The 113,115-nt window shown below is 41.4% G+C and carries 91 protein-coding genes, 6 tRNA genes and 2 rRNA genes (1 of these 99 cut by a window edge); 61 read left to right on the top strand and 38 right to left on the bottom strand.

Annotation, left to right across the window (positions count from 1 at the left end; all coding sequences use genetic code 11):
• The 7 genes from NQT65_RS04295 to ihfA all read left to right on the top strand — a co-directional run.
• Positions 1-122, top strand: a 23S ribosomal RNA gene (locus NQT65_RS04295); the annotation flags it as partial.
• 202 nt (positions 123-324) lie between these two features.
• Positions 325-439 (top strand): 5S ribosomal RNA (gene rrf, locus NQT65_RS04290).
• A gap of 888 nt (positions 440-1,327) precedes the next feature.
• Complete coding sequence (locus NQT65_RS04285; RefSeq protein WP_256850578.1) at positions 1,328-2,383, top strand: DUF8605 domain-containing protein; 1,056 nt, start codon at positions 1,328-1,330, stop codon at positions 2,381-2,383.
• Positions 2,383-3,093 carry a DnaA regulatory inactivator Hda gene (gene hda / locus NQT65_RS04280; RefSeq protein ID WP_004587231.1) on the top strand — a complete coding sequence of 237 codons (711 nt, stop codon included), beginning with the start codon at positions 2,383-2,385 and terminating at the stop codon, positions 3,091-3,093. The genes NQT65_RS04285 and hda overlap by 1 nt, the downstream gene beginning before the upstream one ends.
• A gap of 82 nt (positions 3,094-3,175) precedes the next feature.
• The gene (gene pheS / locus NQT65_RS04275) at positions 3,176-4,156 is read left to right on the top strand and encodes a phenylalanine--tRNA ligase subunit alpha (protein ID WP_054983635.1); all 981 of its coding nucleotides are present in this window, start codon (positions 3,176-3,178) and stop codon (positions 4,154-4,156) included.
• 15 nt (positions 4,157-4,171) lie between these two features.
• Positions 4,172-6,559: a phenylalanine--tRNA ligase subunit beta gene (gene pheT / locus NQT65_RS04270; protein ID WP_256850577.1), complete on the top strand. Its 2,388-nt coding sequence runs from the start codon at positions 4,172-4,174 to the stop codon at positions 6,557-6,559.
• A gap of 2 nt (positions 6,560-6,561) precedes the next feature.
• Positions 6,562-6,861 carry an integration host factor subunit alpha gene (ihfA, locus tag NQT65_RS04265; RefSeq protein ID WP_002960690.1) on the top strand — a complete coding sequence of 100 codons (300 nt, stop codon included), beginning with the start codon at positions 6,562-6,564 and terminating at the stop codon, positions 6,859-6,861.
• Positions 6,862-6,950: 89 nt separating this feature from the next.
• On the opposite strand, the gene NQT65_RS04260 is transcribed toward ihfA, so the two are convergent.
• The gene (locus NQT65_RS04260; RefSeq protein ID WP_138685919.1) at positions 6,951-7,751 is read right to left on the bottom strand and encodes a DUF2989 domain-containing protein; all 801 of its coding nucleotides are present in this window, start codon (positions 7,749-7,751) and stop codon (positions 6,951-6,953) included.
• Between the two features lie 174 nt (positions 7,752-7,925).
• Between NQT65_RS04260 and NQT65_RS04255 the strand changes: the two genes are divergently transcribed.
• The 10 genes from NQT65_RS04255 (at position 7,926) to ccoG (ending at position 21,068) form a co-directional block, all read left to right on the top strand.
• Positions 7,926-9,368 (top strand): glyceraldehyde-3-phosphate dehydrogenase, encoded by a 1,443-nt coding sequence (locus NQT65_RS04255; protein WP_004587235.1) that lies wholly within the window; start codon positions 7,926-7,928, stop codon positions 9,366-9,368.
• A 317-nt stretch (positions 9,369-9,685) separates the two neighbouring features.
• Positions 9,686-10,813: a M14 family metallopeptidase gene (locus tag NQT65_RS04250; protein WP_004587236.1), complete on the top strand. Its 1,128-nt coding sequence runs from the start codon at positions 9,686-9,688 to the stop codon at positions 10,811-10,813.
• A gap of 158 nt (positions 10,814-10,971) precedes the next feature.
• Positions 10,972-12,639, top strand: a complete 1,668-nt coding sequence (locus tag NQT65_RS04245; RefSeq protein ID WP_004587237.1) for an alanine/glycine:cation symporter family protein — start codon at positions 10,972-10,974, stop codon at positions 12,637-12,639.
• Between the two features lie 59 nt (positions 12,640-12,698).
• Positions 12,699-13,025: a hypothetical protein gene (locus NQT65_RS04240; protein WP_004587238.1), complete on the top strand. Its 327-nt coding sequence runs from the start codon at positions 12,699-12,701 to the stop codon at positions 13,023-13,025.
• A gap of 1 nt (position 13,026) precedes the next feature.
• Entirely contained in the window at positions 13,027-13,308 is a 282-nt protein-coding gene (locus NQT65_RS04235; RefSeq protein ID WP_004587239.1) for a YeaC family protein, read from the top strand.
• A complete protein-coding gene (locus NQT65_RS04230) occupies positions 13,298-15,979 on the top strand; it encodes a DUF349 domain-containing protein (protein ID WP_256850576.1) in 2,682 nt (893 codons plus the stop codon). Before NQT65_RS04235 ends, NQT65_RS04230 begins: the two co-directional genes overlap by 11 nt.
• 93 nt (positions 15,980-16,072) lie before the next feature.
• Positions 16,073-16,630, top strand: a complete 558-nt coding sequence (locus NQT65_RS04225) for a YceB family lipoprotein (RefSeq protein WP_004587241.1) — start codon at positions 16,073-16,075, stop codon at positions 16,628-16,630.
• Positions 16,631-16,745: 115 nt separating this feature from the next.
• On the top strand, positions 16,746-18,065 hold the full coding sequence (locus tag NQT65_RS04220) for an ABC1 kinase family protein (RefSeq protein WP_256850575.1): 1,320 nt from the start codon (positions 16,746-16,748) through the stop codon (positions 18,063-18,065).
• A gap of 57 nt (positions 18,066-18,122) precedes the next feature.
• On the top strand, positions 18,123-19,541 hold the full coding sequence (locus tag NQT65_RS04215) for a sigma-54 interaction domain-containing protein (protein WP_256846436.1): 1,419 nt from the start codon (positions 18,123-18,125) through the stop codon (positions 19,539-19,541).
• A 144-nt stretch (positions 19,542-19,685) separates the two neighbouring features.
• The gene (ccoG, locus tag NQT65_RS04210; RefSeq protein ID WP_138685923.1) at positions 19,686-21,068 is read left to right on the top strand and encodes a cytochrome c oxidase accessory protein CcoG; all 1,383 of its coding nucleotides are present in this window, start codon (positions 19,686-19,688) and stop codon (positions 21,066-21,068) included.
• Positions 21,069-21,086: 18 nt separating this feature from the next.
• Here the strand turns inward: ccoG and NQT65_RS04205 are convergent, their stop codons facing one another.
• The 3 genes from NQT65_RS04205 to NQT65_RS04195 form a co-directional block, all read right to left on the bottom strand.
• A complete protein-coding gene (locus tag NQT65_RS04205; RefSeq protein WP_054983642.1) occupies positions 21,087-21,497 on the bottom strand; it encodes a hypothetical protein in 411 nt (136 codons plus the stop codon).
• 234 nt (positions 21,498-21,731) lie between these two features.
• The gene (locus NQT65_RS04200; protein ID WP_256850574.1) at positions 21,732-22,646 is read right to left on the bottom strand and encodes a M14 family metallopeptidase; all 915 of its coding nucleotides are present in this window, start codon (positions 22,644-22,646) and stop codon (positions 21,732-21,734) included.
• A gap of 64 nt (positions 22,647-22,710) precedes the next feature.
• On the bottom strand, positions 22,711-23,295 hold the full coding sequence (locus NQT65_RS04195; RefSeq protein ID WP_024032189.1) for a hypothetical protein: 585 nt from the start codon (positions 23,293-23,295) through the stop codon (positions 22,711-22,713).
• A gap of 296 nt (positions 23,296-23,591) precedes the next feature.
• On the opposite strand from NQT65_RS04195, the gene NQT65_RS04190 reads away from it, so the two are divergent.
• The 3 genes from NQT65_RS04190 to NQT65_RS04180 all read left to right on the top strand — a co-directional run bounded on the left by NQT65_RS04190 (position 23,592) and on the right by NQT65_RS04180 (position 28,267).
• Positions 23,592-26,099 (top strand): UvrD-helicase domain-containing protein, encoded by a 2,508-nt coding sequence (locus NQT65_RS04190; protein WP_256850573.1) that lies wholly within the window; start codon positions 23,592-23,594, stop codon positions 26,097-26,099.
• A gap of 185 nt (positions 26,100-26,284) precedes the next feature.
• Complete coding sequence (locus NQT65_RS04185) at positions 26,285-27,853, top strand: type 1 glutamine amidotransferase family protein (protein WP_256850572.1); 1,569 nt, start codon at positions 26,285-26,287, stop codon at positions 27,851-27,853.
• Positions 27,854-28,018: 165 nt separating this feature from the next.
• Positions 28,019-28,267: a hypothetical protein gene (locus NQT65_RS04180; protein ID WP_004587250.1), complete on the top strand. Its 249-nt coding sequence runs from the start codon at positions 28,019-28,021 to the stop codon at positions 28,265-28,267.
• A 58-nt stretch (positions 28,268-28,325) separates the two neighbouring features.
• Here NQT65_RS04180 and NQT65_RS04175 read toward each other — a convergent pair whose 3' ends face one another.
• The 3 genes from NQT65_RS04175 to NQT65_RS04165 form a co-directional block, all read right to left on the bottom strand.
• Entirely contained in the window at positions 28,326-28,649 is a 324-nt protein-coding gene (locus NQT65_RS04175) for a DUF2845 domain-containing protein (RefSeq protein WP_055255323.1), read from the bottom strand.
• A gap of 90 nt (positions 28,650-28,739) precedes the next feature.
• Positions 28,740-28,816, bottom strand: a tRNA-Pro gene (locus tag NQT65_RS04170).
• Between the two features lie 161 nt (positions 28,817-28,977).
• Positions 28,978-29,601 carry an arylesterase gene (locus NQT65_RS04165; RefSeq protein WP_248534256.1) on the bottom strand — a complete coding sequence of 208 codons (624 nt, stop codon included), beginning with the start codon at positions 29,599-29,601 and terminating at the stop codon, positions 28,978-28,980.
• Between NQT65_RS04165 and NQT65_RS04160 the strand changes: the two genes are divergently transcribed.
• The 17 genes from NQT65_RS04160 (at position 29,602) to NQT65_RS04080 (ending at position 43,324) form a co-directional block, all read left to right on the top strand.
• A complete protein-coding gene (locus tag NQT65_RS04160; RefSeq protein ID WP_004587268.1) occupies positions 29,602-30,315 on the top strand; it encodes an ABC transporter ATP-binding protein in 714 nt (237 codons plus the stop codon).
• Entirely contained in the window at positions 30,305-32,806 is a 2,502-nt protein-coding gene (locus NQT65_RS04155) for an ABC transporter permease (RefSeq protein WP_256850571.1), read from the top strand. The genes NQT65_RS04160 and NQT65_RS04155 overlap by 11 nt, the downstream gene beginning before the upstream one ends.
• Positions 32,807-32,934: 128 nt before the next feature.
• A complete protein-coding gene (gene ruvC, locus NQT65_RS04150; protein ID WP_004587270.1) occupies positions 32,935-33,459 on the top strand; it encodes a crossover junction endodeoxyribonuclease RuvC in 525 nt (174 codons plus the stop codon).
• Between the two features lie 2 nt (positions 33,460-33,461).
• Entirely contained in the window at positions 33,462-34,079 is a 618-nt protein-coding gene (gene ruvA / locus NQT65_RS04145) for a Holliday junction branch migration protein RuvA (protein WP_089347320.1), read from the top strand.
• A gap of 7 nt (positions 34,080-34,086) precedes the next feature.
• On the top strand, positions 34,087-35,094 hold the full coding sequence (ruvB, locus tag NQT65_RS04140; RefSeq protein ID WP_004587272.1) for a Holliday junction branch migration DNA helicase RuvB: 1,008 nt from the start codon (positions 34,087-34,089) through the stop codon (positions 35,092-35,094).
• 1,279 nt (positions 35,095-36,373) lie between these two features.
• A complete protein-coding gene (tolQ, locus tag NQT65_RS04135; protein WP_004587273.1) occupies positions 36,374-37,078 on the top strand; it encodes a protein TolQ in 705 nt (234 codons plus the stop codon).
• Positions 37,065-37,496, top strand: coding sequence for a protein TolR (gene tolR, locus NQT65_RS04130; RefSeq protein WP_004587274.1), 432 nt, complete (start codon positions 37,065-37,067; stop codon positions 37,494-37,496). The genes tolQ and tolR overlap by 14 nt, the downstream gene beginning before the upstream one ends.
• Before the next feature lie 4 nt (positions 37,497-37,500).
• Positions 37,501-38,427: a cell envelope integrity protein TolA gene (gene tolA / locus NQT65_RS04125; protein WP_024032176.1), complete on the top strand. Its 927-nt coding sequence runs from the start codon at positions 37,501-37,503 to the stop codon at positions 38,425-38,427.
• A 9-nt stretch (positions 38,428-38,436) separates the two neighbouring features.
• Positions 38,437-39,795: a Tol-Pal system beta propeller repeat protein TolB gene (tolB, locus tag NQT65_RS04120; protein WP_138685938.1), complete on the top strand. Its 1,359-nt coding sequence runs from the start codon at positions 38,437-38,439 to the stop codon at positions 39,793-39,795.
• Between the two features lie 36 nt (positions 39,796-39,831).
• Positions 39,832-40,374 (top strand): peptidoglycan-associated lipoprotein Pal, encoded by a 543-nt coding sequence (gene pal, locus NQT65_RS04115; RefSeq protein ID WP_004587277.1) that lies wholly within the window; start codon positions 39,832-39,834, stop codon positions 40,372-40,374.
• 13 nt (positions 40,375-40,387) lie between these two features.
• The gene (gene ybgF / locus NQT65_RS04110; RefSeq protein WP_004587278.1) at positions 40,388-41,137 is read left to right on the top strand and encodes a tol-pal system protein YbgF; all 750 of its coding nucleotides are present in this window, start codon (positions 40,388-40,390) and stop codon (positions 41,135-41,137) included.
• Positions 41,138-41,356: 219 nt separating this feature from the next.
• Positions 41,357-41,432: transfer RNA gene (locus tag NQT65_RS04105), tRNA-Lys, on the top strand.
• A 72-nt stretch (positions 41,433-41,504) separates the two neighbouring features.
• Positions 41,505-41,580: transfer RNA gene (locus tag NQT65_RS04100), tRNA-Lys, on the top strand.
• Between the two features lie 71 nt (positions 41,581-41,651).
• A tRNA-Lys gene (locus NQT65_RS04095) sits at positions 41,652-41,727 on the top strand.
• Positions 41,728-41,800: 73 nt separating this feature from the next.
• A tRNA-Lys gene (locus NQT65_RS04090) sits at positions 41,801-41,876 on the top strand.
• A gap of 150 nt (positions 41,877-42,026) precedes the next feature.
• Positions 42,027-43,067, top strand: coding sequence for a quinolinate synthase NadA (nadA, locus tag NQT65_RS04085; protein ID WP_256850570.1), 1,041 nt, complete (start codon positions 42,027-42,029; stop codon positions 43,065-43,067).
• A 167-nt stretch (positions 43,068-43,234) separates the two neighbouring features.
• Positions 43,235-43,324 (top strand) — tRNA-Ser (locus tag NQT65_RS04080).
• A 157-nt stretch (positions 43,325-43,481) separates the two neighbouring features.
• Here the strand turns inward: NQT65_RS04080 and NQT65_RS04075 are convergent.
• From NQT65_RS04075 to NQT65_RS04065, 3 genes are read right to left on the bottom strand one after another with little or no spacing between them, the layout of a single operon-like run.
• On the bottom strand, positions 43,482-44,549 hold the full coding sequence (locus NQT65_RS04075; protein ID WP_256850569.1) for an ABC transporter substrate-binding protein: 1,068 nt from the start codon (positions 44,547-44,549) through the stop codon (positions 43,482-43,484).
• The gene (locus NQT65_RS04070; RefSeq protein ID WP_096739796.1) at positions 44,546-45,991 is read right to left on the bottom strand and encodes a sensor histidine kinase; all 1,446 of its coding nucleotides are present in this window, start codon (positions 45,989-45,991) and stop codon (positions 44,546-44,548) included. Before NQT65_RS04070 ends, NQT65_RS04075 begins: the two co-directional genes overlap by 4 nt.
• The gene (locus NQT65_RS04065; protein WP_029774040.1) at positions 45,984-46,655 is read right to left on the bottom strand and encodes a response regulator transcription factor; all 672 of its coding nucleotides are present in this window, start codon (positions 46,653-46,655) and stop codon (positions 45,984-45,986) included. The genes NQT65_RS04070 and NQT65_RS04065 overlap by 8 nt, the downstream gene beginning before the upstream one ends.
• 271 nt (positions 46,656-46,926) lie before the next feature.
• Between NQT65_RS04065 and NQT65_RS04060 the strand changes: the two genes are divergently transcribed.
• From NQT65_RS04060 to NQT65_RS04030, 7 genes are all read left to right on the top strand, one after another.
• Entirely contained in the window at positions 46,927-48,252 is a 1,326-nt protein-coding gene (locus tag NQT65_RS04060) for an OprD family outer membrane porin (RefSeq protein ID WP_256850568.1), read from the top strand.
• 190 nt (positions 48,253-48,442) lie between these two features.
• Complete coding sequence (locus NQT65_RS04055) at positions 48,443-48,625, top strand: hypothetical protein (RefSeq protein WP_024032566.1); 183 nt, start codon at positions 48,443-48,445, stop codon at positions 48,623-48,625.
• Positions 48,626-48,667: 42 nt separating this feature from the next.
• Complete coding sequence (locus NQT65_RS04050; protein ID WP_031289665.1) at positions 48,668-49,771, top strand: 4-oxalomesaconate tautomerase; 1,104 nt, start codon at positions 48,668-48,670, stop codon at positions 49,769-49,771.
• A 332-nt stretch (positions 49,772-50,103) separates the two neighbouring features.
• Positions 50,104-51,216 carry a Bug family tripartite tricarboxylate transporter substrate binding protein gene (locus NQT65_RS04045; RefSeq protein ID WP_256850567.1) on the top strand — a complete coding sequence of 371 codons (1,113 nt, stop codon included), beginning with the start codon at positions 50,104-50,106 and terminating at the stop codon, positions 51,214-51,216.
• Positions 51,217-51,289: 73 nt separating this feature from the next.
• Positions 51,290-53,278: a tripartite tricarboxylate transporter permease gene (locus NQT65_RS04040; RefSeq protein ID WP_126006571.1), complete on the top strand. Its 1,989-nt coding sequence runs from the start codon at positions 51,290-51,292 to the stop codon at positions 53,276-53,278.
• A gap of 84 nt (positions 53,279-53,362) precedes the next feature.
• Positions 53,363-54,226, top strand: a complete 864-nt coding sequence (locus NQT65_RS04035) for a universal stress protein (RefSeq protein WP_096739791.1) — start codon at positions 53,363-53,365, stop codon at positions 54,224-54,226.
• A 125-nt stretch (positions 54,227-54,351) separates the two neighbouring features.
• Positions 54,352-55,221: an alpha/beta fold hydrolase gene (locus tag NQT65_RS04030; RefSeq protein WP_256850566.1), complete on the top strand. Its 870-nt coding sequence runs from the start codon at positions 54,352-54,354 to the stop codon at positions 55,219-55,221.
• A gap of 55 nt (positions 55,222-55,276) precedes the next feature.
• On the opposite strand, the gene NQT65_RS04025 is transcribed toward NQT65_RS04030, so the two are convergent.
• A complete protein-coding gene (locus NQT65_RS04025; protein ID WP_004588808.1) occupies positions 55,277-55,669 on the bottom strand; it encodes a DUF2750 domain-containing protein in 393 nt (130 codons plus the stop codon).
• 415 nt (positions 55,670-56,084) lie between these two features.
• Between NQT65_RS04025 and NQT65_RS04020 the strand changes: the two genes are divergently transcribed.
• From NQT65_RS04020 to NQT65_RS03980, 9 genes are all read left to right on the top strand, one after another.
• Entirely contained in the window at positions 56,085-57,128 is a 1,044-nt protein-coding gene (locus NQT65_RS04020) for an alkene reductase (protein WP_024032573.1), read from the top strand.
• Between the two features lie 196 nt (positions 57,129-57,324).
• Positions 57,325-59,598, top strand: coding sequence for a TonB-dependent receptor domain-containing protein (locus NQT65_RS04015; RefSeq protein ID WP_055255334.1), 2,274 nt, complete (start codon positions 57,325-57,327; stop codon positions 59,596-59,598).
• 71 nt (positions 59,599-59,669) lie between these two features.
• On the top strand, positions 59,670-60,797 hold the full coding sequence (locus tag NQT65_RS04010; RefSeq protein ID WP_256850565.1) for an alkaline phosphatase family protein: 1,128 nt from the start codon (positions 59,670-59,672) through the stop codon (positions 60,795-60,797).
• Positions 60,794-61,858: an alkaline phosphatase D family protein gene (locus NQT65_RS04005; protein WP_256850564.1), complete on the top strand. Its 1,065-nt coding sequence runs from the start codon at positions 60,794-60,796 to the stop codon at positions 61,856-61,858. The genes NQT65_RS04010 and NQT65_RS04005 overlap by 4 nt, the downstream gene beginning before the upstream one ends.
• A 160-nt stretch (positions 61,859-62,018) precedes the next feature.
• Positions 62,019-65,321: an exodeoxyribonuclease V subunit gamma gene (gene recC, locus NQT65_RS04000; RefSeq protein ID WP_256850563.1), complete on the top strand. Its 3,303-nt coding sequence runs from the start codon at positions 62,019-62,021 to the stop codon at positions 65,319-65,321.
• Complete coding sequence (gene recB, locus NQT65_RS03995; protein WP_256850562.1) at positions 65,308-68,871, top strand: exodeoxyribonuclease V subunit beta; 3,564 nt, start codon at positions 65,308-65,310, stop codon at positions 68,869-68,871. Before recC ends, recB begins: the two co-directional genes overlap by 14 nt.
• Positions 68,868-70,829 (top strand): exodeoxyribonuclease V subunit alpha, encoded by a 1,962-nt coding sequence (recD, locus tag NQT65_RS03990; protein ID WP_256850561.1) that lies wholly within the window; start codon positions 68,868-68,870, stop codon positions 70,827-70,829. The genes recB and recD overlap by 4 nt, the downstream gene beginning before the upstream one ends.
• Positions 70,830-71,139: 310 nt before the next feature.
• Positions 71,140-72,201 carry a hypothetical protein gene (locus NQT65_RS03985; RefSeq protein WP_256850560.1) on the top strand — a complete coding sequence of 354 codons (1,062 nt, stop codon included), beginning with the start codon at positions 71,140-71,142 and terminating at the stop codon, positions 72,199-72,201.
• Positions 72,202-72,288: 87 nt separating this feature from the next.
• Positions 72,289-73,356: a hypothetical protein gene (locus NQT65_RS03980; protein ID WP_256850559.1), complete on the top strand. Its 1,068-nt coding sequence runs from the start codon at positions 72,289-72,291 to the stop codon at positions 73,354-73,356.
• A gap of 63 nt (positions 73,357-73,419) precedes the next feature.
• Here the strand turns inward: NQT65_RS03980 and ttcA are convergent, their stop codons facing one another.
• The 11 genes from ttcA to ccoN all read right to left on the bottom strand — a co-directional run bounded on the left by ttcA (position 73,420) and on the right by ccoN (position 83,467).
• Complete coding sequence (gene ttcA / locus NQT65_RS03975) at positions 73,420-74,337, bottom strand: tRNA 2-thiocytidine(32) synthetase TtcA (protein ID WP_029774533.1); 918 nt, start codon at positions 74,335-74,337, stop codon at positions 73,420-73,422.
• Positions 74,338-74,440: 103 nt separating this feature from the next.
• On the bottom strand, positions 74,441-75,367 hold the full coding sequence (gene uspE / locus NQT65_RS03970; protein WP_024032584.1) for a universal stress protein UspE: 927 nt from the start codon (positions 75,365-75,367) through the stop codon (positions 74,441-74,443).
• Between the two features lie 106 nt (positions 75,368-75,473).
• Entirely contained in the window at positions 75,474-76,211 is a 738-nt protein-coding gene (locus NQT65_RS03965; protein ID WP_256850558.1) for an FNR family transcription factor, read from the bottom strand.
• Between the two features lie 68 nt (positions 76,212-76,279).
• Entirely contained in the window at positions 76,280-76,951 is a 672-nt protein-coding gene (locus NQT65_RS03960) for a sulfite exporter TauE/SafE family protein (protein ID WP_256850557.1), read from the bottom strand.
• Entirely contained in the window at positions 76,944-77,111 is a 168-nt protein-coding gene (ccoS, locus tag NQT65_RS03955; protein ID WP_002963071.1) for a cbb3-type cytochrome oxidase assembly protein CcoS, read from the bottom strand. Before ccoS ends, NQT65_RS03960 begins: the two co-directional genes overlap by 8 nt.
• On the bottom strand, positions 77,108-79,483 hold the full coding sequence (locus tag NQT65_RS03950) for a heavy metal translocating P-type ATPase (RefSeq protein WP_256850556.1): 2,376 nt from the start codon (positions 79,481-79,483) through the stop codon (positions 77,108-77,110). The genes ccoS and NQT65_RS03950 overlap by 4 nt, the downstream gene beginning before the upstream one ends.
• 8 nt (positions 79,484-79,491) lie before the next feature.
• Positions 79,492-79,983 carry a FixH family protein gene (locus NQT65_RS03945; protein ID WP_256850555.1) on the bottom strand — a complete coding sequence of 164 codons (492 nt, stop codon included), beginning with the start codon at positions 79,981-79,983 and terminating at the stop codon, positions 79,492-79,494.
• Positions 79,984-80,124: 141 nt separating this feature from the next.
• The gene (gene ccoP, locus NQT65_RS03940) at positions 80,125-81,159 is read right to left on the bottom strand and encodes a cytochrome-c oxidase, cbb3-type subunit III (RefSeq protein ID WP_256850554.1); all 1,035 of its coding nucleotides are present in this window, start codon (positions 81,157-81,159) and stop codon (positions 80,125-80,127) included.
• Positions 81,156-81,341, bottom strand: coding sequence for a CcoQ/FixQ family Cbb3-type cytochrome c oxidase assembly chaperone (locus tag NQT65_RS03935; RefSeq protein ID WP_004588824.1), 186 nt, complete (start codon positions 81,339-81,341; stop codon positions 81,156-81,158). The genes ccoP and NQT65_RS03935 overlap by 4 nt, the downstream gene beginning before the upstream one ends.
• A gap of 5 nt (positions 81,342-81,346) precedes the next feature.
• Complete coding sequence (gene ccoO / locus NQT65_RS03930; protein WP_256850593.1) at positions 81,347-82,021, bottom strand: cytochrome-c oxidase, cbb3-type subunit II; 675 nt, start codon at positions 82,019-82,021, stop codon at positions 81,347-81,349.
• Between the two features lie 12 nt (positions 82,022-82,033).
• Positions 82,034-83,467 (bottom strand): cytochrome-c oxidase, cbb3-type subunit I, encoded by a 1,434-nt coding sequence (gene ccoN / locus NQT65_RS03925; RefSeq protein WP_004588826.1) that lies wholly within the window; start codon positions 83,465-83,467, stop codon positions 82,034-82,036.
• Between the two features lie 339 nt (positions 83,468-83,806).
• Here ccoN and NQT65_RS03920 point away from each other — a divergent pair, with 339 nt between their 5' ends.
• The 3 genes from NQT65_RS03920 to NQT65_RS03910 all read left to right on the top strand — a co-directional run bounded on the left by NQT65_RS03920 (position 83,807) and on the right by NQT65_RS03910 (position 89,190).
• The gene (locus tag NQT65_RS03920) at positions 83,807-84,232 is read left to right on the top strand and encodes a hypothetical protein (protein WP_256850553.1); all 426 of its coding nucleotides are present in this window, start codon (positions 83,807-83,809) and stop codon (positions 84,230-84,232) included.
• 919 nt (positions 84,233-85,151) lie between these two features.
• Complete coding sequence (locus NQT65_RS03915; protein ID WP_029774528.1) at positions 85,152-87,734, top strand: TonB-dependent receptor; 2,583 nt, start codon at positions 85,152-85,154, stop codon at positions 87,732-87,734.
• A gap of 103 nt (positions 87,735-87,837) precedes the next feature.
• Entirely contained in the window at positions 87,838-89,190 is a 1,353-nt protein-coding gene (locus NQT65_RS03910) for a hypothetical protein (protein ID WP_256850552.1), read from the top strand.
• Positions 89,191-89,257: 67 nt separating this feature from the next.
• On the opposite strand, the gene NQT65_RS03905 is transcribed toward NQT65_RS03910, so the two are convergent.
• The 8 genes from NQT65_RS03905 to NQT65_RS03870 form a co-directional block, all read right to left on the bottom strand.
• The gene (locus NQT65_RS03905) at positions 89,258-89,509 is read right to left on the bottom strand and encodes a hypothetical protein (RefSeq protein ID WP_004588905.1); all 252 of its coding nucleotides are present in this window, start codon (positions 89,507-89,509) and stop codon (positions 89,258-89,260) included.
• Between the two features lie 17 nt (positions 89,510-89,526).
• Positions 89,527-90,363 (bottom strand): peptidoglycan binding protein CsiV, encoded by an 837-nt coding sequence (locus NQT65_RS03900; protein WP_256850551.1) that lies wholly within the window; start codon positions 90,361-90,363, stop codon positions 89,527-89,529.
• Positions 90,363-93,836: a transcription-repair coupling factor gene (gene mfd, locus NQT65_RS03895; RefSeq protein ID WP_138686074.1), complete on the bottom strand. Its 3,474-nt coding sequence runs from the start codon at positions 93,834-93,836 to the stop codon at positions 90,363-90,365. Before mfd ends, NQT65_RS03900 begins: the two co-directional genes overlap by 1 nt.
• A gap of 51 nt (positions 93,837-93,887) precedes the next feature.
• Positions 93,888-94,781: a carbon-nitrogen hydrolase gene (locus NQT65_RS03890; protein WP_004588908.1), complete on the bottom strand. Its 894-nt coding sequence runs from the start codon at positions 94,779-94,781 to the stop codon at positions 93,888-93,890.
• Positions 94,778-95,833 (bottom strand): agmatine deiminase family protein, encoded by a 1,056-nt coding sequence (locus tag NQT65_RS03885; RefSeq protein WP_256850550.1) that lies wholly within the window; start codon positions 95,831-95,833, stop codon positions 94,778-94,780. The genes NQT65_RS03890 and NQT65_RS03885 overlap by 4 nt, the downstream gene beginning before the upstream one ends.
• Positions 95,834-95,890: 57 nt before the next feature.
• Positions 95,891-96,499: a PilZ domain-containing protein gene (locus NQT65_RS03880; RefSeq protein ID WP_256850549.1), complete on the bottom strand. Its 609-nt coding sequence runs from the start codon at positions 96,497-96,499 to the stop codon at positions 95,891-95,893.
• A 380-nt stretch (positions 96,500-96,879) separates the two neighbouring features.
• Positions 96,880-97,647, bottom strand: a complete 768-nt coding sequence (locus NQT65_RS03875) for a haloacid dehalogenase type II (RefSeq protein WP_055255349.1) — start codon at positions 97,645-97,647, stop codon at positions 96,880-96,882.
• The gene (locus tag NQT65_RS03870; protein WP_256850548.1) at positions 97,647-98,297 is read right to left on the bottom strand and encodes a peroxiredoxin-like family protein; all 651 of its coding nucleotides are present in this window, start codon (positions 98,295-98,297) and stop codon (positions 97,647-97,649) included. The genes NQT65_RS03875 and NQT65_RS03870 overlap by 1 nt, the downstream gene beginning before the upstream one ends.
• Positions 98,298-98,417: 120 nt before the next feature.
• Here NQT65_RS03870 and NQT65_RS03865 point away from each other — a divergent pair, with 120 nt between their 5' ends.
• Positions 98,418-99,305 carry a LysR family transcriptional regulator gene (locus NQT65_RS03865; RefSeq protein WP_024032599.1) on the top strand — a complete coding sequence of 296 codons (888 nt, stop codon included), beginning with the start codon at positions 98,418-98,420 and terminating at the stop codon, positions 99,303-99,305.
• Here the strand turns inward: NQT65_RS03865 and NQT65_RS03860 are convergent.
• Complete coding sequence (locus NQT65_RS03860) at positions 99,285-99,800, bottom strand: DUF2937 family protein (RefSeq protein ID WP_256850547.1); 516 nt, start codon at positions 99,798-99,800, stop codon at positions 99,285-99,287. The genes NQT65_RS03865 and NQT65_RS03860 overlap by 21 nt on opposite strands.
• Before the next feature lie 119 nt (positions 99,801-99,919).
• Here NQT65_RS03860 and NQT65_RS03855 point away from each other — a divergent pair, with 119 nt between their 5' ends.
• From NQT65_RS03855 to NQT65_RS03845, 3 genes are read left to right on the top strand one after another with little or no spacing between them, the layout of a single operon-like run.
• Complete coding sequence (locus tag NQT65_RS03855; RefSeq protein ID WP_004588915.1) at positions 99,920-100,495, top strand: RNA polymerase sigma factor; 576 nt, start codon at positions 99,920-99,922, stop codon at positions 100,493-100,495.
• Positions 100,492-101,571, top strand: a complete 1,080-nt coding sequence (locus NQT65_RS03850) for a FecR family protein (protein WP_004588916.1) — start codon at positions 100,492-100,494, stop codon at positions 101,569-101,571. Before NQT65_RS03855 ends, NQT65_RS03850 begins: the two co-directional genes overlap by 4 nt.
• A gap of 8 nt (positions 101,572-101,579) precedes the next feature.
• Positions 101,580-104,615 carry a TonB-dependent receptor plug domain-containing protein gene (locus NQT65_RS03845; RefSeq protein ID WP_256850546.1) on the top strand — a complete coding sequence of 1,012 codons (3,036 nt, stop codon included), beginning with the start codon at positions 101,580-101,582 and terminating at the stop codon, positions 104,613-104,615.
• 300 nt (positions 104,616-104,915) lie between these two features.
• On the opposite strand, the gene NQT65_RS03840 is transcribed toward NQT65_RS03845, so the two are convergent.
• From NQT65_RS03840 to NQT65_RS03815, 6 genes are all read right to left on the bottom strand, one after another.
• Entirely contained in the window at positions 104,916-105,359 is a 444-nt protein-coding gene (locus NQT65_RS03840) for a ferritin-like domain-containing protein (protein ID WP_096041891.1), read from the bottom strand.
• Between the two features lie 173 nt (positions 105,360-105,532).
• Positions 105,533-106,471, bottom strand: coding sequence for a LysR family transcriptional regulator (locus NQT65_RS03835; RefSeq protein WP_024032602.1), 939 nt, complete (start codon positions 106,469-106,471; stop codon positions 105,533-105,535).
• Between the two features lie 17 nt (positions 106,472-106,488).
• Complete coding sequence (gene aceK / locus NQT65_RS03830; RefSeq protein ID WP_256850545.1) at positions 106,489-108,207, bottom strand: bifunctional isocitrate dehydrogenase kinase/phosphatase; 1,719 nt, start codon at positions 108,205-108,207, stop codon at positions 106,489-106,491.
• Between the two features lie 200 nt (positions 108,208-108,407).
• Positions 108,408-108,887, bottom strand: a complete 480-nt coding sequence (locus tag NQT65_RS03825) for a hypothetical protein (protein ID WP_029772054.1) — start codon at positions 108,885-108,887, stop codon at positions 108,408-108,410.
• 82 nt (positions 108,888-108,969) lie between these two features.
• Complete coding sequence (locus tag NQT65_RS03820) at positions 108,970-110,466, bottom strand: DUF3413 domain-containing protein (RefSeq protein ID WP_256850544.1); 1,497 nt, start codon at positions 110,464-110,466, stop codon at positions 108,970-108,972.
• A gap of 5 nt (positions 110,467-110,471) precedes the next feature.
• The gene (locus tag NQT65_RS03815; RefSeq protein ID WP_004588923.1) at positions 110,472-110,684 is read right to left on the bottom strand and encodes a YejL family protein; all 213 of its coding nucleotides are present in this window, start codon (positions 110,682-110,684) and stop codon (positions 110,472-110,474) included.
• A gap of 62 nt (positions 110,685-110,746) precedes the next feature.
• Between NQT65_RS03815 and yejK the strand changes: the two genes are divergently transcribed.
• Positions 110,747-111,763 carry a nucleoid-associated protein YejK gene (gene yejK, locus NQT65_RS03810; protein ID WP_004588924.1) on the top strand — a complete coding sequence of 339 codons (1,017 nt, stop codon included), beginning with the start codon at positions 110,747-110,749 and terminating at the stop codon, positions 111,761-111,763.
• 933 nt (positions 111,764-112,696) lie between these two features.
• Here yejK and rne read toward each other — a convergent pair.
• Positions 112,697-113,115, bottom strand: the 3' portion of a protein-coding gene (gene rne, locus NQT65_RS03805) for a ribonuclease E (protein ID WP_256850543.1). The gene runs 2,818 nt beyond the window's last position; the window shows 419 of its 3,237 coding nt (coding positions 2,819-3,237); its start codon lies beyond the right edge, outside the window; it ends in the stop codon at positions 112,697-112,699.

Below are 113,115 nucleotides of genomic sequence, written 5' to 3'. Positions count from 1 at the left end.
TTCTCACTAGACTTTTAAAGTCTCTGAAGGGCCGTTGAAGACTACAACGTTGATAGGCAAGATGTGGAAGTGGTGTGAGCCATTAAGCTAACTTGTACTAATTACCCGTGAGGCTTAACCATACAACGCCAAACGCGTTTTGTGACAGAAACAAGCGACAGAAGTTAATAGCTAAAGTAGATAAATACTTAGACTTAAAAAATATTATCAGAATTTTCCAAATTTATGAGGTGACTCTTAGCGCGTAGCGTTAAAGTTGAGGCACCTTGCGCAAAGGAAAAAGAAGCACTACGTGCTTGTCATTACTCCTTTGCACCTAATTTGCTTGGTAACCATAGCGTTTTGGACCCACCTGACCCCATGCCGAACTCAGTAGTGAAACGAAACAGCGCCGATGATAGTGTAGCATTTGCTATGTGAAAGTAGGACATTGCCAGGCTCCAAATACGAGAAAGCCGCTTCAGAAATGAAGCGGCTTTTTTACGTCTGCAGGAAAGTGAAAAAAGCACTCGTAATGAATTCACTTTTAAACCTAGAATGTAGGTCGGGCGAGCGTAGCGACTCCCGACACAATGATAATGTCCCATTTGCTATGTGACTCTCTACCGCTGTTGGCACTACGACATTGCCAGGCTCCAAATACAAGAAAGCCCGACTCGAAAGAGCCGGGCTTTTTTACGTCCGTAGAAAAGTGAAATGCGGACAATTAATGTACACTCATCTACTTCTAGAATGTAAGTCGGGCGAGCGTAGCGACTCTCGACGCAATGATAATGTGCATTTGCTATGCGCCTCTCTACTGCTGTGGGCACTACGACATCGCCAGGCTCCAAATACAAGAAAGCCCGACTCGAACGAGCCGGGCTTTTTTACGTCTGAAGAAGAGTGAAATGCGGACAATTAATGCACACTCATCTATTTCTAGAATGTAGGTCGGGTGAGCGAAGCGACTCCCGACACAATGATAATGTGTATTTGCTATGTGACTCTCTACCGCTGTGGGCACTACGACATTGCCAGGCTCCAAATACAAGAAAGCCCGACTCGAAAGAGCCGGGCTTTTTTACGTCTGCAGAAAAGTGAAATACATGTCTTTACGTAATATCACCACCTCCGTAGCGTGGGTTGAGTATCACGAAACCCGCGGATAAGGTTCGCCTTACCAATCACAACCCATTTAACATATAGCTAAGTAGCTGTTTGTTTCTGTTTTAAGCTTTAAGATAAACAATATTTATTCAACATAGCTAGATTACAAATATAATTTTGCTTTGTTACTGGCTTTGATTTAGGATCAAAATAGTTTAAAACCAAGAACTAATAGCCAGTGTATAGATTATTAATTAGTGCCATATCATTTATATTTTGTTTCTCTGTGTCGGCAGTTGAAGTAACTGATCTGTATCAAGATATATTAAAAGTCGATGATAAAAGTCGAGACACGCGTTTAGCCGCTAGCCGCAAAGCATTACTTAATGTGTTAGTAAAGGTAAGCGGGGATGAATCTGCTGATCAAAATAAGCTTGCTCAGCAACGCACCAAAAACATTTCTGATTACATGCTCAAGTTTGAATATGACGAAAAAGCAAATGGACAGCTTAATTTAGTTGTAAAATTTGAAGCGCGTAAAATAAATGAATTAATTAAAGAATTAAATTTACCTCTTTGGGGCGTCCAGCGCCCATTAGTTGCTATTTGGTTAGGTATTGAAGATAACTGGCGTAGAGAACTTGTTACACAAGAAAGCTATCCTCAGTTAGAGCAGCTTATATATGACAAAGCGGGTCGACGTGGTTTACCCGTTGTAGTGCCGCTATTAGATTTACAAGACAGACGTTTAGTTGGCATCCCTGAAGTATGGGGGAATTTTTCAGAGCCTGTGGAAGAGGCGTCGCGCCGTTATAGTGCAGAGCGAAGCATTACAGCAAGAATGTATCAAGAGCCCGACAGCGAAACTTGGATTTTAGACTGGCGTTTTACTAATGACGATTTATTTGATTCAAACCGTCTTGAAGGTGATAAACAGCAAATAGTAGGCCAGATGATAGACAGCTTAGCGTTGGGATTAGCCAATGAATATGCTATCGACCCTAACGCGTATTATGAACAGGCTGCGGCTACGCTCACCTTAAAAGGCACTCAAAGCTTTGTCGATATTGAACTTGCAAAGCGTCGTCTACAAAGTTTGAGTGTAGTGACGCAAGCAACAATAATGCGCAAAACCTCAGAATTTGTTGAGTTTAAGCTTAACCACACCGGCAGTGTGGGCGATCTTAAAAAAGGCCTTGGCCTTGATAGTGCCTTTAGAGATTATGTTGACCCTCGCGCATTTTATCATGTTGTAGACAAAAACAGTCTTGAGTATCAGTGGGTCGGTGAGTAATGCTAAGTGCTGAGCCAATGCAAATGGCACTACCAGTTACCTTACCTGACGATGAAACATTTGCTTCTTATTTTGGTGGGGAAGACTCTTTAGAGGTAAACCACCTTAAAGCGAGCTTTTCAAAGCTTGCCAACAAATTTCAGTACACTTATTTGTGCGGCTTAGGTGATTCTGGTAAATCCCACTTATTGTACGCAACCTGCATACAAGCCCAAGAGCGTGGTTTGTCAAACATGCTGTTGTCTATGCGTGAAGTTATCGACTTTGGCCCTATGGTGTTAGATGGTTTAGAAGCACTTGACGTATTATGTATTGATGATGTGCACTTAGTCGCTGGCAATGACGCATGGGAAAAAGCCCTTTTTAACTTTTTTAATCGCTTTAACGAGCCCGGAAAAATGTTAGTGGTTACGGCCGATTTGCTCCCTGACATGCTTAATATCACCTTGCCTGACTTAGAGTCTCGGCTAAAGTGGGGAACCACCTTCCAAATTCGATCAATGAGTGATGATGATAAAGCACAAGCACTGGTTAAGCGAGCGCATATGCGTGGGCTTGAACTAAGTGATGAATGCGCGCGCTTTTTATTGACTCGCTTGAGTCGTGACATGCGTGCTTTATTAGACGTATTAGACAAATTAGATCACGCATCAATGGCCGCACAACGAAAATTAACAATTCCCTTCATAAAATCAACGTTAAAGCTGTAGTAGGTCTAGAATCTAGACCCTGCTTTCAGTTATCATTAGTCAACAAAATTGTAATCACCTTCTGTGAAAGATCAGGTATCGAATGAACTTAGAAAATATTTTAGCGCAAGCACTTGAGGCAGTTGCCAGTGCCAGTGAAATCGCGCAACTAGAAGAGATCAGGGTTAATTACCTTGGTAAAAAAGGCGAAATCACAAGCTTACTTAAAACACTGGGTAAAATTGCTCCTGAAGAACGCAAAGAAGCAGGCCAAGTAATTAACCAAGCTAAGCAAGATGTACAAGCTGCCATTAACGAAAAGCGTGAGCTTTTAGCAAGTAAAGCGCTTGAAGAAAAGCTAGCAGCTGAAACAATCGATGTAACTTTACCAGGGCGCGTAATGCCCACGGGTGGCCTTCATCCGGTAACACGCACAATCGAGCGTATAGAAAGCTTTTTTGGCGAGCTAGGTTTTGCTGTTAAATCAGGCCCAGAAGTAGAAGATGATTTTCATAACTTTGATGCGCTAAATATTCCTGAGCATCACCCAGCGCGTGCTGATCACGATACCTTTTATTTTAACCCTAAGTTAGTACTGCGCACCCAAACAAGTGGTGTGCAAATTCGTACTATGGAAACAGAGCAACCGCCACTGCGAATTATTTCGCCAGGTCGAGTATATCGTAACGACTACGACCAAACGCATACTCCGATGTTTCATCAGGTAGAAGGTTTAATGGTTGATACTGATGTAAGCTTCACAGAGCTTAAGGGTATTTTACACGACTTCTTACGTAACTTTTTTGAAGAAGACATGGAAATTCGTTTCCGTCCTTCATTCTTCCCATTTACAGAGCCTTCAGCTGAAGTAGATGTTATGGGTAAAGACGGCAAATGGCTTGAAGTATTAGGTTGTGGCATGGTTCACCCTAACGTACTTAAGTCAGTAGGTATTGACCCCGAAAAATACACCGGTTTTGCTTTTGGTATGGGCGTAGAGCGCTTAACCATGCTGCGCTATGGCGTAAACGACTTACGTGCATTTTTTGAAAATGACTTAAAATTCCTAAACCAGTTCCGTTAAGAGTGAAAATATAAAATGAAATTTAGTGAAAAGTGGTTAAGAGAGTGGGTAAATCCTGCTATTGATACGCAAGCTCTTTCGGAACAGCTTTCTATGGCTGGCCTTGAGGTTGATGCAGTTGAGAGCGCAGCAGCGGATTTTAACGGCGTAGTGGTTGGTGAAGTTGTTGAGTGCGCACAGCACCCAGATGCAGATAAACTTCGCGTTACTAAAATCAATGTAGGTGGCGATGAGCTACTTGATATTGTGTGTGGTGCGCCAAATTGTCGCCAAGGCATTAAAGTAGCTGTTGCAACAGTGGGCGCTGTTTTACCGGGCGACTTTAAAATTAAAAAAGCCAAATTACGCGGTCAGCCATCACACGGTATGCTGTGTGCCTTTGTTGAGCTAGGTATTAGCGAAGAAGGCGACGGCATCATGGAATTGCCAAGCGATGCGCCAATTGGTACAGACCTGCGCGAATACTTAGGCCTTGATGACAACATAATTGATGTTGACTTAACGCCAAACCGTGGTGATTGCTTGGGTATAAAAGGCCTTGCACGCGAAGTAGGTGTATTAAACAGCGTTGATGTAAACGAGCTACAAATTCCAGCAGTTAGCGGCACTATTGACGATGAAGTATCTATCGAGCTTGTTAATGCTGATGCGTGTCCGCGTTACTTAGGGCGTGTAATCAAAGGCATTAGCCTTGATGCAGAAACACCGCTTTGGATGGTTGAAAAGCTTCGCCGTAGTGGTATTCGCTCAATTGACCCTGTTGTTGATGTTACTAACTATGTATTACTAGAACTTGGCCACCCAATGCATGCATTTGATTTAAATGCAATTGAAGGCGGCATTAAGGTTCGCAGCGCCAATGCAGGCGAAGAGTTAGTATTGCTTGATGGCAATACTGCAAAACTGAACGAATCAACACTTGTGATAGCCGATCATAATAAAGCCCTTGCGATTGCCGGTATTTTTGGCGGTGAGCAATCAGGTGTTACAGAAAAAACGTCAGATATTTTATTAGAAAGCGCGTTTTTTAACCCAGTCGCAATTGCAGGTCAAGCCCGTAGTTACGGCTTACATACCGATGCATCACACCGCTATGAGCGTGGCGTAGATTTTACCCTGCAACACGATGCAATGGAGCGTGCAACCGCTTTATTACTTGATATTGTTGGCGGTGAAGCAGGCCCTGTTGTAGAAGCTGTAGCTGCTGATAAACTGCCAAAAGTGACAGAAGTACGCCTACGTCGTGCGCGTTTAGACCGTGTAATTGGTCATCATATTGACGATGCGAAAGTGACTGATATTCTGACTCGTTTAGGGTTAGACGTTAAGTTTGAAAACGACAGCTGGAGCGCTGATATTCCAAGCTACCGCTTCGATATTCGTATTGAAGAAGACTTAATTGAAGAAGTTGCTCGTGTTTATGGTTACAACAGTATTCCAAATGTTGCGCCAACCGCAAAGTTAAAAATGACTACACATGACGAGTCAACAATTGCGCTAAGTAAGTTTCGCAATACGTTAGTGACACGTGGCTACCAAGAAGCAATTACGTACAGCTTTGTAGACCCTAAAGCACAAGCTATTATACACCCACAAAGTAATCCGCTTATACTGCCGCACCCAATTTCAATTGAAATGTCGGCTATGCGTGTAAGCTTAATGCCAGGGCTTTTAGCATCGGTTGCGTATAATCAAAACCGTCAACAACCACGTATTCGTTTATTTGAGCATGGTCTTAAATTTATCAGCGAAGACAGCGCAGAAAATGGCCTGCAGCAAGTCCCTGTCATTGGCGGTGTGATCACTGGCCTTGCACACGGCGAGCATTGGGTTGAGCAAAAACGCAACGTTGATTTTTACGACCTAAAAGGTGATGTTGAAGCCTTATTAGCAATCACTAACGATACAAGCCGTTTTGAAATTAAAGCAGAACAGTCAGACGGTTTACACCCAGGCCAATCAGCAGTTATTTATGTTGAAGGTAAAAAGGTAGGATTTTTTGGTGCTCTTCATCCTCAAGTGCAAAAATCGTTAGATATCAATAACGCAACTTTTGTATTTGAAATAGAAATGTCTGCAATAGAAAAAAGAAATTTACCGCAAGCTGTAGGGGTTTCAAAATTCCCTTCAAATCGCCGCGACATCGCGATTTTAGTGGCTGACAGCGTTAATTCAGGTGATATTTTAAGCACAATAGAAAAAGTTGGCGGAAATCAATTGGTTGACCTAAACTTATTCGATGTGTATAAGGGCAAAGGTATTGAGCCAAATTATAAGAGTTTGGCGATTGCTCTAACACTGCAGGCGGTTGATAGAACACTCGAAGAGAAAGATATCAATCTGGTAGTTGATAACGTGGTGGCCACATTGGCCGAAAAGTTTAATGCATCGTTGAGGGACTAGATATGGCGCTTACTAAAGCCGACATAGCTGAACACCTATTTGAAAAGCTCGGGATCAATAAAAAAGATGCCAAAGATTTAGTTGAAGCGTTTTTTGAAGAAATCCGCTCAGCGCTTGAAAAAGGCGAGCAGGTTAAGCTCTCTGGATTTGGTAACTTTGATCTTCGTGATAAAAAAGAAAGACCAGGCCGTAACCCGAAAACAGGAGAAGACATTCCTATTTCGGCGCGCCGCGTGGTGACCTTTAGACCAGGTCAAAAGCTTAAAACCCGTGTAGAAGTGGGCACAAGCAAAGCAAAATAAAAAAGGGCAGCGTAAGCTGCCTTTTTTATTTAAAAAACCATCTGGCATCATGTTTTAAAATACATTTATTGCCAGGGGGTTTTGCTTACCTAAAATTCTCGCGGCGATACAAACTCACCGTTTTGTATTTGTTCATACGTTTGTTGAGCAAGGGCATCGAGCGCATCTAAATTTTTACCATCGCTCATCAGTTGGTGCTCAATGGGCAGTAAATCTATATTCTCAATGCCAGCGCTTTGCGCCACTTTCGAAAAAATGTAAGCGTGCTTATATTTATCATGTTTATAAAACAAGCTGATTAACGAGGTATACACTTCAGGATTTGGCTGTTGGCCTTGTTTATTTAGCTCAAGCGTTTTATATAGCAAATCAATTGTTTTTTCGTCATCAAACTTAATGTAATAAGAGGCTAGATAAAACTGCATTTCTGCACTATTGGTTACGCTTTCATCATTTTCCATTGCAAGTAAACGAGTCAGCGCACTTTGCTCATTGTTACGTGACCAATGATAGTAAAGCAAACCTGGGTGGTTAGTGTTTTTTGTGTCTTGATAAAGTCGGGTCATCTCTTTAATGCTAGTAAGCTGACCTTCAATACGCGATGTTGTTTTAGACTTTAGTTTAATATGTTCTATTTTTGCGGCTAAAGTAATACATTGATTATACGACTCAAACCCCTTAAGCAATTGGTATTTGTTTTCATCTGTGGGTTTTTTATATTCTATATAGCGTTTTAAAATAACCTCAGAGCGCTCATTTTTACAATGGCTATCTTTATTTAAATCACTACAAAAGCCAGGTGTTTCTTTACATACCTGAGCGAGAGTCAGTGGTTCTTCGCATCCTGTTAACGCTAGCATTGATAGTATTGCGCTTGCTCTTAAAACCATCCCTTAACCTCAAATGAATATATACATTACTATTCTAGCGCAATCATTTGTGCGCTAACAGTAGAGAATAACTTTAGATTAACTTAGAATAGCCCTGCCTGAAGTGCATTACTCTCAAAATCTAATGCATTTTTAAAGGCTATCCGTTCAAAATGATTAAATTAGGTAAATAAAATGACCTCATCTCACGAATTAGAATATACAAATAGTTGGCAAGAACGCCAAGATTACGCTGAAAGCATGCAACCTATCATTGGTAAGCTTTATCGTAACCGTGGCATAGAAATCGCTGTATATGGCCGTCCTCTCGTTAATGCCAGTACTATCGATATTATCAAATCACACAAAACTGTAGCGCAATTTGAAGGCACTAAATTACGTTTACGCGAAAGCTTTCCGTTTTTAGAAGCCATTAGTAAAATGGAGCTAAACTCAGCACGTATTGATATTGGTAAACTTGCTTATAGCTATTTGTACAGCGATGCTGCTAATGGCCGCACAGTTGATGAATTTGTTAAAGACGAATTAGCCGAAATTGCAGACTCACCAGCCAAAGAGCCGCGTGATGTTGTATTGTATGGCTTTGGTCGTATAGGGCGTTTGTTAGCACGTTTACTAATCGAAAAATCAGGCCCATATGCCGACTTACGTTTACGCGCAATTGTGGTACGTGGCGGTAAAGAAGGCGACCTTGAGAAACGTGCAAGCTTACTGCGTCGCGATTCAATTCATGGTCCATTTAATGGCTCAATCACAATTGACACGCAGCGTAATGCAATTAAAGCGAATGGCAGCTACATCCAAGTGATTTATGCTAACTCGCCAAGTGAAGTTGATTACACCGCTTACGGTATCGAAAATGCACTCGTAGTTGATAACACTGGTATTTGGAAAGACGAAGCAGGCCTTGGCCAGCACTTAGAGTCTAAAGGGGCTGCAAAAGTACTATTAACAGCACCGGCTAAAGGCAACATTAAAAACATTGTTTATGGTGTAAATAACCAAGACATTAAGCCTGAAGATAAAATCGTGTGTGCAGCAAGCTGTACCACCAATGCGATTACGCCAACGCTTAAAGCATTAAACGATAAGTTTGGTATTAATAACGGCCACGTAGAAACCGTACACTCTTACACAAACGATCAAAACCTTATTGATAACTACCACAAAGCAGAGCGTCGTGGACGTGCTGCTGCACTTAATATGGTAATTACCGAAACAGGCGCAGCTAAAGCGGTATCTAAAGCGCTTCCTGAGCTTGAAGGTAAGCTAACAGGTAATGCGATTCGTGTGCCTACACCTAATGTATCGCTCGCTATATTAAACTTAAACCTTAATAGCAGCACGTCTGTTGAAGAGCTAAATGCGTTTTTACGCGAAACAGCACTGCATTCAGAGCTGCGCGACCAAATTGACTACACCGCATCAACCGAAATCGTATCTACCGATTTAGTCGGTAGCCGCTACGCAGGTGTTGTAGACTCGCAAGCAACAATTGTTGAAGGTAACCGCGTTGTTTTATACGTATGGTACGACAATGAATTTGGCTACAGCTGCCAAGTAGTTCGTTGTATGCGTGATATGGCTGAAGTTGCTTTCCCAAGCTTACCTCGCTAATTTAAACGCAATTATACTAAGCCAGCTTTTTTGCTGGCTTTTTTAGTCGCGTTATATTTTTAAAGTGTACCCTGTGTGGTAGGCTTTAATTATTGAAATGCTTATTTGATTTCATTCAATAATGCATTTTACTATTTAACCTGCAATCTGCTTGAGATAGTTTAATTATCCACAGTACAGGTTTTTAAATAGTGTCAGTTCTGCACTTTTAGGCCGCTCTTTTTTGTAATTTAGTAACCAAAAATAGAGTCAATTTAATCCAAAGTAACAACGTGCCTAACAAAGCAGATAAACTTATTCTACCTTAAGGTTTTTTCATGAAAATCAGCAGCAATTTTGATAGTGGTAACATAAAGGTTATCGAAGCCAACGATCCGTTAAATATTCAATTAGAGATAAACAACGATCACCAGTCTGAATTTTACCAGTGGTTTCACTTTCGTCTAGAAACAACGCCTTATCAACTGCATAAGTTAAACATTAATAATTTAGAAAACTCTGCCTACCCAGATGGATGGGAAGGCTACCAAGCTGTTGCCTCATACGACCGTCAAACATGGTTCCGTGTGCCTTCAAATTACGAAAATGGTACGCTTACCTTTGAACTAGAGCCTGAATGCCCCAGTGTATATTTTGCTTACTTTGCGCCATATAGCTACGACCGTCATTTAGATTTATTAGCCTGGGCGCAAAGCGAAGAGCTTTGCCAATTACAAACATTAGGTGAAACACTTGATGGCCGTGATATGAGCGTGCTTAAAATTGGTCAGCCTAGTGAAGATAAAAAAACAATCTGGATCACAGCGCGCCAACACCCAGGCGAAACTATGGCAGAATGGTTTGTAGAAGGGCTATTACACAAACTACTAGATGATGAAGACCCGCATGCCGCTGCTCTTTTATCAAAAGCTGTATTTTATGTAGTACCAAACATGAACCCAGATGGCAGCGTACGTGGTCACCTTCGTACTAACGCAAAAGGCGTTAACTTAAACCGTGAATGGCAAACGCCTAGCATGGAAAATAGCCCAGAAGTGTATTTAGTACTGAATAAAATGCGCGAAACTGGCCTCGATATGCATTTAGATATACACGGTGATGAAGCTATTCCTTATAACTTTGTGGCAGGCAGTGAAGGTATTCCAAGCTACGATGACCGCTTAAAAGACTTAGAAGATAGCTTTAAAGCAGCGCTACTTACTATAACGCCAGAGTTTCAAGATGAGCACGGTTACGATAAAGATGAGCCGGGCAAAGCTAATTTAACAGTTGGCTCATCTGCAACGGCAGAAGAATTTAAAGCACTTACTTACACAATTGAGATGCCTTTTAAAGACAATAACGACTTACCAGACCCAGATTACGGCTGGTCAGACCGCCGCTCGTATCAATTTGGTCAAGATACTTTAGCGGCAATCGTAAATGTCGTTGATAAATTAAGATAAATTAGTATAAGGTAAGGGCAACATTAAAATGTTGCCCTTTTTTATTACAAAATTAACAAATAATAAAAGTGCGCAATGGCTTAGTTATCGTATTACCTAGCTCTGAGTAAGTAATAAACAATCAACAGTCTCAAATAAAATAATAAGAGGTATTTAGCGTGGATGCATTCGGACAACTTTTAGATAGCCTAGATGGCATGTTAGGGGGCGCAGTTTGGTTTCCCTATGTGCTGCTAGGAGTCGGTCTATTTTTTACTATTTATTTAAAGTTCCCACAAATTCGTTATTTCAAACATGCGTGTAAAGTAGTTACAGGCAAATTTGATAAAAAAGGCACCGAGGGTGACACAACTCATTTTCAGGCACTGGCTACTGCGCTCTCTGGTACGGTAGGTACAGGTAACATTGGTGGGGTAGCCTTGGCTATTTCTATTGGTGGCCCCGCGGCATTATTTTGGATGTGGATGACGGCATTTTTTGGTATGACCACCAAATTTGTAGAAGTTACGCTTTCACATAAATACCGCGAAAAAACCCAAGATGGCACCATGGCGGGTGGCCCTATGTATTACATGGATAAACGCCTAAACATGAAGTGGCTTGCTATTTTATTTGCCGTTGCCACTGTAATTAGCTCTTTTGGTACGGGCAGTTTGCCACAAATTAACAACATAGCGCAGGGTATGGAAGCCACATTTGGTTTTGCACCTATGGCAACCGGTGCTGTGTTATCTATTTTACTTGCGTTGGTTATTTTAGGTGGTATTCGTCGTATTGCTGCTATTACATCACGTGTTGTGCCCATTATGGCCGTGATTTATATCATAGGTGCGTTAGGTGTTATTTTTTATAACATTGAAAACATCGGCCCTTCGTTTGCGTCAATATTTGTTGATGCATTTACAGGCTCTGCTGCAGCCGGTGGCTTTTTAGGTGCCTCTTTTGCGTATGCATTTAACAGAGGTGTAAACCGTGGCTTGTTCTCAAATGAGGCTGGTCAAGGTTCTGCACCCATTGCCCACGCATCGGCAAAAGCGGATGAACCTGTGTCTGAAGGAATGGTTTCAATTTTAGAGCCGTTTATCGATACCATTATTATTTGTACATTAACAGGCTTAGTTATTTTATCGTCGGGTGTGTGGAATGAAAAATTCGAAACACATTTTGAACGATCGTCAATGAGCATTATTAAAGGTGACTACTCAGAAACCAACGAAGCGCAGCGCCAAGAGCTATACAATTACCTAAACGGTAATGATAGCAAGGTAGAGCTATTCAACGGCAACATTGATGTAGTTAATGGCGAGCCAACAAGTAATGGCTTTACCGTATTACATTCACGCTCAATTGGTGAAGACATACGTTTTGGTATTACCGACAAACATAAGTACACAGGTATTGTTGAAGTTAAAAACGGCATGCCAACCGACGACAGCATTAGTTTAATTGGTAAATCGTTAGTGCACTCAGCAGAGCTGACAACCAAAGCGTTTACCCGAGGCTTTTTTGGCGATAGCGGCCAATACATAGTATCGATAGGCTTATTGTTATTCGCGTTTTCTACTGCCATTGCGTGGTCGTACTACGGTGACCGTGCCATGATTTACTTACTTGGTAATCGCTCAGTTATGCCGTATCGCGTATTTTATGTTGCTGCGTTCTTTTGGGCTTCGTTTGCCGATACCACTTTAGTATGGAAATTAGCAGCCGTTGCAATTGTCGTTATGACCTTGCCTAACTTATTTGGCATTATGTTATTGCGCAAAGAAATGAAACAATCCGTAGATGACTACTGGGTTAAATTCAAAAAAGACAACGAGCAATAAAACAAGTACAATAAAAGGCGCCGCAAGGCGCTTTTTTTATGCGTAGTATGGAGAGTAGTATGGCGATTATTCATTGCCCCAAATGTGCAAAATCAATTTCAGATAAACATCAGCAGTGTCCGCATTGCAATAGTAACATTGGCGCGCTTAACTCTGAGCAGGTACAACAGCTTCAGCGCGAACAGCGAATTAAAAAACAGCAAATGTTTATGAACCATTCTTTCTTGGCGCTCATACTATTTTTAGGTGGCTTTTTTTGCTTATACTTTTTACAACCCGCAAAAGAAACCCTGCAATGGTACGCGTATACAGTAGCGATTGGTGTTGGCTGTATTTGGTACTTAGTAAACCGCGTTATTTTAGTGACTCTAAAAAAGAAAAGATGACATGAATATTGACAACCTTGTACAAAATATAACCCCAGAATTATTTGAGCGTTTACAGTACGGTGCTTCAACCGGCAAATGGCCCGATGGCACGCCGCTCTCTGATGAGCAAAAGCAACAAACGGTGCAACTTGTTATGCTTTACCAAGCTAAAATAGCGCAATCAAACGAGCAATTTACCATTGGCGCTAATGGCGAAATGATCCAAAAGACAAAAGCACAACTACAAAAAGAATTTAAATCAGAAAACGAAATAGCTAGGTTTAGTGAACATGATCTTTAAACACCTTTTTACACCTAAGTGGAAACACCCAAAGCAGCAAGTTCGTCTAGACGCGATTGAAAAACTTGATGTAGAGCGCGACGCATCAATTTTAAGCACATTAGCGCTGGAAGATAACTCAGCCGAAATACGCCGCAAAGCATTACAAAAAGTAAATAACTTACCACTGTGGTGGAAAGCCTATAAACAAGATCACGCGCTAAAAGATGTAGCCGAAATACAAATTTCAAACGCAGTGTTAAACAACGAAAGCGCACTGAGCACGCAAATTAAAAGTGAGTATATAGACCGTTTTGCACCGGTTAAAACACTGGAAAAGCTCGCCTTTGCAGAGAAAGAACTGCAAGTACGCGTTAAACTTTTAAAGCGCTTAGCAAATCCTAAATTAATTGAAAAAGCGTTTAAAGAGGGCAGCGAAGAGCTTCAAAGCCAACTTGTAGAGCTCGTTATAACGCATCAACTTATTAAACCATTAGTAAAGCATGCTAAAGGCGATGCTAAGCAGCAGCTTGAGCAACACATTGAAAACGAACGCTTAGCGATTGAAATGCCCGCTCAGGTAGAAAGCGCAACACGCGTTATTTTAGCTAAGCTAAACGCCCTGCGAGATAAAAACGATTACGCCATAGTAAACCCACAAGCTGGCGAATTAATGGCGCAGTGGCAAGCACTTGAGCTTAAATGGTTAAGCGAAGAGCACGTTAAAGAGCTAGATAAAAAATACATCAGCATTACTGATAAACTCGATGCGCATATTGCTACGTTAAAAGCGCAGCACGAGCAACAACAGCAGCGTTTAGCCGAGCAACAACGCCAATTATTAGCCCTGGCAACACTTGAAGCATTGAGCGAAGAAATAGAAAACGCGTTGCAATTAGGCTTAGAAACCCCAGAGCAAATTCAGCAAGATTGGTTAGAGGCTAAAGTAGCGCAAGCTAAGCAAACGTTAACCGATGCCCAACACGGCGATAACGCACAAACTAAGCAAGTTATTACAAAGCTTGAAAAACTATTCAATCAGGTGGCTAAACTACCAGAGCTTAGTAGCGCAATTGCACAGTATAAAATTGCTTTTGAACAGCTTAAAGAAATTGAGCCTGCGCAGCAGCTAGCTGATTACGATGATGTTTTAACTCGTTTTAATAACGCATTTAAACAAACTCGTAGCCATTTAAATGTGGTGGATGGGGCATTGCAGCAAAACTTTAAATCGCAATTAAATACGCATAAAAAGCAGTTTTTAGCGCAAATGAGTGAGCTGACAAAACCGCTTGAAAAAAACCAAAGCACAGCCAAACGTAAAGCACGCGATGTAAAACGCCTTATTGAGCAAGGCCGCTTTAATGTTGCTTTTGGTGTATTTAAAGGCTTTGAAGAGTTGTTTGATAAGTTAACACCGCAATTTCAGCAGCCACTAGTAAACTTAAAAGCCGATTTAGAAGCACAACTTGCAGAAGCAAAAGATTGGCAAAAGTACGCAGCCGCGCCAAAACGCGAAGCCTTACTTGAAGAAGTGGCAGGGTTAGTCGACCAACCGTGTGACGACCCACAACAGCGTGCAGAGCAAGTTAAAGCCTTTCGTAAGCGTTGGAACGAGCTTGGCCGTTTAGATACAGAGCAAGAAAAGCAACAAGGTGAGCAGTTTGATAGCAACATAGAGCTGTTGTTTGCACCGTGTCGTAGTTACTTTGCCGAGCAAGAAGTGGCGCGCGAAGCTGCAAAAGCCCAGCGTGAAGTACTGATAAACGATATGCAAGCACTAAGCGAGCAAGACACCGCTATTGAAAGCTTTGATTGGAAGCAGTTTGAAAGCCAATACAACCGTTTAAATAAAGCGTGGCGTAGCGTGGGTAAAGTTGACCCTAAAACATACCGCGTATTAAACGAAAGCTTTAAAACACAGCAGCAGAGCGTACTTGCTATATTAAACGCGTACCATAAAGGCAATGCAGCACAAAAAAATGCCTTAGTGGAGCGCGCCTCAGCGCTTTCGCAAAGTGAAGATTTAGCTGCAGCATGCCAAGAGTTAAAGCAATTACAACAGCAATGGCAAAGTATAGGTTTTGCAGGTTTAAAAGCCGAAAATGCGCTGTGGCAAAAGTTTCGCCAGTATAACGATGAAACCTTTAGCAAACGTAGCAGTGAGTTTGAGCAGCAAAAGCTGGCTCAAAACGAAACAGATAAACAAGCTGCAATAGAACTGGCTGAGCTAGAAAGTGCCCTTGAGCAAGTTAATCAAAAAGCCCAATTGCATGACCTAGAAACCAAAGTAAAAGGCTACGCACAATATAAATCGCTTGCGTCAAAAGTGGCAGCATTATTAAGTGCTATTGACGAAAAGCTAGCTTTACTTACAAGCCAAGCGCAGCATGCGCAATTTGAAGCGCTGATCACTGCACTTGAAAACAACGATGTAGTGCCAAGCCAATTTCAAGCACCGTTAGCGACGTCGCTTAGTAGTGAACAACTTATTACAAGAATGGAAATTCTTGTTAATGTAAGCTCGCAAAATGCAGCGCTTAGAATGGCAGAGCAAGTCGCCATGCTTGATGATAAACACCGTGGTGAGCATGCTGATTTAAACTATTATTTAAAGCAGCTATTAGCGCTCAGTAAGGGTTCAGTTGAGCCTGACACACTAGCTAAAATTAAAACTATTTTTACAGCATAATATGTAATTAACTTGTATTAAATACAGGTATTGCATAATAAAAGCCGCTGTTTAAGCGGCTTTTTTATAATTACAACGAGGATAAAGGTTAGCATGAGAATTTTATTACTGTTTTTAACCACACTATTTTTAAGCGCATGTAATTCTACACAAGGCGTGTCTGTTTACTCATTTACCAGCTCAGAAGTAGAAAGTGTGCTAGGTAAACAGTTGCCTAAGTTAAGCGAAAAGGTGAGCTTAATGGGGCTGCCAGTGCAGTTTGATGTAAACGATTTAAGTGTAAATATTGGTCCAGATAACCGTGATGTAGTAGTACTTGGTGCAGACTCAAGTGCAGAAATAAATGCATTTGCACTAAAATACCCAGTACGCTTAAAGCTGCAAATTGAAGGCAGCCCGTTTTACGACAGTGAAAAAAAAGCCGTGTTTTTACGCAATGTTAAACTACTAGATTCGAGTGTGGATGCAGGTGGCTTTAAAGGTAATTTAGCGGCGCTTGATAATGAAGCGATGGAAGTAATTAATGCTTTTTTAGCCCTCAACCCTGTTTATACGTTAAATATGGATGACCCTAAAATGATGCTGCTAAGCAAATTACCCCTTGATATGAAAGTGGTTGAAGGGGCAATTAAATTAGTACCGCGCCTTTAATGTACAGCACACTGCTTGCGATAGTTTTATTACCAAAACGTTTGGTTAATTAGATCGAGCCCAGTAAAATATACGTATTAATTAGCCTGTTTCTCAGGCTAATTAGGTTTTTACAATGGCAGCTTCGCGCAGCATACCTACCTCAAGACTCTCTCGATTTGCAAAGCTTGGCTCCTTAGCCGGTGGTGTTGCAACCAACATGCTTATAGATGGCACTAAAAGTGCGCTCTCGGGTAATGGTTGGAATAATAAAGCTTTACTCTTACAACCTAAAAACATAGAAAAACTAGCTGTTCAGCTAGCACACCTTCGTGGTGCTGCCATGAAACTAGGGCAATTACTGTCTATGGATGCTGGCGAGCTATTAAGTCCTGAACTTACTCAATTACTCGCATTGCTTCGCGCTGATGCAAACCCAATGCCGCACAATCAATTAGTTAAGGTACTTAAAAGTGAATGGGGTGAAGACTGGCTTAATCGTTTTTCGCATATTGAACTTAGGCCATTTGCAGCGGCGTCTATTGGCCAAGTGCACTTAGCTTATCAAGAAAATGGTGAAAAGCTGGCGGTAAAAATTCAATACCCAGGTATAGCGCAAAGTGTACATAGCGATGTAGACAATGTTATTGCACTATTAAACATTGCGCGGTTAATCCCTAAAGAGCTTGATATACAGCCACTAATAAATGAGGCTAAAGCGCAGCTACTTGCCGAGGCTGATTATGAACGCGAAGCACACTACCTTAACAGATACGGTGAGTTGCTAAGCCAGCACGTTAATTTTAAAGTGCCTAAAGTATATGGCGTTCACAACAGTAAACGCATTTTGGCAATGGAGTATGTGCAAGCAACGCCTATAGAAGCGCTTAGTAATTTACCTCAAGGTGAGCAAAATAACATTGCAGCTAGGCTCATAGATTTATTTTTTAAAGAAATGTTTGAGTTAAAGCTAATTCAAACCGATCCTAACTTTGCTAATTTTCATTATCAGACCCAGAGTAAGCAAATTGTGTTATTTGACTTTGGGGCAACCCGAGAGATCTCGAATAAGTTGAGCAAGGCTTACCTGTCACTATTTATTGCTGGCACTGAAAACAATAGGGCGGGCGTGTTAAGCGCAGCACTAGAAATAGGTTATTTTAAAGATACCCTACTAGATTTTTACAAAAGCCATGTTATTGATTTGTTTTTAATGGCGTGTGAGCCGCTAAGAACCGCTGGCGAGTTTGATTTTAAAAACAGTCCCTTAGCAACGAATATTAAAAATGCAGGGCTAGAGCTTAGCGCACAGTCGCAGCAATGGCATACACCGCCCGTTGATGCGTTGTTTATTCATCGTAAGCTAGCTGGGCTTTATTTAATTGCGGCAAAGTTAAATGCAAAAATAGATATTAACGCTTTATTTAAGCCTTATATTAAAGGCCACTTTATTTAACTGTTTAGCGCGTGACTTTATGGCATAATAATCGTGATATTTCGCGAGGATGATGCAATGATAAAACAATTTTTAAATGACCCCAAACTTTTACTTAATGCGGTAGGAGAGGGCATTTACGGCTTTGATTTATCGGGCAATGCGGTGTTTGTTAACCCAGCCGCTGAACGTATGACTGGCTGGAAAGCCAAAGAATTGTTAGGCAAAAAAATACATCAGTATCATCATCACAGCCACGCCGACGGCTCTCCTTATCCAGCCGATGAATGCCAAATATATTGCACCATGTTTGATGGCAAACGCCGTGAGGTTAAAAACGAAGTATTCTGGCGTAAAGACGGCACCTCGTTTGCAGTAGAATACACATCAACCCCCGTTTACAGGCAGGGTGAGTTAATTGGTGCGGTCGCGGTATTTCGCGATATATCGGCGCAGCAGCAAACCCAAAACGAGCTTAAGCAAGCGCTTGAGCAAGTTAAGCATTTGAGTGAGCAGCTGCAAGATGAAAATAACTACCTAATTGCAGAGCTTAACGAAGACTGGCAAGACTCAGGTTTAGTTGGCCAAAGCCATGTTTTTCAAGCTATGTTGGCGCAAATTAAACTCGTTAGCGAAACCGACAGCACAGTATTAATTTTAGGTGAAAATGGAACGGGCAAAGAGCTGGTGGCGCGTAACTTACACCGGTTAAGTAAACGCAGTAATCAAGCTTTTATAAAAGTGAACTGCGCAGCGTTTACGCCAAGCTTGTTGGAGTCTGAATTATTTGGTCACGAGCGCGGTGCGTTTACCGGTGCAAACGAGCGACGTAAAGGTCGCTTTGAGCTGGCCGACAAAGGCACACTGTTTTTAGACGAAGTTGCTGAGCTGCCATTAGAAGCGCAAAGTAAATTGCTAAGGGTATTACAAGAGCAAGAGTTTGAACGGGTTGGCGGTAGTACTACGCTTAAGGTAAATATTAGAGTATTGGCGGCAACCAATCGCGACTTATGGCAAATGGTGCAAAAAGGCACCTTTCGAATTGATTTATATTACCGCCTTAATGTGTTTCCTATTAAAGTGCCAGCGCTTAAAGAGCGCAAAGAAGACATTCCTTATTTATGCACCAATTTAATTACTCAACTTAATAAACGCTTAGCAAAGCAAATAAAAGGGGTGAGTAAAAAAGCGATTAGCCAACTACAAGCTTATGATTGGCCTGGTAATATTCGCGAGTTACAAAACGTACTAGAGCGCGAAGCTATTTTAACTAAACATACTGTCCTTAAACTGAGTCAGCCATTGCATGGCGATGCAAGCACAGCTGTAAATACATCACTTACGCTTGCAGAGGCGCAAAAACAGCACATTATTGCGGTGCTTGAATTATCACAGTGGCAAATATCTGGCGATAAAGGCGCGGCTTGCAAATTAGGCCTGCCCGAGAGCACTTTGCGCTCAAAAATGCGCAAACTAGGAATAAGCAAAAATACGTGACATATCGCGCTATTCGTTAAATATCGCGAATAAATTTCATTGATAATTTATAAATGTATTCAATATCAATTACTTAGTTGGTATTTCAGCTTGGTCTGAAAGTTGCAAATGTAGCATTAATACCGTCACTATTAAGTAGCTACTATGAAGTTTGATATTAAAGAAGAAGATATGATCATCAAGCCCTATAACACACCAGGGCCTATTTATATTCGTGAGCAAAAAGGCTTTTACCAACAAATACGCCGTAACCTTGGTTGGTTACTTATGCTTATGTTTATTGCCATTCCTTGGATTCAATACAAAGGTGAGCAAGCCGTACTGCTTGATGTAGCCACGCAAAAGTTTACTATTTTTGGCTTAACCTTGCTTCCGCAAGACTTTATGATTTTAGCGCTGCTATTTATGGTAGGCGCGTTTGCTTTGTTTTTTGTCACGAATTGGCTTGGCCGCGTGTGGTGTGGTTATACCTGCCCCCAAACAATCTGGATGTTAATGTTTAGTTGGGTTGAGCAACGTATAGAAGGTACTCGTAATCAGCGTATAAAGTTAGATAAATCGCCATGGAGTGCATTAAAGTGGCGTAAAAAAATAACAAAACATGCTGCGTGGCTTGTTATATCGCTGCTTACTGCAACGTCGTTTATGGCGTATTTTATACCCGCTAAAAGTTTATACCTTGAAATGTTTACCTTACAGTGGTCGGGCATTACCAGCTTTTGGGTGTTTTTATTTGCATTTTGTACTTATGGAAATGCCGGCTTTTTACGCGAAAAAATGTGTAACGTGGCGTGTCCGTATTCTCGCTTTCAATCGGTGATGTTTGATAAAGATACATTGGTAGTGAGCTACGATGCAAAGCGCGGTGAAAACCGAGGCCCTCGTAAACGCAAAGCTGATCCTAAAGCCCTTAATTTAGGCGACTGCGTTGATTGTAATTTATGTGTAGAGGTATGCCCCGCGGGCATAGATATTCGTAACGGTTTGCAATACGAGTGTATAAATTGTGGCTTATGTATTGATGCCTGTGACGACACTATGGATAAATTTGGCTATCAAAAAGGGTTAATTAAATATGCCAGCGAAAAACAGCTAGAAGGTAAAAAAACCAATCCATTTAGGCTTAAATTAGTGGGGTATGGTGTATTAACAGGGGTATTACTTATTTCTATGGTTGCGTGGGTATTACAACGTACGCCGATAGAGGCATCGGTACTGCGCGACAGAAACGCATTATACCGTGTAAATTATGAAGGCTTGGTAGAAAACCCATACACACTCACTATTATCAATAAAACCCAGCAGCCATTGCACTACGGCGTAGCCATTGAAGGCCTACCTGTGGCCACACTTAGTGCGCCAAGCTCTATTTTGGTATTGCCAGGAGTGATGAAAAAAATTCCGGTTACAGTCACCGCCGATGGCTACGACCTAGCAACAAAAGTGACCCCAGTTAGCTTTGTGATTACCGCCGTAGAAAACCCTGATATAGCGATTACTAAAACAAGCCAGTTTTATAAAAACTAGCAATGGCTTGGGCTAAAATTAGCTCACGCCATTATTTAATTGCGATGAAATAAAACGTTTTGCAGCATCTAGGTTATCAAATAAACATTGGTTAAAATCTACATCGCGTTTAGCGTTTTGCATTATTCGCTGCATTTGGCTTATAGCAATAGGGGAGGTGAGGACAAATGCACTTATCAAGCAGTTAGTGTGCTGCATATGTGTGCTTATGGCGACCATTTCTTGCTCTGCATCGGGCGTAGCGGCAAGTACACACGATGAGTCGCTTATGTAACCCCATTGCTTACCTTCAAATTCGGCCACTGTATCAAAAAGGGCAGTTTTAAAGTTGGCCAATAGCTCTAGGTCTAAATTTCCGCTAAATTGGGCAATAACTATATTGCCCTCAACGGATAAAGTTACCTCAGCATGCTTATTTTTATACTTCATCGTAGGTTCCTAATTTTAATTAGTTTATAACTTATACCAATTTGCTTAATTAAGTTAGCTATCTTGAGGCTAGAAAAACGTGTTGATAGCTTGGCAAAAAATCCGCTATTTAGTTGTTCTTGGCAATTGCTCCTGCATCCATGCAGTTGTAAATGAGCATTTTGTAACGAAGGTAGCGACACGTTCAGCCCCGCAAAATGATTACGTATTATTGCCCATGGGTATTAAAAGCCACTAAAGTGACTTTAAATAATCTAACGCGCCGGTAATAACAGCAACTTGCGCTTGGGTACACTGCTCATCTGAGGCACTTGGGCTATCTGGGTATACTTCGGTTGTCGTTACATACGGGGCATTAGTAAAGCCCATGCATAAGCCCAATTCGCGAGCGGCGTAATTTATAACGCCAAATTGCTCCTGCGGTACACCAATTAATTGATTGTTTTCATCACTGGGGGCAATGTGAGTTACTTTCTCAACACTATTTAAAATGGCTTTTTGAAACTCAGGTGCTGGTTTTTTGCTATCAGCCACTAAATAAAAACCATCTGGTATGTTCCAGTTGGTGTTAATTTTACCATCGCGCGCCGCCAAAGCGGGTCTAAATTCACTGTTGTCTGTGTCTGTGGTTTCGTGCAGATCAATATGCGCAACTAACTCAGTGTTTAGCGAGGCTACATATTTCATAATAGCTGCAGATTCTTGGGCAGGGCTGTTATCGTAAAAAGAGCGATTTGGATCAATAGCTTCTGGGTTCCAGCGGTTTATGGTTTCAAAACCCCACGGGCTAATACAAGGCGCAATAATAAAGTTAAAACGCGTTGTATAAGGTGCAACAGCGGTTTGAGCAAATGCCAGCGCACCCATAACGCCACTTGTTTCGTAGCCGTGCACACCCCCAGTAATTAACACGGTAGGGCGATCACTTTGCCAATTTTTACTTTTAAATAAATAAAGTGCAAAGCTAAGCGGCGAATAATTTAATTCGCCGTACTGCTCTACATCTAAAAACTCATTAGGCTGGGTAATTTTACTTACTACGAGCTGGTTATAATCGCGCTTTTTTTGTTGAAGTTGTAACCATGCTGCTTTGTCACTGTCGTTCCATGGTTTATTAGGGGTACCAATTGGGTATAAAGTGTCGCTCATTGTGGGCCTTTAACTTGTCGCTTTATAAAGGCGTTAGCTTATCGCTGCAATTACAAGCCTGCAACTAGAAATGCTCGGTAACACCTGCCGTGTTTTCGTACAAGGTGGCGTTTTCACGTTTATGTTTTTCAAATAAATACTCACGTAATGCCTCTTTACCACTTTTGATACTAACAATTTTTGCGGCATAGCCTAAATTAGTTTTACGGACTAAATCTATAAGCAGAGTGACTTTTTTCTTATTGGGTAGTTTAAACGTAATATGTTGCGCGTGGGTAAGGCTATAGCGATGATCGCGCGGCTTTAATAGCACGCCACTGCTTGAGAGCGAAAGCACATAAAAGCGCTCGCTTTGTAAATGCAGGTCTGAATAACGCCAGCTTCTGTCTACACCTTCGGTATCAATTACCTCAGGCGCACTCAGTACGGGGTTTAAGTAGCCGTCATCGTTGAGCTTAAACTCAAGCGGAAACCACAACTGATAATGGCCCACCTCAGCTAACATGGTTAATTTAGCGTGAGACAACAAACCTTTTAGTGTATCTGGTAAAGCCGTTTTTAAGCTAAGCTGCGAGTTATCGTTTGTATTGTCCTTGTTACTGCCTACAACAGACGAAATAAAACTTAACTCTTCCTTAGTTAAATCCATATTATTTCTCGTTTAATAAAAGCTTCACATTAAACTAATAGTGCAATTTGTTCAATATTCAAACTTAAAGTTAAGCAAATTTAAACACCTGTTTAGAGTAAATACTTAAGACGAGTTGATTGTTTTAGGAGGTGTTTAGCGCAGTTTAAACACCCAATGTACACAGCCTATGGGCTCTTTATAAGGCCTGCTTGTACATGCTTTGGTTAACCCCGCAGCCACTTTTAAGGCGGGGCGCGCCTTGGCGTTTAAACTGTGATAAAATTTATTTTTAATTTTAGTCTATTCAAGGTTTTATGGCGCAGTTTATTGCCACTCCAAGCTGGTTAGGGCGTTTTTTTACGCGTATTAGCACCGTTACTATTAAGCAAAGTTCACTCGTTATACATTTTAAAAATAATACTTCATGCGCCTATTTAATTAGTGATTTTACTAATTTTACACAATTTAAAAAAGGCCTGTTTAGCGGGAAAATAACCCTCAATCATAGTACAAAAACGGTAATTAGCTTTTTAAATAAACAGCAGGCTCAAACGCTTAGTGAGCAGCTAAACAGCGTTTTTGCCAATCACCTAGAAGAAAAAGTGAATACAGCAAAAACGCTTGTAAAACGTTATGCAACAAACGAGTATCTTCGCGACTCAAACGTGCCGTTATTAAAATCGGCGGTGTTTTCACTGGCACAGCAGTACGGCGCAATACCTGCACTATGGCAGCAGCATTTATCGGCCATTAATATTAAGTTTTTAACTATTTTAAGTAGCTCACCAACAGTAGCGCATGCCACAGAGCAGCTACGTAAAAGTTATGAGCAAAAAACACTAACGGCAAGAGCCGACTTTTATAATGTGGTTGAATCAAACCCGCTTACACACGAGCAACGCCTTGCTGTTATACGCAATAACGACAAAAATTTAGTGCTAGCGGCCGCAGGCACTGGCAAAACCTCAGTAATGGTTGCAAAGGCACTGGATTTAATTGCTCATGGTGGTGTAAAACCCGAGCAAATATTGATACTTGCTTATAATAAAAATGCAGCAAACGAATTAAATCAACGCTTTAATTTAAGGGCGCAACAAGCAAACTTAAACGTTACGCCGCCTACTATTTTAACCTTTCATGCGCTGGGGCTTAAGTTACTGCAAAGCGCTAATAAAACACGTAGTTTATCGCCTTTTGCAAACGATGCTATGGCGCTTAATAAATGGTTTACACAGTGGCTTGGTAATACCCTAAAAACAGACTCACGTTTTTGTAAAACTTTTGTTGAGACACTGTATGAACCTACTGATAGCCTCAATACCGAAACTAGAACCGCAACTAAAACCGCCTTAAAAGCACAAACCTATCAAACATTATCGGGGCTAAAAGTAAGCAGTTATCAGCACTTATTAATTGCCAACTGGCTTTACATGTATGGTATTGAACACACTTACCAAAATGATGACACCGCCGATTTTTACTTGCCACAGCACCAGGTTTACTTGGCGCATTTTGTGACAGATAGGCAAGGTAATTCAGTGCAGCATGCGGCTAACTTGCACAATAGCGAGCATATTAAATATGTACGCGCGCACCATAAAAAACAGGGTCATGCGTTGGTGCAAACATTTCATTATAACTGGCAAGAAGGTCAGCTTGAGCAGCGTTTAAAAGCACAACTACAAAAACATAAAGTGAACATTAACCCCTTAGATAACCAGGCAGTGTACGAGCGTTTATCTGCAACAGGGCTGTTAAAGCAAAATATAAATAAATACTTAAACTGCCTAAGCGCAATACGGGGTGAGCTACTATCTAACACTCAAATAGCAGCGCGAATAGCTAAAAGTGGCATTATAAATCATAAAAGTTATGCAACATTATTGGTGGCAATGCACCGTGCATACTACGAAAAATTAAAAGAGCAAGATGCTATTGATTTTGACGACATGATTGCAAGCGCAGCTCAGGCGGTTAAATCGGGGGAGGTAAGTTTGCCTTGGTACCATATTTTAGTTGATGAATTTCAAGATATTTCATGCGCACGCATGGCGTTTTTAAATACGTTAATAAAGAGTGGTCCGCAACCTTGTTTTACTGCGGTTGGCGATGATTGGCAGGCTATTTATCGGTTTTCAGGCGGTAATTTGGCGCTCACCACACAGTTTAACGATTTAATAGGCAGTCACTCACTCACGTTATTGCAAAAAACGTTTAGATATAACAGCAGTATTAGTGAGGTAGCGGGGCGCTTTGTAATGCAAAACCCTGAACAATATAAAAAGCACATCACCACACATACGCAAGTAAGCACCCCTCAAGTTGTGTTACTTGACGATTTACACCAAGGTAAAAAGTCAGTAGCACTAAAAGTGCAGCAAACTATAGCCACAATTAATAAAAATAATAACACAGCCAGTATTGCCGTCTTGAGCCGCTATCGGTTTATGCTTAATGAGGTAGAGCAGCATTTAGCAGGTAACAACTTTGCTAACCCACTGCATTTTTGGACACTGCATGGCTCAAAAGGACTCGAGGCTGATTACTGTATTATTATAGGTTTTGAGCAAGGCAAGTTAGGTTTTCCAAGCAATAACCCGGGTAATTTACTTGTTGAGGCATTGTTGCCCGCACCAGATACCTTTAATCATTCAGAGGAGCGACGTTTATTGTACGTAGGGATCACGCGCGCTAAGCATAAAAGCTATTTAATTGCTCCGCCATCTGCGTGTTCTGAATTTATTAGCGAGCTAATAAATGATAATTACCCTATTGATATAGCCTCTAATTTGTTTGTAAAACAGAGTAAGCACAATAAGTAAGGTTAATGATTAAATGTAAGAGTATTGGCTGCGTAAAACGCACATCGCGCTTTTGTAACTAGCAGTCAAACTAGCTTTATACACTAATGCCATGTGTCGCAATCATTGAGACCCGCATTTACTATTTAGCCTGCCATTACATGCTGTTAAACTTAACGCCTATTTAGATCATTTTTGAGAGCGTTATGCGTACCCGTGCTTTTTTTACTAAGCGAGTGAGCTTTATGCTCGTATTATTTACTTTATTTTCATTTAAAGGGGCTGCCCAGCAGCAAGAGCAAACCCTTATTTTAGCCGGTAGTACAATTAATAGCTGCAGTGCTAATACGGCGCAAAGTTGCAATACGCAAAATAACTCAAAGTCACAAAGCGTGTTTAAGGTAACCAATGCTAACCTTGAGCAAATAAAATTAAATTGGCCGACTAACAATTCAAATAACCAAGCAAATGTTTTAAATACCTTACGTGCCCTTAGTAGCAAAAATGCAAACGCAGTCTCTAAAAGTGAGCTGCTTTGGCAATGGCGCGATATAAACAACGAGCAACTCAATAGCCTAACAAAGCAAGAGTTTAACTTTGTGTTTGATATGCTCGAACAACCTCATGCAAACACCACCCCAAAAGCTGAGCCACAAAGCAACGGCATATTGCAATTTATAGCGGGGAGCTTAAAGGTTGCTAACCCAACACCTACCTTATTAATTATTAGCGCAGCCCAGCGCGACCCATACGCACAGGTAGAGGCGCTTAAAACGCTTTTACCAAAAGGTGTAACCAGCCAATGGTTGCCGCTTACACCTGCACTTGCTAAAGCAATTACTAACAATACCTGTAGTGATTTACCGGCGCTGCGTCACTCACAAATGAACCTGTATAATCGCAGCAATGTATACCCTGAGCTCATAAAGGCTGAGCAAACACTTTGTAATAATGGGGTTGAGGCGTTAGTTAATTTAATAAACACCAGTACCGGTGTTTTATTTAGCGACGGCAAGGCTAAAAATGCTTTAAAAGCACTGTATGATGAAAATAATACTGCCTACCCCTGGACGAATGCGCTTAAAACTCGCCCTGTTATTGTAGGGCTAGGTGCAGGAAGCAAAATACAAAGTGAAAACGTCTATCTCTCACAGCACCAAAGCGAAGCGGTATTAAAAGCAAAGCTTGCTCCAGAGGCTACTTCACTTAACGGGTTAAACACGTTTACCTATGCCCCACTGAGCACCCGCTTTAGTGAGCAAAATCAAACGTTAAACCTAGCGGGTACATTAAATACCGCAAAGCAAAAAAACGGTGATATTAAGCACGGTTTTGGTATTGATGAAAACACAGCCCTCGTTGTTATTAAATCCAGCAAAGGAAATTTAATGACCGTAATAGGGCAAAGTGGCGTTGCGCATTTAAGTACGCAGCAAAAAGCAAACAGCTATAACTACTCGTACTGGCCTGCTAGCAGTGTAATAGATATTACTAATGCCGGGTTTGAACTTAGCGAGCGCACCATTAGCCAAGCATTAGCGCCTATTAAAATACCACCTTTACCGGTGCAGCGTTTTGCCAATATTTTAACCGATTCAAAACTACGCTCGCTTACGCAAGCTATGTGCCTAAGCCAAGAGCAAAGTGCGGTAGGGCAACACGATGACCTTTTAATAAATTTAACTGCCACAAAAAATACGCATTATTACCGCATTAATACCCAGCCGTATGGTTGCGCATTAAGTAATTTGTCACTGAATGTAGAGCGCTTTTAACCTTAAGCGCTAGTACTAAATATACTTAATAACCCGATACAAAGGTTTATGTTTACACTAATCGGCTTTAAAATAGCGCCCAAGTAATTTATACCTACTCACTTAATTTAGTGGTTACGTTTTGCGAATAGGCATTAACCAAGCAGATTTTACAAAGAGCAATTTATGAATAACGAACACGACATAATCGACAACCTAGCAGAGCTCGAGAACTTTTTAGTTATGGTAGAAAACGGCGGCTTAGGCTTAAAAGGTGTATCGGGTGTAGGTATGGCTACAAGCAATAAAGACGGCAGCCATTTTGTTGCAGTATTTGACGACAAACAACAGTTATTACTGGCGCGTGGCATAACAGCCGAGGTATTTGAAAACGGTAAAGATATGGTGCGTAATGGTGTAGGGCGTACACACTAATAAAAACTAAAAAGCGCCGTATGGCGCTTTTAACTGCGTAAAACTAACTCTAAAATATTTAAAGCCTGTCGACTTGTTTTGAACTAATACTGGTCACAATATTATTTTCAAAACGGATCAATACAATGTACATTCCACCAATCGAACCTTTTAGTTTATAAGTAAACTCTTCTGTTTTAACTAAATTGTCGCCATTACCAATATCAACAGCTTCATTAAGCACATCTTTATAAAGTGGTGCACCCACTACAGCTACAATGTCAGATTTAGTTTTACCCACACTTAATAGATTTCCGTTTTTAAGTCGAAAACTACCTTGGGCAAACGCAAAGCTTGAAATAAAAAGAGATAAAAGCAGAGGAAACACAATACGTTTTTTCATAAGTCATCCTTAAACACATAGTATTTAATGTTAGGTATACAAGGTAATACAGAAAAATGACAGCGAAAAAGAAATAAAGAGGAGGTTAAATGGTCGGTATGGCAGGATTTGAACCTGCGACCCCTGACACCCCATGACAGTGCGCTACCAAGCTGCGCTACATACCGACGTTGTTTGCAATAGTACGTATATTTTATTAAAAATCAATAAGTGATTGTTTGTTTGCGTGTTTATTGTGCAAATGAGCTAAAAAACTTTAAGCTAAGGGCGTATCGCCCTTAGTAAGCACATGCCGTGCAGCGCATGTTAAGCCACCAAACAACACGCCCTAATCTTTATTTAGCCATTGATTGATCGCCTCATACATTTCATCGCGTATCAGCGGTTGTGCTTCTTTATTTGGATGTAATTGATCCCTTTGCATTAAGTTTGGCTTATCTGCCACATTAAGCATAAAAAAGTTAAGTAAATGAGCATTTGTTTTTTCACTTACTTGTGTAAAACTGTCAGTGAACATTTTACTGTAACGCGGCCCGTAATTAGGGGGAATATAAATTTCCATTAACGCGACCATGGCATTTTCAGCTTGGCTTTTTTCGATTAAATCCGTTAAGTTGGCCTGCATTTTTGTTACCGGAAAACCACGTAAACCATCATTAGCACCAAGCTCAATAAGTACATGGCTTGGTTGGTATTGCGCCAGTAAGGCATCTAGCCTGCGTAAAGCGCCACCGGTAGTTTCGCCACTAATACTGGCATTAATTAGCTCTATATTACGCTGCTCTGCATCGTATTTATCTTGTAACAATTTAACCCAGCCTTGCTCTTGTTTAAGCCCATAGGCTGCACTTAAACTGTCTCCAAGTATTAAAATCGTGTTGTCGGCCGCCGCACTAAGTGGTTTGATAACTAAAAATAAAACGAATACAAAACGTAGGATTGAATGAGTCATATGTCAGCGCTTTCTCAATTAAATATTATTCAAGTAAATGGTTTGTCTAAAGTAGTTTCTACCTTCGAAGGTGAGTTGCCCATCCTCAGCGACATCAGCTTTAATGTCAAGCATGGCGAGTCAGTTGCTATTGTTGGCACCTCTGGCTCAGGAAAATCCACGTTATTAAGTTTATTAGCGGGGCTAGATACCGCCAGCAGTGGTGAAATTACCCTTGATGGCGAGCCGCTACATAAATTAGATGAAGAGCAACGCGCGGCATTGCGTGCTGAAAAAGTAGGTTTTGTATTTCAATCTTTTATGTTGGTACAAAGCTTAACCGCGCTTGAAAACGTGATGCTGCCGGCAGAGCTGGCTGGCGAAAGCGATGCCAAAGAGCAAGCTCTTGCCCTATTAGAAAAAGTGGGGCTGAGCCATCGTATTGATCATTACCCATCGCAACTCTCTGGTGGTGAGCAGCAACGTGTAGCCATTGCCCGCGCTTTTATTGGCACACCTAAAATTTTATTTGCCGATGAGCCCTCTGCAAATTTAGACAGTAAAAACGGCAAAATGGTGGAGTCACTATTATTTGATTTAAACCAGCAGCACGGCACAACGCTAATTTTAGTAACTCACGATGAAGCACTCGCGCAAAAGTGCCAGCATATTGTACAAATTGAAGCGGGCTGCTTAGTTAAAAACTCAAAAGAGGACGTAGCGAATGTGGGCTAAGTTAGCACTTAAATTATTTGCACGTGAATTTCGCCGCGGCGAACTTACGGTAATTAGTGCCGCCATTGCGCTAGCGGTGTTAACGGTGCTTACACTGTCTATGGTCACTGAGCGAATAGCACAAAGCATAGCGCAAAAAAGTAGCGCGTTTATCGCCGCAGATAGAGTACTGGCAAGCGCACATGAGCTAGATACGGCGTTTATTAGCAAAGCCAAACAAGAAAACTTACACACTGCGCAAATGATCTACTTTGACACTATGTTATTTGCCAACGACGAGATGCAATTTACCTCGGTAAAAGCGGCGTCTAACGAATACCCGTTAAAAGGCGAGTTAAAAGTAAAATCATCGTTGCTTGGCGAAACACAAGTAGCGCAGAGCGGCCCGAAGCCTGGCAATGTGTGGCTAAGTGAATCGGTTTTTTACAGCTTAAATATTGATATTGGCAGCCAAGTAGAGCTAGGAGCAGCAGTATTTAATGTAGAAAAAGTGGTGGTTGAAGAGCCAGATGCGCCGTTTAATGTATTTTCGAGCAGCCGCAGAGTGCTTATAAATATTGCTGATGTTGCAAAAACTGAGGTTATTCAACCTGGCAGCCGAGTAAACTACCGCCAACTCTACGCAGGCGATGAATCAGATATAACGCGGTTTTATGAATGGTTAAAGCCGCAAATGGCGGAAAACCAACGTTGGTATGGCGTCAAAGATAGGCAATCACCCATATCAAATAGCTTAAACCGTGCAGAAAGCTTTTTATTACTGGCCGGTTTGCTGGGTATTATTTTGGCTACGGTTGCTATTGCTGTGTCGGCAAAGCGTTATTGTGAGCGCCAATACGACCCTGTAGCAATGATGAAAACACTTGGCGGAAGCCGTGCATTAATTCGTAAAATATATTTTATGCACTTACTCATGGTGTGTGCTTTAGCGGTTATTGTGGGTTTAGCCATAGGCTACGGTTTACAAGAAATAGCCACTGGTTACTTAGCAAAAAGCATGGATATGAGCTTACCTGCCGCCGGGTTTAAACCTTGGCTGGTGGCCATTAGCACAGGCGTTATATGTGCAGTTATGTTCTCTATTAAGCCACTGCTTGATTTATTTGATATTCCACCGCTTAGAGTATTGCGCCGTAATTTAGGCGACAGACTAGCGGTAAGCCGTGTGCACTTAGGTTTAAGCGCGCTTACGGTGTTTTTATTAATGTGGTTATTTAGTAACAACATTAAAATAACGCTTATTTTATTTGTCTCCACGCTTGCTTTGATTGCGGTTTTGTTTGTTATTTCAAAATTAATATTTGGCGGTGGACGTAAATTAGGTTTAAAACCAGGCAATAGTTGGTCGTTAGCTATTGCTTCTATACAAAAACGTGCCAACGTAAATGCGGTGCAGCTTATTAGCTTTTCGTTGGCGATAAAATTGCTATTGTTTTTGATTGTGCTTAAAAATGACATGATCTCAGATTGGCAGTCTCAATTACCCGCCGATGCGCCTAATGCATTTTTAGTTAATATTACGCAAAACGAACTTGAGCCTGTAAATAATTACCTAGCAGAGAACGATATTTTAGTTTCGGATTTTTACCCGACCATTCGTGGGCGAGTAAATGCGGTAAATGGCGAGCTTGTGGCGCGTAAAGTGTCGTTGCAAGATAACGAGAAAAAAGATGAAGAAGCGCGTTCGGGCATCGGCCGTGAGCTTAACCTAACCTGGCTTGATAATGTGCCAGCCCAAAACGAAATTGTGCAAGGGCAGTGGTTTGGCGAAGGCGCAGTGGGTGAGGCATCGGTTGAGGAGTCTATGTTGGAGCGCCTAGACGTAGAAATAGGCGACACCTTAACATTTTTAATTGGTGCGCAATCATTTGACGCTAAAATTACCAGTGTGCGTAAAGTAAATTGGGCTACGCTAAAACCTAACTTTTTTATTATTTTAAGCCCTGATGTGCTAAAAGATTTTCCGGCTACGTATATTTCATCTGTGCGTATAGAGCCAGAGCAAAAGAAAGCGTTTAGCCAGTTACTGCGCAGCTATCCAACCATTACCGCCATTGATGTAGATAACTTTGTTAAGCAAATACAATCAACCATTGAGCAGGTGTCGTTAGCTATTGGCTTTGTGCTTGCTATTGTTGTTTTGTGTGGCGCATTAGTGCTTATATCTCAGGTGCAAGCGAGCCTTGGCGAGCGAATGCAAGAAATAGTAATACTGCGAACGTTAGGCGCCAAAGGGCGGTTAATAAAAAATGCGACGCTTTATGAGTTTTTGCTATTAGGTGGCTTAGCTGGGTTTGTAGCCGCATTATTTAGTGATATAGCCTTATTGATTGTTCAGCAGCAAATGTTTGACTTAGCCGGTAAGTTGCACCCGGCAATTTGGCTAATAGGGCCAGTGTCGGGCGGGGTGTTTGTAGCCGCGCTTGGCTACTTTATGATTGCCCGTAAACTTAAACAAAATACCCAAGGCTTAGTACGTGCTTTAGCCTAAGCTATACTTTTAACGCTAAACGCCCGCACTAAGTTGCGGGCGTTTTTGTTTTTACTCGCCACTGGTAATTTATACAGTGCTCTGGCATTATTACCGTTATTGAAAAATAACAATAATGAGTGTGCTGTTTGGCCATTATTTTAGGGATAGACCCAGGTTCACGTTTAACCGGTTATGGTGTGGTTGCGCATCAAGGTGCTAAATTTACCTATTTAGGAAGCGGTTGTATTAAATTAGCCGAGCATGAGTTCCCCATACGATTAAAAATGATCTACCAAGGGATCACGCAAATAATAGAGCAGTTCTCCCCCGAAACCTTTGCCATAGAAAAAGTATTTATGGCGCATAACCCGGATGCCGCGCTAAAACTTGGTCAAGCCCGAGGAGCCGCGATAGTGGGAGCCTCTATGGCCGACTTACCCGTATTTGAATACTCAGCACGGCAAATTAAACAAGCTGTGGTAGGTAATGGCGGCGCCGATAAGTCGCAAGTGCAACACATGGTCAAAAATATTTTAAAATTACCTGGCACACCGCAAGCCGATGCGGCCGATGCGCTTGCCATTGCAATTTGCCATGCGCACTCAGAACAAAATTTAATAAAACTAGCGGGTAGCGCAAGCAAAACCGTTAGAGGACGTTTAAGGAAATAAATATGATTGGCCGTTTAAATGGCATTTTAGTTGAAAAGCAGCCGCCTGAAATTTTATTAGAAGTAAGCGGCGTAGGCTACGAAGTACAAATGCCCATGACCTGTTTTTACGACTTACCTAATATTGGTGAAAACGCCATAGTGTACACGCACTTTGTAGTACGCGAAGACGCACAACTATTATTTGGCTTTAATAATAAAACCGAGCGCGCGCTTTTTAGAGAACTATTAAAAGCAAATGGTGTGGGCCCTAAACTAGGCTTAGCTATTTTGTCGGGCATGTCGGCGCAACAATTTGTTAGTTGCGTAAACAACGAAGATGCCACAACATTGGTTAAATTACCGGGTGTGGGTAAAAAAACTGCTGAGCGTTTAGTGCTTGAAATGAAAGACCGCTTAAAAGATTGGGGTAACGATTTATTTACGCCATTTAGCGATAATGCCGTTATAGAGCCTCCTAGCGATGCAACAATTGCCAATAATGCTGCAGACGATGCCGTATCGGCACTTGTTGCGCTTGGTTATAAATTGCCACAGGCGCAAAAAGCAGTAAAATCGGTAAGTAAACCCGATATGTCTACTGAGGTTCTTATTAAAGAATCTTTAAAATCAATGTTGTGAGTAACCCATGATTGAAGCTGATCGTTTAATTGACGCGAGCGAAAAAACCAACGAAGACACCATAGACCGCGCAATAAGGCCCAAGCTTTTAGCCGACTACAAAGGTCAGCCGCATGTTAAGCAGCAAATGGAAATATTTATAGAGGCAGCGCGCAGCCGCGGTGAAGCGCTCGATCATCTATTAATATTTGGCCCGCCGGGCTTAGGTAAAACCACGCTTGCTAATATTGTTGCCAATGAGCTTAATGTAAGTATTAAAACCACTTCAGGCCCAGTACTTGAAAAAGCCGGCGACCTTGCTGCATTGCTTACCAACCTTGAAGAAGGCGACGTGCTGTTTATTGATGAAATACACAGACTCAGCCCACAAGTTGAAGAAATACTTTACCCCGCAATGGAAGATTACCAACTCGATATTATGATTGGTGAAGGCCCCGCTGCACGCTCTATTAAATTAGACTTACCGCCGTTTACGCTTATTGGCGCGACAACACGCGCAGGCTCACTTACCTCACCACTTAGAGACCGTTTTGGTATAGTGCAGCGCTTAGAGTTTTACTCGGTAGCTGACTTATCGCATATAGTGGGGCGCTCTGCACATTACCTAGATTTACAAATGTGCGACGATGGCGCTACCGAAATTGCAAAACGCTCACGAGGCACACCGCGTATAGCTAACCGCTTATTACGTCGTGTGCGCGATTACACGCAAGTAAAATCAGATGGTACAGTAAATGCCTCAGTTGCTGAGCTAGCCCTTGATATGATTGACGTAGATAAAAGCGGGTTTGATTATATGGACCGTAAATACTTACTTGCCATTATCGAAAAATTTATGGGTGGGCCTGTAGGGCTAGATAATTTAGCCGCCGCCATAGGCGAAGAAAAAGAAACCATTGAAGATGTAATAGAGCCTTTTTTAATTCAGCAAGGCTTTATTCAGCGCACACCGCGCGGGCGAATTGTATCAGACAATGCGTATCATCACTTTGGTTTACTCCCAAAACAAGATTAACCCCTCTTTAGCCTGTTACTGTAAATGTAGCGGGCTACTTCCTCTGTTAAATGTAATACCAATTTGCAATAACACTTAATCATTTTGCGAAGCAAACGTATCGCTACCTGCGTTAAAAACTCTCATTTACGACTGCATGCAAAAGGTAGAGCAATGCAGGAGCAATTGCCAAGAACAACTAAATAGCGAATTTTTTGCCTAGCTATCAACACGTTTTTCCAGCCTCAACTTAGCTCACATAATTAAGAAAATTAGTATAGTTTTTTAAAACTTACTCAGCTTTCATCCACTTTGTTGCAAATGTAACCAATAAATTAAAATCGTTTTGTAATTCACTTAACGTTAAGACTGGCGTGGCTATGCTGCGTACCATTAAAATCAGTTAGCTTTAAAACAGTAGCAACATAAGAGATTAGGCGTGGCGCTAATTGTGTTAATAAGTTTTACCTTGTTATAAACATGCTTTTTACTGAAAGTAGATAATTTAATGGTACAAAACGGGTAAAAAAGATAGTAAATACACCGTTGGCAATTAAACAGATTGTGTAATTTATAACGGTTGTATGCCAAGTTGGCGGTAAAATTTAGGCAAAAAAAAAGCCCGCATATAATGCGGGCAAACAACAAGTTGAAGGAAGTAATCCAGGGAACTACGTTTTACTTAATCAGGTTTTATCCAAAAAGAGTAAAACAATGTAATACGATTAAAAATCCTATTACTAAGAACTTGGCTTAATGAAAAATGTTTCATTCAGTGCGTAAGCTCGGTATGGGAGAATAATACGGAATAAGCATTTTTTGTTCAAACTAGAAAATTTAAAATTTCAGATAAGAAAAACTAATCTGATGAATTTTATTGTTGTTCGAAACTTGTACGTTAATTATTCGTTAACTTTATAAGTGGCTGAAAATTAATAAATAACTGGTCTGAGCTGTATTGATACAGTATTAGTTATATTAGTACATGCAAAGTGGCGTGAATTACTTTTGCGTGCTTATGCACTTTTTATGAATAAACGGTGCGTTTTATTAAGTTTACTGCGTATATTTACGCACTTTTGTAGTATTAAGTTGTGTTTTACTAAACGCGGTAGTCGCGTTTTAGAAACAAACAAGCGATTGAGCGTATGTTTAACGTTTTTTGTTGCCAATTCATAGCAATATCGTTGTCAGTAAACCTTTGACTCGATACACTAGATGCAACTTATGGCCGTTACAATGGTCTTATTTACACAAAATAACCAAATTGACGTTTTTTGAAATTATTTAGGAGTTTAACGTGGGATCAGGGCTTAATTTTTTAGATCTAATTCTAGAAGCCAGTTTGCTTGTGCAGTTAGTAATGCTAGCGCTAGTAGCAATGTCTGTTATGTCATGGGCAATTATTTTTCAGCGTAAAAAAGCAATAAGCGACGCCTTGTCTGATGCAAAAAAATTCGAACAAAAATTTTGGTCAGGTATCGACTTAAGCAAACTATACAACGAAATCTCATCACGTAGCGGTCAATCTCATGGTATTGAAGCGTTATTTACATCTGGCTTTAAAGAGTTTGCACGCCATAAAAAGAACACCTTTCAAAGTGCTGGCATTGTAATGGAAGGTACGCATCGCTCAATGCGTGTGGCACTGTCGCGTGAAATTGAAAAACTAGAATCGAGCTTATCGTTTTTAGCGACAGTGGGTTCAATTAGTCCGTATATCGGCTTATTCGGTACGGTGTGGGGTATTATGAATGCCTTTATAGCACTTGGTGAAGTGAAGCAAGCAACATTACAAATGGTAGCGCCAGGTATTGCTGAGGCACTTATTGCAACGGCAATGGGCTTATTTGCGGCTATTCCGGCTGTTATTGCGTATAACCGCTTTGCTAATAAAGTTGAAAAACTAGAATCACACTACATCAACTTTATGGAAGAATTTGCCAATATTTTACACCGTCAAGCAGCTACCCAAATAGAGGCTAAAGCGAATGTATCAGCGTAAGAAGCGCCGTCCGGTCGCAGAAATTAATGTAGTACCTTACATTGATGTAATGTTGGTATTGCTAATTATATTTATGGCAACAGCACCGCTTATTACTCACGGTGTGAAAGTTGATTTACCAAAAATGGAAGAGTCGGATTTAGTTGATACTAAAGACACGCCGCCCATTATTGCCTCGATTGACTCGGCAGGTAAGTACTATGTAAGCATAGGCACTGATCCAGAAGAGCCAATGGAAGCACTTGATGTGGCCGCGGTTATTAAGCTTCAGCTAATGAAAAACCCTGATGTACCAGTAATGATTAAAGGCTCTGGTAAGGTTTCTTACCAAGAAGTGTTGTTATTAATGGACTTTTTAAAGAATGCTGGCGTACCATCTGTGGGTTTAATGACAGAATCCTTTGAGGGGACACAGTAGTAACATGAATAGTTCTATAATCAAGTCAGTACTTTTACATTTAGGTTTAGGGGGCTTTTTGTGGGCAACTGCAAATATACACCCACCGGCACCTAAAGTAATGGAAGTGACTCTTAATTCGGCTATTCCTGAGCCTGATAATGCGGTTTCGGCGGTCACTGTTGATCAAAAACAAGTTGAGCAAAAAATTGCTGAGCTACAAAAAAAAGAAGATGCTAAAAAACGCGCTGAAGATAAACGCATTCGCGACTTAGAACGCAGAGCCGCCAATGCGCGTAAACAGCGTGAAGCCGAAGCGCGTAATATTAAAAAGCTAGAGCAACAGCGCAAAGCAAAAGAGAAAGAAAAAGCACAAGCTGAGGCTGAAGCTAAAAAAGCGCGCGAAATTGAACAAAAAGAGCGTGCTAAAGCAAAACAAGCTGAAAAGCAAAAGCAAGAGGCGGAAAACGCTGCTAAAGCTGCTGCAGATAAACGCAAAGCAGAAGAAGAGGCACTGAAAAAAGCCGAAGCAGAGCGTAAAAAGCGTGAAGCAGAAGCTAAAGAACGTGCAAAAGAAGCCGAGCGTAAACGTCAGCAAGCGCTGCAAGAGCAAATGTTACAAGAACAACTTGCTAAAGAGCAGGCTGCACGTAGTAAAATACGCCAACAGCAAGTAGTAAGCGAAGTTGATAAGTACCGTGCTTTAATTATGGCGCGCATTCAGCAAAACTTACTGATTGATGAAAAAATGAAAAACCAACAGTGTCGAGTAAATATTCGTCTTGGGTTTAATGGTTTAGTAACGCAAGTTAAATCGTTAGGGGGTGATAAGCTAGTGTGTGAAGCTGCACTTAGAGCTGTGCGCATGGCCGATACATTACCTGTATCTAAAGACAAAGACGTATTCGAGCAACTTAAGAATATTAATTTAACAATCAAGCCAGAATTTTAAAGGAATGATATGTTCAGCAAAATTAAAATAGCCTTTGTAGTTATATTATTAGGGTTTCAGGGTGTAGCAAATGCGGCACTTGAAATTGTAATAACTGAAGGTGTAGACGGCGCACGTCCTATTGCCATCGTGCCTTTTAAATACAACGGTGTTGGCCCAATTCCACAAAAATTGAGCGATGTAATTGCTGCCGATTTAATGCGCAGTGGTAAATTTAAACCAGTAGATGTAGCTCAAATGCCACAGCTTCCTAATAAAGACGGCGACATTGACTACGCAGCATGGGTAAACCAAGGTGTAGAAGCGGTTGTAGTAGGCGAGGTAGAGCAACAAACTGATGGGCGTTACTTAGTACGCTACGAATTAGTTGATGTTATTCGTGGGCAAATTACCGGTGGCCAAACTCAAATGATGAGCAGCGGTAAACTAGTAAAAAGCCAAGACCATATTTTAGAAGCGCGCGAAAGCGTAATTAGTGAAAGTGGCTTTCGCCGATATTCACACCGCATAAGCGATGTAGTATATGAAAAGCTAACCGGTGAAAAAGGCGCGTTTTTAACTAAAATTGCTTATGTAATTGTACGTGAAGACCAAGCTAAGCCATACCAATTAGTGGTGGCCGATTACGATGGCTTTAACGAGCAAGTATTATTGCGCTCAAAAGAGCCGTTAATGTCGCCAGCATGGTCACCAGATGGTACTAAGCTTGCGTATGTAACGTTTGAAAACCGCCAAAGCCAAATTTACATTCAAGACCTATACTCAGGTAAGCGTGAGCTGATCACTAGTTACCGCGGTATTAACGGTGCACCGCAGTTTTCACCAGATGGCAAAAAAATGTTATTGGTGCTTTCTAAAGATAAAACAGGTGCAACCGAAGTTTACGTTTTAGATTTAGCAACCCGTAAAGAAACACGCCTTACACGCCACCGTAGTATAGATACTGAACCATCTTGGTATCCAAATGGCCAGGATATTGTGTTTACATCTGAAAGGGGTGGTAATGCCCAGATTTATAAGTTAAATTTAAGAACTGGTAGGTCACAACGATTGACCTTCGACGGCGATATGAACCTAGCGGGTTCTATAACGCCAGACAGTAAAGAATTAGTGATGGTTAACCGTACCAACGGGCAGTACCATCTTGCTAAGAAAGAGCTGGCTACAGGCGCGTTTCAAGTATTGACGCGAACTCGCCTTGATGAATCACCGAGCATAGCGCCAAACGGTTCGATGATCATTTATAGCACGCTTCATAATAATAAACAGGTACTCGCGCTGGTATCGATGGACGGTCGCTTTAAAGCACGTTTACCCGTGCTAGACGGACAAGTAAAGGCACCAGCTTGGTCGCCATATTTACAGTAATATTTGCTGGTTTACTCAAAAATAGGAATCTACTCAATGCAACTTAACAAAGTACTTAAAGGCCTGCTAATCGCTGTGCCAGTAATGACATTAGCCGCTTGTAGCTCATCTTCAGATATTGATGAAGGCGCAGCTAACCAATCAAATCAAAGTGCAGTTGAGCAATCAACAAACACGGATACAGTTGAAGTAGCAACAATTTCACCTGAACAACAAGCAGAAGAGCAACTTCGTCAAAAGTATGAAGCGCTTCGTCAAGAACAAATTATTTACTTTGACTTCGACAAAGCAACTGTTGAGAACAAGTACGCAGAATTACTTCGTGCACATGCTGAGTTTTTAGTTCAGAACCCTTCAGTAAAAGTATTAATTGAAGGTCACGCTGATGAGCGCGGTACGCCTGAGTACAACATTGCACTAGGTGAGCACCGTGGCCAAGCTGTAGAAAAATACCTACAAAGCCTAGGTGTTTCTGCTAGCCAAATGTCAGTAGTTAGCTACGGTGAAGAGAAACCAATGGTTAAATCTCGCACTGAGTCAGCTTTCGCTAAAAACCGCCGTGCGGTACTAGTTTACTAAGATAAGAGATATTATGAAGCCGAAAATTATTTTGGCAGCCATGATATTGAGCGGGAGCACCCAAGTTTTGGCTGCTCCCGCTCCTGTTTCAGAAGCTGCAAGTTCACAGTCGAGCATAGAGAAGCGTTTAGCGTCACTAGAAAACATGATGCAGTCGCGAAACTTATTACAAGTTGAATTACAGCAACAACTTAATCTACTTCAAGATGAAGTAAGCCAAATTCGCGGTGTTACTGAAGAGCAAAGTTATAAACTTGAAAAAGTACTTCAGCGCCAGCGTGAGCTTTATCAAGAAATAGAAAACCGCGTAAGCCAAGCGTATACACAACCCGCTGCTGCGCCTGCAACCGATTACACGCAATCGAGCGACGCACAAACCTATAGCAGTGACTTATCTGAAAACGAAGCGTATGAGCGTGCAGTAGCGCTAATAATGAAAGATAAACGCTACGACCAAGCTATTCCTGAGTTTCAAACATTTTTAACAACCTATCCTAATTCTGTGTATGCCTCTAATGCACATTATTGGCTTGGGCAGTTGCTGACCATTAAAAATGATGGTGTAAAAGCAAGTGAGCATTTTAAAGTTGTGGTTAATGAGTTTCCTAACTCAAATAAACGACCAGATGCCATGTTAAAGTTAGGCACGCTTTTACAAGAGCAAGGCCTAAATCAAGAGGCACAAAAAATATTGGGTGATCTAATTAACCAATATCCAAGTACAACAGCTGCAAAACTTGCAACCGAGCGTCTAGCTAATTAGGACGCATTTAAGCGGTGTATTTAAAGCTCAAACTACATAGAAATACTCGGCGAATCTTGTATTTGCATGTAGTTTGAGCACAAACGCTTTAATTTTGCTCACCTAGGCATAAAAACTGAAAAAAAGAGACATTTTCGGTTGCACTCATTTTATAAATAAGTATTATAAGCGCCCGCAGCAAACGAATGGTTACCCCACTCAAAATGCGGCAAAAAGAGCGGGTCATTAGCTCAGTTGGTAGAGCAGTGGACTTTTAATCCATTGGTCGATGGTTCAAGTCCATCATGACCCACCATTCTTTATTTAGGTAAAGATTGGTTCAATCGGCGGATTTACGCAGCTCACTTAAATAGTAAGCACACAGAGCGGGTCATTAGCTCAGTTGGTAGAGCAGTGGACTTTTAATCCATTGGTCGATGGTTCAAGTCCATCATGACCCACCATTCTTTACTTAGGTAAAGATTGGTTCAATCGGCGGATTTACGCAGCTCACTTAATAGTAAGCACACAGAGCGGGTCATTAGCTCAGTTGGTAGAGCAGTGGACTTTTAATCCATTGGTCGATGGTTCAAGTCCATCATGACCCACCATTCTTTATTTAAGTAAAGTTTGGTTCAATCGGCGGATTTACGCGGCGTGTTAATTCTACACAGAATTTAGAGCGGGTCATTAGCTCAGTTGGTAGAGCAGTGGACTTTTAATCCATTGGTCGATGGTTCAAGTCCATCATGACCCACCACTTCTAAAAAATCTCAACTCTTCCCTTATTTTATTTAAATCAGTTTCTTATTTTTATTTATAAACAGCATGCCCAGATAGCTGTTATTTGCCCGTGTATTCTCGTATAATTTGCCGTAATTAATGCACTGTAGATGAAGTGGTCGAGAACATGAGTCTAGCTCAAACTATTATGCCTGAAGGTTATATCTTTCCTCCTAAGCCAGCGCCGTTAACTAAAGACGAGCAAGGCGAATATAAAGCACGTATTAAACAACTACTGCAAGATAAAAATGCAGTGCTGGTAGCCCATTACTACACAGATCCTGAAATTCAGGCACTTGCCGAAGAAACAGGGGGCTGTGTTGCCGACTCATTAGAAATGGCACGTTTTGGTGCTCGCCACGATGCAGACATGATCATCGTTGCTGGTGTACGCTTTATGGGTGAAACCGCTAAAATTTTAACGCCAAACAAAACAGTTGTTATGCCAACACTAGAAGCAACGTGTTCGTTAGATATTGGTTGCCCTATTGATGAGTTTTCAGCGTTTTGCGATCAGCACCCTGATCGTAAAGTTGTAGTGTATGCAAACACCTCTACAGCGGTTAAAGCCCGTGCAGATTGGATTGTAACCTCATCGTGCGCGCTTGAAATTGTAGAGCACCTAGATGAGCAAGGTGAAAAAATTATTTGGGGCCCAGATAAACACCTTGGTAACTACATTCAAAAAAATACTGGCGCCGATATGATCATGTGGAACGGCGCATGTATCGTACACGATGAATTTAAAACAAAAGCGCTTAAAGATATGAAAGCCCTGCACCCAGATGCGGGTGTATTGGTGCACCCAGAGTCACCTGCAGAAATAGTGGCACTAGCAGATGCGGTTGGCTCAACCAGTCAACTAATAAAAGCTGCGCAAACAATGGATAACGATAAGTTTATTGTAGCGACAGACCGCGGTATTTTTTACAAAATGCAGCAGCTATGCCCAGAAAAAGAGTTTTTTGCAGCCCCAACAGCGGGTGAAGGCGCGTCATGTAAAAGTTGTGCACATTGCCCGTGGATGGCAATGAACGGCTTAAAAGCGATTGAAGAAGCCCTGATAGACCCTCGCGGTAAAGAAGTGTTTGTAGATATGGACTTACGCGAAGGCGCGCTCAAGTCACTTAATCGCATGTTAGACTTTACAGCTAGCATGGCTAAGTAATTAGCCTAATGCATAAAAAACGGCTAAACCCTAAGGTTTAGCCGTTTTTTTATAACTAAAGTAAATTGCTGATTGATTATTAGACACTTAACAGCACAAATTTAAAAAGACCTTGCACCTGTGTAACCTATTTCATACTATAACGCGCTGTTGCTAAGCAACACCGTGGAGGAATGGCTGAGTGGCTGAAGGCGCACGCCTGGAAAGTGTGTTTAGGTTAATCCCTAACGAGGGTTCGAATCCCTCTTCCTCCACCATCATTCTTGAACCCAGTTATTGAATATCAATAACTGGGTTTTTAATGCCTGCTGCCCAAACCTTGGTTATGCGCTAATAGGCATGTATTTAGTGGGTAATCTCAATCTGCCCTTAAAGTCGCTCCCTTAAATACGTGACATGGTATAAGTCCCGAATTTATTGGTACTCAAATAACGCGTTTTCCCATTCTTGAATGATTATTTGGCGCTTCATCTGATCGTCTATCACTAATATTTCTATGCCAAGGGGGACGGGGCGAAGCTGACCTTCTGATATATCAAGTAAATGTTTTTGTTTAATTCTTACTTCGTTATTTATAGGCTCAAAATTAGTAAAGTTGGCCATGTCTGTTTGTCCTTGTACAGACACTAAGTAATCAATAAACAGCTGTGCACCAATGACATTTTTAGCATGTTTAGGAATAATGGCACTGCGCATAATAACCGAGGTGTAGTCTTTAGGTTGCACCACAATAATATTAGGGTGCTGCGCCGCCCATGTGCGCGCATAAGAGCTTAATATGTTATAGCCAACAGTGAGCTCGCCCGTTGAAAGTGCCTTGAGTATGTCGGCGCTGCGTCTAAATACACGCGTGCTGTGATAGCCAAACGATTCTAGCATTCGGCCATAGCTTGAGCTTTGCTCACGGTCATGAGCCCACAGCAAATAGCCTATGCCCACTTGAGTAATATCGTAAATGCCAATGCGGCCTTTAATTTTCTCACTGCGCCTACGAATTAGCTCTAATAATTCGTTGCGGCTACTTGGTGCGACCTCTTCACCTAAAAATTCTTTATTAAATGCAATTACCGCTGTTTCATAGGTAAAGCCAAATACTTCATTTCGCCATTTAGCCCATGCAGGAAGCTTATTTGTTTGCTCAGAGCTGTAAGGCTGTGCGTAACCATCGTTAACTAACTTTACCTGCAAGTTCATTGCTGAACTTAATAACACGTCGGGCGGGTTTTTAACGTCGGCTAAAAATTCGCTATACACTTCGAAAGTACTCAGCTCGTAGTAGTCAATTTGTACAAAAGGGTATTTCTTTTGAAAGGCCGATAAAAAAGGGGCAATTTCCATTTTGTCAGCGCCGCCATATATTTTAAGCACGGATTTATTTTCGCTTTGTGCCGGAAATACTAAAGGAGTTTTTGCAGCAACGAATGGCGAGCCTACAAAGCACGTAAAAACAACGGCAATATAAATCAGCGATAAAAGTTTCAATGTTCGTCCTCGGTCAGCATTAACGGAAAGTTTATTTCAAAAATAAGCCCCGACGGGGTGTTATCAAGCAGCTTAATAGCAGCGTTATGATGCTCTGCTACCTCTTTAGCAATGCTTAAGCCTAGGCCACTGCCGGCACGTGGGTCGCCTTTACTTTTGTAAAACCGCTCAAACACATGTTGTTTTTGCGCATCGGGTACACCTACGCCTTGATCAGCCACGCATAAACGGGCTATGTAACCACTGTCTGTACTGTGAAGCTCGGTAGACACATTTACTTCTTTATTTTGCGGGCTAAATTTAATCGCGTTTTCTAAAATATTGCGTAGCATTTGGCTAAGTGCAAACGAATCACCATTGATCATTAAATTATCGTCACCTTGATATGTGATGATCACGCCGCGTTGAATCGCCGATACCGCTACATCTCTACACACAGACTTTACCAGCTCCGGCAACGAAAGCGTTATTAAAGGCTGGCTATGAAAGCGGTGCGCAAGAGTGGCTTGGTTTAACAGTTGCGTAACGGTGCTGTCGAGTAAATCTGTTGAATATAAAACACGATTTAACTGCTCTGTTCTTATTTTTTCATCGCTTTCTTCAATGGCATTTTGCGCCTGGCTTTTAAGGCCTGCAAGGGGCGTTCTTATTTGATGAGCCACTTCGCCGGTAAAGCGCTTTAAATGATTAAGCGAGACTTCTAATTGCGATATAAAATGGTTAATGGTTGAAATTAAATCGGCCATTTCTTTGGGGACCGACATATCAATAGGGCGTAGATCAGTGGGGGAGCGCCGACGTATTTTTTTATTTATGCTGTAAATAGGGCGCAAAATTTGATTCACTCCCAGTAATATAAGCACAATAGCTATTACAAACGTTAAAATAACCATTTGTATTACATTTAAATTCATTTCATAGGCGAGCTGATCGCGAGCTTGGGTGGTTTGGCCTATTAAAATATTTACATCAAACGATTCGCCCACTTCATAAAGCTTATCTGAGAGTAAAATAAAGCGGTAGTTTTCGCCTTTGTAATCACCTTCCCAAAATTGTATCAGTAGGTTATCTCGTGGGTCATACTCTGCACGTTGCCACTGGGTGTCAGCTTTTTGCAAAATGTGTTGATATAAGCCATTGTAGCCGGTTAAGTGCTCCCCTTGATTTTGTGTTATTTGATACACCAATCTGTCATTTGAGGCCATCGAGAGAGTTTCGAATGTAGCGCTGGGTAAATCAACAATAATTTCGTGGTAATCAATGTGGGTATTTTCAAAAATTTGTAAAGCAGCACTGGCAAGTAGCCTATCGTATGAAATTTGGGCGGCGTTTTTACTGTAATTATTAGCCATAAAATAAGTTATAAGTGTAATTATAACCATTAAAGCAATGGTTATTGTAAGCAGCTGTCGGCGAATTGAGGGGAGGGTTTTGCTACTCATTAGGCTCTGCTAAAAGATAGCCTAAACCACGCAGTGTTTTTATATCAACACTGCTATTTACCAGCTTTTTACGAAGCCTTGCTACGTAGGTTTCTATGGCGTTGGGGCTGGGGGAGTCATCAAACGAATATAAGTGATCGAGTAACTCATCTTTATTAAGCACTTTACCTTGATGTGTTAAAAATATTTCTAGCAACCTAAATTCTCGTTGTTTTAAGTCAATAAGTTCTTTAGCAATAGTGACCGTGCATGATTTTCGGTCAAAATCGAGATTGCCATAACTTATAATGTCTTTACCTAGGCCTTGGTTACGCCTAAGTAGGGCGCGGCAACGGGCTTCTAATTCGCCAAAATCAAAGGGTTTAGTGAGGTAGTCGTCGGCGCCTAAGTCGAGTAATTCTATACGGTGCTCTACTTGGGCACGTGCCGTTAAAATTAATACAGGCGTATTTGATGAGCGAGCCCTGAGCTTTTTTAATATTTGCTCACCGTTTAAATTGGGCAAGTTTAAATCAAGTAAAATAAGGTCGTACTCATGGCGTTTTAATAGCGAATTAGCCACATCACCACTGGTTACAAGGTCTATACCTTGGCCCATTTTGGTGAAGCGTTGGCAAATTGCTTCTCCTAACACTTCGTCGTCTTCAACTGCTAAAATTCTCATTAAGCACACCCGCAAAGTCGCAATTAAAAAATATAATTTTAAGTTGTGCAAGACACTAAACAATTACTGCAACGTTTACAATACGCAAATACCTTCGTTTATAACAAGATAAGCTATAGTTTTAATTTAATAGCTAAAAATACAATTGCCTAAAATGTAATTATCTTGTGACAGGTTTGTGACAGGTTTGCCATGTAAATTGCAACATGAATAAACTGATACACACTACACACAACTATAAATTTAATTAAACAAGGTAGCGGAGACAACTATGGCTCAACAGTTCTCTAAAATATTTGCAGTAACAGGCGCAGTATTAACTTGTGTTTCTATTCCTTCGTACGGTTCTTTTAATGGGCTTACAGAGCAAGACGAATTTAATATTAAGCTAAGGTCAATTTACTTTGACCGCGATTACGATAACGACGCCAGCGACGACTCAACGTTTGCACAAGGCATAGAGCTCAATTATCAATCGGGCTATTTTAATGACTTAATTAGCATGGGTGTCTCTACTTATACCGTACTTAATTACAACTCAACCGGCAGCGCACAAAATAATATTTTACCCGCAGGGGATGAAAAAGGCGGCGTTGACGATAGTTTTTCTAAATTTGGTCAATATTTTATCGACGTTAAACTTGGCGACAATGGCCATGTAAAAATAGGCGGGCAAAAAACCAAAAGTATGCTGTTAAAAAGCTCAGGTAGCCGCGCAATTCCCAATACTTTTAGAGGTGTATTTGGTGACTACAAGTTTGGCAATACCAAAGTATATGGTTACGCCTACGATAAATGGAGCCGCCGCCACGATGACAAATGGGAAGATTTTTCTACCGATCAGTCAGATAACGGCGCAATTAGTGTTATTTGGGGTGTGGGCGCAAGCTACAAAAAAGACGCGCTAAAAATAGACGCAGAGTATTTAAATTCTCATGACTACTTATCAAAGCTTGGGCTTAAAGGCAGCTACGCTATTAAGCTCGATCACAGTAAGTTAACCCTTTCAAGTGGCGTATTTACCTCACAAGACGATGGCGATTTATTTGTAACCGGGGCAGAGGGTGGCGATTTAGATGATGAAGATGCACTCGATGCGGTTTCAGGCATTACTAAAAGTGAAAACGATGGTTTTGCCTATTACCTAGATGCCAATTGGAAAAAAGATATTTGGACACTAGGCGCCGCATTTACCAAGGTGAACGATGCTTGGATTGAAGATAATTTTAGTGGCGATCACGGGACTAACCCGTTTCCCACGCGCTCATTAATTGGTGCCGATTTAACAAACCAAAATGAGTCAACTTGGCAGGCTCGCTTAGGCATTGATCTAAAAGCAGTGGCACCGGGTTTAACCACAAAATTTTATTACACCAGCGGCAGCGATGCAGAAAATTCAAGCTTAGGTAAAGCAGGTGGCACAGCTGATGAAAAATACTGGGCTATTGATACACGCTACAAAGTAGCGGCTGTAAAAGGCTTAAGCCTACGTTGGTTATTTTTAGATTACACCACAGATGAAACTGGCAGTGTTGATGGTGTAAAAGGAGATAGAGCAGATCACCGTGTATATGTAGATTACACCATTAAGTTTTAAACGCCCCCTTCGAATGGCTTTTAACGCGCAGCATGAAAATGCTGCGCGTTTTTTAATGTTTAAAAGTTATTTTTTAATCAATTTTTATTTCGTGACAGGTTAGTGACAGTTTGGCTCCTTACTCTTAAAAAAAGGGCAACGTTTTGATAACGACGTTACTTGTTTTTAATTGCATTGAAAGGGCGAAACGATGAACTCAACACACGCTACACCTCAGTTAAAACCTACGCCGAGAGCCATTCACTTTCGTGCAAATAGCCACCAAACAGCCACGGCTGCTAGTGCAACAAGTAATACTAATTTTGCCCCTCAATCTTTGCAAAGTAAGCAAGAGCAAGTGCAAGAGTGCGTGGTTATTTTAAGTAATAACTAACCCGTTACTGCTCATTTTAATTGATTTAGAAGCTGGATTATTATGACTATTCAAAAAAAAATACCTTGTGTCATTATGCGCGGTGGAACGTCTCGCGGGACTTATTTTTTAGCCAACGATTTACCGAGAGAGTGGGATAAACGCAAAGAAATTTTAACTGCAGCAATGGGCTCAGGCGATCCGCTGCAAGTAAATGGCGTAGGTGGAGGAAACTCACTAACCAGTAAAGCGGCCATTATTTCACGCTCAACCGACCCCGATGCAGACATTGATTACTTATTTGCGCAAGTTGCTATTGAGCAAAATGAAGTCGATATCACCCCTTCGTGTGGCAATATTTTATCTGGTGCAGCACCACTGGCAATTGAATACGGACTGGTTACTGCAAACGACGGAGAAACAACGGTACGGGTTAAAAATGTAAATACCAATACCCTGATTGAAGTTGTGGTACAAACGCCTAACGGCTTTGTAGAGTACGAAGGCGATGCCACTATTGATGGCGTACCGGGCTCTGGGGCGCCTATTTTACTTAAGTTTTTTGATGTGTGTGGCACTAAAACCGGTGAATTACTGCCTACAGGCTCTGTACGCGATACCTTTGATGGCGTAGAAGTAAGTTGTGTCGATGCTGCCATGCCAATGGTACTAATACCTGCACCATCACTGGGTGTAAAAGGCTCTGAAACTAAACAAGAGCTTGATGCAAATACAGAGTTACTGCAAAAAATAGAAAGCATTCGCCTGCAGGCGTCACTAAAAATGGGCCTTGGCGATGCAACCGGAAAAGTCATTCCTAAAGTCGGTTTACTGTCGGTGCCGCAATTTGGCGGTACGATAACTTCGCGCTACTTTGTGCCGCAAAACTGCCATACCAGCCATTCTGTTACTGGGGCAATTTGCGTGAGTGTTAGTTGCATGTTGCCAGGCAGTGTGGCGTACGACTTAATTACCCCACAAAGCTCAGAGCAGCAAAATATAGTGGTTGAACACCCAAGCGGTAAAATAGATTTACTCCTTGAAGGGCGCTTTGAAAACGACACGCTAGATATAAAGTCGGCGGGGTTAATGCGCACAGCCAGAATGTTATTTAAAGGTGAAGTACACATACCTGCAAAAGTATGGGATGAAAGCAAAATAGCTTAACTTATACCAATGGGCAAAATAGCTCACTTAATTAAGCGAATTAGTGTTAAGCCTTAGTAAACCAACCGAAAATGCGATAGCAGATTGTCTGTTATCGCTTTTTTTATGCTTTAAACAAATAAAACTAAGTTTATTTTTATTTAAAAACAATGTCTTATAAATAATTTTAAATTAATGGATAGTTTGGCGTCGATGACAGGTAGATGACAGTTTCGGCTATTAGTCTAGCTGTTGTTAACTTCTTTTAACGAAATACTTTCATCTACGTAATAGATGCAATGACGTTATTAGGACCTATTTAAATAATTGCAGCGAATAACAGAGGTCAAATTATGAAGATTAAATTAAGTACTTTTGCACCTAATCGACTAAAAGCAATGCTTGTTGTGTTAGCAGCAAGCACTTGTATCAGCTCAGCTTATGCAAACAATAACGACGAAGTAAGCTTTGATGGTGAGCGAGTAGAGTGGGTTGTGCCTTTTAAAGAAGGTGGAGGCTCTGACACATGGGCACGTTTTTTTGGTCCGCGTTTTTCTCAGCATTTAAATGGTAAACCTGTGGTTGTAGTTAAAAACATTCCAGGTGGTGGCTCTACCAAAGGCGCTAACCGCTTTGAGCGCAGCGCTAAAGCAAATGGCTTAAATGTATTTAGTACTTCTGCCTCTACACAAATCCCTTACTTACTTGGCGACTCACGCGTTAGATACGAAGTAAAACGTTGGAACGTGATTATGGCCACACCGACAGGTGCGGTGGTATATGTGCGCCCAGAGCTTGGTATTAAAAACGCATCAGAGCTTGCCAAATTGCAGGGTCAAAAACTTAAATTTGGTAGCCAACGCGCCGCGTCAATGGACTTGGTTGGGTTATTAGCCTTCGACATGCTTGATTTAGACATTCACGCCATTTTTGGTATGAAAGGCCGTGGCAGTGCGCGTTTATCGTTTGAGCGTGGCGAGGTGGATATCGACTTTCAAACTACCTCTGCCTACTTAAAAAAAGTACAGCCGCTAGTTGATGAAGGCAAAGCGATTCCGCTTATGTCGTTTGGCGTACTTAATAAAGAAGGCAAAATTGTACGCGATCCAACGTTTCCTGACTTACCACACGTAGGCGAAGTATACGAAATGATCCACGGTAAAAAGCCAACAGGCGTTGAATACAACGTATGGAAAACCTTTTTTGTAGCCGGTTTTGCCGCGCAAAAAGGACTGTTTTTACCTAAAGGCACCCCTGATGACGTTATTGCAGAGTGGCGCAATGCAGCACAACGCATCATTGATCAAGATAACTTTAAAGAAGAGTCTGAATTAGTACTTGGCCAATACCCACAACTTGTAAACGAAGATGCAGTAAACACACTGAGCTCAGCACTGACAATTTCTGAAACTGACAAACAATGGGTAAGAAATTACCTAACCGAAAACTACAACGCGCGTTTTTAAAAACCTTGTTGATTTGTTGTACACACAGTGGCTCGCATTTAGTGAGCCACTTTTTTAATCTAAGGAGAGCAGTATGTTAGATGCATTTTTAATTGCGCTACAAACTATTCTTACCCCCACACACTTAATGTATTTATGCGGCGGCGTTTTTTTAGGCTTGCTGATTGGTATTTTTCCGGGTTTAGGCGGTATAGCGGGTTTATCGTTATTATTGCCATTTTTATATGGTATGGACCCAATTTCAGCGCTTGCTATGCTTATTGGCCTAGTGGCGGTTATTCCAACCTCTGACACCTTCACCTCTGTATTAATGGGTATTCCAGGCTCCAGTGGCTCACAAGCCACAGTGCTTGACGGCTTCCCACTGTCTAAAAAGGGTCAAGCAGCGCGTGCGCTTTCAGCAGCGTTTGCTTCGTCATTATTTGGTGGCCTTTTTGGCGCCATTATTTTAACGCTGTTTGTACTGATTGCTCGCCCCGTTATTTTAGCGTTTGGCTCGGCCGAATTATTTATGCTTACTTTGCTAGGTTTAAGCATGGTGGGCGTATTGGCCGGTAATAGCCTAGTAAAAGGCTTAAGCGCATGTGGCTTAGGTTTATGTTTAGGCTCACTTGGCGGTGCTCCTGCAACCGGTGAATACCGCATGGTATTTGATAACGGTTACCTTATGGATGGTATTCCGTTAGTGGTTGTTGGTTTAGGTATATTTGCATTACCTGAGATTATCGATTTATTGCGTCAAAACCGCTCTATTTCAGAAGCTTCTGAGCTGGGTAGTGGATGGTTTGAAGGCGTAAAAGATGTTGTTAAAAATAAATGGCTAGCTACGCGCTGTGCTGCCATTGGCTGTGTTGTTGGCGCACTACCTGGTCTAGGTGGCAGCGTAGTTGATTGGATCTCTTATGGTCATGCGGTACAAACCTCTAAAGACACCGAAAACTTTGGTAAAGGCGACATACGCGGTGTTATTGCCCCTGAGTCATCAAATAATGCCAAAGAAGGCGGTGGCTTAATCCCGACCTTATTATTTGGTATTCCAGGGTCTGGCAGCATGGCTGTATTTTTAGGTGGCATGGTATTAATTGGCTTAGAGCCAGGCCCTGCGATGATCACCACTGACCTTGATGTTACTTACACCATTGTATGGTCACTGGCACTTGCTAATGTAATTGGCGCGGGCGCGTGTTTACTAATTTCTAAATGGGTAGCAAAGGTAACAACTATTCCTTACACGCTCATGGCACCATTTATGGTTATGGTAATCTTTTTTGCGGCGTTTCAGGCAACCCGTGATTTAGGTGATTTAGTCGCACTTATTGGTATTGGTATTTTAGGCGTATTAATGAAGCGCTTTGGATGGCCACGACCGGCATTTTTAATTGGCTTTGTACTAGCAAGCGGCATGGAAACTTACCTTTATCAAGCTATTCAGTTTGACGGCATAGAGTTTTTATTAAAACCGGGTGTGATTATTATTGGTGCATTAACCGCGCTTTCTATTTTCTTTGCAGCACGCCACTCTATTAAGGCTGCTAAAAAAGAAAAAGCCAATAAAAACACAGCTAATGCTGAGGTAAAACCAACTAACCTTAAACCACAAATCGCATTTTCTGGCTTTGTTTGTTTAGTGTTTGCATACGGTTTGTATGACTCGTTCCAACGCACATTCTTAGGTGGAGTATTTCCTGCCGTGGTGTGCTCGTTCATGTTAATACTCTCTGCGGTTGTGCTGATCAAGCTGCTGCTTAATAAAGTAGACGATGCTGTAAATTACGATAATGAGGTCTCTGCGGGGTATGTAAACGACTCAAGCGTGACTGGCCTTTGGCATTATGTATTTTGGCTGTGTGGCTTATTAGCTGGGTGTTTTTTACTGGGCTATGTGATTTCGATAGCGTTGTTTTTCATAATATTTTTACTTGTAAAAGCACGTATATCAATTGCTAGAACATTAACACTGACAGTGTGTGCGTTAGCATTTTTACTCACTTTATCGCACTTTATGGTATTAGATTTACCAAGCGGTTACCTACAAGAAGTGGCAAGCTTTACGCAGCTGTAAACGCCGCCGTGCTATGCAAAACAAGCAGCGCTTAGCACGGTTTACATTGGCTCTAAAAGGCACTGGCTTAAGAAGGATATAATTATGATTTCACCTAAGCTTATTTTAATGCCGCTTTCTACAAGTGGGCATGTAACAGAGCGCTTAAAAGGGGGCTTAGCCGTTGCTAAGTATTTTAATGCGCACCTTGATGTTTATCACACGCACTTAGACCCAAAACGCTTTTTGCCAACAGGGCAGCTTGGCTTACCAACTAAATTGGTAAAAGAGTTAGACTCTGTAGCAGGGCGCTTTGCAACAACCGAATCGGCAAATTTAAAAACCGAATTTGTTAGTTTATGTGCCCAGCAGCAAGTTAAATACACTGACGACAGCGCAGAGCATCCCACGCACCCAAGCGCTTCATGGCATATTAATATAGGTGTGCGCAGCGAAATAATTGCAGAGCAAGGCAAAGTTGCTGATTTAATTATTATTCCGCAGTCTAAAAGTGGTAAATCAACCTCGACCTTTGAGGCATCGGTAATGCGAAGTGGTAAACCTATATTACTGGTACCACGGCAAATGACCCACTTTGATATAAAAACAGTGGTGATTGGTTGGAACGCCAGCACCGAGGTATCGCGTGCGCTCACTTACAGTTTACCGCTTCTAAAACAAGCTCAAAAGGTTGTTATTTGCACCAGCGCAAGCAGCGCCGATAAAATGCCAAACGGCCATGAAGTGGTTAAATATTTAGCTCAGCACGATATTAAAAGTGAGTTTGTAACATTTAATAATGGCAGGCAATCGACCGCTAAAGCGTTTATGTCGGTAGCGCAAATGCATAACGCTGATCTAGTGGTGATGGGCGCATTTACTCACAGGCGAATCCATGAGCAAATTTTTGGTGGTATGACTAACTACATGCTAGCAAACACCACCTTGCCAATACTTATGGCGCGATAACACTTAAAGCTTAAAAACTAAATTTTACCCAAAAGCCGATATTTACGTTCAATATCGGCTTTTTATTAAAGCTCAATGTGATAAAACTAACCATTACAATAATAAAAATTAATGGGTAGCAGCCTATGTATACGCTTTCGCAGTGGCAAACAAACGGGCAGTTTATTGATATAAATGCCCAGCAAATTTTTACTAAAACAGCGGGGGGTGCTAATAACCCCGCACTCCTTTTGATACACGGCTTTCCAAGTGCAAGCTGGGACTGGGAGGGTATGTGGGATGAGCTCAAAAAACACTACTTTTTAATTACACTTGATATGCTGGGTTTTGGTCTTTCGGATAAACCAATAAATGCGGCTTATAACATTACAGAGCAAGCTGATTTATACACGCAACTTTTAAAGCGTTTAAATATTACCAGTGTACACCTATTAGCCCATGATTATGGTGATACCGTGGCTCAAGAGCTATTAGCAAGGCAAGTTGCTGCTCAAAGCGACATACGCATACACAGTGTATGTTTTTTAAATGGCGGGTTATTTCCACACATTCATAAACCTTTATTTATCCAAAAGCTGCTACTTTCAAAACTTGGTTGGCTAGTACCTAAGCTAATGAGCAAACAAAAGTTTGCTAAAAATTTAATCACTATTTTTGGCAAAAACACGCCACCAGCCCCTATGGTAATTGATACCCTTTGGGCGTTGTTAATTTATAACAAGGGTTTACGTGTAATGCCCAAGCTAATTAAATATATTACACAGCGAAAACAAAACGAACAGCGCTGGGTTGGGGCAATGATTAATAGCGATATACCGGTTACGTTTATTGCAGGTGAGCAAGACCCAATATCGGGTAAACACATGCTTGAGCACTATAAAAAAACAATACCTAATGCGCGCGTACAAGGGTTTGGTGAGCTTGGGCACTACCCACAAATAGAAGATGCCAAGGCTATAACTGAGGCTTATTTAAATTTTAGAAAGCAGATATAAAAAACGCGGCTATTTTAGGCCGCGTTTATAAACTAAATAACGTGATGCTGGCTACTTAGTACTTTCTTTTTTTAGGGATTTTTAACTGGCTTTCAAATTCATCAGGAAAAAGCACCGTGCCGTCGTCCTCTTCGGTAGGGAACACCGCAATAAGTAGGTCGTCTTCTTCAAGGCCAGGTGTCCAGCGGCTAAACCAATCTTTAGTCGGAATGGCTTTTGGTGTACAGCCTTCCCATTCGCCCGTGGCCCAAGCTTGTGCAAAATCGCGGGTTGGCCACACTGGTACACAGTCGTCATCTTCGTTGGCAAGCATTACGCAGCCATCATCATCGTTTAAAATCCATACTTGTTTGTACTGTTGTACGGTTTCAAACATAAAAGCGAGTCGTTTTTTTGCCCCTAGCCCTAAAATTACGGTTTGTTCTTCAGTCGCATTTGCAGTTGTCATAATTGGCTCACTCTTTATTGCTTCAAATTTGAATCTTACTGTTACAAGTATATCGAGTTATGTGACAGTGTGTTGAAAAATTATTATTTAACCTGAACTCTGGATAATAAATCTATTTCTAGCAGCTATTTTAAGTGCTAACTGCGTTGAATTTACTTGCAATAGGCTAGCTATGGACGCGTAAATTCGCCTTGTTTTTACTGAAAATCTCTGGCTAGAGATAAAATAAGCTTAACTATCATCATGATAAAATATGTTAGTAAATCTCTTAACCAGAGTTCAGGTTATTTAATTTTGTATTTCAGATCTGTTTTGGTACTCCCTGAGTATATTTTGAGCGAGCATTCAAAATTACCCTTGAATGTTGTTAAAAAGGCCGCATCTCATATGCATACTCTTAATGAAGGATTTAACAATGACCACAGATTTACTGGCCCCGTATACATTAAACGACTCACTTGAACTTAAAAATCGCGTTTTTATGGCGCCTTTAACCCGTTGTATGGCTGATGATAATTTAGTACCCACGCAAGATATGGTCGAATATTATGCGCGCCGTGCCGATGCCGGCTTAATTATTAGCGAAGCCACTATTATTCGCCCAGATGCACAAGGCTACCCAAATACACCGGGGTTATTTACCAGCGAGCAAATTCAAGGCTGGAAAAAAGTAACCGACGCCGTACATGCAAACGGCGGTAAAATGTTTGCACAGCTTTGGCATGTTGGCCGTGTTGCTCACCCCCACTTTTTTGACGGCGAAGTATTAGCGCCATCGGCAATTGGTGTTGAAGGCTCTGTACCACGTATGCGTGAACTGACGTACATTACGCCAAAAGCGGCCACTAAAGAGGATATTAATTCACTGATAGCCGACTTTGCTAAAGCGGCCGAAAACGCCATTGAAGCTGGTTTTGATGGTGTAGAAATTCATGGCGCAAATGGTTATTTAATTGATCAGTTTTTACATTACGCTGCAAATGAGCGCACAGATGAATATGGCCAAACACCTGAAAATATGGCGCGTTTTGCAATAGAAGTGACCGATGCGGTTGTTAATGCAGTAGGTAATGAGCGTACGGCAATTAGGTTATCGCCAGGTGCTTATTTTAATATGGAAGAAGATAAGCGTGATAAAGCGGTATTTGATTATTTATTAGCGCAGCTAGATGACAAAAAACTGGCTTACATTCATGGCGGTATTTTTGATGACAGCACTCAATTTGACTCCTTAGAAGGTAAAACAACCTCGCAGTATTTGCGCGCTAACACTAAAACCAGCCTTGTAGGGGTAGGTAGCTATAGTTTTGATGATGCAAAACAAGCAATAAATAATGGCCAGTTTGATTTAATTGCGATTGGTCGTCCATTTATTGCTAATCCAGATTACATTAGTAAAGTGGCTAATAATGAAGAACTTGTTGCTTATAGTGACGAGATGTTAGCTAAACTATTCTAATGAATTAGTATTTACATATAAATCAGCCTAGGTTTTTGTACTTAGGCTGACTTACAAATGACATAACAAAGCCATAAAAACCCCACATTTTTTTAACACCCCTGTAAATAAACTTCATTTTTGTCGTCATAATTCGAAATCATACTGTGCCCGCTTTCATAATTACTTTAGATAATTAAAACCAAACGGGATCACAATGTACGCTTTAACTAATAAATCGATTTTGAGCATGGCAATTGCTATGGCTGTATCAACGTCAGCTTATGCAAATGACAACGAAATAGAAGAAATAACCGTTACTGCAAAACCAACCAGTTACGCAAATAATGTGATTGAGCCTGCAATGCTTGATCAACAAACAACGGTTTCGAGTGTGTTATCGGTTATCGATAACTTACCTGGCATTAGCATAAACGAAGGCGATGCATTTGGTGGCGATGACTGGTCTACCACAATTACTATGCGTGGTTTTAGTATTGACTCAAACCAACAGCAATTAGGGATGACCGTTGATGGTATTCCTAACGGTGGCTCAAACTATGGTGGTGGCGCTAAAGCAAACCGTTACCTAGACACTGAAAATTTAGCCACTGTAGAAGTAGGCCAAGGCACCTCAGATATTAAATCGGCATCGCTTGAGGCACTAGGCGGTACATTTAACTTTGTAAGTAAAGCGCCAAGCCTTGATAGCAGCACCACGTTTGCTTACACCTCGGGTAGTCATGATGCGACCCGCTTTTACGTTAAGCACGAAACGGGTACTTTATTTGATAATACACAAGCGTATGTAAGTTACTCGCAAACTGATACTAGCCGCTGGATTGGCTCGGGTAGCAACGGCGGAAAAGATAATCAACACGCAGAGCTTAAATTTGTAACAACGCTTGCTGATTTAACAATTACAGGGCGTTTATCTTACGATGATGTAAGCGAGACTAACTACAACAGTGTAAGTCTTGCGCAATTTGAACAAACGCCAGAGTGGGATCAGTTAACGTGGAACTGGACAGGCGTTCCACATTACGACCAAATGTTTGCTGAGGGCTGGGGTACACTGCGTGAAAATACACTAGCGTATTTAAAGTTTGAGTATGCGCTTTCGCCAACATCGCTTATTACAGTGAGCCCTTATTATCATAAAAACTCGGGCCGTGGCGATTGGATCCCACCGTATTTAACAACTCCAGTAGATGAAAACGGCAATCCAACTACAGAGGGCGGCACTAACGCAGGCTCTTACGGTTTTGTAGATAGCGCAGGTAACGCACTGGCACCAAACGAAGGATGTACGGCAAGTTTAAGCTGGCCGTGGGAGTCGGGCCCTGGTTTAAATCCAGCATGTTACGATGATACGGCAATACCTGTAATGTCGTATCGTCATACGCATTACAAAAAAGACCGCTTAGGGGTTACTGCTAACTACCAAGCTACGTTTGGCATGCACGACATAGAAGCCGGTTTTTGGTATGAGCAAAGCGACCGTGACGAGTCTCGCGATTGGCACAAAGTAATTAATGCCAGCATTTACCATCACTTTGATAGCACGCCATACTGGACCCAGTATAAAAACACCTTTGAGACCGACACCCTTAAATGGTACGCGCAGGATTCAATGGCCCTTGGCGATTTCACGCTTAACGTGGGTGTTAAAAAGTACCTTGTTGATATTGAAAAGTACGACCATTATCAAAATGCCACAACCGCTAAAGTTAATAGCGACTCTGATGTGTTATTTAGTGGTGGTATTTTGTATCAGCTAAATAACTCAACAGAGCTATTTACCAGCTACAGCGAAAACTTTGCTGCTATTAAAGACGGTGTGCTTGAGCGCGACAGCTCTGATTTATCAGCCATTGAAGCTGAAACCGCTGAAAACATCGATTTAGGTGTACGTTATCAAAATAACGCGCTAAATCTCACCGCAACAGCGTATTCAATTGAATTTGATAACCGTATTACGTTCATTGCCCCAGGTAGTGACACTGGCGGTATTGATTACACCATAGGTACAAATGGCTCTTACTTAAACGTAGGGGGTATTGAATCGCAAGGTTTAGAGCTGTCGGCAAGTTACATGCTAAGCCCACAATGGAGTGTATATAGCTCGTACACGAATAATGACTCAGAGTACAAAGGCGATGCACCCGGGTTTGAAGCCGGTGAAAAAGTAATAGACTCAGTAGATGACTTATTTGTGCTATCGACCGATTACTTTAGCGGTGATTTCCGCTTTGGTTTATCGGCTAAATACACAGGTGAGCGTGGCGAAGTTGATGGCTATACCGTGGTTGATTTAAACGCAGGTTACGCAACCGATATAAACGCAGGGCCATTTAAAGCTATTGATGTTGCCTTTGTTGTTTATAACGTTACCGATAAAAGCTATTTAGCGGGTGGTACGGGTAATGGCAGCACTTACTTTATTGGTGCGCCACGTACAGCAGCACTGACGTTATCGGCTACGTTTTAATAGCCATAATGTACAGTAAATAATTAAAAGCCCATCTTTGATGGGCTTTTTGTTAAAGGTACACAGTTATTATGAACTCAATTATAAAAGCCACGGTATTTAGCATCATTGTATTAATCAGCAATACCGCAAGCGCAGCGCAAAATGTAGTGCTAGTGACCCTTGATGGTGTGCGCTGGCAAGAGGTGTTTAGCGGCGCAGATAAAAACCTCATTAATAATGCCGATTTTGTTAAAAACCCAACGCAATTAAATAAGCAATTTTGGGCGCCTACCGCCAATAAGCGCCAGCAATTACTCATGCCATTTTTAACGCAACATGTGGCTAAAAAGGGTGTAATTGTTGGTGATAGAGCAAAAGGCTCTAATATGTCGGTGAGCAACCCTTGGTATTTTTCATACCCTGGGTATAACGAAATTCTCACCGGCGAAGTAGATGAAAAAATTAATAGCAACAATAAAGTATTAAACGCGAATAAAACCATTTTAGAGCGCCTAGATGAGCGTGCAGACTTTAAAGGCAAAACCGCTTTGTTTGGGAGTTGGGATGTATTTCCTTACATTGTGAATACACAGCGTAGTAACGTGTATGTGAATGCGGGTTTTATGCCCATAGAAAACGATTTATTTGCCGATGCTAAGCTTTTAAACGCATTGCAAAATGAAATTCCAAGCCCATGGGAAAACGTACGCTTAGACAGTTTTACTTACCGATTTGCTAAAGCGTATATGCTGGCAAAAACGCCGCGCTTGCTAGTTATTAGCTTAGGTGAAACCGATGACTTTGCGCACGATGGCCATTACGACCAGTATTTAAAATCTGCAAGGCAAAACGATGCGTTTATAAAAGACTTATGGAGCACAATTCAAACTACACCGGGCTATAAAAACAATACAACGCTTATTGTTACCACCGACCACGGCCGCGGAAGCAGTGCAAGTGACTGGCAACACCATAGCTCTAAACGTGCATTGGCTGAGCTGCATTTAGCGGGTAATAAATTTCCTGAGGGCATTGTCGGCTCTGAGCATATTTGGCTTGCTGCCATTGGTCCTGCAATAAAAGGGCACGGTTTAATTACAACACAAAATGAGCTTAAACAGGCGCAGGTTGCAGCCACTGTTTTAAGCGCATTGGGTATAAACCCAAAACACCTAAATTCAAACATGGCATCGCCAATAAGTGAGATTTTAAAATGAAGCAGTTAGTAAAACCTATTACACACGCCGTATTAGCATTAGGGTTAGCGTTCAGCGCAAACGCTATGGCAGCAGCCCCTTCAAAAATTTTATTTGGCTCGTGTGGGCATCAAGATAAAGACATCCCAATATTTGACACCATTAATAAAGAGCAGGGCGATTTATTTATATTTTTAGGTGACAATATTTACGGCGACACCAACGATATGACGGTACTTGCCAATAAATACCAAAAATTAGGTGCAAAACCAGGCTTTAAAACACTAAAAGCGAATACGCCAATCATTGCGATGTGGGACGATCACGACTTTGGTCAAAACGATATTGGAAAAGACTACCCACATAAAGAGCAATCTCGCCAAATTATGCTCGATTTTTGGGGCGAGCCTAAAAGCTCACCCAGACGCACCCGCACGGATGGCATTTACACGTCGTATATGTATGGTGAGGATGAGCAAACAGTACACGTAATAATGCCCGATTTACGTTGGAACCGTGATGCGCTTAACCACGTAAGCGAGCTTGAATATTACACTAAGCGTAAGCTTAATAACCAAGGCCCGTATAGTCCAACAGAGGTGAAAGGCGCGTCTATGCTAGGTGAGGCGCAGTGGCAATGGCTTGAGCAAGAGCTTAAAAAGCCTGCGGCTATAAAGCTAATTGCCTCAAGCTTGCAGTTATTACCCGATTTTACAGGGTGGGAGTCGTGGGCTAATTTCCCAGAGGATCGTAACCGTTTATTTGCGTTAATTAAAAAGTATCAAGTGAATGGGGTTATTATCATCAGTGGCGATACGCACTGGGGCGAAATATCAAAGTATCAACAAAACCTCGATTACCCTTTAATAGAAATGACCAGCTCAGGCCTCACTGAAAAGTGGAAAGACGTAAGCCCCAATAAACACCGTGTAGGTGATTACACCCACAATGTGAATTACGGCGATTTAAGCATAGATTGGCAACAAGCAGATCCGGCCATCTCACTTAAGCTTAAAGGGATAGATGGTAAAGTGATTATGCAAAGCGCATTTAGCTTATCAAGCATTAGCCCTTATAAATAAAATGACCTGACAAATAAAACGCACAGTGATTAAAATTAACGCTGTGCGTTTAAACTCCATGCTAACCCGCTGATTTATTAGTGCCAATTTGCTGATTGCGCTACCCCTATAAATGAAAATATCTTAAACTGGTTTTACTTCAAGTAAGGACTCCAGTTGTATGCTCAATATTATTCAATCAAACCGTATGGAAGCGCTGCAGGCTCAGTTTAATCAACTATTAAAAGTAAACCCGTTGCAAAGCCCATTCGATAAAGAAGTGGTATTAGTGCAGTCGCCGGGTATGTCGCAGTGGCTTAAAATTGGTTTAAGCGAAAACCTAGGGTTAGCCGCGCAGGTCGATTTTCCGCTGCCATCGAGCTTTATATGGCAGTTGTATCAGCAGTTACTGCCCAATGTACCTAAAGAGTCGGCATTTAATAAGCCTAACCTTGCTTGGAAATTATTTGCAATACTGCCCAGCTGTATTGATGAACCGCTTTATTTGCCCTTAAAAACCTATTTAGAGGGCGACCTAGATGGGCAAAAAACCTTTGCCCTGTGTGAAAAAATTGCCGATGTGTACGACCAATATTTAATGTACCGCCCGCATTGGATTGCCACTTGGGATAGCGGCAAAGACGAACTTGACGATGTTGATGTAAGCATTGCTCCGTGGCAAAGCGATTTATGGCGAAAGCTGGTGGCGCACAGTAAAGCGCTTGGGCAAAGCCAATTTCATCGTGCCAATATGCAAGGGCAGCTACTCGATGCCCTTGAGAATATGGATAATAGCTTATTACCTAAGCGCATTAGTTTATTTGGTATATCGGCGATTGCGAGCTCGCAGCTTGAGGTGTTTGAAGCCCTGAGCAAAAAAACAGAGGTGTTTTTATTCTTTTTTAATCCTAGCGAGCATTATTGGGGCGATGTGGTTGATGAAAAAACAGCAGCCAAAATAAATGCCAAATACGCCAAAATGCCGCTTTTAGAAGCGCAGCAAAAAAAACAAACTAACCCTGATGAAGAATACTACTTTATAGGTAATCCGCTTTTATCGTCATGGGGAAAACTAGGGCGCGATTATTTTGAGCAACTCGTACAACTTGATGCGCGTTGGATTGATGGCTTTATAGATGCGTTTGACGATAGCTTACTGGGTCAAATTCAAAGCGAGATTTACCAACTTGCATTTAAAGGTGAGTCGCTTACCGATAATAAGCAATGGTTTATAAATGATGAGGGCAAATTGCCCATTAGCGACAGCGACACCAGCATTACTTTAAGCGATTGCCACACACCGCTTAGAGAAGTTGAGCGCTTGCACGACTATTTACTTACTTTGTTTAATCAAAACCCGTCGCTCACTCCTAAAGACATTATTGTAATGATGCCTGATGTAGGTACGTACAGCCCGTATATTGAAGCGGTATTTGGCGGCGCGCAAAACACCAGTCGCTTTATTCCTTATGCATTGGCCGATTTAGCCATAGAGCAAGAAAAACCGGTGCTGAGCTCGTTTGCCAGCTTAGCCAATTTGCCGTTTTCGCGTTTTGGTGTCTCGGATATACTTGATTTACTGCAAGTAACACAAATTGCCGAAAAATTTGCGCTAGAGGCGCACGAGTACGAACAAATTCAATATTGGCTTGAGCGTGTAGGGGTTAAATGGGGTATAAATGCGGAGCACAAAAGCAGCTTTGATTTACCCGCAATAGATTTAAATACCTGGCAGCATGGTTTAAACCGTTTACTGCTAGGCATAGCCCAGCGCGATGAGCAATGCCCGTTTAACGGCATTTACAGTGCTGATGAAGTAGAGGGCATGGCGCTTGATACCCTTAATAAACTGGTGCATTTTATTGATGTACTGCAGCGCTTTAAAGATGAGCTAACACCTGATGATACCCTTAGCAATAAAGCGGATATTTTATCTGAGCTAATAAATGCTATTTATTACAATGAGGGCGAAGACAGCTGGGATTTACTGGTACTGCAAAATGTTTTAGAGGAGCTTAAAAAGCACCACGATAATGGCGATTACGATAAACATGTATCGCAACGAATTGTAAGCTACCTGATAAAACAAGGCATTCAGGAAAAAGGGGTAGGACAGCGCTTTTTAGTGGGGCAAGTTAACTTTTGTACACTAATGCCTATGCGCGCCGTGCCGTTTAAAGTGGTGTGTATGCTTGGTTTAAACGATGCCGATTACCCACGTACGGTGCAGCCAATAGGGTTTGACTTAGTGCCGTATTCTAAAAAACAAAAAGGTGACCGTTCACGTAAATTAGATGACCGCTACTTATTTTTAGAAGCCCTCCTGAGTGCCCGCGAAAATTTATACATAAGTTACATTGGCCGCTCGTGTTTTGACAATCAACCACGTATGCCCTCGACCTTAGTAAGCGAGCTTTTAGAGTACATAGGCCGCAGCTTTACGTTAGCAAATAACAGCGAAAAAACGCTGCCTGGGTGTTTGATTAATCAACAGCACTTGCAGCCTTTTAATCGAGCGTATTACACAGCAGACAGTGAAGCTGATGAACAGCTGAGTAATCACAGTTTTAATCCTATATGGCTACCAAGCGAGCGCATAGACGCGCAGCCGCTAACAGCCATTGATGTAACAGCGCCCGCGCAATTAGAGCTTGATGTATTTATTCGCAGTGTGTGCAACGCACAAGAGAGCTTTTACCAGCAAACATTAGGGTTACGCCTTCCTGAATTTAACGAAGTAGCAAAAGATGAAGAGCCTTTTAGCCTAGATGCGCTGCGCCGCTACTTTTATTTAGACGAAATACTGCAAGCCAACATTAATGAGCAACCTTTAAGTACAGAGCAAATATTGCAACGGGGGGAGCTGCCACAAGCCAATGTGGGCAATTTAGTGTATGAGAGCATGGCGCACCGAGTAGATGCACTAGCCGGGCAAGTAAAAGAGCATATTAAAAGCGGCAAAACCGACCCGCTTGAGGTGTCTTTGCGCATAGAGAACACCACCATTGAGGGCTGGCTTAATCATATTTACCTTCAAAAACAAGTGTTTTACCGAAGTGCCAGTATAAAGGCCAAAGATTTAATTAAAGGCTTTATTTATCATCTTGTTGCACAAAGTATGGAGCAAAATGTTGAAACCCTTTTACTGGGGCTCGATAAGCAAATTAGCTTTGCACCACTGAGTAAAAATGAGGCCGATGCCTTACTCAATGATTGGTTTTCGTTATACCAAGCCTTGCGCAAAGAGCCTGTGGCATTTTATCCGGTAAGTGGCTATGAATACGTTAAAAGTGGTGGCGATATTGGTAAAGCCATTAGCAAGTTTAACCCACAATACATAGGGCGCGGCGAGGGCGAAAACCCGTATATTCGTTTAACGGTGCAATCGCTCAATGACTGCCAAGAAGAATTTATTAAGTGGAGCGAAAAATTACTCTCCCCATTACATGCACATGCAAAGGAGAGTGACCATGCAAGCGCTTAATCCGCTAACAATGCCGTTAAAAGGGCAAAGTTTAATAGAAGCCAGTGCGGGTACAGGTAAAACCTACACCATTACCGGGCTTTATTTACGTTATTTATTAGGCTTGCAAATACCAGGGGAGATAAACACCCCGTTAAGCGTTGAGCAAATATTGGTGGTGACATTTACCGATGCTGCAACGCAAGAAATTAAAGACCGCGTACGCAGCCGTATTATTGCTGCGCGCGATGCATTACTTGGCCAAAACCCAAATGATGAATTAATAGAAGGTGTAATAGCCGCAGTAGATGATAAACATCGCGCCTTTGATTTACTCGATGCCGCCGCTAAATCTATGGACGAAGCCGCTATATTTACCATTCATGGTTTTTGCCAACGTATGTTAAAGCAGCATGCGTTTGAATCAGGCGTTGCTTTTAATCTTGAATTTATTCTAGATGAGCGCGACATTCTGCTCGACACAATTAAGGATTTTTGGCGCGCCTTTGTATACCCACTTAATAAAGAACGCACGGATGCTATTTTAGAGGTGTTTGCAGCCCCTGAATCGCTATTTAGCCAAGTTAGTAGTGTGCTAAATAAAGCCAATGCGAACATAGTGCCGCAAATAAACTTAGATGACGTATTTAAAGCTCGCGATGAGTACATTGCTAAAGTACCCGCTTTTAAAAAAGCAGTGCTGGAGCAAGAGTTTATAGCCGCAATAAAGGGCTCGGGTTTAAGTGGCTCTAAAACACCTGGGCGAAAAGGCAGTTTAACGGCCCTTGAAGGATTTTGTTTAGGCGATGAGTTATTTTTTGAATTTGGCACCAATAAATACTCGTTTGAGGTGTGGAGCAGCGAAAACCTAAGTGATGCCAGTAATTATAAAAAAAATCAGCCATTATTTAGCCACCCTCTGCTTAGCTTGTTTGATGAGCTTAGTGCACTTAATACTAAAATTAATCAGGGCCTTAAAATTGCCGTTGTACAAACCGCAGCTCGGTGGGTTAAACAGGCAATTGTAAAACGCAAGCAAGAGCAAAGTGTGATCACCCCTGATGATTTACTGACTAATTTACACAGTGCTTTAAATGCCGAGCAGGGCGAGGCTTTATCGCAAAAAATAGCGCAGCTATTTCCTGTTGCCATGATTGATGAGTTTCAAGATACCGATCCGATTCAGTACGGAATTTTTAGCAAAATATACGGCCAAGAAAAAACGACGCTTGCCATGATAGGCGACCCAAAACAGGCTATTTATGGCTTTAGGGGCGCTGATATTTTTACCTATATTGGCGCAAAAGAGTCGGTGGAGCCTGAGCAGCAATTTACTTTAGGTACTAATTTTCGCTCAAGCACCGATATAGTAAGCAGTGTAAACAGCTTGTTTTCTAAACATGCCAATAGCTTTATTTATAACGATGCCATACCGTTTAACGCAGTAGCAGCAAAAGGCAAAAAAGCCGATGAAACATTTACAATAGATGACAAACCTGCCACCGCGTTTGAATTTAATGTATTTGTAGATGAAGCTGCAGATGAAAAAAACAAACCCACCAGTAAAGGCGTTGGGCAAGGGCATTTGGCCAGCTATTTTGCTAATAAAATAGTGACACTGCTTGAGCAAGCCGAGCAAGGGCGAGCGTGCATTGGTAAGCATAAGGTGACCGCTGCCGATATTTGTATATTGGTGCGCGACCGTGTAGAAGCGCAAATAATGAAAAAAGCACTGAGCAATGCCAATATTGCTAGCGTGTATTTATCGCGCGACAGTGTTTTTAGCCAAGAGCTTAGCCACCATTTACTTAATTTTTTAACGGCATTGCATGGGCAATACAACGAGTCATTACTGCGCGGCGTATTAGCAGGGCCATTATTTTGTTTAAGCTACAACGAAATTTACGCCCTTGCTGATGATGAAAATAAATGGCAAGAGCACTTAAACTTTTTTGCTCAACTTAGCCATATTTGGAACAAGCAGGGCGCAATGGCCATGCTTGAGCGTTTGTTAAGTCATAATCAGCTGAGCGCTAAGTGGCAAGGGCTTGGCTATAACGTTGAGCGCTGGTTAACCGACTTTAGACACTTAGGTGAAATACTGCAGCAAAAGCAAATAGAGCTAGAAGGCACTTTGCGCTTGCTACGTTGGTTTGCACAAAAAGTAAGCCAGCAAGATGGCGAAACCGTGCAAGTACGCCTAGAGAGTGACGCCAACTTAGTTAAAATTGTGACTATGCATGCCTCAAAAGGGCTCGAGTATCCGCTGGTATTTATGCCTTTTGCCAGTGGCTATCGCGAAACTAAAGAAGCGCTGTATCATCAAAACGGCCAGCTAGTTTACGATTTAAGTAAAAACGAAGACGCCTTAGCACAAGCCGAGCAAGAACGCCTAGCTGAAGACTTACGCTTACTTTATGTTGCCCTTACCCGCGCGGTACATTTTTGTGCACTTGGGGTGTATAACATAGGGCAAGGGCAAAGTAGTCGCTTGGCTATACAAAGTAGTGCATTAGGGCATGTGTTATTTGAAGGGCTTGAGCTTACAAGTAGCCAAACGTGGCGCACCCATTTAAGTGAATTTTGCGACGCTCACACCGAAATGCATTATCAGCAATTTACGGCTGAGCAATTGGCCGAACAAGGCCAATTAACACTCAATAGCGCAGTGCAGCAAAGCCAAGCGTTAAGAGTTAATACGGTTACAGCCAACATAGAGCGAGATTGGCGAGCAACCAGCTTTAGCGCGCTGAGCTTTAAAAAGCACACCGATCATATTGAGCCTGGGCGCAGCGATGAAGATCATGAAAAAGATGAATTTGCTAACAGCCAAGATGAAATACCATCGCCTTACAGTTTTCCCAAGGGGGCGAAGCCCGGAAGCTGTTTGCATGAAATATTTGAGCAAATAGACTTTACCAGTGCGCAAGTACACCCTACAAATCCAGAGCAAAATTTAGCAGAGGTAGTTAAACATGCGCTGGATAAATACCATATTAGCGAAAGCTGGCAACACGTGACCGAGCAGTGGGTGCTTGATTCGTTAACCTGCCCCTTAAACAATGAGGGATTAAGCTTAAGTCAATTAGCCCCGACAGACTGCCTAGTCGAAATGGAATTTAATTTACCTTTAGATAGTTTAAGCGCGCCTAAATTAAACGAAATACTGGTTAAGCACTTTGGTTTTACCCAAAGCAAACTCGAGTTTTCTCATGTAAAAGGCCTGTTAAAGGGATTTATAGATTTAATTTTTTGCTATCAAGGGAAGTATTATATTTTAGATTATAAGTCTAATTACTTAGGCAATACGCCCGCTGACTATGAAAGCGACCTGCTAGAGCAAGCCATGAATAGCCATCAGTATCATTTACAGTATTTAATTTATAGCGTTGCGCTGCACCGATTACTCAAACAACGCATCAGTGATTATGCAATAGAAACCCACTTAGGCGGGGTTTATTATACTTTTTTACGCGGCATGCCGGCGGGCAAAGGGGTGTATTTTAATAAGCTTAGCACAGAGCAAATCACTATATTAGATGGCTTATTTAGCCAAGGAGCCATGTTATGAGTGACTACCCTATGCAGCAAAGCTTGTTTGATGAGCCGCCAGCACCTGCCCAACCGTTAAATACGGTGGAGCTGCTTGACTACTTATTAGATGAAAAACGCATAAGAATGGTAGATGTAAAGCTTGCCTTAATGCTGTGCGATAACCAGCAAAACGACGTGTTTTATATTGTGTTATTGCTGTGTTTAGCACAGCAAAGCCAGCATAGCTGTTTAACATTAAAAGAAGTCGACTGGCAAAACCCGTTTAATTTACGCCAAAGCGACTTTACTAAAACCGAGGGCAATGTACCAAATATTACATCGCCTTTTAACGAAGCCTTTAACTACCTCGATGCGCTTAGCTGTTTAAGTGCCCATAACAGTGTAGGCGAGGCCAAACCCTTACAGTTATTTAACGAACGGCTTTATTTTGCGCGCCTAGCTGATTATGAGCACACCTTAGCTACACGTTTACTTGCGATGAGTGAGCGCCATTTAAATATAAATACCCAGTTACTCAGCCAATTATTAAATGACTACTTTGTTGATAATTCAGCACTGGCGATTGATTGGCAAAAAGTAGCCTGCGCTATTGCCGCAACAAAAGGCTTTAGCGTTATTACGGGCGGGCCAGGGACAGGTAAAACCACCACCGTGACTAAGCTATTAGCTATTTTACAGTCGCTTTATAAAAGTGCACCTTTAAGCATAAAGCTGGTGGCGCCTACAGGTAAAGCGGCAGCCCGTTTAAGTGAATCAATTTTAGGTGCAAAAGAGCAACTTAAAATTATTCCTGAGGATATAAAGGCCTTAATTCCCGATAGCGCGCAAACTATTCACCGGCTTTTAGGGGTTAAACCCTTTACTAATAAATTTAAGCATAACAGCACCAACCCGCTGCATTTAGATGTACTTATTATTGATGAAGCCAGCATGGTTGATTTATCACTCATGGCTAAATTAATAGAAGCACTGCCTGCGCATGCGCGTTTAATATTGCTTGGCGATAAAGACCAACTTGCCTCGGTAGATACCGGCAGTGTAATGAGTGATTTATGCCAAGGGTTAGCATTGGGTGAAACGCCTAATTACTCGCAAGCACGATGTGATGAGCTCAATGCTTTATGTTTTAAAGGAGAGGCTAAATTAGCGGCGCCTGGACATAGCGAATTTAAACTAGCTGATTGCATTGCGTTTTTGCAACACAGCTACCGGTTTGATGCACAAAGTGGCATTGGCCAGCTTGCACTGGCGGTTAATACTAACCATAACGGTATTTTAAAATACGTAGAGCAGCAAAGCACACAAGGCCAATTTAACGATGTTATTTTAGATTATGACTTTGTTGCAAAACCCATAGAAAAATTAATAAACAGTGCTGCTAAGCATTACGCTCATTATTTAAATTTAATCGCCCAAGGGGCAAGTGTTGCAGATGTTCACGCGGCGTTTTCTCAATATCAATTATTAGCGGCCGTGCGTGAGGGTGATTACGGCGTAAATAGCTTAAACAGCCGCATTGAGCGCGCACTTGTGCAGCAAGGGTTAATATCGGTAAGCCCAAACCAGCGCCATTACAGTGGTATGCCCATTATGGTGAGCCAAAACGATTATCAACTTAAGTTGTTTAATGGGGATATTGGTATTTTAATGCCCGATGAAAGCGGGCAGTTAAAAGCATTATTTATTGATGAGCAAAACACGGTACGGGCGTTTTCACCCGCGCGCCTGCCTGCTCACGATAAAGTGTATGTAATGACCATACATAAATCGCAGGGCTCGGAGTTTAGTTATACAGCTATGGTTTTACCGCCGCTTAAACACGCCAGTATGGGCGTAAATAGGCAGCTGGTGTACACAGGCATAACACGTGCTAAAAACACCTTTGAGCTGGTGGCCGATAAAAAAGTACTGCAATTGGCCATGAGCAAAAGCGTATCAAGAGCCTCAGGATTGTATGAGCGTTTAAAATACTAATACCTGTTTATATTTATAGGTTGGACTAATTACTAAAAACCTAACGTATTTTTATGCGTTAGGTTTTTTTGCTTTAGTACTGACTAATTACTAGGTATGTGTAAATAATACTATATATTGCAATTATTTAAATTTAAGTAATTGAATATACAGTCAATATAGGTTTAACAGAATTTAAATGATAATAAATTGTTGCATTTTTGAGCGTTGTTCCTAATACTGGTCAATGCATGTGCGCCTGCACATGTGTAAATGAATACCTTAAGTACATAGGCATAAAAATAAAACACTGAACACATTAAGGATTTATATGAACAACTCTAAACGAACACACACACTTAAATATCTACTTTTTGCCAGCGCTGCGTTTTTAATGAGCTTTTCTGCACTGAGTAAAGAGCACAAAATTATACTGATCCACGGCTTGCAGGTATCGCAAATAACCAATAAGTCGGGCAGCGATGTAATTAACGACGGTGAAACCTATTGGCAAACCTATTGGAATAACCGTGCTGATGAACGTATTGATTGGCCTGCCTATGAGCGCATTGAAGGTAAAATTGCGACCGATTGGGTATGGCCTAAATTAAAGCAAATATCGCGTTCTAACTTATGTGCTGATGGCTGTGTGCTAGTAACGCATTCAACAGGCGATTTAGTTGCTCGCCATATTATTGATAACCAAGCTAATTGGCTTGAAAATGCAGGGCTTACGCCACTTAATATTGTGGCGACCTTTGATTTAGCGGGAGCAGGGGGCGGCAGCGAGCTTGCCGATATTGCCGTAAGTGCTTTAACTGGCGCAGCATGGAACTTTGCAGTGGATGCTGCACTCAAATGGTGGTTAGGCAGCGATGTGACAGAAGCGGTGGGCGTATTACACGATTTAAAAGTAAATAACGCACGCAAAATTTCGCCGTTTCCAGATGCGCGTACGCCGCGTTTACGTTTTGTAGCCGATGGTAATGAGTACCTAGGTCTAACGGGCGGGTTTTTAAAAGGTAATGATGATTCGGTGGTGGCATCGCATTCATCGTGTGGAGCAAGCGCGGCTAAATCGTTTGGCAGTTGTAGTAGCAGTATTGATACTAACGGCCAGTTAAAATCACAAGGCGATGCCGTTAATAGCTTTATGCCGTACCATTATCCAATGATGATGAGCGACAGTTACAGCCACAACGAGATCCATAATGCGCAGCGCAAAGGGAATGTCACAATTGCCATGAACAATATAAATGTAGATGGTCAAAATGTTGGCTTTAACACATTTGATAAAACAACGGGTACTTGGTTTTGGAAAAAACACTACCGCTATATTAAGGATTCAAACACGCAAAGCGCCTCGGCACTTATTTATAACGTGATCCCTTAATAAGTACCTAAATTTTATAAACGCGTTAGGTATTAAACGCTAGAGCGTGTAGTTATTTGCTGCACGCTTTGAAAGGATTGATGCAACATGAAAAAGTTTTACATTGGCGCCGCTGTAGTCAGTATTGCGATGTTTTTACTGTGGTTTACAAATAAAAATGAAGTTAAAACGCTTGAGCCTCCCGCTGCACTGGCAATAAAAAACAAGACAGATCCAGCAAGCCCAGATAAAAACACCGTAATAACCATTGATGTGCCAAAACAAAAACAGGCAAAAAGCCCACCCAAAATACATTATGATCAGCACTTGGCCAGTGCCGCAGAGCATGTGGCAATGCAATACCAAAGCGCACTAAAATACCCGCCTTATTCGCAGCCTTTAAGCGCACTTGATGAAGACCGTTTAAAGCCCAATCAGTTTTACCCAGTTACAAGCCCCATTGACGATGCGGGTAATGCCCTCGTTGTTAGTTTAGATAAATATCGGTTTGTATACCCGCAAGAAATAACCGTTCATATTGCTGCGCAAAACCTAGCAGAGGTAAATGTAGCGCTAAGCAATACCGATACTAAAGCGTCAATCAGTTCAAAAACCAGCACAGCTCAGCAGGGTGAAGCCACGGTGCGCTTTAAAGCCAGTGAAGACTACCCGCGAAATTTACAGCTATTTGTAGAGGCAAATGTTGCAGGTAAAAAGGTGCCAGCAGTTGCGCAAATACAGTATATGCCACCCAGTGCGACGCTTATTGATTTTGATAATGCCTATGCACAAAACGAAAACATGATAGCCACAGCCCATTTAAAAGTGCTTAAAAGTGGCTTATATAGAATTAGAGCTAATTTATACAGTGATACGACCCCACTTGCACATTTGGTGACTAAAAAGAAACTTTCACAAGGCAGTCAAACGGTGGATTTAAAGGCGCATTGGTCGGTATTACCACAAGGGGTGGCTAACATGCGTTTAAGTGACTTTGTGATAGAGCGCATGTCGCCAAGCCCAGGTGAGCGTAATAGTTTTGGTAGCAGTGACATTACTGAGTTTGAAATTACAGATTTTGCCTACGATAGTTTGCAACAGTTGCCTTATCAAGCAAACGAGCAAGAGCGAATGAGTTTAGAGTTTTTAAAAGGGTTAGCTGATAAAGGCGCTTAGCAGGATTAATGAGTATAAAAAAGGGGCGAGTAGCCCCTTAACTGTATTTTTAAAACCGTTAGCTTAGCTTAGGTTAATAGTAACCACATCAGCTTGTTGCTGTTGGTTTTCATCTTCATCGCTTACAGGCGCGTTAGGTATATCTGGTTTATCGAGTGCTATATCGCCGCCATCAATAACGTCGCCGGTTTTTAGGTTTTCAAAGTCAAATAGTTCTGTATCGGCTAAATGCGAAGGCACCACATTTTGCATTGCAGTAAAAATACTCTCAATACGCCCAGGGTGGTCTTTATTCCACTGCGCTAGCATGTTTTTAGTGTGTTTACGTTGCAGGTTTTCTTGTGAGCCACATAAGTTACACGGAATAATAGGGTAGCCTTGGCTAAATGCGTATTTACTTATATCGGCTTCTTTACAATAAGCGAGCGGACGAATAACCATATGCTCGCCGTTATCGCTCATTAATTTAGCCGGCATGCTTTTAAGCTTACCGCCGTAAAACATGTTTAAAAAGAGTGTTTCGATCATGTCATCGCGATGATGGCCAAGGGCAATTTTAGTTGCGCCCATTTCTTTGGCTGTACGGTACAAAATACCACGACGTAGGCGTGAGCAAAGCGAACACGTGGTTTTACCCTCAGGAATGATATCTGTAACAATGCTGTAGGTGTCTTCTTCTACAATTTTGTATTCAATATCTTGTTTATCAAGGTACTCAGGTAAAACGTGTTCAGGAAAGCCTGGTTGTTTTTGATCGAGATTAACAACAAATAAATCAAATTTAATAGGCGCCACACGCTTTAAATGTTTAAGCATATCAAGCATGGTGTAACTGTCTTTACCACCCGATAGGCATACCATTATACGGTCGCCTTCTTCTATCATGTTAAAGTCCATGACGGCTTGGCCAGTAAGACGGCGTAAACGCTTTTGTAGCTTATTTAAGTTGTATTGAGCTTTGGCTTGAGCTGAGTGAGACACTACGCCCCCTTATAAAACAATGCGGCAAATTATTTGCTGAAAATAAAGGGGCGTATTATATACCCAAGTACTATGGGTATTAAAGCGCTAGTTAAGGCTTTGTTTAACTTTTGGCAAGCGGGCTTACGTAGCCATCAGGTTTTAATGCCAAGACATCGCAATCTAGGCTATCAATTACGTGCTCGGCAGTGTTGCCAACCAATGCGGCACTTAGCCCCGTGCGCCCTACGGTGCCAATCACCACCAGTTCGCTATTTAAGCGATTTGCTACATCGGGGATCACATCCTCCGGTAGGCCTTCTTCTATAAAGCATTGCTCATTAGTTAAACTAAAGGTTTTAGCAAGCTCGTTGGTAGATTCTATGTGGTGTTTTTTTACAGATTCGTTATAAAGGCCTGGGTTAAATTCTGGTATCTCTATGGCAATATTAATGGGTGTAGCAGGGTAGGCATTAACTAAGTTAAGTTTAGCGTTGGCAAGTTCACATAAAAATTGTGCATCTTTAATAATGCGTTTATTAAGGGCTACATGCTCATCGTTTTCACTAACCGCATTGACCGCGGCTAAAATATTACCTTGCTCAGGCCAAGCCATTTCTTTTACAAATAACACAGGTGTGGGACATTTACGTACTAAGTGCCAGTCGGTAGGGGTAAAAATAACCGATTTTAGCGCACCATGCTGATGGGTACTTTTAACCACTAAATCGTATTCTTGTTCAATCACGGTATTAATAATGGCTTCAAAAGGGCGGTTATGCCAGACCACCTGGGTGGTGATATTTACATCTGGGTAGGTAGAAATTATATCCTTAAGCCATAATTCTCTATCGTTTATAACGGCTTTTCGCATTGCTTCGCGCTCTTCAAACGACAACATGGTGGTCATTTCGTAAGAAAAGTCGTAAACAGTCATAAAGGCGGTAATACTGGCGCCTGACTTTTTGGCTAAATCAATCGAGCGAGCTAAACCGTGATGGTCATCCTTAGTGGGATCAATAACGGCTAAAATACGTTTAATAGTGTTCATATGCTACTCCCTTTTTAACTTACTTTCAGTGTAACGTAAATACACAGCAGTTAAAGGGGTAGCACACAAATTGTTGTTCTAAATCAAAGTTACAACACCTGTTAGCTTAGCAAGGCTTAATTATTGCTGCCGTTTTGGCAAGTGCGTCACAGTCTAAAATAGTAATAAATTTACCTTCTACCTTTATTAAGTCCGCTTTTTGAAAACGGCTTAGTAAGCGGCTGATGGTTTCCACGGTTAGGCCTAAGTAGTTACCTATTTCACCACGAGTCATGGTAAATCTAAACTCTTTACGCGAGAATCCGCGCTCGCCAAAGCGCTCCGAAAGGTTATAAATAAAGCTCGCTAGGCGCTCTTCTGCCGATTTTTTATTAAGAAGTAGCAGCATTTCTTGATCGTAGGTAATTTCGCTACTCATTAAACGCATAATTTGTTGGCGAAGTTTGGGTAATTTACCTGCTAACTCATCGAGTGTATCAAACGGGATTTCGCAGACCATTGATGTTTCTAGTGCTTGCGAAAAGCTCTGGTGAGCCATTTTGCTAATGGCATCAAAGCCGACTAAATCGCCGGCTAAGTGAAAACCGGTAATTTGCTCATCCCCTTGTTCAGACAATGTGTACGATTTAAATGAGCCTGAGCGTACTGCATAAATTGCATTAAGCGCAGCACCGGATTCAAACAAGTAGTCGCCTTTGTGCAGAGGCTTTTTGCGTTCAATGATTTCGTCAAGTTTATCCATTTCTTGGCCATTTAACGAAAACGGCAAACACAATTGGCTGATGCTGCAGTTGTTACAGCTAATAGCACAATTACTTTTAGCGCGACTTTGAGAGAAATCCATAATTTAATCCGTTTTAATTTTTATACACAGCAGTGAAAATAAACCGAGTGGCTTAATGCCGCTGATGATTAATGTACTAGTTTGTCGGTGGCAATGATCAACAGGTACATACCATACCAAATTATAATACTGCCTAACACAATTCGCGTCCATGGGTGGTTAATAACACTATTCAGTTTTTGGGCGGCAAGGCCTAAGGTGATCATAGCCGGAAAGGTGCCAAGCGCAAAGCAAAGCATCACTAGGGCACCATCAAATGCGCTAGGGCTGGTCATTGCCCATGTGAGCGCTGAATAAACCAAACCACAGGGTAGCCACCCCCACAACGCGCCGTAACCCAATGCTTTAGGCGTTGAATCTACTGGCATTAAATACTTATTAAGCTTAACTATATGCTGCCAAACAAGTGTTTTGCCTATTTTTTCAAGCCATTGCAAAGTGGGGCCTAAGCGCATTATATACACGCCTACCAGCAGCATAAAAATAGCCGCAATGAATGAAAGGGTTACAGAAAAAAACGTATTTTGCTTTGCAAATTGGCTACTTATACCCGCAACGAGTGCGCCAGCCAGCATGTAGCTACACGCTCGGCCAATGTTATAAGCAAATGAATAAATAACAGATTGGCGCTTGTTACTGGCCAATTGCAATGAGCTGGCAATACCACCGCACATGGCAAGGCAATGCCCGCTACCAATTAAGCCCATTAAAAAGGCGCTGGTGTAAAGTGGGTCAATCATTACTTTTGTTGTGTTGTTCTTTATCATCTTCAAACAAAATACTATGACCTTGTTTGTTTAAATCAGAGAATTGCTCGCTTTTAACGGCCCAAAAAAACACGCCAATGGCAATAATCACAAATAATATGGCAATCGGGATTAAAATATAAATTATGCTCATAACTTTAAAAGCCTTAGTGAATTACTAATCACAATAATTGAGCTGGCAGACATACCGATAACGGCCATCCACGGGGCAACAAGCCCAAGCGCTGCAAGCGGTAAAATAGAGGCATTATACAACAAAGACAGCGTTAGGTTTTGCTTAATGATTCGCCTGGTTTGCTTAGCAACATTGAGTAGGTGCGCAATTGAGGCTAAATCACTGTTTAACAGCACTACATCGGCACTGTTTTTAGAAATGTCGGCACCGGTTTCCATTGCAATGGATAAATGGGCACTAGCAAATACTGGGCTGTCGTTAATGCCATCGCCTACCATGGCAACCACTTCGTTTTGTGATGACCATTGCTCCACGGCGGTTTGTTTATCTTTAGGCGACAGGGCGCTTTGGCTGCTGTTGAGCTTTAACTGTTTTGCTATTTTTTGTCCGGCGTCTGATGCATCGCCTGTGAGCATATGACAGCTCAAGTTTTGTGCTTGTAAGGTACTTATAAGCTCACTGGCACCGGGTTTTACTTTATCTATAAAGTAAAAACGAGCAACTACGCGTTTATTTATAAATAGGCTTGCTTGGGCATTTGTTTTTTTACTGTCAAACCAGCCGCTTTTACCAATAGCGTAATGATCATCTGCGCTTTGTGCACTAATGCCCATACCTGGGTGTACAGTAATGTTTGTAAGGGCAAGCTCGGTGGTGGCGTATTTATTAAATGCGCTGGCTATGGGGTGCTCAGAATAACGCTCTAACTGGGCTGCAATATTTAGCGCTTGCTCTTTAGAGATTGTGTCATCGAGTATATCAATGGCATCTAAGCTAAATTTACCTTGTGTGAGGGTGCCTGTTTTATCAAAGGCAAACAGCGTTAATTGCGAGAGGGTTTCGAGCACATGCGCTTGTTTAATTAACACCCCTTTGCGGGTAAGCGTGGCTACAGCGCACGTTAATGCGGTAGGTATAGCAAGGCTAAGCGCGCAAGGGCAAGTGGCAACCAATACAGAAATAGTGATCCAAAACGCGTGCTCTGGGTCAATTTGGTACCAGCCAATGGCCGTTATAGAGGCAAAAACTAGCAAGCAGGCAATAAACCACTGGGCAACTTTATCGGTAATTTCTACCAGTTTAGGGCGCTTGGTAAGCGCTGTGTGTTGTAAGTGTATAATTTGGTTTAGTAGGGTGTTTTGGCCAATTTTATTTATTTTTATTTCTATTACGCCATCGTGATTAACACACCCAGCATACACATTGTGGCCAATAAACTTATTAACGGGCTGATGCTCACCGGTCATCATCGACTCATCAACACTTGTTTGCCCCTTGATAAGCTCTCCGTCAGCGGGAATAGTTTCGCCAGCTTTTATGAGTACAACATCATTAAGCTTAAGCTTTTTAGCTGCAATAATATGCTCTTGGCCGTTATCATCAAGGGTGCGGGCGGTTAAAGGTAGCAGCTTTTGTAAGTTGGCGGTAAACTCACTGGCTTTTAATCGGGCTCTAAATTCAAGGTATTTACCTAATAATAATAAAAAGGTAAACATACATACCGATTCAAAATACACTTCGCCTACTTGCATAAATGTGGCATAACAGCTGGCGCTATACGCACCAAAAATAGCCAGCGAAACGGGTAAGTCCATATTTAACTGTTTTGCTTTTAAGCCATTAATAGCATTAGTTAAAAAGGGTAATGCGCTGTATAAAATAACGGGGGAGGCAAGTACTAGGCTTATCCACCTAAAGTATTGCTCAAAGTTATTATCCATACCCGAGAACATGCCAAAGTACATGGCAAAGGCAAACATCATCACTTGCATGGTCATCAGCCCTGCAACACCTAAGCGGCGTATATAGGCTTTTGCTGTTTGTTGCTTTTGTTGGGCTTCGTCATCGGCTTGAAACGGGTAAGCTTTATAGCCAATTTTGGCTAAGGAAGTAATAATTTCGCTTAGCGGGGTTTGGGTTTTATCCCATTGGATCATGGCACGGTTAGTTGAGGTATTAACATCAACGCGCTTTACCGTTTTTAAGCTAAGTAATTGCTTTTCGATAAGCCATGCACACGCGGCGCAGGTAATGCCTTCAACACTTAAAAGTACTTGGGATAAGTTATCGGTTGTGGCTATAAACTCATCTTGTATGTCTTCGTTGTCGTAGCTTTTAATAAACGCGAGTTGCTCAGGGACTAACTGCTCTACTTTACCAGCGCGTACGGTGCGGTATTTGTAATAGTCGGTCATGCCTTGGTCAACAATGTTTTGCGCAACTGCTTGGCAGCCAATACAGCACATAGGCTGTGGCGTGTTATCTATTGTTACGGTTGCGCGAAATCCATTTGGCACACTTTCAAGGCAATGAAAGCAAGAAACGCTCATAGTGGTGGCTACTTATAATTTGGGGTAACTAACAAAGGCTGCTCTGTAGGAAGAGTAATGTTTTCTTTTAACTTCCAACTACCATTCACCGGCTCTATAAATACAGAGTAAGCACCTGGTGTGTAGTTATCTAAAAGGGCAGTAAATTCTTTATTTGCATTAGGGGTAAGCGTTGCTTCAAAGTCATGCGCTTTGATGGTGCGATGATAAAAAGACAGCTTTAAAGCGTGTACGTTACTATAATCGCCTTTGGTAAAGGCAAAACTGGCACGTTCGTTTGTAACATTAAGCTTGCCATGTAAAAACAGTGCTTTGGCTTTTTCAAACTTAGTAAGTTCTAAGTTTATTGCTTTGCCTTTTTTATAGTAATCATCAACCACCATATCTGGGCCGTTACCCACAGCAGTAATAATTAAGGTTATGCACCCAATAATGGCCGCTAGCGGAAAAAAGATTAAAAACCAAGGCCAAAAATTTTTATACCACGGAGTAGGTTGCATAGTTGCTCTAAAATTAGTTTAGGTAGGGCTATTTTATAGCAAATATTTGTAAAAGACTAAAAAAAAGCCTCCGACTGGAGGCTTTTTTGATCTGGATTAATCTGTTGAAATAAAAAGATTAATTAATAGTTAACTCGGTGTTTATTTATCTTGCGATAAACTGTAAACATAGGCAGTTAACAGGTGAATTTTATCTTCACCTAAAATGTCTTTCCATGCTGGCATTACACCGGCGCGGCCATGGTTAAGGGTTTCTTCAACAGCGCGTTGAGAGCCACCGTATAACCAAATGTTATCTGTAAGATTTGGTGCACCAAACGGTAAGTTATGTGCAACAGAGCCTTTACCATCTGCACCGTGACACGCGGCACACATCGCAAACTTAGCGGCACCCGCAGCGGCATCTTTTTGGTTAACAGTACGACCAGACAAGCTAAGTACGTGCGCTGTCATTTCTTTAACGCCTTGCTCACCAAGTGCTGCACTCCAAGAAGGCATTGCGGCTACACGACCATAAAGAAGCGTTTCTTTAATTTTGTCTGGTGAGCCACCGTATAACCAATCTTTATCAGTTAGGTTAGGGAAGCCAGTTGCACCACGTGCATCTGAACCATGACATTGCGCACAGTTTTGCGAGAATAAACGCTGACCAATTTCAAGTGCTAACTGGCCGTCTGTTTGTTCATGCTTTTCGCCATTTTCAAGGGCTACTTGCTGCGCTGCATCACCTTCAAATTTAGAGTTAACTAAATCTAATACTGGTACTTGTGCAAGCTTGTTAAAAATAGGACCAAAGCGCTCTTGTGCTGCTTCGTATTCTTTATCAAGCTTTACATAGCGGCCTTCTTCTTTAGCATCCGCAACTGCTTTTTTAGATTCAGCTAAAGACGTAATACCCTGATTAGAGCTAGTCCATTTACCTAAGCCTTCCCAGTTACCTAAACCTGGATAAGCTGCTAAGTAATATACCGACCAAATAAATGTTGCGAAGAACATGTACGTCCACCATTTTGGTAGTGGATTATTTAGTTCGGTAATGCCGTCATATTCATGTCCGCAGTCTTCACCTTCTTTTACGCCCGCATAGTTTTTAAGGTTCCAAACTAATAAGCTAAAAATGATGATTAAGCAGGCTAGGGTTAATACAATAACCCAAATACTCCAAAAGCTAGTCATTTTTCAGACTCCTTTTCCTCGTTAGAGAGTGTGTTGTTATGTTTTTTTTCATCTTCGAAAATGGCATTAGCAGCGTCATCAAAACGATTTTTGCTACGCTTGCTGTAAGCCCATACAACAATCACAATAAACAATACTAAAATTACCAGAGTCAAAATGCCTCTGTATGTTCCGTAATCCATAATAATTACTTCAAGTGGGTGCCAAGTTGCTGTAAATACGCGATTAGGGCTTGCATTTCTGTTGCGCCTTCGCCGTTATTCATAGCGTTAACTTTATCAACATCTGCTTGTAGCTCTTCGTCGCTGCCATAACCTAAACCCAAGTGTTTAGGGTTTTTTGGGTTGATAGCAAAAGTATCACGGAAAATTTGTAGTTTTTTCAGAGTCAGGCTGGTATCAACCTTTGTCTCTGCTAACCAAGGAAAACCTGGCATGTTCGACTCAGGAACCACGGCGCGTGGGTCAACTAAGTGTGCATAATGCCAATCGTCCGAGTAACGGTTACCTACACGTGCAAGGTCAGGACCAGTACGTTTAGAACCCCATTGGAAAGGGTGATCCCATACTGATTCGCCCGCTACAGAGTAGTGACCGTAACGCTCAACTTCATCACGAAAAGGACGAATCATTTGTGAGTGACAGTTATAACAACCTTCACGTACATAAATGTCACGACCTTCCATTTCAAGCGCGTTAAGTGGGCGCAAACCTTCTACAGGTTTTGTGGTATCGTCTTGGAACATTAGCGGAGTAATTTCAACTAATGCACCAAAACTAATAGCAAAAACAGTCAGAATAGCCATTAGGCCAACGTTCTTTTCTACTATTTCATGTTTGTTTTGTGAATTTTTATTGCTCATCATCTCACTCCGTTATGCTAATTGTGCTTGCGCGTCTAACTTCAGTGATTCTTTCTCAGCTGAAATTGTACGCAGAACGTTGTAAGCCATAACTAACATACCTGTAACGATGAATACACCGCCTACAAAGCGCATAATATAGAAAGGATGTGATGCTTCTAAAGACTGAACAAAGCTGTACATTAATGTACCGTCAGAGTTAACTGCGCGCCACATTAGACCTTGCATAACACCTGAGATCCACATTGCAACAATGTAAAGTACAACACCTACTGTGTGTAACCAAAAGTGCGTGTTAACCAATTTAACGCTGTACATACGACCTTGTGCGAATAACGCAGGAATAAGGTGGTAAATAGCACCAATTGAAATCATCGCAACCCAACCTAGTGCACCTGAGTGTACGTGGCCGATAGTCCAATCTGTGTAGTGAGATAATGCATTTACAGATTTAATTGCCATCATTGGGCCTTCAAACGTAGACATACCGTAGAAAGACAATGAAACAACTAAGAAACGCAGTACTGGGTCGGTACGTAGCTTATGCCAAGCGCCAGAGAGCGTCATTATACCGTTAATCATACCACCCCAAGACGGTACAAATAGGATAATAGACATAACCATACCTAAACTTTGCGTCCAATCAGGAAGCGCAGTGTAGTGAAGGTGGTGAGGGCCAGCCCAAATGTAAAGTGAAATAAGTGCCCAAAAGTGAACTACCGATAAACGGTAAGAGTAAACTGGGCGACCTGCTTGCTTTGGTACAAAGTAGTACATCATACCTAAGAAACCAGCCGTTAGTAGGAAACCTACAGCGTTGTGACCGTACCACCACTGAACCATTGCATCTACCGCACCTGCGTAGATTGAGTATGATTTAGTTAACGACACAGGCACTGCCATGCTGTTTACAATGTGTAGCACTGCAACAGTAATAATAAAGCCAGCGTAAAACCAGTTAGCAACGTAGATGTGCGATACTTTACGTTTGATCAGCGTACCAAAAAATACCACTGCGTAAACTATCCATACTACCGCGATTAAAATATCGATTGGCCACTCAAGCTCTGCATATTCTTTAGAGCTAGTAATACCCAGTGGTAATGTAATTACGGCTAATACAATAACAAGCTGCCAACCCCAAAAAGAGAAAGCGGCGAGTTTGTCTGAGAAAAGGCGCGTTTGACAAGTACGTTGAACGACGTAATAAGACGTCGCAAAAAGTGCACTGGTACCAAATGCGAAAATTACTGCGTTCGTGTGTAACGGACGTAGTCGAGAGTATGTTAACCATGGTGTATCAAAGTTAAGTGCTGGCCAAGCTAATTGGGCAGCAATCAGAACCCCAATACTCATGCCAACGATGCCCCAAATCACTGTCATAATAGCGAATTGGCGTACAACTTTATAGTTATACTCAGTTTGTGATGCTACTGTTTGGCTCATTTTCTGGCTTCCGCTGCAATAAATGCGTTTAGAAATGAATTACCCACCGTTTAAAGTGGGGCCTACTATTTTCCCCAAGCGTATTACCTAAAACGTTCAAAGCCTGAATGCTTCAGAAAACAAACTCGAGAAACCCTTATTTTTTGCGGGTGAAATGATAAATTTTTTGGCCTAAAAAAGATAGGTCAATTACATAAAATTATGACATCAATCAAAGTTTGTGAGTTTGTTGTTTATTTTTTGATACAGATTGTACCTATATTAACCAAACATCACACTGGCTATTGTTATTTCAAAGCATGCTAATTAAGATTTGTTTTTATTTAGCGCGGATTTGTTATGCATATATATAGATTATCTTTGTTTTTAATGCTGTTTTTTGTATTAACAGGCTGTGACAATGCCAATCAAAAAGATCAAAAAGCACTGTTAAAAACAAATTGCGACACGAATCAGCGCTGTATTTATAATACCGGTGTTAAAGTATGGTTAAGTGATAAAAATATTACCCCCGAAACCCCCTTTAATATTTACCTTGATTTACCCGCCCACCTAAAAATAGATAACGCTAAGCTTGAAAGTATAACCATGTATATGGGTTTTATTCCGCAAAAGTTCACTAAAGAAGCAACTATTTATAAAAGTGACACTATGGTGGGCATATGCTCTGAGAAAAATATGCTGTGGCAACTGGTGCTTAATTTAAGCAATGTTCAAACTGGTGAGCAAATCACTCATTTTTATAATTTTTATGTGATGTATTAAGGTACCTTTTTCCTGCCAATCATTTTTTTAGCTGGCGCATAATAAAAGTCAGCTATTAATAAGGTATTACTATAATAAGCTATTCCTATAATAAAGCAGTACTATTAAGCGGACGTCTTTTATATGCAGAGCTGCAATAGTAGGTGTATAAAATTGTATTTAAAGCACTAACACACATTTAAACCTCTTTGCTGCCTTGTATGCTGTAACCTTTTTTTTCATTCTCATCTGTTTATGTTGGTGTGCTTGCTCGTTCTTGTTATGGAGTGAATTGCCTTACGGTAATAGGGGGCTCCGTCATATTTATAGTAAAAGCGTATTACTTGCATTACTGAGCATGTAAAAAAGTAAATCCTGCTTACTTTCATGATAACTATTTTAATAAGGCTAAACGCCCTCAAATTAAGACCCTCTAATGATTTGCTAAATCAAATAACTCCTCCCGATCCGAGCAAACGTTGAAGTCTCGCTGAACAAAAAATATTACCAAAAAAACTAAATAAATAGCTTAATAAGACTATTTAAGCGGTAAATCTGCATATTTATGGTTATTAATTTTATTACAGCTTTACGGTTTTACTAATGCGCTGTGATTAATATGTTAATTTTTCTAAAAAGGGTATATTTATCTATTAATTACATTTGATTACAATCTGCATAACTTTGATTTCAGGTGTGTTTTAATTGCTTTATTCTTGCTGTATGGCTATGATTTTTAATTGTTTTTTTTAGTTAACACTGCAACAAGTTATAACCTTTGTACCTTTTATGGTTATTCTTTTTTGGTGTTGTATATATAACGATCTCTCATTAAGTTTTTGTTCAGTTAACTCGGCCTAAGTTGCCCCCCTGACTCACAATTCTTATAAAAAGTGAGCATTACCAATCAAGGTAAATTTCCAACAAGTAGGGTTTATTCATGAAAAAATCAACTCTTGGTTTAGCTGTAATCGCAGCAATCCCAATGTTCTCAAGTATGCAAGTAGTAGCGGCCGAAGACGGCGCAAACGCTATTGAAAAAATTCAAGTAACGGGTTCTCGCATTAAGCGCGCAGATATGGAAACCGCTAGCCCAGTTACTTTAATCGGTGCAGATGACATTGCTGCAACCGGCGCAGTTTCGGTTGATGCCGTATTACAAAAAATGACTGCTACTGGTGGTGCAATGACCAACCCAGGTATCAATAATGGTTCTGGTGGTAATGCTTCTATCGATTTACGTGGTTTAGGTTCACAACGTACATTAGTACTTGTAAATGGCCGTCGTATGATCAACTCAGGCACAGGTGCTGCCTCTACTGTTGATTTAAACACTATTCCTGTTTCGATGATCAAGCACATTGAAGTACTTAAAGATGGTGCATCTGCAGTATACGGTACTGATGCGGTAGCAGGTGTTGTAAACATCATCTTAAAAGATGACTTTGAAGGTTTAGACTTAAATGTTAAATCTGCAATCACTACAGAAGGTGATGCTGATGAAACGTCTTTCGATATCACTATGGGTGGTAGCTTTGGTCGTGGTAACGTTGTAATTGGTCTTCAGTACACTGACCGTGGTGACGCATCTCAAGCAGATCGTAGCTTCTCTGATTGTCCATTAACTGAAGATGGCGACGGCAGTGCACCTTACTGTTCTGGTTCTTCATACACGCCAAATGGCCACGTATGGTCAGGTGATGAATCACTACAAGGTCAAGCAGACAACGGTTGGCATGACTTTGGTTCTGATGATGCGTACAACTACTCATCAGACAGCTACCTATACACGCCTATGCGTCGTTTAAACCTTACAGGTATTGGTAGCTTCGATTTAACAGATGACACGCGTTTATACTCAGAATTCACATACTCTAAGCGTTGGTCAGAGCAACAAATGGCACCACAGCCAGTATGGTTTGACTTTGATTACACTGAAGAAATGGGCGATTCACTAACAAGCCACAATATCAACTACGGTGATGAAGTTTCTTACGGTCGTCGTATGACAGACACAGGTACTCGTGATTTCTCACAAGTTGTTGACACTGTGCGTACTGTAGTAGGTGCTGCAGGTTACCTTGACAGTGGTTACGATTGGGATGTGTCTGTAATTTTTGGTCGTAACGATTCAGTTGACCGTTTAAGCAACCTTCACAACATGGGCTCTATCCAAGATGCAATCGAAGCGGGTGACTTTAACCCACTTATGCAATCTTCTTGGTCTGCTGAGAACTTAAGCGATTACGTTTACACTGAGCAAAACTCAGGTGGTAGCCAATTACTAATGTTCACTGCATCATTAGCTGGTGAAGTAATGGAACTTCCTGCAGGTTACGTAGGTTTTGCTGCTGGTGTTGAGCGCCGTGAAGAAAAAGCATGGTACATCCCAGATTCAATCACATCACAAGGTCTTGCAAACGACCCACGTGTTGAGCCAACAAGCGGTCGTTTTGACGTAAACGAAGCGTACTTAGAGCTTGCAATTCCTTTAGTTAGCGATGCGTTCTTAGCGCAAAACGTTGAACTAAGCACTGCAATCCGTGCTTTCGATTACAGCACTTTTGGTTCTGACGAAACATGGAAACTTGGTTTAACTTGGCGTGTAAACGACGAAGTAATGCTACGTGGTGTTCGCTCTACAGCATTCCGTGCGCCTACAGTAGCTGAGCTATACTCAGGTAATTCACCTTCGTTTGAACAAGTTAGCTTCCCTGGTGCACAAGACCAAGCAGAAGTAACTGTTGGTGGTAATGACCAATTAACGCCTGAAGAAGCTGATACGCTAACAGCGGGTATTGTGTACGAGCCAGAGTGGTTTGAAGGTTTCTCAATGACGTTAGATTACTACGACATTGAAATTGAAAACGCAATTGCTACTGTTAACAACCAATACATAGTTGACTCTTGTTTAGCAACAGATGGTTCATTAGCTAACCAAAGTACTGCGTTATGTAGCTCTGCTGCGGTATCGTTTAACCAAAGCACTGGCCGTATTGCTTTTAATAACCAACTACAAAACGTAGGTTACGAGCAAACTAAAGGCTACGACTTAAACTTAAACTACACATTTGATGCAGCTGGTCTGGCGTGGAATACATCACTAGATGTTACTTACCTAGACGAGTACCTAGTAGATGTTGTTGAATCAAGCATTGATTACGCTGGTTTAATTACTTCTGGTATCGGTGGTTATGCAGATGTTAAAGCTAACTTTGAACTAACTGTGAAAGGCGATGCTTGGAACGCAAACTACAAAGCACGCTACATTGCAGGAATGGATAGCTACAGCTGTCAAGGTGATGAGTCATCATGTTATGCGCCTACAACGCCTTCAGTTGTATACCACGACATAAGCGGTGCTTACATCTTTAACGAGACTGTGTCAGTAACAGCAGGTGTTAACAACTTATTTGATAAGCAACCTCCTTACTACACAGGTAACAACGATTCTAACACTGACCCGTACACATACGATGTACTAGGTCGCCGTGTATTTGCTGGTGTAAACGTTAAGTTTTAATTAGCACATTAATCGTATTAAGGCTCAGTGTTTACTGGGCCTTTTTTATTGAACAAAATTAAGGAGACCAGTACACTTATACACTCAATAAAAGGAGAGTTGTTTGATAAAACAAGACGAAAATTTATCTTTTGTCATAGAACCAGAGTTATCCCCGCGCTCTGAGCAGCGTATCGACCTGTATTTTTCTATACCCAATGAAATGGGTATAAACGTGCAAACCCTCAGTGAAGAATCTTATTTTAATAACCACTTTAAATCGCACTTAGCTTATAACGCTAAAAACATACACTTACCCTTAGTGCGTAGCCGCTTTGTTAGTAAAAACAAAGGTGAGCAACAAGATTACCGCCAAAACCTTAATTTGTACTGTTATCAGGTGCGTTTAGCGCTCGACGCTGATATTAAAGATGCATTAAAAATTCAAGAAGTGGATGCTTTTTATGCCCGTGCACAAGAGCTGTTTGAGCAAAGTGAAGGGCTGCTAAAAAAGCTGCGCAGATATACTCCCGATGATGAAAAACTGGTGCCGTTTTACACCAATGCCGATAACTATTTAAGTTGGCATGTGGAGCAGTCGTTTTTAAAACTATTAGATGAAGGCCCACGCAGCAGTGACTTTGCGAAAGAGCGCAACGACTTACTGCAATTTTGTAAAAACGAAAATACATACCGGTTTGAGCAAAATTACAACTCAGAAACCACGTTGCAAGATGGTAACCGCATTACAAATAAAATGCGTTTACTGCAGCGCCTTATAGAGCACGGCGTTATTTTGCATCGCAATACGCGTTATTTAAATAGTTACCTAAAGCGTTTAGTAAAAGGCACGGTTACAGCTGTCATTATGGCATTTGTAATGGTGGTTATACTTAATGCGCGCTCAACCTTTACCGAAGTTACCGCTACCCTTATTTTAATATTAGGGGTTATTTACGGCTTGCGTGAGATATTTAAAGAAGACATTACACGGGTAATTTGGCGTGCTATTGTACGCGGGCGTCCTAAATGGCGGTTTGTATTTAAAAACAGCATCACTAAAGACCGCGTTGCAAGTCAGTTTGTGTGGCTTGAGTACATGCGTTTTAAAAAAATCCCTAGTGAAGTAAAAACAATATTTTCAAAAAGGCGTCAGCAAAACAAGCTAGCCGCGCAGTGGCTGCATTTTGCTAGTGAAACACGTGTTTCTGCCAAAGAGTTTTTACCAGGCTACGATACTCTACAGCAAAGTATGCGTTTTAATTTGGCGCCTTTTGCACGGTATTTAAAACGCGGCGAGGGCAAGCTGTATCATCTAGATGGTAATAAAATATCAAAGCAAGCGGTTGAAAGGCGCTACCAGTTAAATTTGGTGATGGTATTAAAATACGAGGAAAGAACTTTATACCAGCGTTACAAAATAACCCTTAATCGCAGTAAAATAGTTAATATTGAACTTATTTACTCTAAAAAATAGAAAATAAAAAAGGGATAGCAACGGCTATCCCTTAGTGTCATGTAAATTTACCTAATTTAACGCAGTATTACTGTGTAATACCGTGCTTAGAATAAATAGTTACCTTGTCTGAAACGAGTGTTATTTCAATGTTTTTAGACTCATCACCCCATACACAATTAGTATGTAGGGTTTTTTCTACGCAGTTATCAGCAGAGCCTAAAATAGCTTCTACTTCGGCTTTATCCATGCCAACTTCAATTTTTTCGTAGTTTTCTAGGCTTACTTTTGAACAAGCTGCCAGGCTTAGCGTTGCTGCGATGATCAGGAGTTTTTTCATTGTTATGTCCTATTGATTTAGTGTTTATACTTGCGTATTTGTACAATCATGCCCATACGAGGATGATCAAAGTAATGGATTTCACCACTTATTACACGTTTAAATTGTGAAAAGCGGGCAGATTCTATATCCCCATTAGGTAGTTTTTCGTTTACGTCAAAATCAGCGGTTATGTAAAGGTAGTGGCGTAAATGTATTTTAAATAAACCATCTAGCTCCCAATAGCTTAAGGGCTGCTCTGAGCTATCAAATAGCTGTGGCTTACTTTGTACTAGGCTAATAAAGTCGGGATTTGAATAATTAGGCGTAGTGTTAACGTCGCGTTTTATATGATCCCCAGAAATTAAATGTATGCTTGGCGCACGCGATTTACTTGCCCCTTCAAAGCGCCAGCCGGTATGTAGTAGCGGGGCTAAACCTTTTCTGTCTAAAGCGCGGCGCTGGGCAGTAAATTGTAATTGCTCTGGTGCGAGTAAATAGGGCTCATCCATCGTATCTTGTGCCGGTGCTAATGGCGTAACGGGTAACTCGTCGTAACTTTTCATAAAGTCGATACTGTTATCACACACACCCGATTGTGGGTTGGCATTAACTAAAGAATCGGTAAACGAGCGTTTTTGAAAGCGACTATCGCCATCTATACATGCCTGCATAGCTTGCTCTGTGTATAAAGGGGTGAGTAGCTCTAACGTATTTTTCGCCTTAAGGGGCTCGTGCTTTAAGCTAAAGTCTTCTTGTAAATAGGGGGCAGGGCGCTGTTTAAATACCAGCACTTCTACTTCAAACCAACGTTCTGCAAATGCGGTGCTGCTAAATAAGCAACATAACACGATAAGCGATTTTTTTAGCAACATTAATGGCTAACCTTTTTTTCGAAATCTGCAATCATTGCAGTGACCATTTTTAAGCGTTCACGAGGGTTTACCTCATTAATCGCAAAGCGCAATTTATTTGCGCCATCCATTTTGTACACATGGGGTGCACTTTGTATCAAGCCTATGATGAAGCTAGGATTAACCTTCGTATTTTGGCTAAATTCAAAGTATCCCCCTTTAGGGTTTGCCTCTATTTTGGTAATTCCTAAATCGCTAGCACGCATTTTGAGTTGCTGCATACTAAATAGGTTTTTAGTGGCATCAGGTAATAAACCAAAGCGGTCTATTAGCTCTACTTGTAATTCGTCCATATCGGCAAGGTTAGCACAACTTGCAATGCGCTTGTACATACCTAAACGCGCATTAACATCGTGTATGTAATCATCAGGTAGCAAGGCAGGGAGTTTTAAATCAACTTCAGTTTGCTGCTGAAGCAGGTTTTCAAGCGTTGGCTCTTTACCATTTTTAAGAGCATTAACCGCTTGCTCTAGCATTTCCATATACAAGCTAAAGCCAATAGTTTGCATTTGCCCTGATTGATCGTCGCCTAATAGCTCACCCGCACCACGTATTTCTAAATCATGTGTAGCAAGGGCAAAACCTGCGCCTAAATCTTCCAACGACTCAATTGCTTGTAAGCGTTTGGTGGCATCTTTAGAAAGTGCTTTAGCATCGCCGGTTAATAAATAAGCATACGCTTGGTGGTGGCTTCGCCCAACACGACCGCGTAATTGGTGTAATTGCGCAAGGCCAAGTTTATCGGCTCTGTCCATAATAATAGTATTAGCAGTAGGCACATCAATACCGGTTTCGATAATGGTGGTACATACCAGTACATTGTATTTTTGATGATAAAAGTCTGTCATTATTTGCTCAAGCTCTTGCTCTCGCATTTGCCCATGAGCAGAGGTGACACTAGCCTCTGGCACCCATTCGCTGATCTCTTGCGAGACTCGCTCAATAGTCTCAACATTGTTATGCAAAAAGTACACTTGGCCGCCGCGTTTAATTTCACGCAGTATGGCTTCGCGTATTAAGTCGCTGTCGCGTTGGCGTACAAAGGTTTTAACTGCTAAACGCTTAGCAGGTGGGGTGGCAATAATTGATAAATCACGCATGCCGCTCATCGCCATATTTAAAGTACGCGGAATAGGCGTTGCAGTAAGCGTTAATATATCTACATCAGCACGTAATGACTTTATTTTTTCTTTTTGGCGCACACCAAAGCGGTGCTCTTCATCAACAATCAGTAAACCTAAGTCGTTAAATTTAATATCTTGCTGAATTAACTTATGCGTTCCAATAACGATATCAAGTTTACCGTCTGCCATTTTTTCAAGCGTGTCTTTTTGCTCTTTAGTTGAATTAAAGCGCGACAACACTCCCACTTCGATAGGGAAATCGGCAAAGCGGTCTTTAAAGTTTTCATAATGTTGCTGAGCCAGCAGAGTGGTTGGTACTAACACGGCGACTTGTTTGTTATCGTTAACCGCTACAAACGCGGCGCGCATAGCCACTTCTGTTTTACCAAAGCCTACATCACCACACACTAAACGGTCCATAGCAAGTTTTGATTGCATATCACCAAGTACGGCTTCAATGGCATTACGCTGATCGTCGGTTTCTTCAAATGGAAAGCTGTCGCTAAATTGGCGATAGCTTTGCCCATCGAGTGCAAATTTGTTACCTGGTTTTGCTTGGCGCTGTGCGTAAATATCTAATAGTTCGGCGGCTACGTCGCGTACTTTTTCGGCGGCACGCTTTTTGGCTTTCTCCCAGGCATCTGAGCCAAGTTTGTGAAGCGGGGCGCTTGCTTCTTCACCGCCCGAATAACGGCTTAGCATATGCAGTGCCGATACCGGCACATACAATTTTGCTTCACCGGCATAGGTTATGGTAACAAACTCAGTGATTACACCTGCCGCGTCAATTGTTTGCAGGCCTTGATAGCGACCAACACCGTGATCAAGGTGCACAATTGGCTGGCCCTCTTTAAGCTCAGCTAAGTTACGAATTAACGCATCTTGGCTTGCTTCGTATTTATGTTTACGGCGCCTGCGTTGCGACACTTTAATACCTAACAGCTCTTGCTCGGTAATAATAGAAAGGCTAGGTTTTGTGCCCAGTACAACACTTTGCTCAAGAGGGCTTACAATTAAGCCTACATCGCTTTGGCTTTGTGTAAATTGCTGTAAGCTTTCAAATTCTTTAAACTTTAAGCCGCTTGGCTTAAGCACGCTTAATAGAGACTCGCGGCGACCATCAGACTCAACACTTAATAAAATACGGCTTTTTTTCTTTTTTTGCTCTGCCACATAGTTAATAAATGCGCCGTAGGGTTCGTGTTGTTTATGATCGATTCGTACTGCGGGCAGCTCGCTCACATTTAAGTTTTTATTGCCTGCTTTAGTGGGTAATTTAGCTTGCGATAAACGTATTCGTGCAAACTCACCTAAATTAGAAAACAACTCATTAATAGGTTGATACAACTCGCTGGGCGCCAGTAGTGGACGCAGGGGATCTACTTTACGGTTTTCGTAGCGTACGTTTACATCGTGCCAAAAGGTATCTGCGGCGTGTTCTAAATCACCTAGTTGCATAACCGTAGTGGTGTTTGGCAAGTAATCAAAAATGGTGGCAAGCTTTTCAAAAAACAGCGGCATGTAGTATTCAATACCGGCAGGCCAAGTACCTTTGCTTACTTGCATGTAAACAGAGTCTTGCTCTGAGCTGGCACCAAATTTATCGCGATAATTTATTCTAAAACGCTCAACGTCTGCTTCGTTGGTTGGAAATTCATGCGCGGGCAGTAACTCAATTTTATCTACTTTTTCATCTGAGCGCTGGGTTTCTACGTCAAATAAACGAATAGAGTCGAGTTCATCGTCAAAAAAGTCGAGCCTAAATGGGTGCACACTGCCCATTGGGTACAAATCAACAATAGAGCCACGTATTGCGTATTCGCCGTGCTCCATTACTTGTTGTACGTTTAAATATCCTGCTTGTTCTAAATTACTGCGCAGGTTATGGGTGTCGAGTTTATCGCCTACTTTAAAATTAAGAGTAGAGCCATAAATAAACGAAGCAGGCGCAGTACGTAGCATTAACGTAGATACAGGCACTATAAGTACGCTTTGCTGCTCGTTTTTTAAAGTGTTTAAAGTGGCTAAGCGCGCTGAAATAATATCTTGGTGCGGAGAAAAATGGTCATACGGCAAGGTTTCCCAATCAGGAAATACCATTACCGGGTTATCTGGCAATAAGTATTCGAGCTCGGTTTCAAGCCGTAATGCGCTTGGCGTATCTGGCGTAACTATAAGCACTAAATCGTTTTGCTGCTTTACACCTTCTGCAATGGCTATACTTAGTGCACTGCCAGTTAGCTGCCCCCATTGAATTTTATCTTTTTGAGATTTTACCCACGGCAAGGCTGCCCATTGCTCAAACGCCATTTAGTGCTCCATTTTATAGTTGGCGTTTGCTCACAAACGCCATGCAGTTATTTAGTCTCGGTAAATTTTTGTTAAGTCTTGATAGTGATCAATTCTGCGGTCGCGTAAGTACGGCCATATACGTCTTACGTTTTCAGAGGCTTTTTGATCAAGTTCTACTACTAAAATTTGCTCATCAGTATTGTTCGCCTCTGAGAGCATTTCACCTTGAGGCCCTGCAATAAACGAGTTACCCCAAAATTGTATACCTTCGCTTTGTCCGCTAGGGTCGTTTTCGTGCCCTACACGGTTACAGCTAATAACGGGTACGCCGTTCGCAACCGCATGCGCACGTTGGCTTATTACCCACGCGTCTTTTTGGCGTGTTTGCTCTGCGTTATCATCACGTGGGTCCCAGCCAATTGCAGTTGGGTAAATTAATACTTCTGCGCCAGCCATGGCCATTAAACGGGCCGCTTCAGGGAACCATTGATCCCAGCATACTAAAACACCTAATTTACCCACTGAGGTTTGAATTGGCTCAAAGCCTAAATCGCCTGGGGTAAAGTAAAATTTTTCGTAAAAGCCCGGGTCATCAGGAATGTGCATTTTACGGTATTTACCCGCAATGGTGCCGTCTTTTTCGAGTACCACCGCGGTATTGTGATAAAGCCCGGTGGCACGTTTTTCAAACAGTGAAGCCACAATAACGATGCCTAGCTCTTTAGCAAGCTCGCCCAGTGTATTTGTGCTTGGGCCCGGAATTGTTTCGGCTAAGTCAAATACATCAACATCTTCTGTTTGACAAAAATACAGACTACGATGCAGCTCTTGCAAAACCACAAGCTGTGCGCCTTGCTTAGCAGCATCACGAATGCCAGCAATCGACTTTGCCATATTTTGGCAGGCGTTATCACTGTTAGTTTGTTGCACTAAGGCAACGGTTAATTTTGCAGGGCTTGTCATTGTGCTGCTCCAGCTAAAAATCCACGAGGTAACTGCATGGTAATGCAATGTAAACTACCAAATTGTTCAATAATAGGTAGGCAATTAACGCCAATAATAGTGTGCGCTGGGTACGCTTTTTGAACTTGCGCTAGCGCCAGTGCGTCGTTGTCATCGTTATACGTAGGGACTAAAACCGTATTATTGATAATCAAGTAGTTTGCGTACGTTGCCGGTAAACGGGTGTTGTCATCATCAAACACTGGTTTTGGCCACGGCAAATCAATTAACGTATATGGGGTATTATTTTGCGTTTTAAAGCTTTGCAGCTGCTTTTCCATCGCATCTAATGCGTTAAAGTGCTCATCTTCTTTAGCATCGCACTTAACATACACAAGTGTATTATTGGGGGCAAAACGGACCAGTGTGTCGATATGGCTGTCGGTATCGTCACCAGCTAAGTAGCCATGATCTACCCATAAAAAGTCAGTTGCGCCTAAATGCGTTGTTAAAATTGACTCAATATCGCCTGATGATAATTCGGGGTTGCGGTTTTTATTCAGTAAACATTCGCTGGTTGTAAGCAACACACCGTGTTCGTTAATTTCAATGCCGCCACCTTCAAGTACCACATTTAGGGCTTGGTAATCAGTGCTTGGATTACTTAGCTGGTTTACCAGTACGGCGTTAATTTTATTATCGAGGGCACTTTCGAACTTATTACCCCAGCCATTAAAGATAAAGTCGTAAATTTTAAGTTGGCGAGCGTCGTCAATATTTGCGCAGGTAATAGGGCCGTGATCCCGTGCCCAGGTATCGTTTGTTGGTGTAACAACAAAGTGCACGTGGCTTAAGTTTATATTCGCTTTTGTTAGCAAGGCAGTAATGTGGCTTTTAAGCGCCGTGTTATGGGCAACAATAACAAGCTGCTGCGCGGCTGTGATATGCGTTGCAAGCTCAACATAAACAGGCTCTACGCGTTCAAGCGTATCAGCCCAGTCGGTCTGTGCATGTGGCCAGGTAAGCATAACGGCGTCTTGCTCAGCCCATTCAGGTAAAAGTCTAAAGTTCATGAAGTTTTGATACAAATTACGGTGGCGCTAGTTTAGCATTTTACATGCATATGTCAGCTATTTATCGCTGCTAGAATCATCGTCAATTTGCTCGAGTTCTTGGCGTTTTTTTAGCTGGCGTGTTTGTGCATGTAAGCTGGCTCTGACAACTAATTCTTGGTCTGTGGTTCTTATTGCAGTAAACAGTAATGTGTATTGGTAGTGTTCGCTGTCTTGTTTTTCAACGGCCACAACTTCTGTATAACAGTATACGGCTGAGGCTTCGTGGTGCAAAAATAGCTTTGTTCTAAATGCTTGGCCTATTGCGTATACATCAGGCGAAGTAAAGCGAATGCCGCCTCCGCCGTAGCTATCGCACTGTATGGCGTTATCTTGAGCTTGCTCTGAGGCTAAAATGTGGCTCATTATTAAATCAATTTTACGCGACTGTGCTTGTAAAAAAGCCGCCAGCTCTTGTGCTAAATCGCCTAAGTTTCTAAGGGGTCTTAAAGAGGCCTGTTCAAGCTCACTGACTTCGTTAGCTAGCTTAAATAGAGGTGGTATGTCGTCTTCAAGCGCGAGTTGAGATTGCGGCACTAACTGATTTTCTACAGCAAATAAGTTTACTCGAATGCTTTCATTTATTTGAAAGTATTCTTCAAATTCGCTTAATCTTTGATTGTTCATAATTATCTCCACTGCGTATTCATTAAATAGTAGCGTTGTGGGGAGTAAATTGCTAGCAGATAAAAATGCTAAATGGTTTGTTTATAAGCCAGTTTTTAAGAATGTTGATTAGGGCGTGTTGAACTTTGCGGATTGAAATTTGTTCAATCTAGGGGCGATTAAATTGCGGCGTGAGGTTTGTAACCTAGTGGACATGATAACTGCTCCTGCGTTTCGCCTATTTATGTGGAATAACCACACTTATAGGCTCTGTCTTGCCTAAAAACCAAACACACTGCTGCAAATTCAACTATTAAAAATCAACACGCCCTAATAAAAAAAGCGGCCAATGTCATCCTAACATCGGCCGCTTGGGTATTGATTAATTAGCGCTGGGGTGCTTATTTAAGTAGAGCGGCTAATTCATGTAAATCTTTCACAACGTGGTCTGGTTTTTTTGCCAGTGGGTAAAGTGTTTTACCTGGGCGGGCTATAAAGGTTGTTTGTAACCCGGCTTCTTTAGCGCCTGCTACATCCCAACCGTGCGCCGCTACCATCATTGCTTCATTTGCTTTTACATTTAATTTTGTTAGCACCCACTCATAGGCACGTAAGTCTGGTTTATAAATTTTAATATCTTCAATGCTGTAACGCGCATCAAAGAACGACATTAATCCAGCGCTCTCAAACTGGGCTTTAACGCCTTTGTTCGAAGAATTTGTCAGACTTACTAACTTATAGCCCTGTGCTTTGAGTTTTGCCAGTCCTTCTTTCACATCTTTGTGAGGAGGTAGGGTTAAAAGCGGGGTGACTATGGCTGTTTTTGCTTGTTCATTCGTAATAGCTATGTTGTTATTTTTGGCAACCATGCGCAGCGATGCAACGCCAATTTGACCAAAATCGTGGTAATTGCCACTTACAGTATCAACGAGTGAATGATGCAACATGGTCGAAAACCAAAGTGGTAATAAATCCTCACGCCCGCCAAGCGCTTTACCAATAGAGGTGCGCATGGAGGTTAAATCTAACAAGGTTTCGTTTACATCAAAAATAAGTACTTTAGGTTTCGCTTGTGCCTGTGGCTCCTCAGCCATAGCGTAGCCAGAGGCAAGGCTAGTACCAACAAGAAGTGATAGGGTAAGGGTTTTTAACGATTTTAAAATAGACATTAGTGTTGCTCCGATTCAAGGGCTGCCAATACATCAGTAGGCTCTGCGCGTAGGGTATAGTCTTCGTTTAAAAAGGCATACGTAATTATGCCTTTTTGGTTAATTACATAGGTTGCTGGTAAAGGTAATGTATAACTTTTATTGCCGTAGTACTTTTCAAAATCAATACCAAACTGGCTATAAAGCGCCACAATACGCTCGTCTAAAGTAAACAGTAAACCAAATTGCTCGGCTACCTTGTTATTAATATCTGAAAGCACATCGAATTCAAGGGCATTCTTTTGTGCGCTAGATAACGTCTCGTCGGGTAATTGTGGTGATATCGCAACTAACTGCGCATTGTGTGTTTTAAATTCGGATAAGTGATCATTAAGTGCTTTTAGCTCTAAATTACAATATGGACACCAGTTACCACGATAAAAGCTAATTATTACCGGGCCATTATTTAATAAATCAGCGAGCTCAACTTGCTCAGCGCTATGATTGTTTAAGCTGAAATTGCTTACTTTAGCGCCTACCTGTAGCGCATTATCTTTTATATGCTGAGCAATGAGCTCTTCATTTGTCTGCGCCATAAGGGCTAATACATCGCCAGGTAGCTTCGCTTCTTTTTGCACGTTATAGGCATCAATCTGTGATTTTAAACTCATTATTAAATCTCGAATATAACTGTATGGCGATTATGGGTGTTTTAGTTATTTAAATATATATTGCAAAACTGAAAGCTTCATTCGAAAATATTAAATACTAAAAACTGCCTAGCCAAATGTATGTATAATTTAAGTGACCTAGAAACATTTATTGCCGTCGTAGAAAATAAAGGGGTGCTTGCAGCTGCGCGTGAGCAGCGTTTGTCGCCGGCAACAGTAAGCCACAGGCTAAGCAAGCTCGAGCGTGAGCTTTCAACCGTGTTAGTGTTTAGAGACAGCAGACGAGTGAGGTTATCGCCCGCCGGTGAGCTATTTTATCATCGCGTAGGGGCTATTATAGAAGCCTTGCACGATGCAGAGCACAGCATTGGCGCACGAAGCTCTTCAGTGAGCGGGTTATTACGTGTGACTATGCCACCGTGGGTTTTTTCAAAGTATGTTATGCCTAAGTTGACCGAGTTTGAAACCCAATACCCGCAACTAAAGCTCGACTTTTTAATTACTGATCATTTTGTCAATGTGGTCGATGATGCACAAGATGTGGCAATTAGAGTAGGGCAATTAACCGATTCTGGCCTGCTTTCTCGTAAAATTGTCAACAACTCCCGGATTTTATGTGCTGCGCCAAGTTATATAAAAAAGCATGGTATGCCTTGCACACTTAGCGAACTGAGCACGCACTATTGGGTGTGTTTGCCCTGGCAAAGGCAGTTAAAACTGTATGATGAAAATAATAAAATACACACCTTTAATGCCAAAACGCGCTTTACTATTTCTAATTCCGATAACATGACGCAAGCAGCGCTTGCCGGACATGGCATAGCCATTAAATCTAAAATAGCGATTAACGATGAGCTAAGTGCCGGAAACTTAGTAGAGGTGATGCCCAATGTAATGGCCCAAAGCGACGCGCCGGTGTGGTTTTTACGGCCTCAAAATAGCTTAACAACCCGTAAAACCGAGGTGTTTTATGAGTTTATGAAGTCTTTATTTGCCAGCTATGAATAAGCGGTAATACCCGCGCTTAATAATGAACAAGGTTACAAAGCCAATAAACTCAGCAAAAATAGCAATAATAATGGCGCAAACAAGCGCTGCTATTATGGAGTCTTTTTTTAACACTATTTGCCCTTCAAAGCGTTGCCATACTTGCTTTTTAATAGTGAGAAAGTCGCTGGTTAAAGTAAATAAATAGGGCGATTGGTTAAAGTTATTAACTGCCGCTTGTAAAGAGTGCTGGCGATTATTGAGGCTTTTAATATGGGTAGCCCCTTTACCCACAATATCATCACCAATATTTTCATAGTGGGCAATTAACTTATTTAAATCGTTGTTAAAGTAGTTTTGAGCATCTTTTTTAAACGGGGCTAATGCGTTATTCGCTTCAATTAAATGTGCATCTAAAGCGTGCCCAAAGTCGCTTACAAAGGCTGGTATTTGTACCCCTAATAGTAAACCTGCTGCAAAAAAACTGAGCCTTATGTAATCTAATAATTTACTCATTTGATCTCCTGTTTACTCAAAATCCACCTAAACAACGCTAAATTAACATTTGCGCTTGTTTTTATGCCAAAAACTCGTAATCTATCGGTAATAAAAATAACAATAGGCCTATGTTAAGGATGACTACCAAAGTAAATATGACATCAACGTTTGTTGATATCACTAAGCAGTTAAAACGCTTTGTGTCGCGTATTGTACAGCCCGATGACGTAGAAGACATTGTGCAAGAAACCTTTATTAAAAGCTACGAAGCTGATTTAAAACAAGATATTCAGTTTAGACGCAGTTACATGCTTAAAACTGCAAAGCACTTAGCGCTTAATCATATAGCCAAGTGGGATAACAAGTTTAATGACTCGTTAGAGCACGACGCAGAATTACCCCCGCTGCTTAAATCCTCACAACTTGAGGATGAGTACACCTCAAAAGAGCGTTTTTTACTTTTTTGCAGAGCAACGGATCAACTAAATTCTTCTATCCGTAAATGTTTTATATTTAAAAAAGTGTACGGTATGAGCCAAAAAGAAATCGCCCAGCACATGCAATTAAGTGAAAGCACAGTAGAAAAACACATTGCCAAAGGTTTATTACAAACCATGTTATACATGAAAGAACATGAACAAAATCATAACCAATCTGCGGCGCATAATTCTGCTTGTAATTCGGCTCTATCAATTGAGAGGGCAGCAAAATGAGTAATGTTCATCAATTCACATCAAAAGATTTAATTTTAGAAAAAGCCTGCCAATGGATCAGCGCAATTGATAGGGGCTTAAGCGAAATTGAAAAAGAGCAATTTAAGCTTTGGATGATGCAAAGTACCGCCCATCAAGATGCCGTCTACGAACTTGCGCAGCTATGGGATGAATTAGCCGTATTAAACGAGTTAAGCAGTTTATTTCCGCATAGAAGTGTAAAACAACCCCAGAAAAAAAGATGGGCGTTTTCTAGTGCCATTGCCGCGAGCTTATTTGCAGCATTAATGGTGTGTAGTTACTTATTAATTAACCTTGAAAACGGCTACAACGAAGAGCTGGCTAAAATAAATTACACCAAAATTTATACAACGAAGGTGGGCGAACAAGCCACGTATGTTTTACCCGACGGCACCATAGTGCAATTAAACACGAATAGCCTATTAGAGGTAGCTTATAGCAAAGGGCGTCGTCAGTTATTACTGAGCAAGGGTGAAGGGCGTTTTAATGTAGCAAAAGATGCATCGCGCCCATTTAGTGTGATGGCTGGCGATAAGAGCTTTACGGCACTTGGTACTGTATTTAATGTACAACGCAATACCTCTTCTGATTTAGAGCTGGTTGTAACCGAAGGGAAAGTGATGATCACCGACCCAAGTGTTGCGGTAAGTGCCAACGATTTTAAAGACTACCAACTGGCTGATAATAACGCTAAAAAAGTACGTAAAATCAATGCCAATATTGTTATCTCTGGTGAAAAAGCAATTATAGAGCAAAGCATTACTAAACCTATCACACAGCTTTCTGTGGATGATGTACAGCGTGATTTAGCGTGGCAAAATGGCATGTTAATTTTTAATGGCGAGCATTTAAGTGATGCATTAAATGAAGTGAGCCGCTACACCTCTACGCGTTTTGAGCTTTCAAGCGATGAACTTGCCAATATAAAAGTGGCGGGTGTATTTAAAGCTGGCGATGTTGAGGGGCTACTTGAGAGTTTACAGACTAACTTTGCAATTGAGCATGAGCGTTTAGGTGAACATATGGTGAGCCTAACACAGCAAACTAAATCATAAGAAATGTTATGCATATCAAACAAATGTTAGGTGAAGTTGCATCTTTAAATGTTATTAGTAAAAAAAAGTTTAAAAAAAAGAAAAAAAACTATAGAGGAATTTTGTTTGTCAGCTGTTTATATAAATTGCGCAGTAACCAAACGCATTTATTTAGTGGTTTAAGTGTACTTGCTCCGGCTATTTTTAGCTTGAGTGTGCAAGGGGCAACACAGACCACTGGGCAAATGGTGCAATTTGATATACAAGCGCAGCGAGCAGACAAAGCCTTAATAGAATTTGCTAAACAAACAGAGCAAACCGTGGTGTTTTCTTATGAGTTGGCAAAAAATTACCAAGCAAATTCGGTTTATGGTTTTTATACCCAATTAGATGCACTGCAAGCATTGTTAAGTGGGACTGAGCTCGATGCGGTTGTTGATCAAAATGGTTTACTGAGTATAAAACTCAAACAAATCAATAGGAAAGATAACAACATGATGAAGCTTTCAGGGGTTAGTGCAGCTGTATTACCAGCATTGCTTGCAGCAAATTCACACGGTGTGAATGCAGCAGAGGATGTTGCACAAGAGAAAATAGAAAAAATTGCTATTGTAGGTAGCCGCGTAGCAGGGCGCTCAGTAGAAGATTTACCCGTACCCGTTGATATTTTAAGTGCTGAAGCACTTGAAAACACAGGCCAAACCGAAGTTGGCCGTATGTTGCAATCTATTGCACCTTCATTTAACTTTTCAAGCTCGTCAATCAGTGACGGCACTGATGCCTTACGACCTGCAACACTGCGTGGTTTAGGGCCTGACCAAACACTTGTGCTTATTAATGGTAAGCGCCGCCACCAGGCAAGTATTATTCATATCAATACCTCAGTAGGGCGTGGTACCGCAGGTACCGATATGAATGCTATTCCAGCCTCAGCTATTAAACGTATAGAAGTTTTACGAGACGGCGCAGCAGCGCAATACGGCTCAGATGCAATTGCCGGTGTAATTAATATTGTACTAAAAGATGGCAGCGAAGGCGGCAAAGCAGCGGTTAATTACGGCCAATACTCAGAGGGTGATGGCGAAACAGTAAACGTTGATTTTAATAAAGGGTTTGCCCTAGGTGATAGCGGCTACTTAAATGCAACACTTAATTACCGCGACCGCTCGCCTACTAACCGCGCAGGTTTGCACGGCTCGTGTCAGTTTTATGGCTGTACAGAGCTTAGCGACGGTACTTTACTGGCAGGCGATCCACGTGAACTGACCGCCGACAGAGACACTTTTCGTATTGGCGATGCCGACTCACAACAATTTGGCTTAACCGTTAATACAGGGTATGAGTTAGGTGGTGGTGAGCTGTATGGCTTTATTACTTATTCAACGCGCGATAACGAATCAGCAGCGTTTTTCCGTCATAATGCAAATGCGGGCGGTAACCCTGTTTTACAAGACAACGATGCAACTATCCCGTTAGGCTTTTTACCCAAAATTAATACCACAATTGATGATATTTCTTACAACTTTGGTTACAAAACCGACTTTGATAACGATGCAAGTTTAGATGTATCGTACACCTACGGTGAAAACAGCATTGATTACACAACAAGTGACACAATCAATGCCTCGTACGCTAACTTTTTACGTTACGAGCAAGGTTTAAGTGCCGCTGATATTCGCAGTACTATTCCACGTGAAGCCTATGCCTATGGCATGGAGTTATCACTGCAAACCATTAATATAGATTTTACACAAAACTTTGATGACTACTCACTGGCTATGGGTGCAGAAATTCGTACCGATGAATACCGTATTTTAGAGGGCAGCGAATATGCTTATCGTGATTACGACACCCTTGATGGGGTAAGTATTTATAGTGGTTTAAGTGGCGGTGTAGGCTCTGAAGATGCCTCTGGCGGTACGCAAGGTTTTGGTGGTTCTTCGCCGGCATCATCGGTTGATGAGTCACGCGATGTAATTTCGTTTTACCTTGATGCAGAAACCTACCTAATTGAAGATGTCATTTTATCAGGCGCACTGCGTTACGATAATTACAAAGGCTTTGGCGACACAGTAAACTTTAAGCTTGCGGGTAACTGGGCAATTACTGATGATGTGTCACTGCGTGGTGCATTAAGCTCAGGCTTTAGAGCGCCATCAATGCAGCAATTGTATTTTAACAATATCAGCACACAATTTGTTGTGGCTGAAGACGGCTCATTAGTTGCTGAAGAAGTAGGTACATTCAGAAACGATTCAACCCTTGCACAAAGTTTAGGTATTCCAAAACTTAAAGAAGAAAAATCGCAAAACCGCAGCTTAGGTATTGTCTACAACGTTACGGATAACATTAATGTTACTGTGGATTACTACTCAATTGATATTGACGACCGCATAGTAATTAGTAACCGTTTAGGTAAAGGGCTTTCTTCAAGCCTAGATGCTGCATTAATCAGCTCAGGCGCAGGTGCAGGGCAGTTTTTCTTAAATGGTGCAGATACCGAAACTTCGGGTATTGATTTTGTAGCTACTTGGAATACCGAGGGATTAGGTGGCACGCTTGATTTTACTTTAGCAGCTAACTTTACTGAAACTGAGGTGGTATCGTTATTTACACCATCGGGCTCAGGGCTTGAAACCGTACCGGTTGAAGATGTTTTCTCTGATCAAGAAATTTCAATTATTGAAGAGTGGCAACCAGAAGATCGCATCAACTTAAGTGCGCTTTACCAGCGTGGTGATTGGACTGTAAACCTTTCACTTAACCGTTTTGGTGAATACACAGTAGAAGATGGCGGACGCCAAACCTACGGTGCAGAAATTTTAACTGACGTTAAAGTTAACTACTTCGTGACTGAAGATTTATCTGTAAATATTGGTGCAAATAACTTATTTGACGTGTACCCAGATAAAAACACCATTGGTAACTCACGCTCGGGCACAATTGTAGACTCAAATGGCAATACGATTGTAAGCAGCGATGGGGTATTTGAATACTCTCGCCGTTCAGCGCCATTTGGCTTTAATGGTGCTTATTACTACGTAGGCGCAGAATACCGTTTTTAATAAATAACACTCCCTTATGTTATTTAAGTTCAAAGGGCCGTAAGGCCCTTTTTTTGTATTTAGCCTTTTTAGTATTTATTTCTCAACCGCGATTTTATTGTGCAATGCCTTACCTCAGCGTTAAATTACACCAATTCGCTTAATTAAACATTATTTCGGATTGGTATACCCCCTGTATGGCTTTGATAATACTAAATGAGGCATTTTGGACTTGGCTATACATAGCAGGGTATAAACTGGACGTTGTAATAATAAAAAACCCAGCGGCTAGGCTGGGTTTTAAATATATGCAATTGAAAATTAATGCTTTTGCATACGGCTCATTTCGGTGTGGCAGCTTTGCATCGTTAGCAAGGTTTTCGCTAAGGCTGCTTCACAGTCGGCTGGCTGTGGTTTATCCATCGCTGCTTTAATTTCTTCAAGTGTTTTATCTTCTACCTCTTCAAGCTCTTTAACGTATGTTTTATCGTTATGAGAGCTAAACGTAGTAAGTAGGGCTGTGTAAGCTCTGCGTGCTTCTACAGCAAAAGAAGAGCCGTCTTCACGCTCACCTTTTTCGTTAACAGCATAAGGTTGTAAGCGCTCAACACTTACTTTTCGTGCGTCAATCATGCGTTGAAATAATGCGCCAATGGCTGGGTCTTCAACTTTCTCTTGCGCTTTTTGATAAAAATCAATGCCACTGTTCATTACTTGGATGATGTCAGTAATATGAGTTGCTTCTGTTCCTTGATGGGTATTCATAATGACCTCTCTTTACATGAATTTAAGTTTCATAGTAACTAAAGCAAAGGCCATTCCAATTCCATTTTAATTTTTAACTTGTTGTAATTATTGATTATTTCTTTATTTAGCAAGCTGCAAGGCTATTTAAAATAAAATAACCTCGCAAATTTTACATGGCTTTTGTAATAAGGTTATTTAAGCTCATCCGCCACTTCGGCTACTTTTTGGCGTAACCAAATATGACTTGCATCGCGATGCAGTAAAGGGCTCCAAATCATATCTAGTTCAAAAGGCGGTATAGGAAATGGAGGCTCTAAAATTTTAAGGCCTGCATCATCTAAGTAAATATTGGCAGCCTTTGAAGGTAAGGTCGCCACTAAATTTTGCTCTTTTGCTAAATGAATGGCTACGTGGTAATTACGGGTAAACGTGGCAATATTTCGGTGTTTACCAAAATGGGCAAGTGCTTCATCTACCCAACCTAGCTTTTGTACATCTTTAGGGTCCATCCCTACGCCAACCCCAAAGCCGGTTTTACTTACCCATATATGGCGGGCTTTTAAATAGCTGTCTAGGCTAAAGTTTTCGATAATTGGGTTGTCGGCTTTTACTAAGCAGCAAAAGCTGTCTTTCCATATACGTTTATGATGAAAAGATTGCGGAAGGTTTTCAAAGCGGTTAATTGCCATATCCACTTTACCATTTTCAACATCATGAAATGTTACATCACTAGGCGTAAGTATATCTAGGGTTGTATCGGGCGCTTCTTCATGAAGTTTACTTAAAAGCTTTGGCGCTAATGTACTGGCTGCATAGTCACTGGCCATTATTCTAAATACACGTTTACTTTGGCTGGCTTCAAATTCGCGATTAGGTGCGAGGGTTTCTTCTAGGGTCATTAATATACCGCGAATAACCGGTTGTAGCTCTATAGCACGCTCTGTGGGGACCATACCTTCACTGGTACGTACCAAAATTGGATCGTTAAACAAGTTTCTTAAACGCTTAAGGCCGTTACTCATAGCTGGTTGAGTAATACTTAACTGGTTAGCGGCGCGGGTTACGTTACACTCACGTAATAGGGTGTCGAGGTAAACCAGCAAATTTAAATCTATTTTACTTATGTTCATTGTGTGTCCTTTAACGCTTACCAGTGATGAATAAAGCGTTGTGCTGTCGGGTATGGGTATATGTGACTAACATGACCCTTTTTTATATTTTGCTGAGCTTGCTTCCAAAAACTAACATCAACAAGCTCGGGATGTGTACTGAGCAAAAACTGTTTGTACTTTGGGTTTGGCATAACAAAGGTACAAAGTTGCTCAGGAAAAACATCTTGCGGCGCAACTGAGTAGCTTTGTTCATCAGTTAAGTAATCATCATAGCTTTTGGCCTTAGGTAAGGCCCTAAAGTTCATATCTGTTAGGTATTGAACCTCATCGTAGTCGTAAAAAATAATGCGCTTGTGTTTGCTTACCCCAAAGTTTTTAAGCAGCATGTCGCCTGGGAATATATTTACCGCAATCATTTCTTTAAGTGCTTGGCCGTACTCTTCTATTGCATCGGCAGCACTTTCTTCGCTGGCGTTTTCTAAAAATAAATTAAGCGGTGTCATGCGCCTTTCAATATATAAATGCTTGATAATAAGCCACGGGCCTTCAATTACCATAGATGAGCCAATGGTTTTATGTAGCTGCGCCAGTAAATTACTATCAAAGCGTGCCAAAGGAAATACGACGTTAGAGTATTCTATGGTGTCGGCCATGCGGCCAACCCGATCATGGCTTTTTACCAGTTGATAGCGTTTAAGCACGGTATCGCGGCCAAACGGTTTGCTTTCGCCAAACTTATCTTTAATTACTTTAAATACATAGCCAAAAGAGGGCAGCGTAAATACCATCATCACCATGCCTGGTGTGCCTGGCGCTATAATAAAGTTATCGTCTGAGTGAGACAAGTGATGTAAAAATTCACGGTAAAACTCAGTCTTACCTTGCTTATGAAACCCAATGGCATTATAAAGCTCAGCGAGTGTTTTATTAGGCATAAGTTGATTTAAAAATCGCACCATAGCTGAGGGCGCATGGGTTTCAACCATAAAATAAGCCCGTGCAAAGCCAAAAATAACCCGCATTTGCGATGATTTAGTTAATAGCGCATCGAGGTATAAGCCTTTATTTTCATGGTGCAGTACTGCAATAATAAAAGGCTGCACACCGCTTTGAGAGACCACACGGCCGACTATGTAAGCTGCTTTGTTACGATAAAAAGGCGCATGCAAAATATCAAAGCGCATTTGCCAAGGCTGGTGGTGAGTGTCGGGCGCTTGTTTGTAAAATGCCTTTACGAGCAAACGTATATCCCGCTCTAAATTTACAAACGGGGCTTTAAAATCAAAATGCTCAATAATGCGCTTTATTGTGGGCTTTAAACCATCCACCACTGGAAAGTAGCTGCGGTACTCTGCCTCAACAGGAATGGCAGGGGCATCTTTTAATGTGGCTTGTACAAATATAAAGTCGTTATGGAAATAGCGTCTGTGGTACAAACGGCAAAATACTGAGTTATAAAATGTTTCGGCAAGTTCAGCTTGAGGGTGAAAGCATAAAAAGCGCTGGAACAGTATTTTTACTTCAAGCCAAAGCTGCTCATCTAATTGCTCAGTTAACTGTGCTTGTTTTAATGCTTTAGTGGTTTCGTTTACTCTGTCATCGTAGTAACTAATACGCAGTTTACTAATTTCATTAATTTGCTGCCAATCGCGCTTTGCAAAGGCAAGCGGGGCTTGGGCGGTGGTTTTTTGAAACAGCTGATAATGCTTTTTAAAACCCGTTAAAATTAATTCAGCTATGTGGCGTGGCTGCATAAACACTCCTTAAAAAAGGGTATATAACGATTTTAGTACAGCATTTATAAATGTTAGTGGTGCTGTAGTGTTATACACGTTAGAGCTTTAACTCTATAGTTGTTAAGGTTATGTTATTTTAAGTTTAAAACCAAGATAAATATTCTCAGTTTTTATACTTTTAGCTTAAAGCATAATTGAGTGTGATGGCAAAAGCCATGCTATTGGTAGGAGGCTATTTTTTTCTCTAGCTTTTTAATGCGCTTTTCAATTTCGGTGGTTTGCTTTTTATGATCTTTATTTATTATTTTTAATTGCTTGGTAATATCTTTGCTAATTAACTTTTTGTCCTCGTCATCTAAAATACGGTTGAGGCGCTGTTGTTGGTTGTATTCTGCGCGGTCTTTTTTACGTTTTATAATCGCTAATTTATTAGTATTACTTCTCAGCTCAGCTTGCAGGTCAAGCACAATTCGTTCGCGCTCTAATGCGTTTAGTTCTTTTGTGTAATCTTGCGCCGGTGCAGTATTAATTCCCGATACTGTATTAATTGTGTAGGCGGTAGCGTTATCGTTACAAGGGAATTGCGAAAAAATAGTGCCGTTTTTTGTCACGCATTTATAGTAAGTTGTGGCATTTTGCGCATGCAGAGAAAGTGGGCATACCATTACTGCGCATAAAAAAAGTGTGTGTTTTTGCATTAAGTTCATCCCTGAGCGTTTACTATGATTTAGTAAATATAACCTAGCTTGGTGTTATAGCAAGCTAGGTTAAGGGATAGGGCTATTGTGTGTAGGTTTTTAGCTTTTTAATACTTTGTACTAAAAACGGGATATCGAGGCTTTGCTCAATAGAAAAACCTTCAGCGGCAGATATATTTTTATAGTTACCGTCTGAATCTATTAGCGTAATTCTATCTTTTTTGTAAGCAATCACTACGCCTTGCGAGTAATTAACGCCAGTGTCCGTTTTTTTCTTATACAGGTTTTCACCTAGCATGGTTTGTTTAACCACAGACTTACAGTTTAAGTATTGGCCTACACTGGTTGCAATAATATCACTGGGTTGAATAAGTCCATCTACCTTGGCTATTCGCTTATCTGAGCTGTATAACACCGATGATGTAACTACTTCCGAGCTATTATTAGCTAAGCTAAACGCAAAAATATGGGTATCGTCACTGCGAGGAGACGGATTATCTTCACCTTTAATGATTTTAATTGCGCTGTTTGAATGCGCTTGATCGTTTATAAAGTTTAGCTGTTCAATTCCAGCAAGCTCTATGCTTCTGCGCTGACTTTGCCACGCAGGTAAGGTTTGCTCTGATAAAATAGCCATTTTATAAAAAGAAGGTAAGCCATACACTAAACTAAACAAGCTATCGCCATGGTGTGTCGGCTGTAAAAACTGATCAGTTTTATGTAGGTTTTTATGCTTGGCAACAAAGCGTTTTAACTGCTCGTTGCTATCAAATACAAAAATATCGACTTGCTGCGCGGTGTAATCTTCACATTTTTGCATTGGCGCAGGTATTTGGTAATTAATATTTTGGTTATTAATTCTTACATTGTGAGCTTGTTTATAGCTTTCAATGTCGAGCAAATCATTTTTTGCTAATAAGCTTTTAGCGGTCGTAGGGTACGACAGCGGTAGAACGTTATCTTGCTTCGTTATATCAAACTTTAAATTTGCATCTGCCCAAATGTGAATACTGTGGCTAAGTGCAAAACATAATACTAAAAACGAGCTGGCAAAACGGGCAAACTTAAGTTGTTTTAAACGCGCTAAGTGCTGCCACGTATAGTTACTTACAACTAACTGGAAGCCTAAAATGAGTAAAACAATCCCCCCGGCTAACAAGGTAGTAAGGGCGGGCGAGCTAGTTAGACGATGCCACAGTAAGGAAATGATTTCCGGTAGCGCAGAAGAGCTTAAATGATAGCCCAGATTAACGTATACATACGCATCAAGCGTTAAAATAGACGCCCCAAGCGTAGCAATAACGGCAGCCATACCTCGAATATGTCGAGGGTAGGGAAACACTAAGCTTAAAGGAAATACCGTCAGCACAAATGCTAAAAAAGCGATAAAGCTCGTATGGCTTAACCACGTCACTAACATATAGGTAATACCCATAAAGCTAGTTGGCGGTGAATCTGCAAATAAAAAACTTAGGCTAATAAAAAGCGCTAAACCAATATTTGCAAAAGTGAACCAGTGGCCCCAACTTAATAACTGACTCGCTTTTGACGAAAACTGATTGTGCTGCGATAAATTCATATAATTTATTTAACCGACTGAGCAAGTGCTTTTGCAAAGTTCTCAGTTACGGCTTGTCTTTTCCCTGCAGGTACATGCTCTTTTAGGATATGCGTGATAGAATTTCCTAAACACATAAGGCTTAAATCAACCGGCGCATTGTGTTGCGTTAGCACATCAATGAGCTGATCGACGATTTGTTCTACTTCTTCATTAGAGTATTTTGATAAGATTGGCATCAGTTGGTTCAATAAAAGAGTTATATTCTCGTATTTTAACACCAGAGGCGTGAAAAACAAAGATGACAACAGACGTTAAAAAATTAGTCGTTCATTATGTAGACAAAAAAGACGACGATACGCAAATTCACCTACGAAACGATGAAATGGTGATAAACGATAAAGTCGCTGTTTTTATCGAACAACTTCATCATGCATACAACTCAAAGCCAGGTAAAGGTTACTGTGCATTTAGTGGCGATAAAAACAGTGTTGTAGCCTCGGCAATGCAAAGCTATCGTAATGACGAGTTAGGCTTTTGGCACATGACCGAGCAGGCATCTACTGTTTTAAAAGAAGAGTTAGATAAATATGCCTTTAGCGAAACAGGCTACTTAGTATTTTGTCATTATCAGTATGTGGCTACTGATTACATGCTAATAGCTATGATCAATATTAAAGAGCACTACAGCATGACCTCTGAGCTTGATTTAGCAGCGTCGCGCCACTTAGACATATCGCGCATGCAACTAGCTGCACGTATCGATTTAACCGCGTGGGATACTCAAGCTGAGGACAATCGCTATATCTCTTTTATTAAAGGGCGAGCAGGTCGAAAAGTGGCAGACTTTTTCTTAGATTTTTTAGGTTGTGAAGAGGGCATAGACCCTAAACAGCAAAGCCAAGTGATGCTTAATGCCGTTGAAGACTATTTATCGGAGCAATCATTCGATAAATCAGAAAAAGACGAATTACGTAAGCAAGTATTTGATTACTGTAACGATTGCGTGACCACGGGTGAAGATGCAAGCGTTACTGAGCTCTCGGCTACGCTAACGAAAGGTGACGATAGTCCGTTTGATAACTTTTGCAAAGAGCAAAGCTACGATTTAGAAGACTCTTTCCCGGTCGATAAAAAAACGGTGACCAGTATGGTTAAGTTTTCGGGTTTAGGGGGCGGTGTTAGTGTTAGTTTTGAGCGTAAACATTTAGGTGAGCGCGTAACTTACAATGAAGCGACCGATACACTGGTTATTAAAGGCATTCCACCAAACTTAAAAGATCAGTTACAGCGCTTTATGGAAAATGAAAGCGAATAAACTCATTTGATCTAGTTAAAAGCCGATTTAAGAGCGCGATATTTATATCGCGCTTTTTTATTACCTTTAATTTAGTTTTATTAATGCTCTAAAGCGCAGCGCCTCTAAATCTCTTCGAGGGTAAATCCTTTATTACAGGCTTTGCCCGTCACGCCAACAAGTTGTGCGTCTACAAGTTAATATTATTCACGGTGTTAAAGTTCTGCTGTAGGCGCAAAGCTTGCTTGCGCGAGAAGCAGCGCAGCTATTTATTTTTGCAAATAAAGATCTATTGCACAAAGAGAAGTGAATGAGAAGAAAATGAGAAAACAACACCAATTCAAACAATTATTTTTTCATTTCTTCTCTAAAGCGCAGCGCCTCTAAATCTCTTCGAGGATAAATCCTTTATTACGGGCTTTGCCCGTCACGCCAACAAGTTGTGCGTCTACAAGTTAATATTATTCACGGTGTTAAAGTTCTGCTGTAGGCGCAATGCTTACTTGCGCGAGAAGCAGCTATTTATTTTTGCTAATAAAGATCTATTGCACAAAGAGAAGTGAAAGAGGAGTAAATGAGAAAGTACAAGCTATTGTTTATTAGCTGAGCCCTTCAAATTAGCTTGTTTAGCTTTATTACTCACTCTAAAAGCGCAGCGTCTCTTATCCTCTTTGTGAATATGCGTTTATTACGGGCTTTGCCCATCACGCCAACAAGCTGAGTGTACAATTTAAAATTCACTGTATGAAATTTCGCCCGTAGGCGTGAAGCTGCTCACGCGAGAATCAGCGTTTTGGTTTTTTCAATTTTTTACTAATAAAAAAATGAAGATCTATTGCACAAAGAGAAGCGAAAGAGGGGTAAATGACAAAACATATTTCAGGACAAGACAGGTATTAAAACAAAAAAGCCGCGCTATTTTTACATAGCGCGGCTTTTTAATGAGGCTAAGGGTTACTCAGCGCTCATTGTTTTAGTCATGTCTGAACTAGCACGACCTGCAGGTTTAATTGACCCTGCGCGTAAGCCACTATCAGGAACTAACTCACGTTTATCGTGTGCCATGGCAACTGATGTATGCTTTACGTCGCTATCAGCAACTGGTGTCGGTTGAGCCATAGGTGCGCTTGCCGCCCCTTTGCTTATAACCGTTTTTGCATTGGCATCTTTTTGTTCAGCTGCTTTTGGCTCTGCTTTAACAGGTTCAGGTTTCGCTGGTTGCTCAGCTACTTCAGGCTCTGCTTTAACAGGCTCTGGTGTTGCTGGTTGTTCAGCTACTTCAGGCTCAGCTTTAACAGGCTCTGGTGTTGCTGGTTGTTCAGCTATTTCAGGCTCTGCTTTAACAGGCTCAGGTTTCGCTGGTTGTTCAGCTA

Origin of the sequence: Pseudoalteromonas agarivorans, assembly GCF_024518735.1 — a bacterium.
Taxonomy (GTDB): Bacteria; Pseudomonadota; Gammaproteobacteria; order Enterobacterales; family Alteromonadaceae; genus Pseudoalteromonas; species Pseudoalteromonas atlantica.
Note: the sequence above shows the minus strand (reverse complement) of the source record. Positions and strands in the feature narration are given on the sequence as shown.

Coding starts and splice junctions, on each gene's coding strand:
- hda (WP_004587231.1), top strand. CDS start 2,383: ATGCTAAGTGCTGAGCCAATGCAAATGGCACTACCAGTTACCTTACCT.
- pheS (WP_054983635.1), top strand. CDS start 3,176: ATGAACTTAGAAAATATTTTAGCGCAAGCACTTGAGGCAGTTGCCAGT.
- pheT (WP_256850577.1), top strand. CDS start 4,172: ATGAAATTTAGTGAAAAGTGGTTAAGAGAGTGGGTAAATCCTGCTATT.
- ihfA (WP_002960690.1), top strand. CDS start 6,562: ATGGCGCTTACTAAAGCCGACATAGCTGAACACCTATTTGAAAAGCTC.
- NQT65_RS04260 (WP_138685919.1), bottom strand. CDS start 7,751: ATGGTTTTAAGAGCAAGCGCAATACTATCAATGCTAGCGTTAACAGGA.
- NQT65_RS04255 (WP_004587235.1), top strand. CDS start 7,926: ATGACCTCATCTCACGAATTAGAATATACAAATAGTTGGCAAGAACGC.
- NQT65_RS04250 (WP_004587236.1), top strand. CDS start 9,686: ATGAAAATCAGCAGCAATTTTGATAGTGGTAACATAAAGGTTATCGAA.
- NQT65_RS04240 (WP_004587238.1), top strand. CDS start 12,699: ATGGCGATTATTCATTGCCCCAAATGTGCAAAATCAATTTCAGATAAA.
- NQT65_RS04235 (WP_004587239.1), top strand. CDS start 13,027: ATGAATATTGACAACCTTGTACAAAATATAACCCCAGAATTATTTGAG.
- NQT65_RS04230 (WP_256850576.1), top strand. CDS start 13,298: ATGATCTTTAAACACCTTTTTACACCTAAGTGGAAACACCCAAAGCAG.
- NQT65_RS04225 (WP_004587241.1), top strand. CDS start 16,073: ATGAGAATTTTATTACTGTTTTTAACCACACTATTTTTAAGCGCATGT.
- NQT65_RS04220 (WP_256850575.1), top strand. CDS start 16,746: ATGGCAGCTTCGCGCAGCATACCTACCTCAAGACTCTCTCGATTTGCA.
- NQT65_RS04215 (WP_256846436.1), top strand. CDS start 18,123: ATGATAAAACAATTTTTAAATGACCCCAAACTTTTACTTAATGCGGTA.
- ccoG (WP_138685923.1), top strand. CDS start 19,686: ATGAAGTTTGATATTAAAGAAGAAGATATGATCATCAAGCCCTATAAC.
- NQT65_RS04205 (WP_054983642.1), bottom strand. CDS start 21,497: ATGAAGTATAAAAATAAGCATGCTGAGGTAACTTTATCCGTTGAGGGC.
- NQT65_RS04200 (WP_256850574.1), bottom strand. CDS start 22,646: ATGAGCGACACTTTATACCCAATTGGTACCCCTAATAAACCATGGAAC.
- NQT65_RS04195 (WP_024032189.1), bottom strand. CDS start 23,295: ATGGATTTAACTAAGGAAGAGTTAAGTTTTATTTCGTCTGTTGTAGGC.
- NQT65_RS04190 (WP_256850573.1), top strand. CDS start 23,592: ATGGCGCAGTTTATTGCCACTCCAAGCTGGTTAGGGCGTTTTTTTACG.
- NQT65_RS04185 (WP_256850572.1), top strand. CDS start 26,285: ATGCGTACCCGTGCTTTTTTTACTAAGCGAGTGAGCTTTATGCTCGTA.
- NQT65_RS04180 (WP_004587250.1), top strand. CDS start 28,019: ATGAATAACGAACACGACATAATCGACAACCTAGCAGAGCTCGAGAAC.
- NQT65_RS04175 (WP_055255323.1), bottom strand. CDS start 28,649: ATGAAAAAACGTATTGTGTTTCCTCTGCTTTTATCTCTTTTTATTTCA.
- NQT65_RS04165 (WP_248534256.1), bottom strand. CDS start 29,601: ATGACTCATTCAATCCTACGTTTTGTATTCGTTTTATTTTTAGTTATC.
- NQT65_RS04160 (WP_004587268.1), top strand. CDS start 29,602: ATGTCAGCGCTTTCTCAATTAAATATTATTCAAGTAAATGGTTTGTCT.
- NQT65_RS04155 (WP_256850571.1), top strand. CDS start 30,305: ATGTGGGCTAAGTTAGCACTTAAATTATTTGCACGTGAATTTCGCCGC.
- ruvA (WP_089347320.1), top strand. CDS start 33,462: ATGATTGGCCGTTTAAATGGCATTTTAGTTGAAAAGCAGCCGCCTGAA.
- ruvB (WP_004587272.1), top strand. CDS start 34,087: ATGATTGAAGCTGATCGTTTAATTGACGCGAGCGAAAAAACCAACGAA.
- tolR (WP_004587274.1), top strand. CDS start 37,065: ATGTATCAGCGTAAGAAGCGCCGTCCGGTCGCAGAAATTAATGTAGTA.
- tolA (WP_024032176.1), top strand. CDS start 37,501: ATGAATAGTTCTATAATCAAGTCAGTACTTTTACATTTAGGTTTAGGG.
- tolB (WP_138685938.1), top strand. CDS start 38,437: ATGTTCAGCAAAATTAAAATAGCCTTTGTAGTTATATTATTAGGGTTT.
- pal (WP_004587277.1), top strand. CDS start 39,832: ATGCAACTTAACAAAGTACTTAAAGGCCTGCTAATCGCTGTGCCAGTA.
- ybgF (WP_004587278.1), top strand. CDS start 40,388: ATGAAGCCGAAAATTATTTTGGCAGCCATGATATTGAGCGGGAGCACC.
- nadA (WP_256850570.1), top strand. CDS start 42,027: ATGAGTCTAGCTCAAACTATTATGCCTGAAGGTTATATCTTTCCTCCT.
- NQT65_RS04070 (WP_096739796.1), bottom strand. CDS start 45,991: ATGAGTAGCAAAACCCTCCCCTCAATTCGCCGACAGCTGCTTACAATA.
- NQT65_RS04065 (WP_029774040.1), bottom strand. CDS start 46,655: ATGAGAATTTTAGCAGTTGAAGACGACGAAGTGTTAGGAGAAGCAATT.
- NQT65_RS04060 (WP_256850568.1), top strand. CDS start 46,927: ATGGCTCAACAGTTCTCTAAAATATTTGCAGTAACAGGCGCAGTATTA.
- NQT65_RS04055 (WP_024032566.1), top strand. CDS start 48,443: ATGAACTCAACACACGCTACACCTCAGTTAAAACCTACGCCGAGAGCC.
- NQT65_RS04050 (WP_031289665.1), top strand. CDS start 48,668: ATGACTATTCAAAAAAAAATACCTTGTGTCATTATGCGCGGTGGAACG.
- NQT65_RS04045 (WP_256850567.1), top strand. CDS start 50,104: ATGAAGATTAAATTAAGTACTTTTGCACCTAATCGACTAAAAGCAATG.
- NQT65_RS04040 (WP_126006571.1), top strand. CDS start 51,290: ATGTTAGATGCATTTTTAATTGCGCTACAAACTATTCTTACCCCCACA.
- NQT65_RS04035 (WP_096739791.1), top strand. CDS start 53,363: ATGATTTCACCTAAGCTTATTTTAATGCCGCTTTCTACAAGTGGGCAT.
- NQT65_RS04030 (WP_256850566.1), top strand. CDS start 54,352: ATGTATACGCTTTCGCAGTGGCAAACAAACGGGCAGTTTATTGATATA.
- NQT65_RS04025 (WP_004588808.1), bottom strand. CDS start 55,669: ATGACAACTGCAAATGCGACTGAAGAACAAACCGTAATTTTAGGGCTA.
- NQT65_RS04020 (WP_024032573.1), top strand. CDS start 56,085: ATGACCACAGATTTACTGGCCCCGTATACATTAAACGACTCACTTGAA.
- NQT65_RS04015 (WP_055255334.1), top strand. CDS start 57,325: ATGTACGCTTTAACTAATAAATCGATTTTGAGCATGGCAATTGCTATG.
- NQT65_RS04010 (WP_256850565.1), top strand. CDS start 59,670: ATGAACTCAATTATAAAAGCCACGGTATTTAGCATCATTGTATTAATC.
- NQT65_RS04005 (WP_256850564.1), top strand. CDS start 60,794: ATGAAGCAGTTAGTAAAACCTATTACACACGCCGTATTAGCATTAGGG.
- recC (WP_256850563.1), top strand. CDS start 62,019: ATGCTCAATATTATTCAATCAAACCGTATGGAAGCGCTGCAGGCTCAG.
- recB (WP_256850562.1), top strand. CDS start 65,308: ATGCAAGCGCTTAATCCGCTAACAATGCCGTTAAAAGGGCAAAGTTTA.
- recD (WP_256850561.1), top strand. CDS start 68,868: ATGAGTGACTACCCTATGCAGCAAAGCTTGTTTGATGAGCCGCCAGCA.
- NQT65_RS03985 (WP_256850560.1), top strand. CDS start 71,140: ATGAACAACTCTAAACGAACACACACACTTAAATATCTACTTTTTGCC.
- NQT65_RS03980 (WP_256850559.1), top strand. CDS start 72,289: ATGAAAAAGTTTTACATTGGCGCCGCTGTAGTCAGTATTGCGATGTTT.
- uspE (WP_024032584.1), bottom strand. CDS start 75,367: ATGAACACTATTAAACGTATTTTAGCCGTTATTGATCCCACTAAGGAT.
- NQT65_RS03965 (WP_256850558.1), bottom strand. CDS start 76,211: ATGGATTTCTCTCAAAGTCGCGCTAAAAGTAATTGTGCTATTAGCTGT.
- NQT65_RS03960 (WP_256850557.1), bottom strand. CDS start 76,951: ATGATTGACCCACTTTACACCAGCGCCTTTTTAATGGGCTTAATTGGT.
- ccoS (WP_002963071.1), bottom strand. CDS start 77,111: ATGAGCATAATTTATATTTTAATCCCGATTGCCATATTATTTGTGATT.
- NQT65_RS03950 (WP_256850556.1), bottom strand. CDS start 79,483: ATGAGCGTTTCTTGCTTTCATTGCCTTGAAAGTGTGCCAAATGGATTT.
- NQT65_RS03945 (WP_256850555.1), bottom strand. CDS start 79,983: ATGCAACCTACTCCGTGGTATAAAAATTTTTGGCCTTGGTTTTTAATC.
- ccoP (WP_256850554.1), bottom strand. CDS start 81,159: ATGACTAGCTTTTGGAGTATTTGGGTTATTGTATTAACCCTAGCCTGC.
- NQT65_RS03935 (WP_004588824.1), bottom strand. CDS start 81,341: ATGGATTACGGAACATACAGAGGCATTTTGACTCTGGTAATTTTAGTA.
- ccoO (WP_256850593.1), bottom strand. CDS start 82,021: ATGAGCAATAAAAATTCACAAAACAAACATGAAATAGTAGAAAAGAAC.
- ccoN (WP_004588826.1), bottom strand. CDS start 83,467: ATGAGCCAAACAGTAGCATCACAAACTGAGTATAACTATAAAGTTGTA.
- NQT65_RS03920 (WP_256850553.1), top strand. CDS start 83,807: ATGCATATATATAGATTATCTTTGTTTTTAATGCTGTTTTTTGTATTA.
- NQT65_RS03915 (WP_029774528.1), top strand. CDS start 85,152: ATGAAAAAATCAACTCTTGGTTTAGCTGTAATCGCAGCAATCCCAATG.
- NQT65_RS03905 (WP_004588905.1), bottom strand. CDS start 89,509: ATGAAAAAACTCCTGATCATCGCAGCAACGCTAAGCCTGGCAGCTTGT.
- NQT65_RS03900 (WP_256850551.1), bottom strand. CDS start 90,363: ATGTTGCTAAAAAAATCGCTTATCGTGTTATGTTGCTTATTTAGCAGC.
- mfd (WP_138686074.1), bottom strand. CDS start 93,836: ATGGCGTTTGAGCAATGGGCAGCCTTGCCGTGGGTAAAATCTCAAAAA.
- NQT65_RS03890 (WP_004588908.1), bottom strand. CDS start 94,781: ATGACAAGCCCTGCAAAATTAACCGTTGCCTTAGTGCAACAAACTAAC.
- NQT65_RS03885 (WP_256850550.1), bottom strand. CDS start 95,833: ATGAACTTTAGACTTTTACCTGAATGGGCTGAGCAAGACGCCGTTATG.
- NQT65_RS03880 (WP_256850549.1), bottom strand. CDS start 96,499: ATGAACAATCAAAGATTAAGCGAATTTGAAGAATACTTTCAAATAAAT.
- NQT65_RS03875 (WP_055255349.1), bottom strand. CDS start 97,647: ATGTCTATTTTAAAATCGTTAAAAACCCTTACCCTATCACTTCTTGTT.
- NQT65_RS03870 (WP_256850548.1), bottom strand. CDS start 98,297: ATGAGTTTAAAATCACAGATTGATGCCTATAACGTGCAAAAAGAAGCG.
- NQT65_RS03865 (WP_024032599.1), top strand. CDS start 98,418: ATGTATAATTTAAGTGACCTAGAAACATTTATTGCCGTCGTAGAAAAT.
- NQT65_RS03860 (WP_256850547.1), bottom strand. CDS start 99,800: ATGAGTAAATTATTAGATTACATAAGGCTCAGTTTTTTTGCAGCAGGT.
- NQT65_RS03855 (WP_004588915.1), top strand. CDS start 99,920: ATGACTACCAAAGTAAATATGACATCAACGTTTGTTGATATCACTAAG.
- NQT65_RS03850 (WP_004588916.1), top strand. CDS start 100,492: ATGAGTAATGTTCATCAATTCACATCAAAAGATTTAATTTTAGAAAAA.
- NQT65_RS03845 (WP_256850546.1), top strand. CDS start 101,580: ATGCATATCAAACAAATGTTAGGTGAAGTTGCATCTTTAAATGTTATT.
- NQT65_RS03840 (WP_096041891.1), bottom strand. CDS start 105,359: ATGAATACCCATCAAGGAACAGAAGCAACTCATATTACTGACATCATC.
- NQT65_RS03835 (WP_024032602.1), bottom strand. CDS start 106,471: ATGAACATAAGTAAAATAGATTTAAATTTGCTGGTTTACCTCGACACC.
- aceK (WP_256850545.1), bottom strand. CDS start 108,207: ATGCAGCCACGCCACATAGCTGAATTAATTTTAACGGGTTTTAAAAAG.
- NQT65_RS03825 (WP_029772054.1), bottom strand. CDS start 108,887: ATGCAAAAACACACACTTTTTTTATGCGCAGTAATGGTATGCCCACTT.
- NQT65_RS03820 (WP_256850544.1), bottom strand. CDS start 110,466: ATGAATTTATCGCAGCACAATCAGTTTTCGTCAAAAGCGAGTCAGTTA.
- NQT65_RS03815 (WP_004588923.1), bottom strand. CDS start 110,684: ATGCCAATCTTATCAAAATACTCTAATGAAGAAGTAGAACAAATCGTC.
- yejK (WP_004588924.1), top strand. CDS start 110,747: ATGACAACAGACGTTAAAAAATTAGTCGTTCATTATGTAGACAAAAAA.